The 115,343-nt window shown below is 60.0% G+C and carries 100 protein-coding genes, 4 tRNA genes and 2 pseudogenes (2 of these 106 running past the window's edge); 58 read left to right on the forward strand and 48 right to left on the reverse strand.

Annotated elements, in window-relative coordinates:
• From SKA53_RS02260 to iolB, 7 genes are all read left to right on the forward strand, one after another.
• Positions 1 to 456: the 3' portion of an SDR family oxidoreductase gene (locus SKA53_RS02260; RefSeq protein ID WP_007204419.1), read on the forward strand. Its footprint begins 321 nt before the window's first position; only the last 456 of its 777 coding nucleotides appear in the window; its start codon lies beyond the left edge, outside the window; it ends in the stop codon at positions 454 to 456.
• 43 nt (positions 457 to 499) lie between these two features.
• A complete protein-coding gene (iolG, locus tag SKA53_RS02265; RefSeq protein ID WP_007204420.1) occupies positions 500 to 1,492 on the forward strand; it encodes an inositol 2-dehydrogenase in 993 nt (330 codons plus the stop codon).
• A gap of 114 nt (positions 1,493 to 1,606) precedes the next feature.
• Positions 1,607 to 2,491, forward strand: a complete 885-nt coding sequence (gene purU / locus SKA53_RS02270; protein WP_007204421.1) for a formyltetrahydrofolate deformylase — start codon at positions 1,607 to 1,609, stop codon at positions 2,489 to 2,491.
• Positions 2,491 to 4,422 carry a bifunctional 5-dehydro-2-deoxygluconokinase/5-dehydro-2-deoxyphosphogluconate aldolase gene (locus tag SKA53_RS02275; protein WP_007204422.1) on the forward strand — a complete coding sequence of 644 codons (1,932 nt, stop codon included), beginning with the start codon at positions 2,491 to 2,493 and terminating at the stop codon, positions 4,420 to 4,422. The genes purU and SKA53_RS02275 overlap by 1 nt, the downstream gene beginning before the upstream one ends.
• 12 nt (positions 4,423 to 4,434) lie before the next feature.
• On the forward strand, positions 4,435 to 6,267 hold the full coding sequence (gene iolD / locus SKA53_RS02280; RefSeq protein WP_040483075.1) for a 3D-(3,5/4)-trihydroxycyclohexane-1,2-dione acylhydrolase (decyclizing): 1,833 nt from the start codon (positions 4,435 to 4,437) through the stop codon (positions 6,265 to 6,267).
• A complete protein-coding gene (gene iolE, locus SKA53_RS02285; RefSeq protein WP_007204424.1) occupies positions 6,267 to 7,172 on the forward strand; it encodes a myo-inosose-2 dehydratase in 906 nt (301 codons plus the stop codon). The genes iolD and iolE overlap by 1 nt, the downstream gene beginning before the upstream one ends.
• 11 nt (positions 7,173 to 7,183) lie before the next feature.
• Complete coding sequence (iolB, locus tag SKA53_RS02290; RefSeq protein WP_040482752.1) at positions 7,184 to 7,990, forward strand: 5-deoxy-glucuronate isomerase; 807 nt, start codon at positions 7,184 to 7,186, stop codon at positions 7,988 to 7,990.
• A 13-nt stretch (positions 7,991 to 8,003) separates the two neighbouring features.
• On the opposite strand, the gene SKA53_RS02295 is transcribed toward iolB, so the two are convergent.
• Positions 8,004 to 9,116, reverse strand: a complete 1,113-nt coding sequence (locus tag SKA53_RS02295) for a LacI family DNA-binding transcriptional regulator (RefSeq protein ID WP_007204426.1) — start codon at positions 9,114 to 9,116, stop codon at positions 8,004 to 8,006.
• Between the two features lie 52 nt (positions 9,117 to 9,168).
• Here SKA53_RS02295 and SKA53_RS02300 point away from each other — a divergent pair, with 52 nt between their 5' ends.
• From SKA53_RS02300 to SKA53_RS02315, 4 genes are read left to right on the forward strand one after another with little or no spacing between them, the layout of a single operon-like run.
• The gene (locus SKA53_RS02300; protein ID WP_207327909.1) at positions 9,169 to 10,281 is read left to right on the forward strand and encodes a fatty acid desaturase family protein; all 1,113 of its coding nucleotides are present in this window, start codon (positions 9,169 to 9,171) and stop codon (positions 10,279 to 10,281) included.
• 11 nt (positions 10,282 to 10,292) lie between these two features.
• The gene (locus SKA53_RS02305) at positions 10,293 to 10,604 is read left to right on the forward strand and encodes a MocE family 2Fe-2S type ferredoxin (protein ID WP_007204428.1); all 312 of its coding nucleotides are present in this window, start codon (positions 10,293 to 10,295) and stop codon (positions 10,602 to 10,604) included.
• Between the two features lies 1 nt (position 10,605).
• Positions 10,606 to 11,811 (forward strand): NAD(P)/FAD-dependent oxidoreductase, encoded by a 1,206-nt coding sequence (locus SKA53_RS02310; RefSeq protein WP_040482754.1) that lies wholly within the window; start codon positions 10,606 to 10,608, stop codon positions 11,809 to 11,811.
• A 9-nt stretch (positions 11,812 to 11,820) separates the two neighbouring features.
• The gene (locus SKA53_RS02315) at positions 11,821 to 12,636 is read left to right on the forward strand and encodes a 3-methyl-2-oxobutanoate hydroxymethyltransferase (protein ID WP_007204430.1); all 816 of its coding nucleotides are present in this window, start codon (positions 11,821 to 11,823) and stop codon (positions 12,634 to 12,636) included.
• A gap of 551 nt (positions 12,637 to 13,187) precedes the next feature.
• Here SKA53_RS02315 and SKA53_RS02320 read toward each other — a convergent pair.
• Complete coding sequence (locus SKA53_RS02320; RefSeq protein WP_007204431.1) at positions 13,188 to 16,655, reverse strand: class I SAM-dependent DNA methyltransferase; 3,468 nt, start codon at positions 16,653 to 16,655, stop codon at positions 13,188 to 13,190.
• A 254-nt stretch (positions 16,656 to 16,909) separates the two neighbouring features.
• Between SKA53_RS02320 and SKA53_RS15480 the strand changes: the two are divergent.
• Positions 16,910 to 17,065, forward strand: a pseudogene (locus tag SKA53_RS15480) (IS3 family transposase); the annotation flags it as partial.
• 257 nt (positions 17,066 to 17,322) lie between these two features.
• Here the strand turns inward: SKA53_RS15480 and SKA53_RS02330 are convergent.
• The 10 genes from SKA53_RS02330 to SKA53_RS02375 form a co-directional block, all read right to left on the reverse strand.
• Positions 17,323 to 17,637: a hypothetical protein gene (locus tag SKA53_RS02330; protein WP_040483078.1), complete on the reverse strand. Its 315-nt coding sequence runs from the start codon at positions 17,635 to 17,637 to the stop codon at positions 17,323 to 17,325.
• Between the two features lie 592 nt (positions 17,638 to 18,229).
• Positions 18,230 to 19,165 carry a lytic murein transglycosylase gene (locus SKA53_RS02335; protein ID WP_007204435.1) on the reverse strand — a complete coding sequence of 312 codons (936 nt, stop codon included), beginning with the start codon at positions 19,163 to 19,165 and terminating at the stop codon, positions 18,230 to 18,232.
• A gap of 263 nt (positions 19,166 to 19,428) precedes the next feature.
• The gene (locus SKA53_RS02340; RefSeq protein WP_081440107.1) at positions 19,429 to 21,681 is read right to left on the reverse strand and encodes a class I SAM-dependent methyltransferase; all 2,253 of its coding nucleotides are present in this window, start codon (positions 21,679 to 21,681) and stop codon (positions 19,429 to 19,431) included.
• A 128-nt stretch (positions 21,682 to 21,809) separates the two neighbouring features.
• Complete coding sequence (gene rfbA / locus SKA53_RS02345) at positions 21,810 to 22,721, reverse strand: glucose-1-phosphate thymidylyltransferase RfbA (RefSeq protein ID WP_007204437.1); 912 nt, start codon at positions 22,719 to 22,721, stop codon at positions 21,810 to 21,812.
• The gene (rfbD, locus tag SKA53_RS02350; RefSeq protein WP_007204438.1) at positions 22,718 to 23,587 is read right to left on the reverse strand and encodes a dTDP-4-dehydrorhamnose reductase; all 870 of its coding nucleotides are present in this window, start codon (positions 23,585 to 23,587) and stop codon (positions 22,718 to 22,720) included. The genes rfbA and rfbD overlap by 4 nt, the downstream gene beginning before the upstream one ends.
• Entirely contained in the window at positions 23,584 to 24,633 is a 1,050-nt protein-coding gene (gene rfbB, locus SKA53_RS02355) for a dTDP-glucose 4,6-dehydratase (protein WP_007204439.1), read from the reverse strand. The genes rfbD and rfbB overlap by 4 nt, the downstream gene beginning before the upstream one ends.
• A gap of 3 nt (positions 24,634 to 24,636) precedes the next feature.
• Positions 24,637 to 25,203 carry a dTDP-4-dehydrorhamnose 3,5-epimerase gene (gene rfbC / locus SKA53_RS02360; protein ID WP_040483081.1) on the reverse strand — a complete coding sequence of 189 codons (567 nt, stop codon included), beginning with the start codon at positions 25,201 to 25,203 and terminating at the stop codon, positions 24,637 to 24,639.
• A gap of 323 nt (positions 25,204 to 25,526) precedes the next feature.
• Positions 25,527 to 26,162: a class I SAM-dependent methyltransferase gene (locus tag SKA53_RS02365; RefSeq protein WP_007204442.1), complete on the reverse strand. Its 636-nt coding sequence runs from the start codon at positions 26,160 to 26,162 to the stop codon at positions 25,527 to 25,529.
• A 3-nt stretch (positions 26,163 to 26,165) separates the two neighbouring features.
• Positions 26,166 to 27,389 carry a DUF3419 family protein gene (locus SKA53_RS02370; protein ID WP_007204443.1) on the reverse strand — a complete coding sequence of 408 codons (1,224 nt, stop codon included), beginning with the start codon at positions 27,387 to 27,389 and terminating at the stop codon, positions 26,166 to 26,168.
• Positions 27,386 to 28,219 carry a UDP-2,3-diacylglucosamine diphosphatase gene (locus SKA53_RS02375; RefSeq protein WP_007204444.1) on the reverse strand — a complete coding sequence of 278 codons (834 nt, stop codon included), beginning with the start codon at positions 28,217 to 28,219 and terminating at the stop codon, positions 27,386 to 27,388. The genes SKA53_RS02370 and SKA53_RS02375 overlap by 4 nt, the downstream gene beginning before the upstream one ends.
• Positions 28,220 to 28,430: 211 nt before the next feature.
• Here SKA53_RS02375 and SKA53_RS02380 point away from each other — a divergent pair, with 211 nt between their 5' ends.
• Positions 28,431 to 29,582 carry a glycosyltransferase family 4 protein gene (locus SKA53_RS02380; RefSeq protein ID WP_007204445.1) on the forward strand — a complete coding sequence of 384 codons (1,152 nt, stop codon included), beginning with the start codon at positions 28,431 to 28,433 and terminating at the stop codon, positions 29,580 to 29,582.
• 84 nt (positions 29,583 to 29,666) lie between these two features.
• Here SKA53_RS02380 and SKA53_RS02385 read toward each other — a convergent pair whose 3' ends face one another.
• On the reverse strand, positions 29,667 to 30,908 hold the full coding sequence (locus tag SKA53_RS02385; RefSeq protein WP_007204446.1) for a saccharopine dehydrogenase family protein: 1,242 nt from the start codon (positions 30,906 to 30,908) through the stop codon (positions 29,667 to 29,669).
• A gap of 24 nt (positions 30,909 to 30,932) precedes the next feature.
• Positions 30,933 to 32,027 (reverse strand): carboxynorspermidine decarboxylase, encoded by a 1,095-nt coding sequence (locus tag SKA53_RS02390; RefSeq protein ID WP_007204447.1) that lies wholly within the window; start codon positions 32,025 to 32,027, stop codon positions 30,933 to 30,935.
• A gap of 672 nt (positions 32,028 to 32,699) precedes the next feature.
• On the opposite strand from SKA53_RS02390, the gene SKA53_RS02395 reads away from it, so the two are divergent.
• Together SKA53_RS02395 and SKA53_RS02400 are read left to right on the forward strand one after the other, a co-directional pair.
• Entirely contained in the window at positions 32,700 to 33,749 is a 1,050-nt protein-coding gene (locus tag SKA53_RS02395) for an efflux RND transporter periplasmic adaptor subunit (protein WP_007204449.1), read from the forward strand.
• An 11-nt stretch (positions 33,750 to 33,760) separates the two neighbouring features.
• A pseudogene (locus tag SKA53_RS02400) lies at positions 33,761 to 36,812 on the forward strand (efflux RND transporter permease subunit).
• Between the two features lie 244 nt (positions 36,813 to 37,056).
• Here SKA53_RS02400 and SKA53_RS02405 read toward each other — a convergent pair.
• Genes SKA53_RS02405 through SKA53_RS02415 form a run of 3 tightly spaced genes read right to left on the reverse strand, consistent with a single transcriptional unit; the run spans position 37,057 to position 39,978 of the window.
• Positions 37,057 to 37,779 (reverse strand): maleate cis-trans isomerase family protein, encoded by a 723-nt coding sequence (locus tag SKA53_RS02405; RefSeq protein WP_007204452.1) that lies wholly within the window; start codon positions 37,777 to 37,779, stop codon positions 37,057 to 37,059.
• The gene (locus tag SKA53_RS02410) at positions 37,776 to 38,942 is read right to left on the reverse strand and encodes a M24 family metallopeptidase (protein WP_007204453.1); all 1,167 of its coding nucleotides are present in this window, start codon (positions 38,940 to 38,942) and stop codon (positions 37,776 to 37,778) included. Before SKA53_RS02410 ends, SKA53_RS02405 begins: the two co-directional genes overlap by 4 nt.
• Positions 38,935 to 39,978, reverse strand: coding sequence for a pyridoxal-phosphate dependent enzyme (locus SKA53_RS02415; protein WP_040482756.1), 1,044 nt, complete (start codon positions 39,976 to 39,978; stop codon positions 38,935 to 38,937). The genes SKA53_RS02410 and SKA53_RS02415 overlap by 8 nt, the downstream gene beginning before the upstream one ends.
• A 172-nt stretch (positions 39,979 to 40,150) precedes the next feature.
• Here SKA53_RS02415 and SKA53_RS02420 point away from each other — a divergent pair, with 172 nt between their 5' ends.
• The gene (locus SKA53_RS02420) at positions 40,151 to 40,612 is read left to right on the forward strand and encodes an Lrp/AsnC family transcriptional regulator (RefSeq protein WP_007204455.1); all 462 of its coding nucleotides are present in this window, start codon (positions 40,151 to 40,153) and stop codon (positions 40,610 to 40,612) included.
• Between the two features lie 81 nt (positions 40,613 to 40,693).
• On the opposite strand, the gene SKA53_RS02425 is transcribed toward SKA53_RS02420, so the two are convergent.
• Positions 40,694 to 41,875 carry an ROK family transcriptional regulator gene (locus SKA53_RS02425; RefSeq protein WP_040482757.1) on the reverse strand — a complete coding sequence of 394 codons (1,182 nt, stop codon included), beginning with the start codon at positions 41,873 to 41,875 and terminating at the stop codon, positions 40,694 to 40,696.
• Positions 41,876 to 42,046: 171 nt separating this feature from the next.
• On the opposite strand from SKA53_RS02425, the gene SKA53_RS02430 reads away from it, so the two are divergent.
• From SKA53_RS02430 to SKA53_RS02460, 7 genes are all read left to right on the forward strand, one after another.
• Positions 42,047 to 43,066 carry a sugar ABC transporter substrate-binding protein gene (locus tag SKA53_RS02430; RefSeq protein WP_007204457.1) on the forward strand — a complete coding sequence of 340 codons (1,020 nt, stop codon included), beginning with the start codon at positions 42,047 to 42,049 and terminating at the stop codon, positions 43,064 to 43,066.
• Between the two features lie 99 nt (positions 43,067 to 43,165).
• Positions 43,166 to 44,254 (forward strand): ABC transporter permease, encoded by a 1,089-nt coding sequence (locus SKA53_RS02435; protein ID WP_007204458.1) that lies wholly within the window; start codon positions 43,166 to 43,168, stop codon positions 44,252 to 44,254.
• Positions 44,254 to 45,021: an ATP-binding cassette domain-containing protein gene (locus tag SKA53_RS02440; protein WP_040482758.1), complete on the forward strand. Its 768-nt coding sequence runs from the start codon at positions 44,254 to 44,256 to the stop codon at positions 45,019 to 45,021. The genes SKA53_RS02435 and SKA53_RS02440 overlap by 1 nt, the downstream gene beginning before the upstream one ends.
• A 174-nt stretch (positions 45,022 to 45,195) precedes the next feature.
• Positions 45,196 to 46,764: a cation:proton antiporter gene (locus tag SKA53_RS02445; RefSeq protein WP_007204460.1), complete on the forward strand. Its 1,569-nt coding sequence runs from the start codon at positions 45,196 to 45,198 to the stop codon at positions 46,762 to 46,764.
• Positions 46,765 to 47,010: 246 nt separating this feature from the next.
• Positions 47,011 to 47,997 carry a tRNA dihydrouridine(20/20a) synthase DusA gene (gene dusA, locus SKA53_RS02450; RefSeq protein WP_081440108.1) on the forward strand — a complete coding sequence of 329 codons (987 nt, stop codon included), beginning with the start codon at positions 47,011 to 47,013 and terminating at the stop codon, positions 47,995 to 47,997.
• Positions 47,998 to 48,058: 61 nt separating this feature from the next.
• The gene (locus tag SKA53_RS02455) at positions 48,059 to 48,877 is read left to right on the forward strand and encodes a sulfite exporter TauE/SafE family protein (protein ID WP_007204463.1); all 819 of its coding nucleotides are present in this window, start codon (positions 48,059 to 48,061) and stop codon (positions 48,875 to 48,877) included.
• Positions 48,874 to 49,635: a hypothetical protein gene (locus SKA53_RS02460; protein WP_007204464.1), complete on the forward strand. Its 762-nt coding sequence runs from the start codon at positions 48,874 to 48,876 to the stop codon at positions 49,633 to 49,635. Before SKA53_RS02455 ends, SKA53_RS02460 begins: the two co-directional genes overlap by 4 nt.
• Here the strand turns inward: SKA53_RS02460 and SKA53_RS02465 are convergent.
• Positions 49,572 to 50,270 carry a helix-turn-helix transcriptional regulator gene (locus tag SKA53_RS02465; RefSeq protein WP_007204465.1) on the reverse strand — a complete coding sequence of 233 codons (699 nt, stop codon included), beginning with the start codon at positions 50,268 to 50,270 and terminating at the stop codon, positions 49,572 to 49,574. The two genes, SKA53_RS02460 and SKA53_RS02465, sit on opposite strands and share 64 nt — an antisense overlap.
• Positions 50,271 to 50,463: 193 nt before the next feature.
• Here SKA53_RS02465 and SKA53_RS02470 point away from each other — a divergent pair, with 193 nt between their 5' ends.
• The 4 genes from SKA53_RS02470 to SKA53_RS02485 are packed head-to-tail and all read left to right on the forward strand — an operon-like array spanning position 50,464 to position 52,857.
• A complete protein-coding gene (locus SKA53_RS02470; RefSeq protein ID WP_007204466.1) occupies positions 50,464 to 50,682 on the forward strand; it encodes a twin-arginine translocase TatA/TatE family subunit in 219 nt (72 codons plus the stop codon).
• Between the two features lie 26 nt (positions 50,683 to 50,708).
• On the forward strand, positions 50,709 to 51,155 hold the full coding sequence (tatB, locus tag SKA53_RS02475; RefSeq protein WP_040482759.1) for a Sec-independent protein translocase protein TatB: 447 nt from the start codon (positions 50,709 to 50,711) through the stop codon (positions 51,153 to 51,155).
• Complete coding sequence (gene tatC / locus SKA53_RS02480; protein WP_007204468.1) at positions 51,152 to 52,018, forward strand: twin-arginine translocase subunit TatC; 867 nt, start codon at positions 51,152 to 51,154, stop codon at positions 52,016 to 52,018. Before tatB ends, tatC begins: the two co-directional genes overlap by 4 nt.
• The gene (locus tag SKA53_RS02485) at positions 52,015 to 52,857 is read left to right on the forward strand and encodes an ATP-binding protein (protein WP_040482760.1); all 843 of its coding nucleotides are present in this window, start codon (positions 52,015 to 52,017) and stop codon (positions 52,855 to 52,857) included. The genes tatC and SKA53_RS02485 overlap by 4 nt, the downstream gene beginning before the upstream one ends.
• A 22-nt stretch (positions 52,858 to 52,879) precedes the next feature.
• Here the strand turns inward: SKA53_RS02485 and SKA53_RS02490 are convergent, their stop codons facing one another.
• The 13 genes from SKA53_RS02490 to SKA53_RS02550 all read right to left on the reverse strand — a co-directional run bounded on the left by SKA53_RS02490 (position 52,880) and on the right by SKA53_RS02550 (position 66,320).
• Positions 52,880 to 54,082 carry a peptidoglycan DD-metalloendopeptidase family protein gene (locus SKA53_RS02490; RefSeq protein WP_007204470.1) on the reverse strand — a complete coding sequence of 401 codons (1,203 nt, stop codon included), beginning with the start codon at positions 54,080 to 54,082 and terminating at the stop codon, positions 52,880 to 52,882.
• A gap of 62 nt (positions 54,083 to 54,144) precedes the next feature.
• Positions 54,145 to 54,786, reverse strand: coding sequence for a protein-L-isoaspartate(D-aspartate) O-methyltransferase (locus SKA53_RS02495; RefSeq protein ID WP_007204471.1), 642 nt, complete (start codon positions 54,784 to 54,786; stop codon positions 54,145 to 54,147).
• A complete protein-coding gene (surE, locus tag SKA53_RS02500; RefSeq protein WP_007204472.1) occupies positions 54,783 to 55,568 on the reverse strand; it encodes a 5'/3'-nucleotidase SurE in 786 nt (261 codons plus the stop codon). Before surE ends, SKA53_RS02495 begins: the two co-directional genes overlap by 4 nt.
• A 116-nt stretch (positions 55,569 to 55,684) precedes the next feature.
• Entirely contained in the window at positions 55,685 to 56,329 is a 645-nt protein-coding gene (locus SKA53_RS02505; protein ID WP_007204473.1) for an SDR family NAD(P)-dependent oxidoreductase, read from the reverse strand.
• Positions 56,330 to 56,381: 52 nt separating this feature from the next.
• The gene (gene purF / locus SKA53_RS02510) at positions 56,382 to 57,851 is read right to left on the reverse strand and encodes an amidophosphoribosyltransferase (protein ID WP_007204474.1); all 1,470 of its coding nucleotides are present in this window, start codon (positions 57,849 to 57,851) and stop codon (positions 56,382 to 56,384) included.
• 161 nt (positions 57,852 to 58,012) lie between these two features.
• Entirely contained in the window at positions 58,013 to 58,615 is a 603-nt protein-coding gene (locus SKA53_RS02515; protein ID WP_007204475.1) for a CvpA family protein, read from the reverse strand.
• Between the two features lie 27 nt (positions 58,616 to 58,642).
• Positions 58,643 to 60,007: a DNA repair protein RadA gene (gene radA / locus SKA53_RS02520; protein WP_007204476.1), complete on the reverse strand. Its 1,365-nt coding sequence runs from the start codon at positions 60,005 to 60,007 to the stop codon at positions 58,643 to 58,645.
• Between the two features lie 2 nt (positions 60,008 to 60,009).
• A complete protein-coding gene (locus tag SKA53_RS02525; RefSeq protein ID WP_007204477.1) occupies positions 60,010 to 60,477 on the reverse strand; it encodes a paraquat-inducible protein A in 468 nt (155 codons plus the stop codon).
• Positions 60,478 to 61,515 carry an alanine racemase gene (alr, locus tag SKA53_RS02530; protein ID WP_007204478.1) on the reverse strand — a complete coding sequence of 346 codons (1,038 nt, stop codon included), beginning with the start codon at positions 61,513 to 61,515 and terminating at the stop codon, positions 60,478 to 60,480.
• 57 nt (positions 61,516 to 61,572) lie between these two features.
• On the reverse strand, positions 61,573 to 63,066 hold the full coding sequence (locus tag SKA53_RS02535) for a replicative DNA helicase (RefSeq protein ID WP_007204479.1): 1,494 nt from the start codon (positions 63,064 to 63,066) through the stop codon (positions 61,573 to 61,575).
• Positions 63,067 to 63,264: 198 nt separating this feature from the next.
• Positions 63,265 to 63,936, reverse strand: a complete 672-nt coding sequence (locus SKA53_RS02540; protein WP_007204480.1) for an orotate phosphoribosyltransferase — start codon at positions 63,934 to 63,936, stop codon at positions 63,265 to 63,267.
• A 56-nt stretch (positions 63,937 to 63,992) separates the two neighbouring features.
• A complete protein-coding gene (gene pyrC / locus SKA53_RS02545; RefSeq protein WP_007204481.1) occupies positions 63,993 to 65,045 on the reverse strand; it encodes a dihydroorotase in 1,053 nt (350 codons plus the stop codon).
• Positions 65,046 to 65,096: 51 nt separating this feature from the next.
• Positions 65,097 to 66,320 (reverse strand): acyl-CoA dehydrogenase, encoded by a 1,224-nt coding sequence (locus SKA53_RS02550; RefSeq protein ID WP_007204482.1) that lies wholly within the window; start codon positions 66,318 to 66,320, stop codon positions 65,097 to 65,099.
• Between the two features lie 109 nt (positions 66,321 to 66,429).
• On the opposite strand from SKA53_RS02550, the gene SKA53_RS02555 reads away from it, so the two are divergent.
• From SKA53_RS02555 to SKA53_RS02585, 7 genes are all read left to right on the forward strand, one after another.
• On the forward strand, positions 66,430 to 67,332 hold the full coding sequence (locus SKA53_RS02555; protein ID WP_007204483.1) for an AAA family ATPase: 903 nt from the start codon (positions 66,430 to 66,432) through the stop codon (positions 67,330 to 67,332).
• 59 nt (positions 67,333 to 67,391) lie between these two features.
• The gene (locus SKA53_RS02560) at positions 67,392 to 68,654 is read left to right on the forward strand and encodes a vWA domain-containing protein (protein WP_007204484.1); all 1,263 of its coding nucleotides are present in this window, start codon (positions 67,392 to 67,394) and stop codon (positions 68,652 to 68,654) included.
• Between the two features lie 35 nt (positions 68,655 to 68,689).
• Complete coding sequence (locus tag SKA53_RS02565; RefSeq protein WP_040483085.1) at positions 68,690 to 69,652, forward strand: XdhC family protein; 963 nt, start codon at positions 68,690 to 68,692, stop codon at positions 69,650 to 69,652.
• Complete coding sequence (locus SKA53_RS02570; RefSeq protein WP_007204486.1) at positions 69,649 to 70,629, forward strand: molybdopterin-binding protein; 981 nt, start codon at positions 69,649 to 69,651, stop codon at positions 70,627 to 70,629. The genes SKA53_RS02565 and SKA53_RS02570 overlap by 4 nt, the downstream gene beginning before the upstream one ends.
• Positions 70,630 to 70,717: 88 nt before the next feature.
• Entirely contained in the window at positions 70,718 to 71,203 is a 486-nt protein-coding gene (locus SKA53_RS02575) for a (2Fe-2S)-binding protein (protein ID WP_007204487.1), read from the forward strand.
• A 62-nt stretch (positions 71,204 to 71,265) separates the two neighbouring features.
• On the forward strand, positions 71,266 to 73,635 hold the full coding sequence (locus SKA53_RS02580) for a xanthine dehydrogenase family protein molybdopterin-binding subunit (RefSeq protein ID WP_007204488.1): 2,370 nt from the start codon (positions 71,266 to 71,268) through the stop codon (positions 73,633 to 73,635).
• Positions 73,636 to 73,647: 12 nt separating this feature from the next.
• Entirely contained in the window at positions 73,648 to 74,439 is a 792-nt protein-coding gene (locus SKA53_RS02585) for an FAD binding domain-containing protein (protein WP_007204489.1), read from the forward strand.
• 225 nt (positions 74,440 to 74,664) lie between these two features.
• On the opposite strand, the gene infC is transcribed toward SKA53_RS02585, so the two are convergent.
• Positions 74,665 to 75,219, reverse strand: coding sequence for a translation initiation factor IF-3 (gene infC / locus SKA53_RS02590; protein WP_431607687.1), 555 nt, complete (start codon positions 75,217 to 75,219; stop codon positions 74,665 to 74,667).
• Positions 75,220 to 75,236: 17 nt separating this feature from the next.
• Between infC and SKA53_RS15635 the strand changes: the two genes are divergently transcribed.
• Positions 75,237 to 75,491: a hypothetical protein gene (locus SKA53_RS15635; protein ID WP_207327913.1), complete on the forward strand. Its 255-nt coding sequence runs from the start codon at positions 75,237 to 75,239 to the stop codon at positions 75,489 to 75,491.
• A 23-nt stretch (positions 75,492 to 75,514) separates the two neighbouring features.
• On the opposite strand, the gene SKA53_RS02595 is transcribed toward SKA53_RS15635, so the two are convergent.
• The 6 genes from SKA53_RS02595 to cysG form a co-directional block, all read right to left on the reverse strand.
• Positions 75,515 to 76,363: a ferredoxin--NADP reductase gene (locus tag SKA53_RS02595; RefSeq protein ID WP_040483087.1), complete on the reverse strand. Its 849-nt coding sequence runs from the start codon at positions 76,361 to 76,363 to the stop codon at positions 75,515 to 75,517.
• A 64-nt stretch (positions 76,364 to 76,427) separates the two neighbouring features.
• Positions 76,428 to 76,838 (reverse strand): DUF934 domain-containing protein, encoded by a 411-nt coding sequence (locus SKA53_RS02600; protein WP_007204492.1) that lies wholly within the window; start codon positions 76,836 to 76,838, stop codon positions 76,428 to 76,430.
• Positions 76,835 to 77,554: a phosphoadenylyl-sulfate reductase gene (locus tag SKA53_RS02605; protein ID WP_007204493.1), complete on the reverse strand. Its 720-nt coding sequence runs from the start codon at positions 77,552 to 77,554 to the stop codon at positions 76,835 to 76,837. The genes SKA53_RS02600 and SKA53_RS02605 overlap by 4 nt, the downstream gene beginning before the upstream one ends.
• Positions 77,544 to 79,214 carry a nitrite/sulfite reductase gene (locus SKA53_RS02610; protein WP_040482761.1) on the reverse strand — a complete coding sequence of 557 codons (1,671 nt, stop codon included), beginning with the start codon at positions 79,212 to 79,214 and terminating at the stop codon, positions 77,544 to 77,546. The genes SKA53_RS02605 and SKA53_RS02610 overlap by 11 nt, the downstream gene beginning before the upstream one ends.
• A 26-nt stretch (positions 79,215 to 79,240) precedes the next feature.
• The gene (locus tag SKA53_RS02615; protein ID WP_007204495.1) at positions 79,241 to 79,552 is read right to left on the reverse strand and encodes a DUF2849 domain-containing protein; all 312 of its coding nucleotides are present in this window, start codon (positions 79,550 to 79,552) and stop codon (positions 79,241 to 79,243) included.
• On the reverse strand, positions 79,552 to 80,943 hold the full coding sequence (cysG, locus tag SKA53_RS02620; protein WP_007204496.1) for a siroheme synthase CysG: 1,392 nt from the start codon (positions 80,941 to 80,943) through the stop codon (positions 79,552 to 79,554). The genes SKA53_RS02615 and cysG overlap by 1 nt, the downstream gene beginning before the upstream one ends.
• 136 nt (positions 80,944 to 81,079) lie before the next feature.
• On the opposite strand from cysG, the gene SKA53_RS02625 reads away from it, so the two are divergent.
• Positions 81,080 to 81,541, forward strand: coding sequence for an Lrp/AsnC family transcriptional regulator (locus SKA53_RS02625; RefSeq protein ID WP_040482762.1), 462 nt, complete (start codon positions 81,080 to 81,082; stop codon positions 81,539 to 81,541).
• A 77-nt stretch (positions 81,542 to 81,618) separates the two neighbouring features.
• On the opposite strand, the gene SKA53_RS02630 is transcribed toward SKA53_RS02625, so the two are convergent.
• On the reverse strand, positions 81,619 to 82,785 hold the full coding sequence (locus SKA53_RS02630; protein ID WP_040482763.1) for a cytochrome P450: 1,167 nt from the start codon (positions 82,783 to 82,785) through the stop codon (positions 81,619 to 81,621).
• 184 nt (positions 82,786 to 82,969) lie between these two features.
• Between SKA53_RS02630 and SKA53_RS02635 the strand changes: the two genes are divergently transcribed.
• Positions 82,970 to 83,800: a cobalamin B12-binding domain-containing protein gene (locus tag SKA53_RS02635; RefSeq protein WP_040483088.1), complete on the forward strand. Its 831-nt coding sequence runs from the start codon at positions 82,970 to 82,972 to the stop codon at positions 83,798 to 83,800.
• Here SKA53_RS02635 and tpiA read toward each other — a convergent pair.
• From tpiA to SKA53_RS02655, 4 genes are all read right to left on the reverse strand, one after another.
• The gene (gene tpiA, locus SKA53_RS02640) at positions 83,797 to 84,525 is read right to left on the reverse strand and encodes a triose-phosphate isomerase (RefSeq protein ID WP_007204500.1); all 729 of its coding nucleotides are present in this window, start codon (positions 84,523 to 84,525) and stop codon (positions 83,797 to 83,799) included. The two genes, SKA53_RS02635 and tpiA, sit on opposite strands and share 4 nt — an antisense overlap.
• Positions 84,526 to 84,545: 20 nt before the next feature.
• Positions 84,546 to 84,908 carry a HesB/IscA family protein gene (locus SKA53_RS02645; protein ID WP_007204501.1) on the reverse strand — a complete coding sequence of 121 codons (363 nt, stop codon included), beginning with the start codon at positions 84,906 to 84,908 and terminating at the stop codon, positions 84,546 to 84,548.
• A gap of 75 nt (positions 84,909 to 84,983) precedes the next feature.
• Positions 84,984 to 86,189 carry a glycerophosphodiester phosphodiesterase family protein gene (locus SKA53_RS02650; RefSeq protein ID WP_007204502.1) on the reverse strand — a complete coding sequence of 402 codons (1,206 nt, stop codon included), beginning with the start codon at positions 86,187 to 86,189 and terminating at the stop codon, positions 84,984 to 84,986.
• A gap of 85 nt (positions 86,190 to 86,274) precedes the next feature.
• Positions 86,275 to 86,637 carry an SUF system Fe-S cluster assembly protein gene (locus SKA53_RS02655; RefSeq protein WP_007204503.1) on the reverse strand — a complete coding sequence of 121 codons (363 nt, stop codon included), beginning with the start codon at positions 86,635 to 86,637 and terminating at the stop codon, positions 86,275 to 86,277.
• 130 nt (positions 86,638 to 86,767) lie between these two features.
• Between SKA53_RS02655 and tgt the strand changes: the two genes are divergently transcribed.
• From tgt to SKA53_RS02695, 8 genes are all read left to right on the forward strand, one after another.
• Entirely contained in the window at positions 86,768 to 87,898 is a 1,131-nt protein-coding gene (gene tgt / locus SKA53_RS02660) for a tRNA guanosine(34) transglycosylase Tgt (protein ID WP_007204504.1), read from the forward strand.
• Between the two features lie 114 nt (positions 87,899 to 88,012).
• A complete protein-coding gene (gene lon / locus SKA53_RS02665; RefSeq protein WP_007204505.1) occupies positions 88,013 to 90,421 on the forward strand; it encodes an endopeptidase La in 2,409 nt (802 codons plus the stop codon).
• A 117-nt stretch (positions 90,422 to 90,538) separates the two neighbouring features.
• A complete protein-coding gene (locus SKA53_RS02670) occupies positions 90,539 to 90,859 on the forward strand; it encodes an HU family DNA-binding protein (RefSeq protein WP_110549061.1) in 321 nt (106 codons plus the stop codon).
• A 13-nt stretch (positions 90,860 to 90,872) separates the two neighbouring features.
• Positions 90,873 to 90,947, forward strand: a tRNA-Val gene (locus SKA53_RS02675).
• 62 nt (positions 90,948 to 91,009) lie between these two features.
• A complete protein-coding gene (locus tag SKA53_RS02680) occupies positions 91,010 to 91,573 on the forward strand; it encodes a histidine phosphatase family protein (protein ID WP_007204507.1) in 564 nt (187 codons plus the stop codon).
• Positions 91,574 to 91,687: 114 nt separating this feature from the next.
• Positions 91,688 to 91,763, forward strand: a tRNA-Val gene (locus tag SKA53_RS02685).
• Positions 91,764 to 92,228: 465 nt separating this feature from the next.
• Positions 92,229 to 92,305 (forward strand) — tRNA-Asp (locus tag SKA53_RS02690).
• A 109-nt stretch (positions 92,306 to 92,414) separates the two neighbouring features.
• Positions 92,415 to 92,491: transfer RNA gene (locus SKA53_RS02695), tRNA-Asp, on the forward strand.
• Between the two features lie 41 nt (positions 92,492 to 92,532).
• Here the strand turns inward: SKA53_RS02695 and SKA53_RS02700 are convergent.
• Entirely contained in the window at positions 92,533 to 93,912 is a 1,380-nt protein-coding gene (locus tag SKA53_RS02700; RefSeq protein ID WP_007204509.1) for a M20/M25/M40 family metallo-hydrolase, read from the reverse strand.
• Between the two features lie 275 nt (positions 93,913 to 94,187).
• Here SKA53_RS02700 and hemA point away from each other — a divergent pair, with 275 nt between their 5' ends.
• From hemA to SKA53_RS02740, 8 genes are all read left to right on the forward strand, one after another.
• A complete protein-coding gene (hemA, locus tag SKA53_RS02705; protein WP_040483089.1) occupies positions 94,188 to 95,411 on the forward strand; it encodes a 5-aminolevulinate synthase in 1,224 nt (407 codons plus the stop codon).
• 112 nt (positions 95,412 to 95,523) lie between these two features.
• Positions 95,524 to 96,732: a helix-turn-helix domain-containing protein gene (locus SKA53_RS02710; RefSeq protein ID WP_040482764.1), complete on the forward strand. Its 1,209-nt coding sequence runs from the start codon at positions 95,524 to 95,526 to the stop codon at positions 96,730 to 96,732.
• 72 nt (positions 96,733 to 96,804) lie between these two features.
• On the forward strand, positions 96,805 to 97,929 hold the full coding sequence (gene ispG / locus SKA53_RS02715; RefSeq protein WP_040483090.1) for a flavodoxin-dependent (E)-4-hydroxy-3-methylbut-2-enyl-diphosphate synthase: 1,125 nt from the start codon (positions 96,805 to 96,807) through the stop codon (positions 97,927 to 97,929).
• A gap of 45 nt (positions 97,930 to 97,974) precedes the next feature.
• Positions 97,975 to 99,120, forward strand: a complete 1,146-nt coding sequence (locus tag SKA53_RS02720) for a pyridoxal phosphate-dependent aminotransferase (protein ID WP_007204513.1) — start codon at positions 97,975 to 97,977, stop codon at positions 99,118 to 99,120.
• Positions 99,117 to 100,277: an N-acetylmuramoyl-L-alanine amidase gene (locus tag SKA53_RS02725; RefSeq protein WP_007204514.1), complete on the forward strand. Its 1,161-nt coding sequence runs from the start codon at positions 99,117 to 99,119 to the stop codon at positions 100,275 to 100,277. Before SKA53_RS02720 ends, SKA53_RS02725 begins: the two co-directional genes overlap by 4 nt.
• Positions 100,278 to 100,399: 122 nt before the next feature.
• On the forward strand, positions 100,400 to 102,919 hold the full coding sequence (locus tag SKA53_RS02730) for a PBP1A family penicillin-binding protein (protein ID WP_040482765.1): 2,520 nt from the start codon (positions 100,400 to 100,402) through the stop codon (positions 102,917 to 102,919).
• A gap of 63 nt (positions 102,920 to 102,982) precedes the next feature.
• A complete protein-coding gene (prfB, locus tag SKA53_RS02735) occupies positions 102,983 to 104,107 on the forward strand; it encodes a peptide chain release factor 2 (RefSeq protein ID WP_007204516.1) in 1,125 nt (374 codons plus the stop codon).
• A gap of 45 nt (positions 104,108 to 104,152) precedes the next feature.
• Positions 104,153 to 104,956 carry a DUF2189 domain-containing protein gene (locus SKA53_RS02740; RefSeq protein ID WP_007204517.1) on the forward strand — a complete coding sequence of 268 codons (804 nt, stop codon included), beginning with the start codon at positions 104,153 to 104,155 and terminating at the stop codon, positions 104,954 to 104,956.
• Positions 104,957 to 104,980: 24 nt separating this feature from the next.
• Here the strand turns inward: SKA53_RS02740 and SKA53_RS02745 are convergent, their stop codons facing one another.
• The 3 genes from SKA53_RS02745 to bcp all read right to left on the reverse strand — a co-directional run bounded on the left by SKA53_RS02745 (position 104,981) and on the right by bcp (position 107,456).
• Positions 104,981 to 105,481, reverse strand: coding sequence for a bactofilin family protein (locus tag SKA53_RS02745; protein WP_007204518.1), 501 nt, complete (start codon positions 105,479 to 105,481; stop codon positions 104,981 to 104,983).
• On the reverse strand, positions 105,471 to 106,763 hold the full coding sequence (locus tag SKA53_RS02750; RefSeq protein ID WP_007204519.1) for a M23 family metallopeptidase: 1,293 nt from the start codon (positions 106,761 to 106,763) through the stop codon (positions 105,471 to 105,473). Before SKA53_RS02750 ends, SKA53_RS02745 begins: the two co-directional genes overlap by 11 nt.
• 225 nt (positions 106,764 to 106,988) lie before the next feature.
• Positions 106,989 to 107,456 carry a thioredoxin-dependent thiol peroxidase gene (gene bcp / locus SKA53_RS02755; protein ID WP_007204520.1) on the reverse strand — a complete coding sequence of 156 codons (468 nt, stop codon included), beginning with the start codon at positions 107,454 to 107,456 and terminating at the stop codon, positions 106,989 to 106,991.
• Positions 107,457 to 107,548: 92 nt separating this feature from the next.
• Here bcp and SKA53_RS02760 point away from each other — a divergent pair, with 92 nt between their 5' ends.
• From SKA53_RS02760 to lpdA, 5 genes are all read left to right on the forward strand, one after another.
• A complete protein-coding gene (locus SKA53_RS02760) occupies positions 107,549 to 110,866 on the forward strand; it encodes a DUF3971 domain-containing protein (protein WP_242601236.1) in 3,318 nt (1,105 codons plus the stop codon).
• A complete protein-coding gene (gene queA / locus SKA53_RS02765) occupies positions 110,863 to 111,918 on the forward strand; it encodes a tRNA preQ1(34) S-adenosylmethionine ribosyltransferase-isomerase QueA (protein ID WP_007204522.1) in 1,056 nt (351 codons plus the stop codon). The genes SKA53_RS02760 and queA overlap by 4 nt, the downstream gene beginning before the upstream one ends.
• Positions 111,919 to 112,037: 119 nt before the next feature.
• The gene (locus SKA53_RS02770; RefSeq protein ID WP_007204523.1) at positions 112,038 to 113,261 is read left to right on the forward strand and encodes an MFS transporter; all 1,224 of its coding nucleotides are present in this window, start codon (positions 112,038 to 112,040) and stop codon (positions 113,259 to 113,261) included.
• A gap of 99 nt (positions 113,262 to 113,360) precedes the next feature.
• Positions 113,361 to 113,942, forward strand: coding sequence for a DUF924 family protein (locus SKA53_RS02775; RefSeq protein WP_007204524.1), 582 nt, complete (start codon positions 113,361 to 113,363; stop codon positions 113,940 to 113,942).
• 100 nt (positions 113,943 to 114,042) lie between these two features.
• Positions 114,043 to 115,343, forward strand: the 5' portion of a protein-coding gene (gene lpdA / locus SKA53_RS02780; RefSeq protein ID WP_007204525.1) for a dihydrolipoyl dehydrogenase. It continues 94 nt past the right edge of the window; 1,301 of the gene's 1,395 nt are visible here — the first part of the coding sequence; the start codon lies at positions 114,043 to 114,045; its stop codon lies beyond the right edge, outside the window.

Genomic DNA, 115,343 nt, shown 5'->3' on the forward strand with positions numbered 1-115,343 from the left:
ATGATATCAGCTAACCTCAGGTCGCCATTCTTTGCGATCCAGCGTGTGTCGCAACTTGCTATCGCAGCAGGAGAGCCTGCCGCAATCTTGAACATCCTGTCTATGGTCACCCATTGCGGTCAATCGTTTTTGGCGCCCTATTCGGCGTCCAAAGCGGCACTGGCCAACGTCACTAAAAATGCTGCCAATGCACTGCGCAACCATCGTATTCGTGTGAACGGAATAAACTGCGGATGGATGGATACCCCCGGAGAGGATGCCGTCCAAAAGAAATTCCACAACGCCGGTGACGACTGGTTGGAAAAGGCCGAAGCACAGCAGCCCTTCAAGATGCTTGTGAAGCCCGACCATGTCGCAGGGCTGGCCAGTTATATTTTAAGCGATGCGGCGGGTGTCATGACCGGATCGCTTGTTGATTTTGACCAGAATGTTGCCGGAGCCTATCCGGAACACTGAAACACGCAAGGCTTTGGCCTGAAGGAAGAGAAAGAGAAGAAGAATGTCTATCAGATTTGCCGTGCTGGGTGCAGGCCGCATCGGACAAGTGCACGCAAAAGCAGTGTCGTCGGTCAATGGTGCAACATTGGTTGCCATCGCCGATCCTGTCGCAGCGGCAGCGCACCACATCCGCGACACGTATGGCTGCGACATCCGTTCCATCGACATGATCCTCACGTCCGACGATGTCGATGCCGTGATCATCTGCACCCCAACGGACACACATGCTGACTTGATCGAGCGTTTCATCAAGGCCGGAAAAGCGGTGTTCTGTGAAAAGCCAGTAGATCTTGACGTCGCACGCGCTCGCAAGGTTGTGGACACGGTAGTGGCCGAGAATGGGCTGCTGATGGTTGGCTTCCAGCGCCGTTTCGACCCCGATTTCATGGCGCTGAAACAGGCCATCGACGAGGGTGTCATCGGTGAGGTTGAAATGGTGACACTGACGAGTCGCGACCCCGGCGCACCGCCCGTAGACTATATCAAACGCTCTGGCGGGATTTTCCGGGATATGACGATCCACGATTTCGACGTGGCCCGCTGGCTACTGGGCGAAGAAGTCACTTCAGTTCAGGCGGCTGCGTCTGTCCTGACCGATCCGGCGATCAAAGAACTGGGCGATTATGACAGCGTCAATGTGATCCTGATGACGGCAAGTGGCAAGCAATGTACGATCAATAACACCCGCCGCGCGACTTATGGTTATGATCAGCGGATCGAAGTCCATGGATCAAAAGGCTCTGTCTCTGCCGAAAACCACCGCGAGAGCCGGATCGAAATCGCGAATGGGGCAGGGTATACCCGCCCGCCGCTGCTGAATTTCTTCATGTCCCGTTATACCGCGGCCTATGCCAACGAGATTGCGTCTTTTGTCGATGCTATTGCGAACGGCACACCAACCAAGACGACAGGTATGGACGGTTTGAAGGCTCTGGAACTGGCGGATGCGGCGCTAAAGTCTGCACAAACAGGACAGGCCGTCAGCTTGGCCTAGGGTAAGCTGCTTGGGCAATTGCAGCGCCAATGGCCTTTCAAAAGGTACATTGGCGCTGGCTGTGAAGTGGTCAGTTTTTGACAAGATCCCTGAAAGAAAAGAAGGACGAGCCTTATGAACAGCTTCGCGCTTCGCGTTCAATGTACATCCAGACGCGGTATCGTCGCTGCGGTATCCACTTATCTGGCAGAGGCCGGATGCAATATCATCGACAGTGCGCAGTTCGACGACGCGGATACGGGCAATTTCTTCATGCGAGTCAGCTTTCGGTCGGAGGAAGGATTGCCGCTAGAGAAACTGCGTTCGGATTTTGCACCGATCGCGGACGCGTTCGGCATGAATGCGCATTTCTTTGATGAGGCGGTCAAGCCGAAAGTCGTGATCATGGTCAGCCGCTTCGGGCATTGTCTGAACGATCTGTTGTATCGTTGGCGGATCGGGGCGTTGCCTGTCGATATCGTTGCAGTGATTTCGAACCACATGGATTACCAAAAGGTGGTGGTCAGCCATGACCTGCCGTTCCGCTACATCAACGTGACCAAGGCCAACAAGCCTGAAGCAGAGGCCCAAATCATGCAGGTGGTCGAAGAAACGGGCACCGAATTGATAGTGCTTGCGCGTTACATGCAGATCCTGTCCGACGCGCTGTGTCGCAAGATGTCGGGGCGGATCATCAATATCCACCATTCTTTCCTGCCCAGTTTCAAGGGCGCCAATCCTTACAAGCAGGCATTGGAGCGTGGGGTGAAACTGATCGGCGCGACCTCGCATTATGTGACAGCCGATCTGGATGAAGGACCGATCATCGAACAGGACACGATCCGCGTCACCCATGCCCAGTCTGCCGATGATTATGTCTCGCTTGGCCGCGATGTCGAAGCGCAGGTGCTATCGCGGGCGATCCATGCGCATGTGCATGGCCGTGTCTTTATCAACGGTGACAAGACGGTCGTGTTTCCGGCATCGCCTGGTTCTTTTGCCTCGGAGCGGATGGGCTGATGACGCAGGATCACAAAACGACCAAGCCACTTGATCTGATCACCATTGGTCGCAGCTCGGTCGATCTTTACGGCGCGCAGATTGGCGGCCGGCTTGAGGATATGCGGTCGTTCGAAAAGTATATCGGCGGCAGCCCCACGAATATCGCCTGCGGCACGGCTCGCCTGGGACTGAAATCTGCCCTGATCACTGGTGTGGGTGACGAGCATATGGGCCGCTTTATCGTAGAACAATTGCGTGCCGAGGGTGTAAATACAGACGGGGTAAAGATCGATCCTGAACGGCTGACGGCGCTTGTGCTTCTTGGGATCCGCGACAGCGAACAGTTTCCACTGATCTTCTATCGTGAAAACTGTGCCGATATGGGGCTGACAGTAGACGATATCGACGAAGATTTCGTTCGCAGCGCCCGCGCCGTGGTGGCCACTGGGACACACCTGAGCCACAGCCGTGTAGCGGCTGCGACGATCAAGGCCCTGCACATTGCCCGCGCCGACAGTATGCGCACAGCACTAGATATCGACTATCGTCCAAACCTTTGGGGCGTGGCTGGTCACGGTGACGGAGAAAGCCGCTTTGTCGAGAGCGCTGCAGTGACGGAAAAGTTGCAAGACACACTGCATCTGTTCGACCTGATTGTCGGGACCGAGGAAGAGTTTCACATCGCTGGCGGCACGACAGATACCATCGCGGCCCTGCGCGCTGTGCGTGCGGTAACGGCTGCGACGCTGGTATGCAAACGCGGGGCTGCCGGTGCGGTGGCCTTTACCGGCGCCATTCCCGACACGCTGGATAAAGGCGTTGCCGGTCCGGGTTTTCCGGTCGAAGTGTTTAATGTGCTGGGTGCTGGCGATGGCTTCATGTCTGGCCTGCTCAAAGGCTGGCTGGATGGTGCCGACTGGACTACGGCGCTGCAATACGCCAATGCCTGTGGGGCATTTGCAGTCAGCCGTCATGGCTGCACCCCGGCTTACCCAAGCTGGGATGAGCTTCAGTTTTTCTTTGGCCGCGGGATCACGCGACCCGATTTGCGCAACGACGCCGAATTGGAACAGGTGCATTGGGCTACGAACCGCGCCCACAATTGGTCATCGGTTAAAACTTTCGCCTTTGACCATCGGCTGCAACTTGAGGAGATGGAAGGGTATACCCTGGCGAAAGGGGGCGCCTTCAAAGAGCTGTGCCTTGACGCGGCATTGAAGGTCCAAGGTGGCATGCCCGGGTATGGTATTTTGTGTGACAACCGGATTGGACGGTCGGCATTGCATCGCGCGTCCGGGGCGGGCTTATGGATCGGCCGCCCGACCGAATGGCCCGGCTCGCGCCCGATTGAATTGGAACCAGAACTGGGGGCTGACTACGGCAAGTTGAGAGAATGGGCAGCAGGCAACGTCGTAAAAACTTTGGTCTTTTGTCATCCGGACGATGATGCCGAGACCCGCGCCAAGCAAGAAGAGGTGGTCAAACGTGTCTGGGCAGCCAGCCGCCGCAACGGTCTGGAGTTTCTGCTTGAGGTGATCCCCTCCAAAGTTGCACCGATTGATGACGGCACCACGCCGAGGCTGATCCAGCAGTTCTATGACGCGGGCGTTTTCCCCGACTGGTGGAAGCTTGAGCCATTTCGGACTGAGGCTGCATGGTCCAACGCGGTGGCCGCGATCGAACGCAACGATCCACGTACACGCGGTATCGTCGTTCTGGGTCTGGATGCGCCGGAGGATGAACTTGCGGCAAGCTTTGCGCTGGCGGCGAAACAGCCGTTGGTCAAAGGTTTTGCGGTGGGCCGTACGATCTTTGGTGATGCTGCCCGTGCATGGATGAAAGGCGAAATGAACGATATCGACGCCGTGACGCAAATGGCCGGACGGTTTGCGCGTCTTTGCCATCTCTGGGATCAGGCCCGCGTAGCGGCCCATGCGTACGCGGACTGAAGGATGACACCGATGACCAAGACAATCCGACTGACAGCCGCCCAGGCCATGGTCCGTTATGTGGCGGCCCAGATGAACGGAAACGGAGAGCAATTCATCGCAGGGTGCTGGGCGATCTTCGGGCACGGTAATGTGGCCGGTATTGGTGAGGCGCTTTATCACGTTAAGGAAAATCTTCCAACCTACCGCGGCCATAACGAACAGACGATGGCCCATGCTGCCATTGCCTATGCCAAGCAACTGGGTCGTAAACGGGCGATGATGGTCACGTCCTCAATCGGGCCGGGGGCCACAAATATGGTGACGGCAGCGGCGCTCGCGCATGTCAACCGGCTGCCTGTGTTGCTCGTGCCGGGCGATGTCTTTGCCAACCGTGGTCCTGATCCTGTGCTGCAACAGATCGAGGACTTCAATGACGGCACAATCAGCGTCAACGATGTCTTCAAGCCCGTCAGTCGCTACTTTGACCGCATTACGCGGCCCGAACAGCTTTTGACCGCCTTGCCCCGCGCATTTCGCACGATGACCGATCCTGCGGACTGCGGCCCTGTGACTTTGGCATTCTGCCAGGACGTGCAGGCTGAGGCTTACGATTACCCTGAAAGCTTCTTTGCTCCCAAGGTCTGGACAACCCGCCGTATCCGTCCCGACTTAGAAGAGCTGGTAGCCCTTGCTGAGGCGATCAAGGATGCGCAATGCCCGGTGATCGTGGCGGGTGGCGGTGTGCATTACTCTGGCGCAACCGATGCGCTGCGGGCCTTTGCAGATGCGCACAACATTCCTGTCACAGAAACGCAGGCGGGTAAGTCAGCACTGGCTTGGGATCACCCGCTAAACCTCGGGCCGATTGGTGTAACCGGCGGTACGCCTGCAAATACGGTTTGCGCCAAAGCCGATCTGGTGCTGGGTGTCGGTACACGTTTTCAGGATTTCACGACCGGTTCATGGGGGCTGTTTGCCAACCCTGCGCGCCGGATCGCATGTTTGAACGTCGCGGCCTATGACGCGGCCAAGCATGACGCGTTGCCGCTGCTGGCGGATGCCAAGGTCGGTCTGGAGGCGCTGTCAGAGGCTTTGGGTGAACATTTTGCCAAGACGCCGGTCACTGGGCTGAAATCGGACTGGTTTGACAAGGTCGATCCCCTGACCGACGCGCCTAGTGACACGCACGCGCTGCCGACCGATATGCAGGTTGTGGGCGCTGTCCAGCGTGCAGCCACCGACGCCACGGTTGTAATGTGCGCGGCGGGCACGATGCCCGGCGAATTGCACAAGCTTTGGAAATCGGCGCGGCCCATGTCCTACCACATGGAGTACGGTTTTAGCTGCATGGGCTACGAAATTGCAGGTGCGATGGGTATCAAGATGGCACAGCCCGACCGCGACGTGATCTGCTTTACCGGCGACGGCACCTATATGATGGCCAACGCAGAATTGGCGACCGCGGCCATGATGGGTATCGCCTTTACCGTGGTTGTGACCGACAACCGCGGCTATGGATGTATCAACCGGCTCCAGATGGCCACCGGCGGGGCGGAGTTCAACAATCTGCTGGACCATAGTGTTCATGCGCAACCTTCGGCTATCGACTTTGCCGCCCATGCCGCCAGTATGGGGGCCACCAGCGTCAAAGTTTCGTCGATCGCCGAACTGGAAGTTGCCCTGGCAAGTCGTAGTGACATGCAAGGGCCCTACGTCGTCGTCATTGACACCGACCCCTATCCTAGCACGCCGCATGGAGGCACGTGGTGGGACGTTGGGGTGCCACAGGTGTCTCAGCGAGCCAAAGTAATCGCCGCACGCGCGGACTATGAATCCAACAAGACAAAGCAAAGGGCGGACTGATGGCAGTCAAGATCGGCATATCACTGATTGCGTGGCAGAACGACGATTTGCCAGAACTCACAGCAGCTTACACGACTGAAGGGGCTATGGAGGATGCAGCAAAGATTGGCTATCAAGGTGTCGAACGGGGCCGCCGTATGCCTGCCGATACCGCGGGTTTGCGCGCATATCTCGACCGTTACGGCGTTGCACTCTGTGGCGGCTGGTGTTCGGGCAATTTGATGGTGTCATCCGTTGCCCAAGAAAAAGAGGCCGTGCGCCAGCAGGTAGAGCAGTTCGCCGCGCTGAACGCCCCGTGTATCGTCTATGCCGAATGTTCGAACACTATACAGGGCGCCATTATCCGTCCCGTAAGCCAGCGCCCGAAACTCAGCAGGGACGAGGTTATGGCCTACGGCGCGAAACTGTCGGAACTAGCCAAGTGGTCCGCCGATAAGGGCTGTGTGCTGTCCTATCATCACCACATGGGTGCAATGGTGCAGGACGCAGAGGACATCGACTGGCTAATGGAAGGGTCCACATCGGACCTGACCCTTCTTTATGACACCGGACACCTGCACTTTGCCGGTGCCGACCCAGTTTCGGTTCTGGATAAATGGGGCCACAGAGTTCACCATGTCCACTTCAAAGACGTGCGCCAACCGGTGCTGGACTGGGTTCATGCTGGTGACAGAAGCTTTCTCGATGGGGTTGCGGCCGGTGTTTACTCGGTCCCGGGTGACCCCGAGGGCTGCATCGACTTTCAGGCCATCACCGACAAGCTCAAGGCGATGGACTATCAGGGCTGGATTGTGGTCGAGGCCGAGCAGGACCCTGCCAAGGCCCCGCCCTTTGACTACTCCAAGATCGGATATGATCATATTGTCAAAATCTGTGGCTGCTCAGGCCTGACCATCGTACACTAAAGGACTTCATTGTGACTGACCTCCTAAAGAAACCATTCGGCACCCGAGGCAAGGTGCACCAGATCACGCCGGAAAGCGCGGGATGGCGCTATGTCGGGTTCTCGCTCTACCGGCTAATAGCGGGGGATACTGTTGCCGAGGTCACAGGAGACCGCGAGGTCATTCTGGTGATGGTCGAGGGCAAGGCTGCGATTACCGGTGCGGGTCAGGATTGGGGTGTTCTGGGCGAGCGGATGAATGTGTTCGAAAAAACACCGCCGCATTGCCTGTACCTGCCAAACGGGACCGATTGGTCGGCAACCGCCGAAACCGACTGCGTCCTTGCCGTTTGCACGGCTCCGGGCAAAGGCGGCCATCAGGCACGGCGCATCGGGCCTGACGGGATCACCCTGACCGCACGCGGCAAGGGCACCAACACACGCCACATCAACAACATCGCGATGGAAAACGAAGACTATTGCGATAGCCTGCTTGTGACCGAAGTGTTCACCCCCGCTGGGCACTGGTCGTCCTATCCCAGCCACCGCCATGACGAAGACGATTTTCCGCGCATCACCTATCTGGAAGAAACCTATTACCATCGCCTGAACCCTGCATCAGGCTTTGGTATCCAGCGCGTCTATACCGACGACGGCCAGCTTGATGAAACCATGGCTGTGTCTGACGGCGAGGTTGTGTGTGTTCCGCGTGGCCACCACCCTTGCGGCGCGCCCTATGGGTTCGAAATGTATTACCTTAACGTCATGGCTGGTCCGTTGCGCAAATGGCGCTTTGTCCCCGCGCCACATGTCGAATGGATCATGGAGCGCGACGCCTGAGCCGGCACTCTGGTCAGAACGATTCTGGCACATAAAGCTGGGGTGTCATGAAGTGCTGGCTGGACGTCGAATCCGGCCCGTCCCTGACAGCGTTAATCATCAAGCCTATCAGATCACGACTAAGGTGCTGAAGCGGCGTTGCAATCACCATCGTGATGTAGCGGTCGACCAGCCCCTTGCGGCTTTCCTCGGTCAATTCGTTTACGACCAAAGCCACCTTTCCCGGCGGTCGCGCTTCACGCAAGGCCGCAATCGCGCCTTCCATCCCGCCGCCTGCAATATAGATGCCGCGCAGGTCGGGCTGCCTGCTTAGCAGTTCAAGCGTCGCCTCATAAGTCACTTGCCGTGTCTCAAGATTAACGACCGTGTCAAGCATCTGAAATTCAGGGGCATATTCTCGAATGTAGCTTTGAAAACCTGTCTCGCGTAGCAGGTGACCATGCCACCTGTTCCCCCCTACAAAAACTGCAAGTTTTCCGTTCGTGCGGGCCTGCGTCGCGATCATCCATGCGGCCACGCGTCCCACTTTGACATTGTTCAGGCCCAGATAATTCTGTCGCACGCCCTGGGCGAAATCATTCAAAAGCGCGAAAACGGGGATGCCTTCGTCAATCAGTTTTGCTGCCAGGGCTGAAAGGCTGGGATGATTGATCGCCGACGTCGCGATGACATCGCAACTGCGCGAGACCTCTAGAATTTCCTTGGCAAAATCATCGGGTGCCTGAGAGGCCGCAAACCGGATGATCACACGACCGCGAATATCAGTCCGGGTCTCGACCGCTTTTTGAAGTTCTTGGGCGAAATTACGATAAAATTCTTGTCCGCCCTTGTGCAGGACAAATCCGAACTTGACGAGTGGCCGGGTCGTGTCTTCGCGGCGCGCTGCCAGAACTCGCGTGGGGTATCCGATGCGCTCCGCTGCTTCGAGAACCCGATCAAGTGTTTCCTGCCGCACGTTTGAACGGCTGTTCAATGCGCGGTCCACGGTCGCGACGCCCACGCCCGCCGCTTGGGCCAGGTCTTTGATTGTTGGTCGTTGTGCCATTTTTTCAGCCGATAAATTTACATCATTGCATGAGAATTTGATGATGTAAAATGATGTAATATACAAGTCGTTACGCGACATCCCCCGCCTTGATCTGGTATCACTTCGCCAATTTGATGCGCAGGAGATGGCAATGACGAAACGAGATTATTCCCTTCTTGGTCCTGACGCGGCGCTAGCCGTCGAAAACGGTCTGGCAGCCGCTGACTGGTATCACACCGATATTCCACGCCAGCAGATGAAGGCTTTGATGAAGCGCGAGGACCAGCCCGCAATCCGCGACACGCTGATCCTGTTCAGTGCGATGTTCGTTTTTGCCGCGATTGGCGTTGCACTGTGGCCGTCGTGGTGGTCGGCACCATTCTGGCTGGCTTATGGTGTGCTGTATGGCTCTGCGATGGACAGCCGTTGGCACGAATGTGGCCATGGAACACCGTTCCGGACGGCGAAATACAATGACTGGGTATATCAGATCGCGTCGTTTTGTATGGTCCGCAACCCCGTTACATGGCGGTGGAGCCATGCGCGCCACCACACCGATACGGTCATCGTTGGGCGCGATCCTGAAATCGTCGCCATGCGCCCGCCTGCCTTATTCCGGATTTTCCTCAACTTTTTTGGTATTCTTGACGCCTTCCATGGCTGGCAGCGGATGATCGTCAACGCATCAGGGAAGCTTGAGACAGAAGAAGTGACCTACATACCGCAAAGTGAACACTATAAGGTCATTCGCGTCGCTCGGATCTGGGTGGTAATCTATGCCGGGGTCATTGCGATCGCTGTTGTTCTGCAGTCGATCCTGCCTCTGATGATTATCGGTCTGCCGCGGCTATACGGCGCTTGGCACCATGTCATGACAGGTATTCTGCAACACGCAGGGCTTGCCGACAACGTGATCGACCACCGCCTGAACAGCCGTACAGTCTACATGAATCCCGTCAGCCGGTTCATCTATTGGAACATGAACTACCACGTCGAGCATCATATGTTCCCGATGGTGCCTTACCACCGGCTTGCGGAATTGCATGAATTGATCAAGCAGGACGCGCCTGCCGCAAACCCCTCGATCTTGCAGGCCTACAAAGAAGTTTGGCCGATCCTGCTGCGACAGCTGCGTTATCACGATGAATTCTTGACCCGGGATCTGCCGCCAACGGCGCGGCCCTATCGTACAGACCTGCACGAAGGTGCCTTGGGCGATACCGGAGCCAGAACAACGACACCCCAAGCCGTTCCCGCTGAGTAAGGAGAAAAAACATGGCAAACTGGATTGACGCTTGCGCGGCAGAGGACATTGACGAAGAAGACGTGATCCGTTTCGACTATGACGGTCGGACTTTCGCGATCTACCGCTCGCCTGATAACGTATACTTTTGCACCGACGGGCTTTGCACGCATGAGCAGATCCATTTGGCCGATGGGTTGGTGATGGATCACACCATCGAATGTCCCAAGCATAACGGCCAGTTCGATTATCGCACCGGCAAGGCCATGCGCGCGCCGGTCTGTGTGAACCTTGGAACTTACGCAACCAAGGTCGAAGGTGACCGAGTCTTGATTGAAATCTGATATGTCAGGCATCGTAATACTGGGCGGAGGCGAGTGTGGTTCTCGCGCCGCGTTTTCCGCTCGGGACCAAGGTTATTCTGGCCCGATTACGATTGTCGATGAGGAAACGGGGCTGCCTTACGAGCGGCCTCCTCTGTCCAAGCCTGATGCACAAGGGATCATCCGGAAGCCGATCTGCTCTGCTGACATGTTGCGTGATAAGGCGATCACGCTTTTGGATGGCCTGCAGGCAATTTCCCTTGACAGGGAAGTACGGTGTGTGACGCTGTCAACGGGTGTCAAGCTCGGCTACGACAAATTGCTTTTCGCAACAGGTGCCAGCGCACGGCAGTTGACCTGCGACGGAGGAGAACGGGCGCTGTCATTGCGGACGGTACACGATGCCGCGCGCATTTATGATATCGCGCAACCGGGCACGAAAGTGGTGATCGTGGGGGCGGGGTTGATCGGTCTAGAACTTGCCGCAGTCCTCGTAGCGCGGGGCGTTGATGTGTCTGTGCTGGAGTATGCGCCAGTCGCTTTGGGTCGAAATGTGCCGCGCCCGCTGGCGCAAAGGATTGTTGACCGGCATGTGTCGGAAGGATCGCACATCTTCTGCGGTGTGGAAGTTGACAGTATCACGGCTGGGCATGTGGTTCTTGCTGACGGTCGGATGCTTGCGGCAAATCTGGTTGTGGCTGCAATTGGTGTCGCGCCAAGAACTGGGCTGGCTGCTGTGGCAGGTCTGGCGATTGAGAATGGCGTCTGCGTGAATGACAACCTTTGTACTGATGATCCACATGTCTTTGCCGCTGGCGATTGCGCCAGTGTCCAGCGCGGTGGCATCCGCCAGCGTTTCGAAACATGGCAAAACGCGCAAATCCAGGGGGATATCGCCGGACGGAACATGGCAGGCGGGCAGCACGCGTTCGACGGTCCCGTCTGGTTTTGGTCTGACCAGTTCGATCTTGGCCTGCAAGGCGTGGGGCAGACCAACGGCGCCGTTTTTGCGACGCGTAAGGTCGATAATGACGCCGAAGTTCTTTTTTACGTCAATGAAGCCAGTCAGTTGGTCGGTGCCGTCGGGCTGGGCCGCGGCAATGCAATCGCCAAAGATATCAAGCTCGCGCAAAAATTGATCGAAGCTGGAGTTTCTATAGTCGCCGAGCACCTGAACGATCCTGACATCAACCTCAAAACATTACTCAAGCCTGCGACAACAGCCTGATCATTGGAGATGACAATGGGACTTTATTACAAGCGGCCAACGGTGGCAGACATCCGCGCGCTCAAAGGCAAGCGCCAACTGACCATGCTCTATGTGGATACGCCGGCAGAAGCCGCAGCTGCAGCTACCGCTGGCATTGACATGTTGTCGATTATCGATCCGGTATGGAACGATGAAATGCGCGAAGCCGCGGGTGACTGCTTTGTGCAGGTCGGTTTGCTGTACGGTGAACTGGTGACGCAAGAGGATTACCAACGTGCAGCACATCGTGCCGTGAAGGTTGGTGGTGACTGCGTCTATTGTGCGTCGTCGATGGGAACGATCAAGGCGATCGCCGACGACGGTATCCCTGTCGTCGGCCACGTTGGGCTGATACCGTCCAAAGCGACATGGACCGGAGGTTTCAAAGCAGTTGGCAAAACGGCGCAAAGCGCTCTGCATGTGTTCAACCATGTCAAGCGACTCGAGGAAATCGGCTGCTTCGGAGCGGAATTGGAGGTCGTGCCGGATCGTGTAGCAAAAGAAATCGCGGAGCGGACAAACCTTGTGCTGCTGGGCATGGGGGCTGGGCCATATGCTGACGCGCAGTATCTGTTTGCCGAAGACGTGCTTGGCCACACGCAGGGGCATAAACCGCGGCATGCAAAGACCTATCGCAATTTTAAGGCAGAGCTTGACCGCCTGCAGCTCGAACGGATCGCTGCGTTCCGAGAATTCAAGGCCGACGTCGATGGTTGTGCTTATCCTGGGCCTGAACATACCGTCACGATTACTGATGCGGAACTGGAACGGTTCGTTGCATCACTGGTCGCAGCGGCTTCTTGAACTCAAACTTACCAGTGCTGAAAAACGTAGAGCAGATTGATTAAGCAATTGGTCGCTCTCGCGTCTGGTGGAGATCGTGGCTATGTCGCTTCCCCTATTCCATTGAGTAAGCTTAGAATGATCAAATTTGTAATTATGATGCACTCAACTCATGCCTGATCCGCCCCGCGAGAAGAACCTTGCCTGAAAAGTAAGTACAACATCGGTAGTATCCAGCCGTTGACGTCCCAATCTTTAAGCCAATCTCAATCCAGTTGGCGTACAAGGAACGTAAATTGGGGGTGTCATTGGGGGTGGCAAAATATAAGTAAAAATTTTTATATAATTATAACATTAAGTTAGCAGAAATTAGCGGGTCCGTGTGGGGGGGGCACCATTAAAATCTCGTAAGTCTCTTATATTAAAGTGATTGCACCGCTTTAGGGTTTGGCGCTGTGATGTGTTCCGCCATCGGGCAAGTTTCGCTGCTTTGTGGGGAACCGCCCGATCAGTGACAGCAGCGGTATCCGCAAAACAGCAAAGCGCTGCTTGCGACTGGCAAAGCCCACAGATCACACTGCGAACCGCCCGCCTTCCACGATGCGGGCCTGGCCCAATGCTGTCAGGCTTTCCAGCAGTGGTTGCACGGTGCCTGCGCGGGCGCGGGCAAAGCGGCGGGCGACTTGGTCGGGGGTGGCTTCGCCCATGTCGGTCAGGGCGGCGCGGACGGCCTTGATCTGTTCGGGCAGGGTTTTGGGCCATGGTTCTTTTGCCGTGGCGACAGCGGGGCCAAGGTCCATTGCGCCTTGGTCTGCCTTGACGGTCGCGGCGTGACCGGCGGGGTTCTGATATTCGGGGCGCAGCCAGCGGACCAGCCCGCGCGCTTCCTCAGCCGCGCGGGTACGGTTCAGGTCCACCAGGCGGTGCAGAATGTCATCATCGGACAGGTCCGCAGGCCAGCCATAGGCCTCGGCCACCGCCCTGTCGATCTGGTCGTGCAGATCGCGCAGGATGCCCACCAGCCCTTGGCTATAGATTTCCTTGTCCTTGCCTTCGATCCGTTCATTCGCGCGCAGTTTTTCCAGCACGTTATACATGGCGGTCAGGGTCAACTTTGGGTGCGTGGCCTGACGCTCTTTGCGATGCGCGTCGAGCTGTTCGCCAAGGCTGCGCAGATGCGTTTTTTGCGCCTCGGTCGGGTCGGGGAAGGGGAATTTATTGAAGCAGATTGAGTTGTTGTAGGTCGGGTCATTCCCAGCCCCCAGCCATCCACAGGTAGCAAGCATGAATAGCAGGTGTTGCTTTGACGATAAGACAGCCATGTGCCATCCATCACTTAGACCAATGCCTACAAGCCCACTTTCCGGCAGGTGTGGAAAATCTTTGAAAACAAAATACCGATATCGTGAAGTCCTCACCGTAACAATATGACGCGGCAACCCGTCAATTGCGTTTCTAAGGTCTTCGAATGTATCGCCGTATAGCCACCAAAATTTCTTTCGATGTTCGCGGCTGTTCTCGTCCCTTTGAGGTTTCACATTGTCATAAAGCCATTGATATATGTCAGGGTGCTTTACCCTAACCGTGTCTATATTTCTGTCATAAACATCGATTGTGAGTAGGCTCCTATGACTTCGAGCAATGTCCATGCCATTTGAAAACGGTCTGATGAGAGTCCCAATCGCTTCGTCAGTTCCGTAGCCGAATGCTCTTGCTTGGGCTTCAGAAACCAGAAAACCCTTTCCATGCAGTTTGACACCCTGTGAAGAAAGCAGGCCGTTCGCTATCAGCTTCGACGCCCCCGCAACATCAGCCCCAATCCGCAGATTGCCAAAAATCTTGCCCTTCTGGATATCAAAGCTCACCAAGCGGCCTTCGGCCTCGGCCTCGCCTTTGGCTTCCTCGGTCACGGTCAACAGCCGCCCCATCGCGCGGCCTTTTTCGGCCACGGTCATGGCGATGCGCACCGCCGCGCCATCGCCTGCATCCACCCATGGATGGTCGGGAATGGCATAGGTCAGCGACAGCGGGGTTTTGGGGTCGGCCAGATGCGGTTCCAGCACTTTGCGGTTGAATGTCTGGCGCAGTGAATTGGTGGTGATCAGCCCGAAACGCCGCGCCCCTTTGGCCTGCGCCTTATCCGTGGCGGGTTTCCAATCGCGCGCGGCCTGTGCCGCCTTGTCCCACCAGAACATGACGAAATCTGCACTTTGCGGCATATCGGGATAGGCTTTCCACAACGCCTCGGCATAGCCATCGCCCAAGGCATCGCGCATCCGGCTGGCCCCGATAAAAGGCGGGTTGCCGATGATGAATTGCGCATCGGGCCATGTGGCGGGCTGGGGTTTGAGATAATCCAGCACCGCAATGCGCGCCGCCGCATCCGGCACCTGTTCACCCGTGACGGGATGGGTGGTGGTCTGCCCGTCCCAGCGGGTGACGGGGTTGCCCGCATCATCCAGCCGCGCCTTGGTGCCTGCACAGGTCAGCACCGCATCGCGGTTTTCGATATTGCGAAAATCGCGCAGCACAGGTTCGGACGGGCTGGCCGTGCCATGGGTGCGGAAATGCCATTGCAGATAGCCGATCCACAGCACCAGTTCGGCCACCGCCGCCGCCCAAGGGTTTAATTCGATCCCAAGGAATTGGTGGGGGTCCACGGTATGCCCTGCCAGCGACAGCGCCGCCTGATCCTCGCCCAATTCGGCCAGCAGGGCGGTGACCTCGCCTTCCAGCCGCTTCATCAGTTCCAGCGCGACATACAGAAAGTTGCCCGATCCGCAGGCCGGGTCCAGCACGCGGATGTCGCATAGCTGGTCGTGAAAGGCGCGCACAGCGGCGCGGGCTTCATCTTCTTTGCCCTGCGCCGCCAGCGTCAGTGCCGCCGCCTGCACGTCGCGCCAATCGCTGCGCAAAGGGTCCATGATGGTGGGCACCACCAGCCGTTCGACATAGGCGCGCGGCGTGTAATGCGCGCCCAGTTTGTGGCGCTGTTTTTTGTCCAGCGCGCGTTCCAGCAAGGTGCCGAAAATGGCGGGTTCCACCTCGCGCCAGTCGCGGTTGGCGGCGTCGATCAGCAAGGACAGTTGCATGGCATTCAGGGGCAGGGCGTCTGCGTCTTTGAACAGGCCACCGTTAAAGCGTTTCAGCACGACCATCAGCACCTGCGAAAAACCGCCCGTGTTCATCGTTTCCCACAGCCCCTTGAGCGCGGGGGCGGCGTGTTCGGGATGCCCGCGAAGCCGTGTCAGCAGGTCTGAAAAGCTGTTATGCGGGATCAGGTCCACATCTTCGGCAAACATGGTGAACAGGCACCGCATCAAAAAGCGCGCCACGGTTTCGGGTTCGTGGCCTTGCCCTTCGAATGATTTGCCAAGTGCGGCCAGCCTGTCGGCCACTTCGCGGGTGACTTCGGCAGCGATTTTCGAAGGGTCAAGCGCGTGCGGGTCGGTCCAGATCATGCGCAGGCGGTCTTGGGTCGCCTCATTGCGCAGATCGTCCATGGTGATGCGATAGCGGTTGCCATCGGGATATTGGGTGTAACCTTGGCCTTGCCCCGAAAAATCGGCATAAACCTCGATCACATGGCCCACGTCCACTACTAGCAGGAAGGGTGGCCAGCCATCTTTGCGCGATACCGCGCGGGCGTATCCATCCGCCTGATTGCGGGCGCGCAGCATGGTATCATCCCAGCGCCGCGTGCCGCGCGTGCCGTGCCCTTTGCGGACAGCATTTGGCAGGTCGGGGATCAGGCTGGGCTGGCTGTCAGTGTCGGGCTGGTCGCCGCCCACGCCTTGCTTGGCTTCCATGACAAAGTGTTCGGCGCGGTAAAGGTCGATAAAGCCCCGCGATTGCGTGCCCGTATGAATGAAGGTGACAGGGTGTTCGAAGCAATAAGAATTGGCCGCTGCAGTTTCCGTGGCCGGTGCAGGCCGTGGCACGCCCAGCGCGTCGCACAGTTCATTGGCGAAGGTTTGGAAATTCGCGCGTTCGCTTCCGCCCGAGTTTTTCCAACGGTTGATAAATGTCTCTATCGTCACAACACATCACTCGTTACGTCACCAGTATTGCAACTATAAAGTGTAAAGGGGAAGTGTTATGATCGATCCGCGACGCAATTTGCTGTTCGGTCAGAAGTTGTGGGTGAAGCAAGCAAGATTGGCTTCAGGCATTGGATTGCTATACCCAATCTTTAGTTTGCCCGTTCCAGTGCCGCCCTTTTGGCCCGTGCAGGTCACAGATGTACCGCACCGGGTTTGTCGGAGGCTCCAACTCCTGAGGAGGATGGCGCATCATGAGCAAGACAACGGACACGTTTGCCCCTGAAGTGCGTGAACGCGCGGTGCGAGTGGTCTTCGACAATGAGGGGCAGCACCGGTCGCGTTGGCAGGCGATTATGTCGATTGTGGCGAAGATCGGCTGCGCACCCCAGACTCTGAACGACTGGGTCAATAATCGCCGCCTCCTCGGGCCTATCGGGAACATCCCGCCCGTAAAAGCCAAGGCAAACTTCTAGGCAGCTCTGGAAACCGAACATGTGGCTGCGTAACGAACCAAAATCAGCCACCGGCAAACGCGGTGCGGTTCAATCCTGTCAGCCATCGCTCTCTTGCTTGCAAAGGCTGTTGCACTGGCGTCCGTTGCTGTTGGTGATCTCTTCGACGTCCATACCAGCATGGCCAAGACGCCGTGCATCCCGTCTCGCCATTATTGTAAGGGCACCAAACCAAGCGGCGCGTTGATCAGCTTGTAGCCTGCGCGCTTTTCGGCGCCAGTCTTTTCAAGGTAGCCACGTTTGATCAAATGTTTCAGCGCCCGAAAAAACGTGCTGCGGGATATGTCTGCCATCAACGGATGCTCTTGCAATTCGACCAGCGAAACCTCTGGTTTGGCACGGGTCTGTATGGCAACGGCATAGAGCAGGCGGGTCTCCTGCTCTGGCAGATCAGCAAGCCCAAGATCACGCTCCATATCCAATAGAAGCTGTCGCAGATCTGCTAAACGCATTAATCCGTTCGTCATCACTTGCGCCACACGCTTGCTTGCGCCGGATTGGTACAAAGTCGCGCGGCGAAGTTGAAATCGTCCATTTTGCGGCTCATCGCTCTGAATCCATTGCCATTAAAGGTGTAATTAACAAACTATACGCGCTGGATAACACTACGTACTGGCATCGATTTTACTTACGTAGGCCTCAACCAGCCTTTTACGCAGAACGCCGTAACATGGGGTGATACCCCAGACCCACCACAGGTTTTTCAACCTGCAAAGACCATCTACCATGATAAGTTAACGCATGACAGGCGAGATTGCAACGCGACGCCGCTGCGCACACAAGGCATCCGCGGCGTTTGCAATTGCGCCGCAAGGTCAGCCGCATCTGACAGCGCAATCGCAAGGCGTCCGTCAGGGTTTTGAAACAGGCGCGGTTTAGATCGCGCAGAGGACGCTTGGAAGGGCCCCGGCGGTCTGGCGTGATCTGAACTGGCGCCGCGCGCCCGAGCATAGCATCAGACAGTTGAAGGTGTCGCGTCGCCTTGCCCGCCCCACGCCTGTTGGGTGCCAGTACCGGGCTGTGTCCTGCCAGTTTGCAAATCGCTGCGGTTTGGTTTGCTCAGCCTGCAACGGTCGGCGGGAAAGGCATTTGCAACTTTGCGCCACCGGCGATCCGGTCGGCCAGATGGCCTACGCCGATCGCATAGGCATCGGAATTGTTATAGCGTTTGATTGCGCGGAAATTGGCGGTGGTGGTAAATCTTGGCCCGCCCCGCTGCGGTTCCAGCGTGCCACGCGGGTTCTCGCGCCCCCAGCCTATGCCGGTCTGCCAGCCGCTGCGGGCCAGGTAATTGGCCGCACTGGCCAGCGCGTCAGAAGGATCAACCGCCCAGATGTCGCGTCGCCCGTCGCCTGTGAAATCCACCGCGAATTCGGCGTAAGTCGTGGGGATGAACTGGGTATGGCCCATTGCGCCCGCCCATGATCCGGTCATGCGCGCAGGGCTGATGTCGCCCGCTTGCAGGATGCGCAGGGCTTGCAGTGTCTGCGCCTCGAAGAATGCGCCACGTCGGCCCTCATAAGCCAGCGTCGAGGTGGCCGCGATCACGGGGATGTTGCCTTGTCGTGCGCCGTAAAAGCTTTCTAGTCCCCAGATCGCGGTCACGATATAGCGGTTAACGCCGTAACGCGCCTCGATCGCGTTCAACACAGATGCATGGCGGGCATAGGCCGCGCGGCCCTTGGCGATCCTTTCGTCAGAGGCCGCAATGGCCAGGTACTCCTGGAGCGTGCGGCGAAATTCCGTCTGGTTGCGGTCGCGCGTCACCACACCGGGCAGAAAGCCCACGTTTTGGAAGGCCGCATCAAAGGTTGTGGACGACACGCCTTGGGCTAGCGCGCGGCGGCGAAACCCTGCGACCCACGCGTCATAGCCGGCATTGCGCTGCGGCAGCAGGTCAGGCGGCGTGGTGCCGCTCGTGTCGCGCCGCGAGGCACATCCCGCCAGCACGCTTGCACCCAGCGCCGCGATGATGAAACGTCTGTCGGTCGTCATGTTATCCGCGTTTTCGTTATTTACTGGACAGTCTATTGGATGCGGCCTGTCGCACAAGCCTGCCATGATCGGACCAGCGGGGGCTTGCCAGGAGGGATGCGGTTTTGCGGCCATTGCGCCGGTTCTGCAGCCTGACTGCCTGGCTGAGCCGTGCCGCTATGAGTATTTGAAGAAAAGAGAAGCTGCCAGTGGCGCGAGGCTGGCCAGATCTGTCCAAAGCTGGTGCCGCCCAGCGTGACGCGCCATGAGCGAGTGATCGGCTATCATTTCTTGGCGCGATCTCTGCGCCTTGCCCGCGCATTCAGTCTTACACGATTCAATTCTTTGAGAATTGTCAGGAACTCGGATCGGTTCTTCTTGGAGCTGTCCAGATCAATATTGGTGTGCGATCTCGGCTGGTTTTCGGTCCAGACCTTTCCGTCACGCGGAATCGACATGTGGTCAATTGCCGAACTTACAGAACCGCCATTGGCGAGAAAGACAGTTTTCCAATTCAGGATACCAACGTTAAGGGGGTTATCTCTTATCAATTCAACCTTGATAAAGGGGAGGCCCTGAGATACCAAGTGATCCCAATAGCTATGGGATACGTTTACGCCCGCGTAGGTTTCTTGTGGCATATTGCAAAAGAGATCATTCATCGGGAACAATATGCGCGTTGAAAGATTAAATTCATTCTTAATACTGGATAATAAACTTATCTCGTAATTCTGTATGACATCAGATTTATTTGAAAGAAACGGAAAATTTTCGATAAAATTTCTGAATGCGATACTTTGCAAGGCTTTGTTCTGTAGAATCATGAAATACGTTTGTGCATGATGCTGGCGCACATAGGATTCTGTTGCAGCAATAAAGTCTTCTGTGCATTCCCCGCATTTTTTTAGGAAGGTGGGGAGCAAGTCAGGGAGAAGAAACATACTATCATTTACAAGAAGCACACGATTTGCCTCGTGCCAGTCGGCGAGGTGTTTGAGGCAACTGGTCCACGAGCCAAAATCATAACCATTATTCTTTCTCAGAATAATCGCAGTGTCGTTATTTATATTTCCAAGATCTAATGCTTGCGCTGGGTTGTCCATCGCGAGGCAGAGGATGACGTCTATTTTATTATTCTGAAGCTCATTTATGTAGTTTGCAGTTGCATCAGATATTCTGTCGGACGATGTGTAGGCTGCAAAGATACAAACATCTCGGCCTTTCATCGGTCTTGGTTGGCGAAGGGTGATGGTGTAATCAATGTCGGTTTTGTCCCCCCCAATCTCAGAATCAAGATAAGAAAGTTTCTGATGTTCCTGCTTTGCAACTTCTATGAAAAATGCAGGCTCGCCTGCGAATTGCGCGCCTAGATCGATTTCTTTTTGCATGACCTCTATAGATCCGGAGATCAGTCTCAGTCGATTTGAAACTGAATGACCATGCCTGCCTTCGATAAGGCCGGCATAGAGCAAGGCACAACCCATCCAAGATGGGACCAGATGATTGTCGAGTTGTTTGCGATTTCGTGACAGATCAAGTGCTGGTTTGATATCGGCAAGATCTAGATCTAATCCCTCTTTTGCCACTTTCTTGAAACATTCATAAAACCAGTCGGCCCTGTCAAACTTTCCCAGGTTGTAGGAATCCTTCATGCCGCGGTAGACTGCGCCGCCGGCAACGTGATGATCTGCATTGTCTGACAGGATTTTCAGATAATCCAGATACAAATCCCATGCTGAAAACCCTATCTCGATATCGGGCAGGGCTTTTCTGGACGCCCACGCAAAGAGCCTATGACCACAATCGTGGACTTTCACATGGTCAAATCCCGATTGTGTCAACAAGTCAGACAAGGCGCTTTTCGATGATACAAAATAGTGAAACCCGGGAGACAGGGTGGCAAGAACAACATGCTTGTTGCTGGTGGGTGTGAGTATGGTTGCACTCGGCGTTGTCAGTATAAGTATCCCATCATCGGACAAGGCGGTCGAAATCTCCTTGATAAATTCAAAAGGGTCTTCAACATGTTCGATGACTTCGCTGCTATAAACATAGTCAAATCGCCGGTCCTTGATCGCTTCTGCATTGGCGTAATATTCGGGAACGACTGTTATACCGAGCTTTTCGGCACCGATACGGCCATACGCGCTCATTTCCAATCCAATGGCGTCACCCCGACCCATCGTTTGCCAGAAATGCGGAACATAGCCAAATCCGCATCCAATATCCAAGAGACTACCGGTTGGATTGGATTTCAACGCAAAGATCGGCTCGAGCATTGCTGATATTCCAGCGCCGTTTTGAACGTAATTATACCAATAATCTTGGGCGAAATCCTGGGTATCATAGCCATCAACAGGATCATCATCAGTGAAATAAGCTGTGCCGCATTGCTGGCATAAATTCATATGCAGGTCTTTTTGACTGTAAGAGCCGCTTTCGACTTGCAGCAATGGGCTGCTGTCACTTTTTGCGCACATAGGGCAAGGCTTGGCTGCCGTTGTGGTGTCGGTTGTCCCGAAATGAACTTTGACCATCTTTCTACTTTCCTTCCACGGTCATAACGTCCGGTTCTTGGGTCTTGTGGCGAAATGCTCCGCGAAACTGGGATGTTTCAATCTCGCTGGTCCGTCGTGGTTTTGTTTCACCTTGTCTCAAACAGGTTTTATTTGTCGTGCGGGGCGGGCTGATGCGCGCCGTATTCGTTCGTTGTGATACCGCGCAAATACGCGCCGTATTCATTCTTGGCATAGGTTGCGGCGGCCTTGGCCAGCGTGGCGCTGTCGATCCAGCCTTGGGCATGGGCGATTTCCTCAGGGCAGCCGACTTGCAGGCCTTGGCGTTGTTCCAGCGTGCGCACGAAATTGCCGGCGTCCAGCAGGCTGCCATGGGTGCCGGTGTCGAGCCAGGCATAGCCCCGCCCCATGCGTTGGACCGAGAGCGTCCCCTGTACGAGATAGATGTCCAGCAACGAGGTAATTTCCAGCTCGCCGCGGTGTGAAGGCGTGACGCTGCGCGCTTTGGCGGGGGCGGTGCCGTCAAGGAAATAGAGGCCCGTGACGGCATAATTCGACGCAGGTGTCGTGGGTTTCTCGATGATCGAGACTGCCTTGCCTGCCGCATCGAACCCCACCACGCCATAGCGTTCCGGATCGCTGACCTGATAGCCAAAGACCGTCCCGCCCGTGGTTTGCGCGGCCGCATCGCGCAGCAGATCAACCAGACCGTGGCCGAAAAAGATGTTGTCGCCCAGCACCATGGCCGATGGCGCACCGGCCAGAAAATCCTCCGCCAGCAGATAGGCCTGCGCCAACCCATCGGGCGAGGCTTGCACGATATAGGTGAACGCCAGCCCCCATTGGCTGCCATCCCCCATCATGCGCTGGAATTGGCCCTGATCCTCGGGGGTGGTGATGATCGCGATCTCGCGGATACCGGCCAGCATCAGGACGCTGAGTGGGTAATAGATCATCGGTTTGTCATAGACCGGCAACAGCTGTTTCGACACGGCCATCGTGATCGGATAGAGCCGCGTGCCGGAACCGCCCGCCAGAATAATCCCCTTGCGTTGGGTCATTGTCGCTCTCCTTGCAGGGATTGCAGAACATGGCGCAGGCTGCCTTGCCAGTCGGGCTGCGCGATGGCGTAATCGCGCGCCAAAGCGCTGCAATCCAGCCGCGAATTGGCAGGGCGCGCGGCAGGTGTAGGATAGGCGCTGGTGGGGATGTCCTGCACCGCGCAATCGATGCCCGCACTGGCAAAGATCGTGCGCGCGAAACCGGCCCAGCTGACATTGGGGCTGCCGCTGAAATGATAGGTGCCACTGATCCCGCGCCCTGTGTGAAAGGCGCGCGCGATGCTGATCAGCGCTGCGGCGATATCATCTGCAGCGGTCGGCCCGCCATGCTGGTCGGCGACCACGTTGATATCGGGCCGCATCGCGCCAAGGCGCAGCATGGTTTTCACGAAATTCGCGCCATGGGCCGAAAATACCCAAGAGGTGCGCAGGATCACATGGGCGCCAGCGGCGGCGCGCACGGCATCTTCGCCCGCCAGTTTTGTCTGGCCGTAAATGCCCAAAGGGCCGGTCGGGTCATCCACCTGCCAAGGTCTGCTGCCACTGCCACCGAACACATAATCGGTCGAGATATGCAAAAACGGGATCTTGCGTGCGGCACAGGCCCGCGCCATGGCGGCGGGCGCTGTGGCATTGATCGCGCGGGCGAGATCGGGTTCGCTCTCGGCGCGGTCCACGGCGGTATAGGCGGCGGCATTGATCACGACATCGGCATGGGTTTGCGCGATGATCGCGGCGCAAGCGGCAGGATCGGTCAAATCGGCACGGTCGCGGCCAAGGCAGGTGATGGTGATATCTGCGCATGTCTGCTGTGCCAATGCGGTGGCGACTTGGCCGGTTTGCCCAAAGACCAGCACATGCATCATGCCTTGGTCCCCAAGCGTTGGCCGACACCGGCGCGCGCCTGCAAAGGCTGCCACCACGCGGCATGATCCAGATACCATTGCACCGTCAGGCGCAAACCTTGTTCGACAGTGACGCTGGGCCGCCAGCCCAATTCGTCGCGGATACGGCTGGGGTCGATCGCATAGCGCGCATCATGGCCGGGCCTGTCGGTGACAAAGGTGATCTGATCGGCGTAGGACCCCGATGCTTTGGGGCGCAAATCATCCAAGATCGCGCAAAGGGTGCGCACAAGCTGTAAATTGCTGCGTTCGTTTTCGCCGCCGATATTATAGCTGCGTCCCAACACGCCCTTTTCCAGCACAAGCAACAGCGCATCGGCGTGGTCTTCGACATAAAGCCAGTCGCGCACATTGGACCCGTCGCCATAGATCGGCAAAGCCTTGCCCGCCAGCGCGTTCAGAATGATCACTGGCACCAGCTTTTCGGGGAAATGATAGGGGCCGTAATTGTTGGAACAATTGGTCAGCACCACCGGCAGGCCGTAAGTTTCATGCCAAGCGCGCACCAGATGGTCGCTGCCCGCCTTGGACGCCGAATAGGGTGATCGGGGGTCATAAGGGGTGGTTTCGGTGAATTTGACGGCCTTATCGGCGGGCAATGAACCGAACACTTCGTCGGTGGAAATATGATGAAAGCGGAAGGTCGCGGGCTTGTCCGTTGCGGTCCAATAGGCGCGCGCAGCCTCCAACATGTTGAATGTGCCGGTGATATTGGTCGCAATGAAATCGGCCGGCCCATCGATGGACCGGTCCACATGGCTTTCGGCGGCCAAATGCATCACCGCACCCGGGCGATGGGCGGCAAAGATCCGGTCCAGCGCCGCGCGGTCGCGGATATCGGCCTGTTCAAAGGCGTAATCAGGGTTGCTGGCCACGCTGGCGACATTGTCCAGACAGGCGGCATAGGTCAGCGCGTCAAGGTTCACCACGCTATGCCCGCGCGCAATGGCTAGCCGCACCACGGCCGATCCGATAAAGCCCGCACCACCTGTGATCAGCAGCTTCATCGCCTAACCCTCGAACACGAAGGGTGTATCCAGATCGCGCAGCAAGGGCGCTGCGGCGTCCTTGTCCGACAAGATCGGCGCAACCCCCGCAGGCAGGCCCCAATCAATCCCGATATCCGGATCATCGAACCGGACCGCACCATCACAGGCGGGCGCGTAATAATCGGTGCATTTATAGATGATTTCAGTATCGGGTGCGCGGGTGATGAACCCATGCAGGAAACCGGCAGGTATCAGTAATTGCCGCCCGTTTTGATCCGACAATTCCTCGCCCAGCCATTGGCCATAGGTTGGCGAATCACGGCGAATATCCACCGCAACATCAAACAGACAGCCCCTGCCGCACCGCACCAATTTGGCCTGCGCATGGGGGGGCGATTGGAAATGCAAACCGCGTATTGTGCCAATTTGCGCCGAGAGCGAATGGTTATCCTGCACGAAATCAAGCGTGATGCCTTGCGCCGCAAGCGTTTTGCGGTTCCAGCTTTCCGAAAAAAACCCGCGCGCATCGCCAAAGCGGGCAGGGGACAGGATCAGCACTCCAGCGAGTTTTGTGGTCGTGATCTGCACCAATGTTTCTTCCAATCGTTTTTTGGCACACGCCATGATGGAAAATATTGATCAGACGCTATCGTCAGCGGCGTATTTTTTCCTTGGCGGCTTCTCGCATAATCTAGGAGGATTGTACGAAATACTGATTGAAGAATATTATGAGTAAAAAGAATCGATAAGTTTAATAAATGTCTCGGATAGACACCTGCACCGCCATTTGGCGTGCGGGTGGCAACACGTGCGACGTCTTGCGTCATGCACGCTCCGCCAGCCGTGGCAGATCATGCCAGATCATTGGAAATGCGGCACAGTTGCGGGGGGGGGCTGGCCGCGCAGGCCGGTCAGGTCCGCGTCAGGACCGCATGTTGCGCATAGCTGCCGTATAGATCGCGCATCTGCAGCGTCAGGCCCTGCGCTGTGGCCAGATCCGACAGCACCATGGGCAGGCTGTGGCGCGGCGTGACGTGAAACCGTGCCAGCCAGCCGTTCAACACGCGCCTTGCGATCGCCGGCAGGCGGTGCTGTTGCCCGAAATCGACCAGATGCAGACGGCCCTTTGGGGTCAGCTGGTCCAGTGCATGGTGCAATGCCGCTTGCCAGTCGGGGATCATCGACAGGCTGTAGGAAAAGATGATGCTGTCGAATTGCGCGACCCCAAAGGCTGCGCGTGGGTCAAAATCGCAGGCATCACCTTGGGCAAGCGTGGCGCGTGCGCCAAGTTTCGCACCCGCGCTGCGCAGCATCTGCTGGGATATATCCAGCCCGTAAAGTGCCGTGTGCGGGTATCGCTGCGCGATATGCTGCAGATTGCGCCCCGTGCCACAGGCGATTTCCAACACCCGCCCTTGCGGCGGTGGCGCAAGATTTGCGATCAGATGATCGCGCCCCAGCAGATAATAGGCGCGCGTGGCATCATAGACCCACCGCTGATACCGGTACGTGTCGTCCATCAGCGCGGCATGTGATCTGTCGGTCATGCGTTACCCCGCAAAGCGATAAAGATGTACGCCCCCGTAAATTGCTGACCGGTCCTGCGCAAAAGCCAGGGCAGATGCAGGTGCATCATAGTGCCAGCGCGCCAGCAGATCGGCCGGCACCCGACCGGGCAGAATATCGGCATGCCCGCCGGTGCGGAACAGCACCCTTGCTCCGGGCCGTGCGGTGCGGGTGATCTGCGTCCAAAGCGCGGTCAGCTGCGCGTCATTCATCCAGTCTTGCGCATCAAGCAGCACATAGGCATCCAGCGCTGCCTTTTCGCGCGTGGCCAGATGGTCGGTCAGTGATTGGTTCAGGGCGCGGACACGGTCGGCACGCGCGGCGATATCGGGGAAATGCTGGCGCGCCAGATAGGGTGGGACCGCTGCGTCTGGCCTGTCGGCATAACCGCGGTGAAAGGCTTGCCACACGAAATAATTGTCCTGCACCGAAAAATCGCAGACCAGCCGCCGTGTCCGTTCGCGCAGCACGTCGATCACATCACCGCCTCCATCGGCGGCCAGTTTGTCGTATTGCGCAGGCGGGATACCCAGCCCGAACAGCGATGTGCGCTGGCGTGCAAGGACCCGCACGATCCGCGTATCGAACAACGGGTCGATGACGGCAGCGTGAAACTGGCGCTGCGCGTCCAGGTTTTGCGCCGATAACAGCGGGCGCAGATCTTTGCGCGCCAGTCTTGCCAGCAGATGCACCGCGCCGATGAACCGCCCCAATATCCCGTGCCGGTAAAGGTTGCGCGCGAACATGCCGGCCCTTTTGCGGCCCAGATGCCGCCCCGCCCAATAATCGCGGGTTTGGGCATCCAGATGCGGTGCAAGCTGGTCCAGCACCAGCGCCGGATTACCGGGCAGGTTGGCGCGGCCAAACAGATCATAAAATGCGGCTTGGTCAAGATGTTGGGCCGCGGCCACCTTCAGACGCAACAGCGCGATATGGGCAGGCGACAGATCGACAGCCGTCACAGAGGCGGGATCAGCGGTCAGATAGGACATCGCATTGCAGCCGCCCGATGCGATGCAGATCATATCCGCCCCCGCAGGTAGCGCCAGCGCCGTCATATCGGCAACGGGGTCTTCCCAGATCTGGGCATAGACCAGCCCTGCGAACAATCGTGCAAACAGCCGTTCCTGTATCCCCGTGACATGAAACCGCGGGTTCTGGGACACGGCCGCGTCAAGCTGGCCTGCGACATCGGTTACTGGTGTCATCGTGTCATCGCTTTCTGTACAAGCTGCGTTGCAGCGTCCATGCGGTCGCTGATCTGCGGCGCAAGGCCGAATGCATGCTCGCGTCCCCCAAGGCGGCGCAGCGTGCCATCGCCGGGGTCTTCCAGCGCGGTCATGCTGTCGACCCAATCGCCACAATTGGCATAGGTCAGGCCGAAACGGTCATGCAGGGCGGCGATGTGGAAATGACCGCAGATCACCCCGTCCAGCCCTTTGGCCCGCGCAAGATTGACCATCCGCTGTTCATAGATCCGCCCGCGATAGCGCATCTTGTTCGCCGCGATCAGCAGCCAGTCAACCAGACCGCGCACATGCGGCTGGCGGCGCGATAGCTTGCGCAGCAGGCGGTCGCAGCGGCGCAAACCGTGGTCGATCAGGCTGCCCAACCGCGTCATCATATGCGCGCGGATCAGGCGGTCATCGGCCTCGTCACCATGCACGATCAGATAGTTTTTGCCCTGCAAGCTCTGATGCACATGGGATGCGACATAGTCCGCATCCAGCCGCGCATGGGGCGGGATCAGGCTGGGGTCAGGGTCATGGTTGCCGCGCACATAGATCAGCCGTGCGCCGTTGCGCGCGCGGGCCTGCAGATGGTCGATCACGGCCTGATCCTGCGCCGTCCAATGCGGCAGCAGCGGATGCCACAGATCAAGGATATCGCCGATCAACACATAGGTATCCGCGCGGTGCTGCTGCAGGAAACGCAGCACTAAATCGGGCCGTGAAGACAGCGCGCCCAGATGCAGGTCGGATATGAACAAGGTGCGCTGCGGTGACGGGGGCGGAAAGGTCAAACGTTCAATGGTCATCAAATCACCCCATCACTTGTGCATGTTGCGCGCGCCTTGAATCGCTCAGCGGGGTGACAGGGGCATGACCGGCATGTATCAGTTTTGTCTCAACCCCGGATTGTGACGAAAACCGCACAGGCGGACAACAGGGCTGGTCTGTTGCGCCGGGCTGACATGAAATTGTCATCTTGTGCGCGCTAGTTCGGCAAACCTTGTTGCAGGATGCCAAATGACCATCGCCAGGCCGGTTAACGCGCTACCCGTGCCGATCCGTCCTGTAGGGCAGGGGCGGCCAGCGGTGCCTGCGCAGCGCATCCTGATCGTGACCGATGCTTGGGCGCCGCAGGTCAATGGCGTCGTGCGCAGCTATGAAAACATCATCCGCGAATTGCGGCTGTTGGGCCATGACGTGGCTGTGATCAGCCCGCGGGATTTCCCGACCTTGCCGTTGCCGGGCTACCGCGAAATCGCGCTGGCGGTGTTTCCCTATCGTCGCTTGGCGCGCAAGATCGCGCGCTATGCCCCCGACCGTATCCATATTGCCGTCGAAGGCCCCTTGGGCTGGGCCGCGCGGCGCTATTGCCTGCGCCATCGTCGCCCCTATTCAACGGCGTTTCACACCAATTTTCCCGCCTATCTCGCGCTGCGTGCGCCCGGGGTGGTCCGCGCACCGCTGCAAAAGCTGACGCTATGGTTGCTGCGGCGGTTTCATGATCGGGCCGCACATACCTATGTCGCTACCCCGTCGATCACCGCGCAATTGCGCGCTTGGGGCTTTACCGGTGTGGTCCGGCCATTGTCGCGGGGTGTCGATGCGGGGGTGTTCTATCCACCGCCTGTTCCTGCGCGCAATGATGTGCCGGTCCTGCTTTATGTCGGGCGGGTGGCTGCGGAAAAAAACCTCGACGCCTTTCTGGGCCTGACAACCGCGCAGACCGGACCCGTGCGCAAAGTCGTGGTGGGCGATGGTCCGGCACTGGGCGCGTTGCAGCGTGCCTACCCCGATGTCGCATTCCTTGGCACGCTGACGGGGCAGGCGCTGGCCGATACCTATCGCGTGGCGGATGTGTTCGTGTTTCCGTCGCGCACCGATACCTTTGGCATCGTGTTGATCGAGGCGCTTGCCTGTGGTCTGCCAATCGCGGCCTTTGACGTGCCGGGGCCTTGCGATATTGTCACCGACCCGTCGCTGGGGGCCTTGGATGACGATCTGGGGGCGGCCATATCCCGCGCGCTTATTGCACCCGGCACCCGCGAAAGCCGCAGCGCGCATGCCTATGAGCGCTATAGCTGGCACGCCGTGGCTGCGGCATTTCTAGGGTGTCCGGGGCATGATCAGGACAGACCGCATGGTTCTGTCCTGCACCCAGCCGCGGGATGACGCCCCGTCCTTAGCGCTGCGCACAGCCCGCTTTTGGCGATTGACCAAAGGCGCGCCAGTTGCAGGCGTTCTGCTCGGTCATGGTTAGGCTTGGTCCCATGCCCGATCGCCAGCCGCATCCTGCACGCGCGTGGGCAAGCCTATCCGGTCAAGCAGCGTGAACAGCGGCTTTGGGTCCAATTCTTCCACGTTCACCATGCGGCCCAGATCATAGGTGCCATCCGCGATCAACATGGCCATGGCAACGGGCGGGACACCGGCAGTATAGGAAATCCCCTGGCTGCCAACCTCGGTATAGGCGTCCTTGTGATCGGCGATGTTATAGACGAACACCTCGACCTCCTCGCCGTTTTTGGTGCCTTTCACCAGATCACCGATGCAGGTCTTGCCGGTGTAATCGGGCGCAAGGCTGGACGGGTCGGGCAGCACCGCCTTGACGAGCTTTAATGGCACAACCTCCAGCCCTTCGGCGGTGGTGACGGGCTGTTCGGACAACAGGCCAAGGTTTTGCAGCACGGTGAACACGTTGATGTAATGGTCGCCAAACCCCATCCAGAACCGGATATCAGCCTGCGGGTAATTGGCCGCAAGCGAATGCACCTCGTCATGGCCGGACATATAGGCCTTTTGTTTGCCAACGACGGGCAGGTCCCATTCGCGGCCGATTTCGAACATCTTGTTTTCTTGCCAGGCACCTTTCTGCCAACTGTAGACCGTGCCGGTGAATTCGCGGAAATTGATCTCGGGGTCGAAATTGGTCGAAAAATAGCGGCCATGGTTGCCGGCATTGATATCCACGATGTCGATGGATGTTACGTCATCCATGAATTCATCCACGGCAAAGCGCGCAAAGGCATTGACCATGCCCGGGTCGAAACCGGCCCCCAGGATCGCGGTGACACCGGCGGCAGCGCAGGCGTCGCGGCGTTTCCATTCGTAATTGCCATACCACGGCGGGGTTTCGCAAATCTTGCGCGGGTCTTCGTGAATGGCGGTGTCGATATAGGCGGCACCGGTCTGGATACAGGCCTCTAGCACGGTCATGTTCACGAAAGGCGAGCCGACATTGATCACGATCTGCGCGCCGGTTTTGCCGATCATCGCCGCGACAGCCGCGCTGTCCATCGCGTCAAGGTCATGGGATTCGAAAACGCCCGCCTGTTTCATCGCGCCTTTTTCATGCACAGAGGCGATGATCGCATCGCATTTGGCGCGCGTGCGGCTGGCAATGTGCAAATCGCCCAAAACATCGTTGTTCTGCGCGCATTTATGCGCCACGACCTGTGCGACGCCACCCGCGCCAATGATAAGAACATTGCGTTTCATCGTATCAAAACCCTTTTTGATCACTCAGGACAAGGCGGCAGCGAAATCATCATAGTCGAAATCACGTACCAATCGTGTCGTTCCATCCAGTTCACGAATCGCGATGCTTGGCATCTTGACCCCGTTAAACCAGTTCTTCTTGACCATCGTGTAACCAGCGGTGTCCTGAAATGACAGACGATCACCTGCCTTGAGCGGCGCATCAAACAGGAATTCACCAAAGATATCACCTGCCAGACAGGATTTTCCGCAGATCATCCATTCATGCGCGCCGGTATTCGGGGCGATCTTGGCCGGTTCGCGGTAGATCAGCAGATCAAGCAAATGCGCCTCGATCGAGCTGTCCACGATGGCCAAATTTTTCCCGTTATGCATCGTATCCAGCACGGTGACTTCAAGGGTGGCAGCGCCGGTAATGGCCGCCTCTCCGGGTTCCAGATAGACTTGGACGCCGAATTTTTGCGAAAATTCCTTGAGCCGCAGCGCCAGATTTTCCAGCGGGTAATCTGCGCCGGTGAAATGAATGCCGCCGCCCAGACTGATCCACGCCATCTTGTGAATGATCGCGCCAAAGCGGTCTTCGATCAGGGTCAGCATTTCATCGAAACGGGCAAAGCTGTCGTTTTCGCAATTGTTATGAAACATCAACCCGCTGATCTGATCAGCGACCGCAGCTATTTTCGCGGGGTCATGTTCGCCCAGCCGGCTAAACGGGCGGGCGGGATCGGCCAGATCAAATTCAGACGTCGATACCCCCGGATTGACCCGCAGGCCGCGCACATGCCCTTGCGACGCATCGTTGAATTTCGCCAATTGCCCGATCGAGTTGAAAATGATCTTGTCGGAATATGCCAAAACCTGTGCAATTTCGTGATCGGCATAGGCGACCGAATAGGCATGGGTTTCACCGGGAAATTTTTCACGCCCCAAGCGGACTTCGTACAGCGACGACGACGTCGATCCATCCATATGCTCTGCCATGAAGTCGAACACCGACCATGTCGCAAAACATTTGAGCGCGAGCAGACATTTCACCCCCGACGCCTCGCGCAGCCAAGAGATTTTTTCGAGGTTGCGAAGAAGACAAGACTTGTCGATCAGGTAATACGGTGTCTGCACGCCAAGACCTTTCGTGTGATTTGCGTGGGCGACTTACACCAGAATCCCATGGAAGACGAGGCTTAACAGACCCCGATCCGCCCCAAAAAACACGCGCAACCTGTCGACACGTCAGACCAGCCAAACGGTCAGGCCGCGGGCACCATCCTCAGCAGGATGTCCGCAACAACGCAATCCGGCGCACCAGTTTCAAAGCGGTGTTTCGCTTTGCCATCCAGCATCAAGATCGCGCTGCCTTAGGGTGTGTTGGTGTAAATATTTTCAACTTATCGTGAGCAGCCCCTATTTTCACCAGCGGAGGCTTTTTGTATCTATGCGCTGATCAAATAGCCTGTTAGTCCAGATTGCAGCGCCGGTCAGATGCCGGATTGTGCAAGAAAGCGATAAGAAAAAATGGCATATTGCTGGTGTAAGTCCCGGTCTTTACGTGTCTCATTGGTGCAATGCGAAGTGGCCGCGTTTTTCTTTCTGAATCCCATAAGGAACTGAAGATATGAGGAAAAAACGCATCGTTGGTCGCGGGCCGTGCATGTCAAATGATCCGCTGCGTCGCGTTATCGTACTGCGCGCGGCATCACCCCGCAAAGCATGCTGATCCTCTGACGGTTTTGTAGCCTGATCTTAATCATTTTGTTTTTTACTGGCCTTTCGAAGCCGCGACCGGAGCATCCGATGTTTAGATTCCTTGCCATCCTTTTCACGACGGCCGGTTTGTCCGGCACGCTTGCGCTGCCGCTTTTTGCGCAAGACCTGCTGCGGCCTGTCAAGCTGATGACGGTGGCGGATCAGGATCATCGGATGACACGGACATTTTTTGGTCAGGTCAACGGGCGTCAAACTGTTGATCTGGCCTTTCAGGTGGGGGGGCAAATTCAGGACCTGCCAGTCATCGAAGGGCAGTTTTTGCCTGCGGGCGACATGATTGCCCAGCTCGACATGGAACCGTTCGCGTTGCAACTCGAACAAGCGCAGCTGCAAAAAAACGAAGCCGACCGCACTGTGGACCGGCTCCGGCGCCTGGCGGGCAGCGCTGCCAGCCAGGTTTCACTCGAACAGGCCGAAACGCAGGCACAACTTGCTGCCCTGGCTTTGCGCGATGCTGCCAACCGCCATCGACATGCCACGTTGCAGGCCCCTTTTGATGCCCTGGTGGCAAGCCGCAAGATCGCCAATTTCAGCACGATCACGGCGGGCACGCCTGTCGTGCGGCTGCATGACATGTCTGAATTATGGATCGAGATCAACGTCCCCGAAGTGTTGTTCCAGCGCTTTGATTCCGAGGATGACGTGCGTTTCCATGCCACGTTTCCGAGCCATGCCACCCGCTATCCGCTTGTCGTTCGGGAATTCACGGCCGAAGCCTCGGCCGTGGGGCAAACCTTTCAGGTGACGCTTGCGCTGCAATCGACGGATGGGCTGCATATTTTGCCCGGCTCGTCGGCAACCGTCACCGCCGAGGCCACAGGCGGTCTGCAAGGTGCTGTTTTGCCAGCGTCGGCCGTGGGCATTGATCCGGATGGATCGACTTATGTGCTGTCGTTTCAGCCAGAGCCCGATGGAAACGGCACGCTGCACCGCCAATCTGTCATTGTGCAGCCTGCCGATGACGGCAGTTTTGTCGCAATCAATGGCCTCGAAGCCGGGGTCGAAATCGTTGCCGCCGGCCTGCCGGTTCTGGAAAACGGCCAAAGAGTCCGGCGGTTTTCCGGGTTTGGCAACTAAGGAGCGTGACCATGAACATTGCACGCGCTGCCATCGACAGGGCTTTGCTGACGTGGATATTGATTATCGGCTGTCTGCTCGGCGGGCTGTGGGGGTTCAACAGCCTTGGGCGGTTGGAGGATCCTGCATTCACGATCAAGACAGCGGTGATTGTCACGCAATACCCAGGGGCCTCGGCCGAACAGGTGGCGGTCGAGGTGTCGGAACCGCTGGAAACCGCAATCCAAAGAATGGCAGAGGTTGCGCGGATCAGCTCGGTCAATCAGCCTGGCCAGTCGCTGATCGAGGTTGAAATCCATGCGACTTACGACAGCGACACGCTGCCTGCCATCTGGGTCAAGCTGCGCAATCGGATTAGTGATGCAGCCCGTGGCCTGCCGCAAGGCGTGACCGCACCGGTGGTCAACGACAGTTTCGGCGACGTGTTCGGCATCTATTACGCGGTGGTGGCCGAAGGGTTGAGCAATGCCGAAAAGCACCAGCTGGCAAGCTTCTTGCGCCGTGAACTGCTGGTGGTTGACGGTGTCGCGGATGTCGAGGTCAGGGGTCTGCCGCGCGAGGTGATCTATGTCGAACCCGACATGGTAAGAGCCGTAAACATGGGCGTGGCCCCGCAGGCGATTGCAGGGGCGATCGCGAATGCAAATTCTGTCGTGGACGCCGGCGCCCAAGACATTGGCAGCGCGCGCACCTTGATTCAGGCCCCCGAAGGCTCTGACAGTGTATCGGCGATTGCCGGCCTGTCGCTTGGGGTCGAAGGGCAGGTCCTGAGCCTGTTTGACATGGCGCATGTCTATCGCGGCGTCGAGGAACATCCCGCGATTATTGTGCACCACAATGGCGAGGACGCTTTCACGCTTGGGATTGCAGGCGCGTCATCTGAAAACATTGTGGATGTTGGATCACGGGTCGATCAGCGGCTGGCAGAGCTGGAATTGGACATGCCTTATGGGGTGACATTGCACCCGATCTACCAGCAGCATCTGGTTGTTCAGACGGCCTCGAACGACTTTCTGATCAATCTGTTCTTGTCAGTGCTGATTGTTGTGCTGGTGCTTGCCCTGTTCATGGGCTGTCGTGCCGCCGTGGTCGTCGGCACGACCCTGTTTCTGACTGTCGTTGGTACGCTGTTTTTCATGGCGATCTTTGCCATCGAGATGGAGCGGATTTCGCTGGGCGCATTGATCATTGCGATGGGCATGCTGGTGGACAATGCCATTGTCGTGGCCGAGGGGATGCAGATAGCGATGCAGCGCGGCAAGTCTTCGCGTGATGCGGCCGAGGATGTGGCCCGCAAGACCCAGATACCCTTGCTGGGCGCGACCGTTATCGGGATCATGGCCTTTGCCGGTATCGGGCTCAGCCCGGACGCCACAGGCGAGTTCCTGTTTTCGCTGTTCGCGGTGATCGGCATATCGTTGCTGCTGTCGTGGATACTTGCAATCACAGCGACCCCGCTGCTTGGGCATTATCTGTTCAGGCAGGGGGCGGCGGGCGGTGCAGATGCCTATGATGGACGGCTGTTCCGGCTGTACGGATCGGTTTTGCATGCTGCGATCCGGGCGCGTTGGCTGGTGGTGGTGGCGCTGCTTGTGGTGACGGTGGCGTGCTATGCAGGCTTCGGCCAAGTCAAGCAGCAGTTCTTTCCAGACTCCAACACCCCGCTGTTTTTCGCGCATTACAAGCTGTCGCAAGGCACGTCCATCCACACGACATCGGCGCATCTGGACCATTTGCAGCAATGGCTGTCCAAGCGTGATGAAGTCGTGTCGGTCACGGCTTTTGCGGGCGACGGCGCGGCGCGGTTCATGCTGACCTATGCCGCCGAACGGGCCAATGCGAGCTATGGGCATCTGATCATCCGCACCCGCACGCTGGATGATATTCCGGCGCTGAAGGCCGATCTGGATGCGTTTGCCCGCGAGACCCTGCCACAAGGAGAATTCCGCACCAAGCGGCTGGCCTTTGGTCCGGGCGGCGGCGATCCCATTCAACTGCGCCTGTCGGGCAGCGACCCTGCGGTGCTGCGCCAGTTGGCCGAGACGGCACGTGCCGTCATGCAGGACGCGTCGCCAAACTTGCGCGATCTGCGCAGTGACTGGCGCGAGCAGGAACTTGTGCTCGCCCCGATCTATGCCAGTGACCGTGCGCAGGCCGCAGGCATCGACCGCGATGACATCGCGCAATCCCTGTTGTTTGCGACCGAGGGGACAGTCGGTGGCGTCTATCGCGAGGATGAGCGACTTATCCCCATTGTGGTGCGTCAGGCGCCGTCCGCCGGGTTGGCCTTGATGGATCAGGTCGTGTATTCCTCGAGTGCCAATGCATTCATCCCGATCGAGCAAGCCATAGATGGCCTGCAATTCGAGGTGCAGAATACCTTGCTGCACCGGCGCGACCGTGTCCTGACGCTGACCTTGTCAGCAGATGTCGCCCCCGGCCTGACCACCGCCACCGTGCAACAAGAGATCCGCGCCGCCGTCGCAGCAATGCCTGTACCCAACGGCTATAGCGTCGCATGGGGCGGAGAGCTGGAAAGTTCGATGGACGCAATGACAAGCCTTGGCCAACAGCTGCCAGTCAGCGTGATCGTGATGGTGCTGATTTCGATCGTGCTGTTTTCGGCGCTGCGTCAGCCGCTGATCATATGGCTGCTGGTCCCGATGTCGGTGAACGGTGTGGTCATCGGGCTTTTGGCAACGGGTATTCCGTTTAGCTTTACAGCGCTGCTGGGCCTTTTGAGCCTTTCGGGTATGCTGATCAAGAACGGCATTGTGCTGGTCGAGGAAATCGATCTGGTGCGCGCAGAAGGCATAGCGCTGCGCGAAGCGATTGTCATCGCCTGCGTGTCGCGCCTGCGCCCTGTGGTCTTGGCTGCGGCCACAACAATTCTGGGCATGGCGCCGCTTTTGGGGGGATGCTTTCTTCGTGTCGATGTCCATCACGATCATGGGCGGGCTTGCCTTTGCCTCGGTGCTGACCTTGATTGCCGTGCCGGTGCTTTACGATCTGTTCTTTTCGCGCGACGAGGTCGGCACGCCTGCTGGTGCAGGCGCGCGCTGATCAAGGCGTGAGCGTATACCGGATTTGCACAAGACCAGATCGGCGCGATGTGGCTGGTGTCGGAAAGACTTGGTGTCGGTAAAGACTGGCCTGTCAGGGTGGCTGTTGTGTTTCAATGCCGGTCCGCCCTGATGACGCAAACCAAAAGATCATTGGCCATGCGGTTGCCGTGTGGCCGGTTGCTCTGCCTTGATGATCGTCAGCCGGTCGGGCTGGGCGCGCCGCCCCAATCAGGGCATGGCTGTCATACTGACCCATGCCCGTATGGTGGTGGCATTCCACAAAGCGATGCCATGTGCCAGCCAAGGCATTGGTTGGAACTCAGCACCGGCAGGCCCAATTCCACCGAAAGGGGGGCGAGGATATCGCGTGTTCGCAGATTGGTGCAGGACAGAAATATGCCATCAAGCTCTGCCTGCCGCGCAAGCGCGCGCGCGGCATTGGCAATAGAGGCGGGCGCGATGCGCGCGACCTTGGCTTCGACTTCTTCACCAAACGACAAGGTGGCGGGTACGGTGATGCCCGCGGATTCGAATGCCGCGCGGATCGGCGTGGCAACCGATGCGATATATGGAGAGACAATGCCGATCCTGGTCAGCCCCAAAACACGGCACTTTGCCAGCGCCGCAGTCAGCGGGTCCGTCACGGCACGGGTCTGCGCGGCCCCCATCACAAGATCCCGCACACGCCCTGCGCCGATCAGGGTCGTCCCGGATGTGCAGGCATAACCGACAACATCCAGCCCGGGGGGCAACGGCCCGGCCGCGGTGGGCAACGCGGTTTCCATCTGGGCGATGCTATCGGGCGTCAGCTCTGCGCCCGAAGGGATACGGCTGATATGCAGCTTGACGCTGTCTGGTGCGAACAGATGGCGGAAATCCTGTTCGATCGTTTCATCGACCTGCAGCACGATCAGCCCAAGGCGCGGCAGGCTGTCGTCTTGCAGGTCATAAGGAAAGGCGGTCATGCGGTGATCTCTGGCAGCTCATGCGATGCGCGCGGTGATAGCACTTCGGCCCCATCCTTGCGCAGCACGATGTTTTCTTCATGCACCATGATCCGTCCGTCACCCGTCACACAGCCCGGTTCCAGCGTCAGCACCATGCCTTCGCGCAGGGGTGTTTCGTCCAGTGGTGTAAAGGACGGCCATTCCGTCAATGTGATGCCAAGCCCGTGGCCCAGCCTGCCGCCGGATGGTGTGGCACCGTATTTTTGCAGGTTTGCGCAAAGGGCCGCATGCACATCACAGGCGCGCCATCCGGGGCGCAAAAGGGCCAGCGTGTCCTCGGTTGCCTGCCAAAGTGCGGCATGGGCGCGCCGTGCGGTGTCTGACGCGCGGCCAATCGCGAAATTGCGATCAAAATCGCAGAAATAGCCATTTTTGACAGCACCTGTGTCCAGCATCAGAATATCGCCGCGCCGCAAAGGCTGCGGGCCAGCGGGCGAGATCACATCGCCGTACCCATCTGGCCCCGCACCGCCCGCAACATAGCTGACCCAATCCGCCCCTTCGGTCAAAAGCGCGATCTGGAAGTCACGGAAAACGCAGGACAGGGGCTGACCTTCGGCTGCAAACTCTGGCACGCGGGCAAAGGCGCGCCCCGCAATGGCACAGCTTTCGCGGATCTTGTTGATCTCGGCCTCTGATTTCACCTCGCGGATGCGCTGGATGCAGGCCGTGGCATCCACGATCTGGCGCGGTGCAAGCTGTGCGCGCAGCAGGTCATAATCTGCAAGCGGCATGCGCAAATGTGTCTCTAAACCCATCGGCACGCCAATCTGTCCCTGTGCCGGGACCAGATCGGCCAAGGCACCCGTCAACAGGCTGATCCCGTCATCGCGCGGGTCGGGCGCGTCCCAAGTGCGGATGTCATGCAGCCATGTCTGGCCCATCAGTGCCGCCCCGATCGACGGGATCACCGCCACCGGATCATCCGCCACCGGCACGATCACAAACCAGGGCCGCGCGGGGCTGGCCCAGAACCGGGTCAGAAAACCAGTGACATAAAACACATCCGCAGGTGTCGTCAGCAAGAGCGCATCCAGCCCCTGCGCGGCCATGCCCATCTGCAGCTTTGCCACACGATCACGGTATTCCTGCGCCGCAAAGATCATCATGGGTTCAGCCATCCTCTGGCCCTTCGCTCAGGATGGCCATCACACGCGCCTCGCGCGGTAAATCCAGCCCCGCAAGCAGGGCCGCAACGCCCGCAGCACCCGATGGGGTGGTCGGCAGCTGATATTCCGCCAACAAATCAACCGCGCGCTGCGCCGTATTTTCCGAAATTGTAACAAAGTCATCGGCATCGCGCGCCAGACCATGCAGCGCAATCATCGACGCTGTCTTGCAATCCAGTCGCCCCATGCCGGACACAGGGCCGGTGGTATCCACCAGCCGGCCTGCGCGGATGCTTTCGATCAGGGCGGGGGCGGCGTCGGGTTCGACCACGATGATCTGTGGGCTGTCGCCCCAGACATGGCGGGCATGGGCCGCGACCGCCGCCGCCAGCCCCCCGACACCGGCTTGCAGCAGGATATGGGTCGGGGGCTGGTCGATCTGGGCTGCGGCCTCGGCGGCGAGTTGCAGATACCCTTCCATCACCCGCAGGGGCAATGCGGTATAGCCCGGCCATGAACTGTCCGACAGCAAGGTCCACCCATTGGCGTCAGCGGCCCGTGTGGCGGCCTGCATGCTGGCCTCATAATCCGCACCGTCGCGGACCACCGTGGCGCCCTTGGCCTGCAGGCGGGCGGCAAAGGTTTCTGGCACGGCCTGCGACAGATAGATCACCGCGGCTGCGCCAAACAGCTGCGCGCCTGCGGCCACCGACAGCCCGTGATTGCCCGCGCTGGCCGTCACATAGACCTGGCCTTGCAAGGCATGGCGCAGGTCGGGGGCGTTTGTCGCTGCTGCAGCGCGCGCGATGGCATAGGCCGCGCCAAGTGCCTTGAAACTGCCCAACCCCATGCGCCCGCGTTCATCCTTGAGCCAAAGCTGGCCAATCCCAAGGTGGGCGGCTAATGCGGGCTCTTGGCGCAGGGGCGTCGGGGCATGTGCAGGACAGCGCGCCAACAGCTGGCCAACGTCGCGCGCATCAGCCAGCGGAAACAGCGTTTCGCCAGGCAATCCTGACCCGCGCCAAGGATTTTTCAGATTTTGACCCATAAACACCCCGTTCCTGACAGGGCCAGAATAATGCATTGCGCGATTGGCTTGACGGAAATATCGGCCCTGATTGGCGCTGATTTAGGATGGATCGGCCCTGTTTGGGCCGATTTTCGGACGAAGGGCCAGAATATGCTTCTCTTTTGGCCGATGTTACGCAATCCCTGTCGGCATGGATATATTCGACGCCCGTCTTCTCAACGCGCTGCAATCGCGCGCGCGCGCCACCGCCGAAGAGCTGTCCGCCCTGGTCGGGCTGTCGCCGGATGCTTGTCGCAAACGGGTGGCGCGGCTGCGAGCCTCTGGCCTGATCGAGGCCGAGATTGCGATCCTTGATCCGGCCCGTGCCGGGCGCGGCTTGATGCTGATTGTCGAAGTCACGCTTCAGAATGAACGCAAGCGCGATCTTGACCGGTTCAAATCCGCCATGCAGGCCGCGCCTGAAGTGATGCAATGTTATTACGTCACCGGAAACGCAGATTTCATCTTGATGATTTCCGCGCGCGATATGGCCGAATACGAGGCGTTTACCCGCCGCCATTTCTTTGCCGAAGACAATGTCCTGCGTTTTCGCACCAGCGCCGTGATGGACCGGGTCAAGACCGGCTTTGCTATCCCGGTTGAGGGCGATTGATCGCGGTTTGATTGCCATGACGCGACTGCATCGGGCTGCTGCTATGCAGCGCCGATACCGGCCCTGTGCGGCGTCAGGCCGTCAATTGTTGTTCAGCATGAATTGCGACAGGACCGGGCTGCAGGCGGCACCCAATGCGCGCGCATCGCTGCCGATACTGCCGCTTTCGATCACTGGCAGGATCAACCCGCGCGTGTCCTCTGTCTCGATGGCGCGACGGACCTTTTTGACCAGTTCTTCGCGGATAACGGGTGGAAAGGCCCCGTCGATGATGATCGCCTCGAAATCGATGACCGCGCAGGTGGACAGGCTTGCTTTTGCAAGCTCGATCGCGGTCTGGTCCAGCCACGGCGTCACATGATCGGCAAGATCGGTCCAGCTTTGCGGATTGTTCCAAAGCGTGATCGGGTTATGCCCGGCCTGCCGCAAACGCGCCTCCAGCGTATGGATCGACGCCGTGTCAACCAATTGGCGGCTTTCGCCACTTGGCCCGACGCTGCGCAGTGATCCCAGCGCGCCTGCATTGCCCAGCCGCCCCTCATAGACCGCATTGTTCAGTACGATGCCGCCGCCGACAAAGGCGCCCACGAAGAAATAGGCATAATCGCGAAACTGCTTGCCGCGCCCATAAAGGTGTTCGGCCTGACAGCCCGCCGTCGCATCATTGATGACAAAGACAGGTAGATCGGTGAAACGCGCCATTTCTGCTGTGAAATCGATGTTCTTCCAGGATTGGAACTCTGCCGCATTCGGCCCTGTCAGGTCGTGCCAGTTCCACAGGTCGAAGGGTGCCGCGATGCCGATGCCACATATTCTGGCCAATTCGCTGTGGCTAAGATCGCTGGCCGCAGCGGCGAGCCCTGCCTGGACAAAGCCGAACACTTCGCGTGGAAGGGGATGGGTATAGGTCACCTGACGGTGCAACCGGATGCCGCCGGTGAAATCTGTCAGCAGAAAATTTGCAGACCGCCGACCGATCTTGATCCCGATCGAATAGACGCCGTTCTTGTCAAGCATCATGGGAACGGACGGTTTGCCAACTTTGCCCCGTAAAGGATCGCCACGCGTCAACAACCCGTCCGATTCCAGCTTGCGCAGGATCGCCGAAATTGTGGGTGGGGACAGGTGCGACAGGCGTGCAAGGTCCGGTGCGGGCAATGACCCGTGCCGCTGCAGCAACGACAATAGCAGCCGCTCGTTATGGTCGCGGACACCTTTCTGGCTCAGCCCCATGCTGAGCGATCTGACCAATCCGTCATCCATCTGACATACCTTTACCTGCCATTTGGGGCATTTGTAGCGCCCTTTCATAAATTAATAAAGTTAATTAATAAATTGACAACCTGACACGAATCGCCTCTTTTGCGGTCATTCGCCGATGGTTCGGTCTGCGCCGCAGGCAGGCAAACGGCCCTAAATTTCTGGGAGGAAATCATGAAAAAACTGCTTATCTCGACGGCACTTGTGGCCATCACCAGTGTCGCTGCCACATCGGTCCAGGCGCAGGGCGTCTCGGCCTGTTTGATCACCAAGACCGATACCAACCCGTTCTTTGTCAAGATGCGCGAAGGTGCCGAAGCCGCTGCCGCCCAAGCCGGCATCACGCTGCGGTCCTATGCCGGCCGCGTTGATGGTGACCATGAAACGCAGGTTGCCGCCATTGAAACCTGCATCGCTGATGGCGCATCCGGTATCCTGATCACCGCGTCGGACACATCGTCCATCGTCGGTGCCGTCACGCAGGCCCGCGATGCCGGTCTGCTGGTGATCGCGCTTGATACACCGCTGGAACCGATCGACGCTGCAAACGCCACCTTTGCCACCGACAACTTTCTGGCGGGTGAACTGATCGGCCAATGGGCTGCTGCCTCGCTGGGTGACGCGGCTGGCGATGCACGCATTGCGATGCTGGATCTGGCCGTCAGCCAGCCATCGGTGGACGTGCTGCGCAACCAGGGCTTTTTGCAAGGCTTCGGCATTGATCTGGGCGACGCGAACCGGATCGGTGATGAAACCGATGCGCGTATCGTCGGCAATGACGTGACCGCAGGCAACGAAGAAGGCGGTCGCCGCGCGATGGAAAACCTGCTGGCCATCGATCCGATGATCAACGTGGTCTATACGATCAACGAACCCGCCGCCGCCGGTGCCTATGAAGCTCTGCGCTCGATCGGCCGTGAAAACGATGTGCTGATCGTGTCGGTCGATGGTGGCTGTCCCGGTGTGCAGAACGTCGCCGACGGCGTGATCGGTGCCACATCGCAGCAATATCCGCTGCGGATGGCCGCCCTTGGGATCGAGGCGATTGCCGCCTTTGCCGCCGATGGCACGATGCCTGAAAACACCCCCGGCAAGGATTTCTTTGACACTGGCGTCGCCCTTGTCACCGATATCCCCGCCGATGGTGTTGACAGCATCAACGTCGCCGAAGGTCAGAACCTGTGCTGGGGCTAAGCCTTTAAGACACCCGATGATAATGGGGCGGAGAAATTCCGCCCCTTTTTCCACCCCCGCGCTAGACTGCGGGGACCAAGACCGCAGGGGAGGCGCGCCATGTCCAGTCAGAAAGATGATTTCGAAGCCGTGGTGAAAACCGGCGCTCCTGGGACTGTCGCAGCCTTTGCACCCGCGCGCAAAGGCGGGCTGGCACAGATCCAGCACATGCTGCACCTGCAACCCGCGCTGGTGCCGCTGTTCGTGCTGGCGATGTCGATCCTGACCTTTGGGCTGCTTTTGGGCACCAAATTCTTTTCGCCTTTTGCGCTGACGCTGATCTTGCAGCAGGTGCAGATTGTGGGCATCGTCGCTGCCGCACAAAGCCTTGTGATCCTGACCGCAGGCATCGACCTGAGCGTTGGGGCCATCGCCGTTCTGTCCAGCGTCATCATGGGGCAATTCACCTTCCGCTACGGTTTGCCGGTCGAGGTGGCCGTTTTGTGCGGGCTGGCCTTTGGCACCGCTATCGGCACGCTGAATGGCTGGCTGGTCGCGGTGATGAAGCTGCCGCCCTTTATCGTGACATTGGGCATGTGGCAGATCGTGCTGGCCGCCAATTTCCTGTATTCGCGCAACGAAACCATCCGTGCGCAAGATATCGAAAGCCAGGCGTCGCTGCTGCAGTTTCTTGGCACGACCTTCAAGGTCGGCGCAAACGATGCGGGGCAGGGCGGTGCCACCTTTACCTATGGCGTGATCGCCATGGTGCTGATTTTCGTCATCCTTGCCTATATGCTGCGGCACACCGCCTGGGGGCGGCATATCTATGCCGTGGGCGATGACCCTGACGCGGCACAGCTGTCAGGCGTGAATGTGCGCGCGACGATTATTTCGGTCTATGCGCTGACCGGCTTTGTCTGCGCCATCGCGGGCTGGGCCTTGATCGGGCGGATCGGCAGCGTCAGCCCGACATCAGGGCAATTGCTGAATATCGAAAGCATCACCGCGGTGGTGATCGGCGGCATCAGCCTGTTTGGCGGGCGCGGGTCGATCCTTGGCACGTTCTTTGGCGCGCTGATCGTGGGGGTGTTCACGCTGGGCCTGCGGCTGGCGGGCGCGGATGCGCAATGGACCTTCCTGCTGATCGGGGTGCTGATCATTGCGGCGGTCGCTGTGGACCAATGGATCAGAAAGGTATCAGGCTGATGGAACCGATTCTTCAAGGGCGCGGGTTGGTCAAACGATACGGCCGTGTGACCGCGCTGGACCATTGCGATTTCGATCTTTACCCGGGCGAGATTCTGGCCGTGATCGGCGACAATGGCGCCGGCAAGTCATCGTTGATCAAGGCAATGTCTGGCGCCATCATCCCCGATGAAGGTGATGTCATGTTGGAAGGCCGCAAGGTCAGGTTCACCTCGCCCAACGATGCGCGCCGCGAAGGGATCGAGACGGTCTATCAGACGCTGGCGATGTCACCTGCCTTGTCGATCGCAGACAACATGTTCATGGGGCGCGAATTGCGCAAACCGGGGATCATGGGCAAGGTGTTCCGCCAGCTTGACCGGCCGCGGATGGAAAGGCTCGCCCGCGAAAAGCTGACCGAACTGGGGTTGATGACGATCCAGAATATCAATCAGGCGGTGGAAACGCTGTCGGGTGGCCAGCGTCAGGGCGTCGCCGTGGCGCGTGCTGCGGCCTTTGGGTCCAAGGTCATTATCCTGGACGAACCCACCGCCGCACTGGGCGTCAAGGAATCGCGCAAAGTGCTGGAACTGATCCTTGACGTGCGCGCGCGGGGGATCCCGATCATTCTGATCAGCCACAACATGCCGCATGTCTTCGAGGTGGCGGACCGCATCCATATCCACCGTCTGGGCAAGCGGCTGTGCGTGATCAATCCGGGTGATTACACGATGTCGGATGCCGTGGCCTTCATGACCGGTGCGCGCGAGCCTGAAACGGCCGCCTGACGCGCGCCGGCGCATCACCGCATGGCACAAGATCATCATCCAAGGCGGATATGGCGGGCTTAACGCGACGTCGTTGACAACCGGGGCGCGTGGCACCACGCGCAGATCCGCAATTGAGCCAACCCGTCAAAGCCGGTACATGTTTTTATGCGCCAATGATGTGAGAGCGGCTCAATGTTCGAAGTCATCTGTATCTCTTTTGCATTCTTTTTTGGGCTAGCGGTACGGCAAGTCGGCTTGCCACCGCTCGTTGGCTTTCTTGCCGCGGGTTTTGCGATAAATGCAGTAGGGCCAAGCCTTGGTGTGCCGGAGGAGACCGGCGAGATACTGAAATATGTCGCGCATTTGGGCGTGCTTTTGCTCTTGTTTGCGGTCGGCCTGAAATTGCGCGTCGAACAGGTGTTCCAGCCGCAAGTGCTGGCGGGGTCGCTTGTGCATTTTGCAGTGACGGCAAGTGTCTTTACCTTGGGGCTTGCCGTGTTCTTGCAGCTTGATTGGAATACCGCGTTGCTGCTGGCCATCGCGCTATCGTTTTCATCGACGGTGTTCTCTGCAAAGATCCTGGATGCAAAACGTGATCTTGGTTCATTTTATGGCCGTACCGCCATTGGCATTTTGATTGTTCAGGACGTTATTGCGCTGGTGGTTCTGGGGATATGGAGCGGGCAGACGCCCACCGTTTGGGCGCTGGGCGTCTTTGCAATTCCGCTGCTGCGACCTGCCCTGCACCGGTTGCTGGATTTCACCGGCCATGACGAGCTTTTGGTCCTGATGGGGATGCTGTTGGCGCTGGTCGTGGGGGGGATGGGGTTCGAAAGTCTGGGCCTGAGCGCTGAAATCGGTGCGCTGGTCATGGGTCTTTTGTTATCGACGCATCGTCGCGCAAAAGAATTGTCCGACGCGCTTTGGGCGTTGAAAGAGGTTTTTCTTGTCGGGTTCTTCCTGCAGATCGGGATGTCGGGTCTGCCGGATCTGGATGATCTCGTTTTTGCCGGGGTCTTTGCACTTGTTCTGCCGCTCAAGGGGGTGCTGTTCTTTTTCCTGTTCATTCTGTTTCGCATGCGCGCCCGCACGTCTTTCATGGCCGCCGCCAGCCTGACCGCCTATAGCGAATTTGGATTGATCGTCGCGGCAGGTGTGCTGACGGAATGGCTGGTGCCGCTGGCTGTCGCGGTCAGCCTGTCATTTGTGGTATCCGCGCCATTGAACAGGCTTTCACAAAGGTTTTTCGACCGCTACGAAGACCGCCTGCAGCGGTTCGAACTGTCGCGGGTTCATGTTGATGAATTACCCACCGATCTTGGCAATGCGCGCATCTTGATCCTTGGTATGGGGCGCATCGGAACAGCGGCCTATGATCATCTTAGCCCGGTTTGCGACCGGATCGTGGCGATTGATGCTGACACCTACAAGACCACGGCACATCGCGCGGCTGGCCGGAACGTCTGGTTTGCAGATGTCGAAGATGCCGGTTTCTGGCGCGGCCTTGATATATCCCTGCTGAAGGTGGTGATCCTTGCCATGGACAATGTCGAGGCAAAGGAATGTTCAGCCCGCGCGCTGCGCCGTAACGGGTTCGAGGGGGCGATCGTGTCGCATGCGCTGTTTGAAGACCATATCGACCGCCTGACATCCGCGGGCGCGACCCATACTTATCTGACGATGAATCAGGCCGGGATGGGGCTTGCCGATCATGCCGCACGCGCGATCGCACTTGCTGTGCCGGGCGATGACGGCGCGTGATTTTGGCGCGGAAGTTGTGACAATCTGATGCTGATGAACGAGAAGCCGAAAAAAGTTGCGCGTCATGGTGACAACATCGCTGTGAAAACAACCCAAACCGGCCTTGTCAGACTTGCCTTGGTCATGGAACAGATGGGCATCGCCACACCGCGCAGATGGCGTCTGATACGAATGCCCGTCAGAAACGGGCGGCGATCTTGGCTCATCGCCCCGCAGCAACCGCCGACAATTTGAAGATACAGAAAAATGCAAATCTCTCGACACGCCAGATTATCCATTGCCCCGATGATGGATTGGACCGACCGGCATTGCCGTTACCTGCACCGGCTGATGTCGCGGCATGTGCTGGTGTATTCCGAAATGGTCACAGCCCCCGCCGTGATCCATGGCGACCGCGACCGTCTGATCGGCTATGGTCCGGCGGAACATCCGGTGGCTTTGCAATTGGGCGGGTCCGATCCTGCGCTGCTGGCGCAGGCGGCGCGGATCGCAGCCGACATGGGCTATGACGAGGTCAACCTCAATTGCGGCTGCCCGTCGGACCGCGTGCAATCGGGATTCTTCGGTGCGGTGTTGATGGAAAATGCCGCCCTTGTCGCCGAATGTGTCGCGGCAATGATCGCGGCGGTTGATATTCCGGTGACCGTCAAATGCCGGATCGGGGTTGATGACCAGACCCCGTCCGACGTGCTGCCCGATTTCATCGCGCGGGTGTCGGCGGCGGGGGTGGACCGGTTTTCCATCCACGCGCGCAAGGCGTGGTTGCAGGGTCTCAGCCCCAAGGAAAACCGCGATATTCCACCCCTTGACCATGATCTTGTGATCGCGATGAAGGCGCTATTTCCGCATCTGCACCTGTCGGTCAATGGCGGGATCACGTCCCTGGATCAGGCGCAGGACTTTCTGGATCGCGGGTTGGACGGGGTGATGATCGGGCGCGCGGCCTATCATACGCCCTGCGATATCCTGCTGGATGCCGATGCCCGCATCTACGCCGACCCTTCGGGCCGCAGTGCCGAGGATGTCGTGCATCTGATGCTGCCCTATATCGCGGAGCATCTGCAAAACGGCGGGCGGCTGGGGCAGATCACGCGCCATATGCTGGGCATGTTCCAAGGCCGGCCGGGGGCCAAGGCGTGGCGGCGGCATCTGTCCGAACATGCGCATCAGGACGGAGCGGGGCCGCAGACCGTGTTGGCCGCCCTTGCCCATGTGACGCAAGCGGCGGCCTGAGCTCTGGTCATTTCCAGACCTCAGGTGTAGCGATAGCGCCAAAGCAGGCGGAGAACGCGCAATGCCCGAAACGATGTTATTGGTCCAGATGGCCCTGTTCTTGCTGGTGGTCGGGGCCTTTGCCGGGGTTCTGGCCGGGCTTTTGGGCGTCGGTGGCGGGATCGTGCTTGTGCCTGCCTTTTTCTATGTCTTCTCGGTTCTGGGTTTCGATAGCCCGCAGCTGATGCAGATATGCCTTGCGACATCGCTGGCCACGATCATCGTCACATCGGTGCGGTCTTTGCTGGCGCATCATCGCAAGGGTGCCGTTGATTGGGCAATCCTGAAAAGCTGGGCTCCCGGTATTGCCATTGGCGCGGTGATCGGCGTCATGGTCGCCGCGTCTTTGCGATCGGGGACGTTGCAGGTGGTCTTTGCGACACTGGCCGCGACCGTGGCGATCTACATCACCTTTGGCAAAAGCCATTGGCGGCTAGGTCCGGTGATGCCCGGCGGCATTCTGCGCGCGGTGCTGTCACCGGTGATCGGTTTTCTGTCGGTGCTGATGGGGATCGGGGGCGGATCTTTTGGTGTGCCGATCATGACCCTGTTCAATGTGCCGATCCACCGCGCGGTGGCGACAGCGGCAGGGTTCGGCGTGATCATCGCCACACCCTCTGTCGCAGCGTTTATGCTCATCGACATCGCGGTTGCCCCGCCTTTTACCATCGGCGCGGTCAACCTTGTGGCTTTCGTGCTGGTCATCGCAATGACGTTGATCACGGCGCCCTGGGGGGCGGCCCTTGCGCACCGGACCGATCCAATCCGCCTGAAACGGGTCTTTGGGGCGTTCCTGATCCTTGTGGCGCTGAACATGCTGCGCAAGGCTGTCGGCTGGTGATACAAACGCTGCACGATGACGGTTTTGCCGTTCTGCCGCATGATCCGGCGGTGGCGCGCTGGGCTGTTGCGGCCAATGCGGCCTGCGACCAGATGCTGCAACGCGGCCCGCCGCTGCGCCATGGCGGGACATGGTGCGTCGGTGTCGATGCGCTGGACAATGGCCCCGACGGGTCGGTGGACGGTGTGCCGCTGGCGGGCGCGTGGCGCGATCTGGTGCCTGTGCCGGACCATTGGCACCGCGCGCAGCTGTCGGTGGTCTTTCCGGGCTATCCCGCGCAGGACGCAGGCGATACCGACGCCGCCCATGCCTTTCGCGTCAACCGCTGTGCTGCGCATGTTGACGGATTGCACGCCGAAGGCACGCCGCAACGCCGGCATCTGCGCGAAGCGCATACCTTCATTCTTGGGCTGCCGCTGAACCCCAGTATGGCCAGCCCCTTGGTCGTCTGGCCGGGCAGCCACACCGTCATGCGCGCGACCTTTGCCGCCTGTTTTGACGGGGTGCCGCCGACGCATTGGGGCGACATTGATGTTGCCGCCGCCTATCAAGACGCGCGGCGCCGCGTGTTTGCCAGCTGTCCGCAAGTGGCGGTGACAGCGCTGCCCGGGCAGGTTGTCATGCTTGACCGGCACCTGTTGCACGGGGTGGCACCTTGGGATGCATCAATCACCGATCAATGCCGCAAGCTCGCCTATTTTCGCCCGCTGGGGGCTGTTGCGGACTGGCTGTCGCCGTCTTTCCGGCGCGCCTTGTAATCATTCAGCGATTTGCCTGCCTCGGCCACGAACAGGCTGGGCAGCACCCGCAGGGCGGTGATCTGATCGACACGGATCACATCGAAATCGCGCCGTTTTTCGCACCAGACCACGCAGGTCCACAGCCGCCCCCAGTATTCCAGCTGCAACGGCCGCACCGTCCGGTCTTCGCCCTGCAAGGTCAGTGCGAGTTTCTGGCGCGTGCGCACGGCTTGGCGCAGGCGGGGCAGATGCTGGAACCCGCGCGCGGCATCCGCAAAAGGATAGATCGCAAACCCATGCGCAGGCGCGCTAGCGGGATTTTCGGGCATCACGGCGTCCAGCTTTGCCAGCAGCTGGCGCGCGGCCTGCGCAAGATCGGGATCGTCGGCCGCCCCCACGGCGGACAGGCCCAGATGCAGCGCCTCGACCTCGGTCAGGGTCAGGTTCAGCGGGGGCAGGGTGATCGCGGCGGTCACGCGATAACCGATCCCGCGTTCTCCCGAAATTGGCACGCCAGAGGCGGCCAGCGTTTCCATGTCCCGGTAAATACTGCGCAAGGACACGCCCACCGCCGCCGCAAGGTCTTGGGCGCGGTGCAGGCTGCCATCGCGCAGGATCTGGACCAGCTGCATCAATCTATCGGCGCGGCGCATGGATGTCCTTTCAGCGCGATCGTTGTGCCAGTATTCTGGCAACTGACAGTTATTTGGCACAAAGTGGAAATAGATCATAGAAAATAGGGTGCTTAGGGCATCATTTTTTTGGAATGATCTCTTTCCTTGGCTCTTGGATAGGCATAGAAACCATCATCTGTGACAAGGGCGCATCCCGCCAGAGGAGAGAGACATGCTCAATAATATCGGCCTTCCCGGCCTTATCCTGATCGCGGTTGTCGTGCTGGTCCTGTTCGGGCGCGGCAAGATTTCCAGCCTGATGGGCGAAGTTGGCAAAGGCATCACCGCATTCAAGCGTGGCGTCGATGACAGCAAGAAAGAACTTGACGATAACCTTGCCGAACCACGCGATGTGACCCCCGAAGACCAAAAAGCCAAAGACAAAGTCTGAACAACACCCCGAAGGGATAGCCAGCCATGTTTGGTCTCGGCATGAGCGAAATGGTGCTGATCGGCATCGTGGCCTTGATTGTGATCGGGCCAAAGGATCTACCGGGCATGTTCCGGGCCTTGGGCCAGTTTACTGGCAAGGCCCGTGGCATGGCGCGTGAATTTTCCCGCGCGATGGAAGCGGCGGCAGATGAATCTGGCATCAAGGACGTCAGCAAGACGATCCGCGCGGCGTCTGACCCCAAGAAATTCGGCGTTGATGCGCTGAAGGACGCGACCAGCTTTACCAAGGGTCCAGCGACGCAGGAACTGGCCGCGCAGCGCAAGGCGGCCAAGGCCAAAGCCGATGAGCTGGCCAAGACCACGCAGGAAAATGCCGCGCGCGCGGCGGTCAAGACGGCTCCAGCAAAGACCCCGGCGCCAAAGCCCGAAGCCCCGGCAGCTGTGGCAGACACACCAAAGGACAAGGCATGAGCAAGTCTGACGAGATCGAAGACAGCTCTGCCCCGCTGATCGAACATCTGGCTGAATTACGCACCCGGCTGATCCGGTCGGTGCTGGCGTTTATCGTTGGCATGATCATCAGCTTTACGGTCTGGAACCCGCTGTTCAACTTTCTGACGCTGCCGCTCTGCGATGCGCTGGCCGCGCGTGACCAATCCTGCGATCTGCAATTCATCGCCCTGGAAGAAGGTTTCTTTGTCGCGATTTCAATCTCGCTTTTGGGCGGGCTGATTATCGGTTTTCCGATCATTTCCTACCAATTGTGGCGCTTTGTGGCACCCGGCCTTTACAAAAGCGAACAGGGGGCGTTTTTTCCGTTTCTGGTCGCCTCGCCTTTCATGTTCTTTCTGGGGGCGGCCTTTGCCTATTACGTCATCACGCCGCTGGCCTTTGGGTTTTTCCTTGGGTTTCAGCAACCCGGCACCGTGATGTCGGGCACTGATGGCAGCACACAGGCGGCGGGTATCCTGTTTCAGGGGTCGGCCAAGGCTTATTTGAGCCTGACAATCAAATTCATCGTGGCATTCGGCCTGTGTTTCCAGCTGCCCGTGCTGCTGACGCTGATGGGCAAGGCGGGGCTGGTATCGGCCCGCGGCCTGCGCGGCACGCGCAAATATGCTGTCGTCGGCATCTTGATCGTTGCCGCCCTTGCCACGCCACCGGATGTGATTTCGCAGGTGATCCTGTTTGTCGTGGTCTACGGCCTTTACGAAGTGTCGATCCAGCTGGTCGCGCGGGTAGAGCGCAAGCGCGAGGCGAAACTGCGCGCCGAAGGTCTGTGGGATGATGACCTGCATGGCGATGGCGCGATGGATGATGAGCCAAAGTCATGAGTAAAGACACTTTGAAACGCATCGCACGCGCATTGGAGCGGATGCATCCTGCCCCGCAGAAAGCGCCCGATTTTGCGGCCGCCTCGGCCTTTGTCTGGCATACGCAGCCTGACCGTCTGGAACCCGTCGGCCGGATCAATCGGATCGATGTGTCCTTGCTGGTGGGCGTCAACCGGTCGCGTGATACGCTGTTGGCCAATACCCAGCGCTTTGCGGCGGGGATGCCTGCGAATAACGCGCTGCTTTGGGGTGCGCGGGGCATGGGAAAATCAAGCCTTGTCAAGGCGATCCACGGCGCTGTTCAAGCGGAACATCCCGCGCTGAAGCTGGTCGAGGTTCAGCGCGAGGATCTGCCCAGCATCACTCGCTGTCTGAACCTGCTGCGCAGCTCGGATGCGCGGTTCATCCTGTTTTGCGATGACCTGTCTTTTGGCCATGACGATGCGCATTACAAATCGCTCAAGGCGGTGCTGGATGGCGGGATCGAAGGGCGGCCAGACAATGTGGTGCTTTATGCGACCTCGAACCGGCGCCACCTGATGCCGCGCGACATGATTGAAAACGAACGCTCCAGCGCGATTTCACCCTCCGAGGCGGTCGAGGAAAAAGTATCTCTGTCGGATCGTTTCGGGCTTTGGCTGGGGTTTCATCCCTGCGATCAGGACGATTATCTGGCGATGATCCGGGGCTATTGCGATGCTTTCGGCGTGACCATCGACGATGTGACATTGCGCGCCGAGGCGATCGAATGGCAGGCCACACGCGGCAGCCGGTCAGGCCGCGTGGCCTGGCAATATTTTACTGATCTGGCAGGACGGCAGGGCGTGCGTTTGCCGTAAGGTGGATCTTGATCCACCTTACCTAGGGCAGGAAATCCATCGGATCGACGCTTTGCAGCCCGCGCCGCACCTCGAAATGCAAAAAGCTGGGGTTGCCAGCGCGCACCTTGCCGATGACCTGTCCGCGGCTGATGCTCGCATCCTTCTGCACGGTCAGATTGTCCATCTGCGTATAGACCGTCAGCAAACCATCGGCATGCCGTATCACCACGATGGACCCGCCCGATGTATCTGTTGTGACGGCAGCCACACTGCCCGCGTCGGCGGCGCGCACATCGGTGCCTGCAGGGACGCCAAAATCGACGCCTTCATTGGTGCCGGGCGCATAGGCGCGGATGATGCTGCCTTGTACGGGCGCAGCCAGCCGGCTGGCGCTGGCGGCCGCAGGTGCAGGTGCAGGGGCGGGCGTGCCGGTGTCGGGTGTCTGCGGTGCGGCGACAGGGGCTGTCGCTGCCGGCAACGGTCGGGCTGCACTCGGTGGTACGGGGGTTTCGCTGCCTGCGCCCGGCGCCGTCACAACAGCGGCTGGCGCACGCTGTGGGGTGGCACCGCCTTGCGGGATCAGCAGGTACTGGCCTTCGCGGATGGTGAATTCCGAATTCAGCCCGTTCCACTCTGCAATCGCAGTGACCGGCACATTGTAAAGCCGCGAGATCGAGAAAGCGGTTTCCCCGCGCACGACCTGATGGCGGATCGGTTCTGCACCGATGGCGGCTGTGGCGGGCGCGACAGCGGCGGGCGGTGCTGCCTGGTCAGCAGGGGGCAGTGCGGTTGCGGTGATTTGACCGCCTTCAGCGTCCGCACGGTCCAGCGCCGATGTCGCCACCGCGGCCACATCAAAGGGTTGCTGCGCTACGGGCGCATCTGGGGCGATGGCGCCGTCCGGCAAGCGGCTCGGCAAGGCCACGATCTCGTCACGGCGCAGGATCGTATCAGGCTCGATTCCGTTATATTGCGCCAGCGTGTTGGCATCCAGACCCAGCCGGATCGCAATGCCACGGATCGTATCGTCCTGCTGGGCCACCACAACCTGATAGGTGGGATAAGAAATCACGCCGCGGTCATCCGGGCGGGGGCGCTTGGGCAGATCCTGAACGGCACTTGCGGTGCTGAACCCGTTGCCCAGATCGCGCATATCAGGATCAAATCCTTCGCAGGCCGCAAGAGCAGCCAATGCAACGCTGGTCAGCAATAGGGTTCTGATGGTGCTTTGCCCTTGGGCCATTCTACCGCTCCTTGTGCTGGGTCGTCCCTTGTTGCCTGGACGATACCTTATTTTGTGGCAGTTTACTCTTGTCCGAGCCCTTCTAGCAAGGGCACAAACCGGACAGCGCGCAATTCGTCATATTCATAGCCAGTGTCAAGCCGGGTCACGCGGATCAGGCTTTGCACGGCGTCTGATTGTCCGACAGGCAGCACCATGATCCCGCCCACGCGCAATTGCGCCAGCAAAGGCCCCGGCGGGTCTTCAGCGGCGGCAGTGAGCAGAATCCTGTCAAACGGCGCCTGATCAGGCAGGCCATGGCTGCCATCGGCGGTAAAGGTGATGATATTGGCGATCTGTTGATCAGCAAAGATCTGGCGCGCCTTTTCGGCCAAGCTGCGATAGCGGTCGATCGTATACACCCTGCGCGCAAGCTTGCTCAGGATTGCGGCCTGATAGCCGGACCCTGTCCCGATCTCCAGCACCTTGTCGCGCGGATTGACCTGCAAAGCCTGCGTCATCAACCCTACGACGGAGGGCTGCGATATGGTCTGGCCGCAGGCGATGGGCAGGGGCATGTCTTCATAGGCGCGATCCGCGAAAATGCCCCGCACGAATGCGGCGCGGTCCACCTGTTCCATCGCGGTCAGCACGCGGGTATCGGTGACACCCTTGCTGCGCAGCGCATAAAGGAACTGCATCTTGGTATCCGCGTCAAAGCTCACGCCAGCGCCTCTTGCAGCAGGGGTAGCATGGCGCGGTCAGTCAGGTCCGCGCGCATCGGGGTGACGGAAATATAGCCATCCAGATTGACGGCGGCATCGGTGCCGGGGTCTGTTGGCACATCCTGCGTGCCGCCGCGCACCCAAAGAAAACGCCGCCCACTGGGCGAGGTTTGCGCCTCGGCGGAAAAATGCGTGCCGCGCCGGAACCCTTGGGCGGCGGCGCGCATGCCTTTGACATCCGCACCGGCAACAGGCGGGAAATTCACGTTATAGAACAGCCGGTAATCGGCCTCATCCCACAGATCGCGCGCCATCAACCGGCGCACGACATCCGCGCCATGCTGTATCGCTGCATCGAACGGATCAGCCAGATCGCGGTTGTCAGGGCCGAAGTATTGCGACAGCGCGATGGCGGGAATGCCTTGCAACGCGGCTTCCATCGCACCGCCGATCGTGCCGGAATATAGCGTGTTTTCCGCAGCATTATTGCCCCGGTTCACCCCTGACAGCACCAGATCGGGCCGCGCGTCGTGCATGACGTCGTAAAGCCCCGCGATCACGCAATCGGCCGGCGATCCTTCGGCGGCAAAGCGGCGGGGGGCCAGTTCGGCGATCATCGTAGGATGGGTATAGCTGATGCAATGGCCGACGCCCGATTGCTCGAACGCGGGGGCGACGGTCCAGACTTCGCCGGTTGGTCCTGCGATATCCTGTGCGATGCGGGTCAGCACCTGTAGGCCGGGGGCGTTGATGCCATCGTCATTGGTGATCAAAATACGCATGCGCTGCCCTTTGCTGTTGGCAAATACCTAGGCCAGCAGCCCTGCGGCGGCAAGCCGCGCAAGGCGTGCCTGCCTCCCACGTCCGCCTTTGTGGCGCAAAGGACCCAGAGGCCGGGTCAGTCAGCCAGTATCTGGGGCAAAAGCCGTGCGGCCTCTGCGGTCGGCTCGGTCAGGGTGCTGCGATCCTCGCCGGGATAGAACCGCGCACGGGTAGCGGTCGGCATCGGCGCGGGGGTGAGGATCTGCACGCGCGGCCCGGTCTTGACCGTTTCCGCCTGCCAGCTGCGCGCCAGGGCGATCTGTGCGGCCTTGGTTGCGCCATAAGCGCCAAAAAACTGCTGCCCGCCGCGCGGATCGTCAAAGAACACGGCCTTGCCGGTCTGGCCCAGCAAGGGGCTGACATAGGCGATCAGTCGGGCGGTGGCCTCGACATTGAACGTCATGGATTTGGTCAGGTCCTTGGGGCCGATATGCCCCGCAGGGGCCAATGGGGCGGCATGAACGGCGGTGTGCAGCCACATATCAAGCTTGCCCCAGCGGTCGAATATCCCCCGGCACAGCTGCTGCATGGCGGCATCAACGGTGATATCCATCGGCGCCAGCGTTGCCGCCCCGCCAGCGGCCTGCACCGCATCGTCGAGTTCTTCCAGCGCGCCCACGGTTTTCGCCACGGCGATGATGTGATGGGTCGGCGCCAATTGGCGGGCAAGAGCCGCGCCCAAACCGCGCGATGCGCCGGTGATCAATACAATCTGTGTCATGGCGCGTCTGTCCAACGAACGCAGCCCCGCGTCAAGAGGGATCAGTGCCGCGCTATTGCGCTGCCGTCTTGGTCTGGAACCCGTCTTCGATCATGTCGGACGGCGCAACGGGGTATTCGCCGGAAAAACATGCGTCACAATAGGCAGGCGATGCCGGATCGCGCCCGTTTGGCTGGCCCACAGCGCGGTACAACCCGTCAAGCGAGATGAATTTCAGACTATCCACCCCGATATGCACGCGCATTTCTTCTTCGGTCATGGTCGCGGCCAGCAATTTGTCGCGCTGCGGCGTGTCCACCCCGTAAAAACAGGGCCATGCCGTGGGCGGGCTGGCGATGCGGAAATGCACCTCGGCGGCACCCGCATCAAGGATCATGTCCTTGATCTTTTGGCTGGTGGTGCCGCGCACCACGCTGTCATCGACCAGAATGATCCGCTTGCCGCGCACCAGCGCGCGGTTGACGTTCAGTTTCAGCCGCACACCCATGTTGCGGATCTGCTCGGAGGGTTCGATGAACGTCCGGCCCATATATTGGTTGCGGATGATCCCCATCGCATAGGGAATACCCGATTGCAGGCTGTAACCAATCGCCGCAGGCGTGCCGCTATCGGGCACCGGGCAGACCAGATCGGCGTCAACCGGGGCTTCTTTTGCCAGTTCGCGGCCGATGTTTTCGCGGGTTTCGTAGACCGACCGGTCCCCGAGGATCGAATCAGGCCGGCTAAAATAGACATGTTCAAAAATGCAAAACCGCGATTTCGCGCGGCGGAACGGGAAATGGCTTTGCACGCCTTTGTCGCTGATCACGACCATTTCGCCCGGTGCGATGTCGCGGATGAATTCGGCCCCGATGATATCAAGCGCGCAGGTTTCCGACGACAATACCCAACCGTCGCCCAATTGCCCCAGCACCAGCGGGCGCACACCCAAAGGATCACGGCAACCGATCAGCTTTGTGCGGGTCATGGCGACGATGGAAAACGCGCCTTCGACCTTGCGCAGGGCTTCTTCCATCCGGTCGGGGATATTGCGGCCCATGGACCGGGCCATCAAATGGATGATACATTCGCTGTCCGACGAGCTTTGGAAGATCGACCCGCGTTCGATCAATTCCTTACGCAGCGCGCGCGCATTGGTGAGATTGCCATTATGCGCAATGGCGGCACCGCCCATGGAAAATTCGCCAAAGAACGGCTGAACATCGCGGATAGCGGTCTGGCCTTTCGATCCGGCGGTGGAATAGCGCACATGCCCGATCCCGATGGTGCCGGGCAGGGTTTCCATGACTTTCTGGTTGGTGAAATTATCGCGCACCAGCCCCATGCGGCGGGCCTGGTTGAACCCTGTCGCGGGGTCATGCGTGACGATGCCACCCGCCTCTTGGCCGCGATGTTGCAGCGCATGCAGCCCAAGGGCCACAAAGTTCGACGCATCAGTGATGCCGACAACACCGAAGACGCCGCATTCCTCGCGCAGCTTGTCGTCATCAAAGGGATGGGTGGGAAGGTCTTTGCAAGACAATGGGCTGCTCCGAATCCGTGGGAGGGCAAGTTGCCTCTACTTAGTCGCTGGCGGCGCGGGTGTCACGAAACGATCATGAAGATCTGTATCAAAGCGTGCCTTGAATCAAAAAAGCCACCGCAAAGTTGCGATGGCTTTGGTCGTTGACCCCTATCTTGCGCTTATTCGGTGACGGGGGCAGGCGCCGTGATCGGCGTGATTTCGGTTGCGGGTGCGCCACAATTGCCGACCAGGTCCTGATATTGCTGGGTGATCCAGCCAAGCGCCTGTTCGGGGTTTTGCGCCTCGATCCGCGCGGTCAGCTGGGCAAAGACATCGGCTGACCGGCTGTTGTCAATCGCGGCGATCTGTTGGGTCGCAAAGATCGTGTCATAAACAAAGAATGCGACTGCGACCAACAAGATGCCGCGCAACACGCCAAAGAAGAACCCAAGCCCCTGATCGATCCCGCCAATTGCGGATCGCTGCACAACGCTGGAAAACAGCGGCGTAAAGATCGACACGATCACCAACGCCAGTGCAAAGACCGCCGCAAAAGCCGCGATGATCGCAAGTTCGCAGCTGTCACCGATGAAATCGCCGACAATCGGGATCTGCCGCACCAGCGGTTCGACCTGTGGCGCAAAGGTAAAGGCGATGACAGCCGCACCGATCCAGCCCAAAATCGCCATGGTTTCGCGCACAAGACCACGGCTGTAGGCAAGCACTCCCGAAAGCAATATAATGATTGCCACGCCTGCGTCGACGAGTGTGAAACCGTCCATGCTTCGTCTTCTCCTACCATGGGCGCATTACCGCGCGCCGAATACGTCTTCTACAAATGCGGCCAAATCATGGGCTTGGCGCAGATTTATCCCCTTGACCGCGACCTGCTTGGCCTGCTGCGGGGTGATCGCAGAGGTAAAACCAAGTTTCTCGGCCTCTTTCAATCTATTTTCGGTTTGCACCACTGGGCGCAGCGCACCTGACAGGCTGATTTCCCCGAAAATCACTGCATCCGACGGCACCGCCGCATCCTCGCGCGCGGATACAAGGGCCGCGGCAACTGCAAGGTCTGCGGCCGGTTCTGAAATCCGTAATCCCCCGGCGACATTCAGGTAAACATCCAATCCGGTGAACGGCACGCCACAGCGCGATTCCAGTACTGCAAGGATCATTGCCAACCGCCCGCCATCCCAACCGACGACCGACCGGCGCGGCTGGCTATGCGGTGAGGGTGCGACAAGCGCCTGTATCTCGCACAGCATCGGGCGCGTGCCTTCGATGCCCGCGAAGACGACCGACCCTGGGGCAGGCGCGCCGCGTTCGGACAAAAACAGCGCCGACGGGTTCTTGACCTCGGCCAGCCCCTTGCCGGTCATCTCGAACACGCCGATTTCATCGGCGGGGCCAAAGCGGTTTTTCACCGCGCGCAGGATCCGAAACTGGTGGCCACGTTCGCCTTCGAAATAAAGCACGGTATCGACCATATGTTCCACGACGCGCGGGCCCGCGATGCTGCCGTCCTTGGTGACATGGCCGACCATGACGACCGACATGCCGTTGCGTTTGGCAAATGTCGTCAGCTCATGCGCCGATGCGCGGACCTGACTAACGCTGCCTGGCGCGCTGTCGACATGATCGGCCCACATGGTCTGGATGGAATCGATAATCGCCAGATCGGGCTTTTCCGCCTCCAGCGTGGTCAGGATGTCGCGCAGATTGGTTTCGGCGGCCAACCTGACAGGGCTTTTTTCCAGCCCCAGACGGCGCGCGCGCATCTGCACCTGTGCCGTCGATTCCTCGCCCGAGATATAGATCACCTTCAGCCCGTTGCGCGCGAACCGGGCGGCCGCCTGCAACAGCAGCGTTGATTTGCCGATCCCCGGATCGCCGCCCACCAGCAGGGCCGATGCCTTGACAAGCCCGCCGCCCAGCACGCGGTCAAGCTCGGCCACACCGGCCTGTGTGCGCGGCGGTTCGGGTTCGTGCGTGTCCAGATCAATCAGCGGGATCGGCTTGCCGCGTAAGGCACCCAAAGATTTGCCTTTGGGTCCGCTGGCTAAAGCCTTGTTTTCGCTGATTGTGTTCCATGATTGACAGGCATCGCATTGCCCCGACCATTTGGAATAGGCGGCACCGCATTCAGAACAAGTAAAGGAAAGGTCTTTTGCCATGCTCAGCTTTTGGCCTGATCAGGGCTTGCATGCAAGCGATCCCGCGCCGTCAGCCCCGAGATCAGGATCGACGCCAGCACACAGGCGGTGAACAGATACAGCCCCCAGGCGGTTTCCACCCGCCCCCATCCCATGCTTTTGAACACCACGATATAAAGCGCGATCAAGAACACATCGGCCATCGCCAGCTTGCCCAGCCAGCCCAGCATAGGCAGGCTGCGGTCCGCCAGCAGGCCAAAATGTACCAAGGCCAGAAGGATCGTTTTGAGATAGGGCAAAAACACAGCCAGCGCGGTGACCACCAGCGCCAGCACCACATCGCTGCCCCAAAGCGATTGCAGCCCCGTGATGACCGAGATTTCAGACAGGCTGAACAAGGGCAACAAGCCTGCGCGCATCAGCGGCGCGAACCAGGCGACAGGAAACAGGATCAGCAGCGACAGGTTGGCAATGACCAGCGCTTGGCGCATTCACTTGCCATAGATCCGGCGGGTATAGCGCCCGCCCAGCTGCGTCAGCAATTCATAGCCGATGGTGCCTGCGCGGCGTGCGACATCATCGACGGTTTGTTCCGCGCAGATCAGCGACAGCGCCTTGGGGTCTTCGGACAGGTCGGTCACATCGATTGTCATTAGGTCCATCGACACGCGGCCCACCAGTTTGCAGGGCGTCTTGCCGTGATAGAAAATCGCGCGGTCCGACAGCGACCGGATGATGCCATCGGCATAGCCGCCCGATATCGTGGCGATGCGCGACGCGCGTTCTGCCTGCCAGCTGTTGCCATAGCCCACAACCTCGCCCTGTGCGACATCGCGGATCTGGACCACGGGGAATTCCAGTTCGATCACCGGCGTGCCATCGCTGAACGGGTCCGCCCCATAAAGCCCAATCCCCGGACGGGTCAGATCAAAATGATAATCCGGCCCCAGCAGGATACCACCCGTCGCGGACAGCGAGCGTGGTACGCTGATCCCGTCCGTCATCATGTGGAAATTGGCCAGCTGATGCGGGTTCATCGGATGGTCAGGTTCATCGGCACAGGCCAGATGGCTCATCACCAAAGTCGGGTTCTGGTCCAGCGCCAGCCCCGCAATCGCCGCCCATTCCTGCATTTCCAAGCCCAGCCGGTTCATACCGGTATCAAGCTGGATGCCAAACGGATGGCCGGGCAGGGTTTCGAAATGATGCGTCACCTGTTCCACGGAATTGAGCATCGGCGTCAGGTTCAGATCGCGGATCGCAGCGGTGTCGCCTTTCATATGGCCTGAAAAGACGTTGATTTCAGGGCGCGGCCCCAGTTCGGCACGAATGGGTGCGGCCTCTTCGGCGACGGCGACGAAAAACTGGCGCACGCCTGCCTTGAACAGCGCCTTGGCGATATTAACCGACCCCAGCCCGTAACCATCCGCCTTGATCACGGCGGCGGTTTTGCAATTTGTCATTGCGTCCAGCGCGCGCCAATTGGCGACGACGGCGTCAAGGTCGATGGTCAGGCGTCCGGTGCTCATAAGCGTCCTTTTGGCAGGGGCAGGCGGGGGCGGCAAGGGCGGATGAAGGTGCAGCCCCTAGAACTGCTGATCGCCGCCTTGCTGCCAGGGTTTGACAAGATTGCCAAAGCGGGTGAACTTGCCTTCAAAGCTCAGCTCCACCGTGCCGATGGGGCCGTGGCGCTGTTTGCCGATCACGACCTCGGCCCTGCCATGCAGGCGTTCCATCTCTTCTTGCCAGGCGGCCATCTTTTCCATCTCGTGATCGCCGGGCTTTTCGCGTTCCTTGTAATATTCCTCGCGGAACACGAACATCACGACATCGGCGTCCTGCTCGATCGATCCGGATTCGCGCAGGTCGGACAATTGCGGGCGCTTGTCCTCGCGGCTTTCGACCTGACGCGACAGCTGCGACAGGGCGATCACGGGGATGTTCAATTCCTTGGCGATAGCTTTCAGGCCCATCGTGATTTCGGAAATCTCGTTCACGCGGTTTTCCGACCGGCCGGTGCCGCGTACCAGTTGCAGGTAATCCACCATCAGCACATCCAGACCGTGGGTGCGTTTCAGGCGCCGCGCGCGCGCCGCCAGCTGTGCGATGGGCAGGGCAGGCGTGTCGTCAATGAACAAGGGGCAAGCTTCGAGCGATTTGGCAGCATCGACGAAACGGCGGAATTCGGTTTCGGTCATGTCACCACGGCGGATCTGTTCAGACGGCACTTCGGCGGCTTCCGACAGGATCCGCGCGGCGAGCTGTTCGGCGCTCATCTCAAGCGAATAAAATCCGACCACACCGCCATCGACCGCCCCTTCGGTACCATCTGGCAGGATGCCTTTTTTGTAAGCCTTGGCAATGTTGAATGCGATATTGGTCGCAAGCGAGGTTTTGCCCATCGACGGACGCCCCGCAAGGATCAGAAGGTCGGATTTGTGCAAACCGCCCAGCTTCTTGTCCAGATCGATCAGCCCGGTCGAGACGCCCGCCATACCACCATCGCGCTGATAGGCCGCATTGGCCATATTCACCGCATCGGTGACGGCGCGCAGGAATGATTGGAACCCCTGATCGGTGGTGCCCTGTTCGGCCAGCGCATAAAGCGCCTGTTCCGCTTCGACGATCTGGTCTTTGGGTTCGCTATCCACATCGACCTTGGCGGCCTTGTCGGCAATATTGCGGCCCACCTGAATCAATTCGCGGCGCACCGCCAGATCATAGATCATCTGGGCATAATCGCGTGCGGCAAAGGCCGAAATCGCAGCCCCCGCCAGACGCGCCAGATAGGCCGGCCCGCCCAATTCCTTCAGCCCCTCGTCATCTTCCAGAAAGGTCTTGAGCGTGACAGGGCTGGCCAGCGCATTCTTGGAAATCCGCGTGGCGGCGGTTTCGAAAATACGCGCATGAACGGGGTCATAGAAATGTTTTGGCCCGATGATCGCCGCGACCCTATCAAAAATATCGTTATTGGTCAGGATCGCCCCCAAAAGCTGTTGTTCAGCCTCGATGGAATGGGGCATCAGATCGACGCTGGCATCTGTCGTGCCGGACGCGTTGAAGGTCGCTATTTCGTTCATCACTTACCTCGCATGTCGCAATGTCATAGCAGGCCTTGGTACAGAGTTCACCTTGTATAACTTTGTGGACACCCGGCGGGATAAGGCGGTGCATAACGCCGATGACTGCAACCCGCCTACCAGATGCGGCAGGCGCAGCAAGCTGGCAAACCATATATCGGGCGCGCGCGATTCTTGCGCGCCCGCCTGTGGATAAGTTCAGGCAGACGCCTGCCAACCCGCCGGATCATGCAGATAGGCCTCGACCGCCGCCAGCGTTTCGGGGTCATAGGCGCCACGCGCCTTGGCCTCGGCCAGCACGTCCCACCATGTGCACAGATGCAGCAATTGCACGCCATGATCGGCCAGCGTCTGTTCGACGCCGTCGAAAATCCCGTAATAGAAAATCACCGCCGTCGCGCAACAGGTGGCCCCCGTTTCACGGATCGCATCGACAAAGGACAGTTTCGATCCGCCATCGGTGGTCAGATCCTCGACCAAGAGCACGCGCTGGCCTTCGGTCATCACGCCTTCGATACGGGCGTTGCGCCCATATCCCTTTGGTTTCTTGCGCACATAGGTCATCGGCAGCGCCAGCCGTTCGGCCACGAGTGCGGCAAACGGAATCCCCGCCGTCTCGCCACCCGCGATATTGTCAAAGGCTTCGAAACCCGCCTCGCGCATGATCGTGACGGACAAAAAATCCATCAACGTGGACCGGATGCGCGGGAATGAAATCAGCTTGCGGCAATCCACATAGGTCGGTGCTTTCTTGCCCGATGCATGGGTGAACGGCTCGCGCGCATTAAAGGCGATTGCGCCGATTTCCAGCAGCATAGAGGCGCTCAGCCGTGCAATTTCAGCCTTGTCAGGATAGCAGGAGGGGATCATGGCAGTCGCTTTCTCATCGTTCGAGTATAAATATCCCCCGCGCGGAGCGCCGGGCGTCAGCCCGTCACACGCCAGTGCAGATCGAACCCGGGGTTGAACAGGGTCACCGGCCCGTCGCCGGTTTCGATCCTGTCGGGATAGGGAACAGGGTCGCCCTTGGTCAGGGTGATCGTCGCCTCATTCGGCGGCAGGCCGTAAAACATCGGCCCGTTGAGCGAGGTGAAGGCTTCAAGCTTGCGCAACGCGCCCGCGACATCGAACACTTCGGCCAGACAGGACATGGTATTGGTTGCGGTGAATATTCCCGCGCAACCGCAGCTTTGCAGCTTTGCATCATCGGTATGGGGTGCTGAATCAGTCCCAAGGAAAAACCGTTTATCCCCCGACACCGCCGCCTGCACCAAGGCAATCCGGTGCGTTTCCCGCTTGGCAACCGGCAGGCAATAGAAATGCGGCTTGATCCCACCAGCCAGAATATGGTTGCGGTTGATGATCAGGTGATGCGTGGTGATCGTGGCAGCCAGATTTTTCGGGTTGTCGCGCACATAATCGACAGCATCCTGCGTGGTCACATGTTCCATCACGACCTTGAGATCCGGCACTTTCTTGCGCAGCGGCTTGAGGATCTTGTCGATGAAAACGGCCTCGCGGTCGAAAATGTCAATATCGTGGTTGGTGACCTCGCCATGCACACATAGCGGCATGCCGATCTCGGCCATGGCCTCTAGCACCGGGCGAACCTTTTCAAAGTCACGCACACCCGATGCCGAATTGGTCGTGGCCCCGGCAGGGTAGAGCTTGACCGCCGTGGCGATCCCAGCGGCATGGGCTGCGCGCACATCTGCGGGGTCGGTCGCCTCTGTCAGGTAAAGCGTCATCAGCGGCGTGAAATCCATACCCTCGGGCAGCGCCGCCATGATCCGGTCACGATAGGCAGCTGCCTGCGCGCCCGTCACCACAGGCGGCACCAGATTGGGCATCACGATGGCGCGGGCGAAATCGCGCGCGGTTTCAGGCAACACCGCGCGCAGCATCGCACCATCGCGCAGATGCAGATGCCAGTCGTCTGGGCGGCGGATCGTCAGGCTGGTCAGGTTTTTATCGGGCATGGCAGTGCAATTACACAATCGTGATTGCGCTGACCATCCCTTTCCTGCGTCCTAGAAAAACGCCTGCAACCCGGTCTGCGCCCGCCCAAGGATCAGCGCATGCACGTCATGGGTGCCTTCATAGGTATTGACCGTCTCCAGATTGACCATATGGCGCATGATCTGGAAATCCTCGGAAATGCCGTTGCCGCCGTGCATATCGCGCGACGCCCGCGCGATATCCAGCGCCTTGCCGCAATTGTTGCGCTTCATCAGGCTGATCATTTCGGGTGCTGCGCGGCCCGTCTCCATCAAACGGCCCAGTTGCAGGGCTGCCTGCGTGCCAAGTGCGATTTCGGTCTGCATATCGGCCAGTTTCTTTTGAAACAGCTGGGTCTGCGCCAAAGGCTTGCCGAATTGCTTGCGGTCCAACCCGTATTGGCGCGCGGCATGCCAACAGGCTTCCGCAGCCCCCATGACCCCCCATGCAATGCCGTAACGCGCACGGTTCAGACAGCCAAACGGCCCTTTCAGCCCCTGCACGCCGGGCAGCAAAGCATCCTCGCCGACCTCGACATTATCCATCACGATCTCGCCGGTGACCGATGCGCGCAAGCTCAGCTTGCCGCCGACCTTGGGCGCGCTCAGCCCCTTCATACCCTTGTCCAGCACAAACCCGCGGATCTTGCCGCCATGCGCCTCTGACTTGGCCCAGACCACGAACACATCGGCAATCGGCGCATTGCTGATCCACATCTTGGACCCGTTCAGTACATAGCCACCGGCAGTCTTTTTCGCGGTGGTCTTCATCCCTGCAGGATCACTGCCCGCATCCGGCTCGGTCAGCCCGAAACAGCCGATGAGCGTGCCCGCCGCCAGCCCGGGCAGGTATTTTTCGCGCTGCGCATCGGACCCGTAGGCATGGATCGGATACATCACCAAGGACGATTGCACCGACATCATAGACCGGTACCCGCTATCCACGCGTTCAATCTCGCGCGCGACTAGGCCGTAAGTGACATAGCCCGCGCCCAGCCCGCCGTATTCCTCTGGGATCGTCAGGCCCAGCAATCCGGCCTCGCCCATCAGAGTGAAAATCTCGGGCGCGACCAAGGCATCGCGGTAGGCGGCGGTGACACGTGGCTGCAATTTGTCTTGCGCAAACTGGCGCGCGGCATCACGCAACATGCGTTCATCTTCGGACAGCTGATCCTCCAGACGCAGCGGATCTGCCCAATCAAACGGGCCAAGGTCGGGGCCAAAGCCGGTGGCGGTGATGGCGGCATTGTGGGTCATGTTGCGGTCTCCTTGTTGCCGCAAACTTAGGGCGCGGCAGGCATGGGGGCAATGCATGCCTTGACGCAGGGCGCGGCGAATGCAGCTATAGGCGGGCAGGGGGGATCACATGGCATTTGACACGATTGACGCAGCGCAGGCCGCCTTGGGCGATCAGGGCTATATTTGCGGCAGACCACTGGCGACGGTGGTGTTTCTTGCCCTGCGCCTTGGCCGGCCCTTGTTTCTCGAAGGCGAGGCCGGCACCGGCAAGACCGAAATCGCCAAGGCCCTGGCCGCAGCCTTGGGGCGCCGGTTGATCCGGCTGCAATGCTACGAAGGGCTCGATGCCTCATCGGCTGTTTACGAATGGAATTTTGCCGAACAGATGATTGCGATCCGCACCGCCGAGGCAACAGGCGGCGCCGACCGCAGCACGCTGAAATCGGAACTCTTCACCGAGGATTACCTGATCGAACGCCCCCTGCTGCAAGCCATGCGCCCGCAGCCTGGTGGCGCGCCGATCCTGCTGATCGACGAACTTGACCGCACCGATGCCCCGTTCGAGGCTTTCCTGCTCGAAGCGCTGTCCGATTTTCAGGTCACGATTCCCGAACTTGGCACGATCAAGGCGGCGGAACCGCCCATCGTGATCCTGACCTCGAACCGCACGCGCGAAGTCCACGACGCGCTGAAACGCCGTTGCCTTTACCATTGGGTCGATTACCCTGATTTCGACCGCGAAATCGCGATCCTGCACGCCCGCGCGCCCGAAGCCAGCGCCGCCCTTTCAGCCGAGGTCGTGGCCTTCGTCCAGCGGCTGCGCGACGAGGATCTCTATAAAAAACCCGGCGTGGCCGAAACCATCGACTGGGCGAAATGCCTATTGGCACTCGATGTCGTGAACCTCTCGCCAGAGGTGATCAGCGACACTTTGGGTGCGCTTTTGAAATATCAGGACGACATCCAGAAACTGCAGAACGCACAGGCCAAACGCATCCTCGACGACGCCCGCGCCAGCCTGTCCCCATGATGTCCCATCGTTCGAGCATAAATATTCCACAGGGGTCTGGGCTAAAAGAAATTGGGGATGTGAAATCCCCAGCCTATGCCCCGCTTGCCTTGCCGGACGATCCAAAACTCGCGGGCAATATCACCCATTTCGCCCGCGCCTTGCGCAAGGCAGGGGTGAAACTCGGCCCCGGGCGCGTGATCGAAGCGATCAATGCGGTGCAGGCAGTGGGGTTCACCGAGCGCGCCGATTTCTTTTGGACCCTGCACGCCTGTTTCGTGTCCAAACCAGAGGACAGCGCCATTTTTGCGCAATTGTTCCGGCTCTACTGGCGCGATCCGCAATATATGGAACAGATGATGTCGCTGCTGACCCCGATGGTCCACGGCGTGCAACAGGACCGCGTGGCAGAGGCGGCAGAAAAACGCGCAGCCCAAGCCTTGCTTGACGGGCGTGAGCCGCCCGCACCAGAGGCACAGGCGCGCGAAGACGAGATCGAGATCGACATCGACGCCAGCCAGACCGCCAGTGCCGAAGAACGGCTGCGCCAATTGGATTTCGAACAGATGAGCACGGCCGAAATGGCCGCCGCCACGCGGATGTTGGCTGGGTTGCGCCTGCCGGTGCCACCGATCCTGACACGGCGCAGGCAGGCGTTGCCGGGGCCTTTGGCCGATTGGCAACGGACCATGCGCCGCGCCGCGCGGCAGGGCGGCGAGATCGGGAAATTGGCCACCGCGCGCAAGCGCATGCGTTACCCCAACCTGGTGGTGCTGTGCGATATTTCCGGCTCGATGTCGTCCTATTCGCGCGCTGTGCTGCATTTCGTCCATGCCGTCGCCAACCGCGAAGGCCAGGGCTGGGCGCAGGTCCATGCCTTTACCTTTGGCACGCGGCTGACGAACATCACCCGCCACATGCGCCGGCGCGATGTGGACGCGGCACTGGCGGCGGCGGGCGCACAGGCGCAGGATTGGGAAGGTGGGACGCGGATCGGGGCCTGCCTGCATGATTTCAACCGCGACTGGGCGCGGCGGGTCGCGGGGCAGGGGGCGGTCGTGCTGCTGATCACCGACGGGCTGGACCGCGACGCCACCCATGATCTGGGGCGCGAGATGGAACGGATGCAACTGACCTTTTCGCAGTTGATCTGGCTGAACCCGCTTTTGCGCTGGGACGGATTTGCGCCTCTGGCGCGCGGGATCGCGCAGATGCTGCCCTATTGCACCAGTTTTCGGGCGGCGCATAACGTGGCATCCTTGGCCGGTCTGGCCGCCGCATTGACGCGCCCCGATGACGGGGGCGAAAAGCGGCGGATGCTGGCGGCATTGCACGGGTCATGACCCATGCGACGGGCGGCCTATCGAAAGGGAAGACAATGACAAACGACCCCGCCGCGCTTGCGCTGCACTGGGCGCAGACCGGCCGCAAAGTGGCCTTGGCGACCGTGATCGCCACATGGGGATCGGCGCCGCGCGGTGTCGGCAGCCAGTTGGTCATCGATGCAGATGGCGCGATGGAAGGATCGGTCTCGGGCGGCTGCGTCGAAGGCGCTGTCGTTCTGGCCGCGATGGATGCCATTACGGCAGGGCAGCACGCGATCCTTGAATTCGGCGTCAGCGATGACGCGGCTTTTGCCGTGGGTCTGGCCTGCGGCGGGCAGATCAAGGTGCTGGTCCAACCGGTCGGTGATGGCCTGACCATCAAGACCTTGCAGGCCTTGGCCGAGGCCCGGGCCACGGCCCGCCCCATCGGGCTGACCACCGATCTGGCGACAGGCATCAGCCGCGTTATCACGGCTGCCGATGCGCCCGAGCGGTTCCGCCTTGACCGTGCGGGGCTGGACGACGACGGCACGTTCATCACCATCCAGAACCCGCCCTTGCGCATGATTATCGTGGGTGCGGTGCATATCGCACAACCCTTGGTCGGGATGGCACGCGCCTGTGGCTATGCGCCGGTGCTGATAGACCCGCGCGGGGCGTTCGGCTCTGACGCGCGGTTTCCGGGCGAGACGATCCTCGAGGATTGGCCGGACGAGGCGCTTGCCGCGCTGAAACCCGATGCGCGCACCGCCATCGTGACGCTGACCCATGATCCCAAGCTTGACGACCCCGCAATCATGGCCGCCTTGCGCAGCGATGTGTTCTATCTGGGGTGTCTGGGGTCCACCCGCACCCATGCCAAGCGCGTGGCGCGGTTGCAGGCGGCGGGGTTCACTGACGCGGATATCGCGCGCATCCATGCCCCTGTGGGGCTGGATATCGGCGGCCGCCAGCCGGCAGAAATCGCGCTCAGCATCATGGCGCAGATCACGCAAACCCTGCGGCACGCCAGATGAAATTTGGCCCCGTTCCCGTAGCGGATGCGCTGGGCGCGATTCTGGCCCATGCGGTGCCAGCCGGTGCTACGCTGTTGCGCAAAGGCAAGCTGCTGGAGCCCGCTGATATTGCGGCCTTGCAAGGCGCGGGCGTGCGGCAGGTCACGGTTGCCATGCTTGATCCCGGTGATCTGGATGAAAACGCCGCAGCTGCGAAACTGGCGCGCGCGCTGGTGGGCGCGCATGTCACTGTCAGCGCGGCAGCGACGGGGCGCGTGAACCTTTTTGCGCAGGTTGCGGGCATTCTGTCTTTGGATGCTGCGGCTATTGGCCGCTTTAACGCGCTCAACCCGATGATCACGCTGGCGACCTTGCCGCTGCATAGCCGCGTTGCCGCGGGCAATATGATCGCGACGATCAAGATCATTTCCTATGCCGTGCCAGAGGCGGACGTGGACCGCGCGGCAGATATGGCAGCGGCGCTGGCCGTGCTGCCGCCCGTCTATCACCGTGCCACGCTGATCGAAACACGATTGGGCGAACCACAGCCCATCAAAGGGCGCACAGCTTTGGCCAAACGTTTGGCACGGTTTGATATCGCGCTGGATGAGCGTTGCATTGTCAGCCATGAAATCAACGATTTGGCCGCTGCTCTTGATGCAGCATCGGGCGAGGTGATCTTTATCCTGACCGCTTCGGCCACATCCGATATCGACGATGTCGGCCCTGCGGCGCTGCGCGCGGCAGGTGGGAAGGTCAGCCAATTTGGCATGCCTGTGGATCCGGGCAACCTGCTGTTTTTGGGTGATCTGCGGGGCAAACCGGTCATCGGACTGCCGGGTTGCGCGCGCTCGCCTGCGCTGAACGGGGCCGATTGGGTGCTGGAACGGGTGGTCTGCGGACGTATGCCGACGCCTGCCGATATCGCCGCGATGGGGGTGGGGGGGTTGCTCAAGGAAATTCCAGACCGGCCCCAACCACGCCGTCAGATCGGCTGATGCTGCACAGCAGCGAAAGATCGTTGTTCTCATGTGGTTTCAGCCGTGCTTAACTCGTCAGGTAGCAACGATGTATCGGGAGGAACGAATGGCATCTGTAGCAATGGTGGTGAACGGCAAGTCCATCACACGGGAGGTGGAAGGCCACACGCTTTTGGTGGATTTCCTGCGCGATGATCTGCGACTGACCGGCACCCATGTCGGCTGTGACACGTCGCAATGCGGGGCCTGCGTGGTCCATGTAAACGGCCAGTCGGTCAAAGCCTGCGCGATGTTCGCCATCGAGGCGGACGGCGCTGATGTCGCAACAATCGAAGGCCAGGCCAACAAGGACGGATCGCTGAATGTGATCCAGCAGGCGTTTCAGGACCATCACGGCCTGCAATGCGGGTTCTGCACGCCCGGCATGGTGATGACCGCGGCGGCGCTGCTGAAGGAAAACCCAAAGCCCACCGAGGCCGAAGTGCGCAGTTACCTGGAGGGGAATATCTGCCGCTGCACGGGATACCACAATATCGTCAAGGCGATTATGGCCGCATCCGGCCAGGATGTGACAGCCATCGCCGCAGAATAAGAATTCAGGGAGCAACGGGGACGCGCGCTATTGTGCTGCCGTCCCAACCGGGAGGAATTTCAATGCCTAAGGACACAGGAATTGGCGCCAGCGACAAGCGCCGCGAAGACATCCGCTTTTTGACGGGTGCGGGACATTACACCGACGACATTAAACATTACGGCGCGACCACGGCGATTTTTTGTCGCTCTACCGTGGCAAATGGGATCATCAAATCCATCGACACATCGGCCGCCGAAGCCATGCCCGGCGTGCTGGCGATCTTTACCGGCGCCGATTTTGCCGATGTCGGCGGCAACCCCGCAGGCTGGCTGATCAACAGCCGTGACGGCACGCCAATGAAGGAACCCAAGCGCCCCGTACTGGCGCATGGCAAGGTCCGCCACGTCGGTGATGCCTATGCCGCCGTGATTGCCGAAACCGAATTGCAGGCCCGCAATGCCGCCGAGGCCATCGTGGCCGAGATCGAAGAATTGCCCGCTATCGTCGATATGGCCGCCGCTTTGGCTGGCGATGCGTTCGTGCATGACGAAATCGGCACCAACCAGTGTTTCGACTGGGGCTGGATCGAGGATAACCGCGCCGCCACTGACGCTGCGATCAAGGCGGCCCCGCATGTGACAACGCTGGAACTGGTCAACAACCGTCTGGTGCCAAATGCGATGGAACCGCGCTGTTCCATCGGCAGTTATGACGCGGGCAATGACAGCTACATTCTGCAGACCACATCACAGAACCCGCATCTGACGCGCCTGCTGATTTCGGCCTTTGTCATGGGCATCCCCGAAAACAAGCTGACCGTGATTGCGCCTGACGTGGGCGGCGGCTTTGGATCAAAAATCTATCACTATGGCGAAGAAGCTTTGGTGCTGGCCGCTGCGCGCAAGATCGGACGTCCTGTAAAATGGACCGCTGATCGGACAGAGGCGTTTTTGACCGACGCGCATGGCCGCGATCATGTGACCAAGATCGAACTGGCCTGTGAAAAGGACGGCACTTTCATCGCCTTCCGCACCGAAACCATGGCGAATGTCGGGGCCTATCTGTCGAATTTCTCGACCGCGACGCCGACCTTTCTGCATGGCACGCTGATGGCGGGCAATTACACGGTGCCGAATGTCTATGTGAACGTCAAAGCCGTGTTCACCAATACCGCACCAGTGGACGCCTATCGCGGCGCGGGCCGGCCAGAGGCGACCTATTCCATCGAGCGCGTCATCGACAAGGCGGCGCGCGAATTGGGGATCGACCCGATTGCGATCCGGCGCAAGAACTTCGTCAAGCCCGATCAGTATCCGTTCACCAGCGCCGCTGGTCTGGAATACGATTCCGGCAATTACGACGCGCTGATGGACACGCTGGAAAAGCATATCGACCGTGACGGTTTCGCCGTACGCCGCAAGGCAAGCGAAGCCCGCGGCATGCTGCGCGGTCTGGGCCTGAACGCCTATATCGAGGCTTGCGGCATCGCGCCGTCAAACCTTGTCGGTGTGCTGGGAAGCCGTGTCGGCCTTTATGATGCGGCCACCGTGCGGGTGAATGCCACTGGTAACCTGTCGGTCATGGTCGGGGCGCATAGCCACGGGCAGGGGCATGAAACCGTGTTCCCCCAGATCGTCGGTGAAATGCTGGGTATTGATCCGGCCAGCATTGATATCGTGCATGGCGATACGTCAAAAATCCCCTTCGGGATGGGCACCTATGGGTCGCGGTCCTTGGCGGTGTGCGGGTCCGCCATGGTCCGAGCGACCGAAAAGATCATCGCCAAGGCCAAAAAGATTGCTGCTCATATGCTGGAAGCATCCGCCGATGACGTGGATTTCAAGGATGGCCAGTTCACCGTCAAAGGCACCGACAAATCCGTCAGCTTTGGCGAGGTCGCGCTCAAGGCCTATATCCCCCATAACTTCCCCATCGAGGATATCGAACCGGGGTTGGAGGAAACGGCGTTCTATGATCCTGCCAATTTCACCTATCCATCCGGTGCTTATGCCTGCGAGGTCGAGGTCGACCCTGATACCGGCAAGGTCCGCGTGGACCGCTTCGTCGCGGTGGATGATTTCGGCAATATCATGAACCCGATGATCGTGACCGGGCAGGTGCATGGCGGGCTTGGGCAAGGCATTGGTCAGGCGCTGCTGGAAGGGGCGCGTTACGATGATGACGGTCAGCTTTTGTCGGCCAGCTACATGGATTACACCATGCCGCGCGCGGATGATCTGCCGTTCTATACGGTGGACCACGCCAATGGCACGCCCTGCACGCATAACCCCTTGGGCGTGAAAGGCTGTGGCGAGGCGGGGGCAATCGGATCGCCGCCGACAATCGTCAATGCCGTGGTCGATGCGCTGCAATCGGCGGGCAAGAACGTCACCCATATCGACATGCCCCTGACGCCGCTGCGCGTCTGGGATGCCATGCAAAACGCGTAAGGAGACTTTGGCATGTATGCTTTTGAAATCGAACGGCCAGGTACTATCGCGGATGCGGTCAAGGCGTTGCAATCGGATGGTGCGCAGGCGCTGGGCGGCGGACAGACCCTGATCCCGACGCTCAAGGCGCGCCTTGCGGCTCCTGACGTGCTGGTCAGCCTGTCCGCCATCGGCGAGATGCAGGGCGTCTGTTTGTCGGATGACGGCGCGCTTTGCATCGGGGCGGCGACGACCCATGCGACCGTCGCGCGTGACGCGGCGGCGCATTTCGCGGGGTTGGCGCATCTGGCCAGCCATATTGGCGATCCGGCTGTGCGCAACCGTGGCACTATCGGCGGATCACTGGCCAACAACGACCCCGCCGCCTGCTATCCGGCGGCGGTGCTTGGCACCGGGGCCGTGATCATCACCAACACCCGCCAGATCGCGGCGGATGATTATTTTCAGGGGATGTTCACCACCGCACTCGACGAAGGCGAGGTGATCACCGAGGTCCGTTTCCCGATTCCGCAGAAATCGCATTACATGAAGTTCGTCCAGCCCGCGTCACGTTTCGCGCTGGTGGGCGTGTTCGTGGCGAAATACGCAGATGGGGTGCGGGTCGCGGTGACCGGTGCGTCGGAGGAGGGTGTGTTCCGCTGGCATGAGGCCGAGGCCGCCTTGTCCGCCGATTTCTCGCCCAAGGCGCTGGACGCTTTGTCTGTCGATGCTGACGGCATGATCGGCGATCTGCACGGGACACCCGCCTATCGCGCGCATCTGGTCAAGGTGATGACCGGCCGCGCGGTGACCGCCGCGACCTGACCGGTTCGGCACCATCTTGCTTTCAACATGAAAAAGGGCGGCTCACTGAGCCGCCCTTTTGTCGTTGGAATGAGGGGCAAGTATGCTGCCCATCGTTGAAATATCACTTTGATAGCGGGCCGATCAGCATGACCATCTGGCGGCCTTCCCGCGTGTTTGCTTGCAAACATGCTCCAAGCGGCAGGTGTTTGCCTGCAAACACCGTGAGCTGGTTGGCTTGCAGACCTACTTTGACAGCGGGCCGATCAGCATCACCATTTGGCGGCCTTCCATCTTTGGAAAGTTTTCGACCTTGCCGGTTTCCTTGGTGTCCTCGGCCACGCGTTCCAGCAATTGACGTCCCAATTCCTGATGCGCCATTTCACGGCCGCGGAAACGCAGGGTGATCTTTACCTTGTCGCCGTTTTCCAGAAACTTGAACACGCTGCGCATCTTCACTTCGTAATCATGGGAATCAGTGTTCGGGCGGAACTTGATTTCCTTGATCTCGATGATCTTTTGCTTCTTGCGCGCTTCGGCTTCTTTTTTCTGTGTCTCGTATTTGAACTTGCCGAAGTCCATGATCTTGCAGACCGGAGGAACAGCGTTTGGCGAAATCTCTACCAGGTCAAGCCCGGCCTCTTCGGCCATCTGCATCGCCCGTTCTGGTGATACAACGCCGACATTTTCGCCGTCTGCACCGATAAGCCGGATTTCGGATCCCCTGATCCGTTCGTTGATCCGTGGGCCGGTTTCGCGCTGTGGTGGCGCGTTGTGGGGTCTGCGTCCTATGGTCTTGATCCTTTGTTTGTGGCATAATGCTGCAGGGCAAACTAAACCTGCTTGGCGCGCGCTTCAACCCGCTATCATGCAGTTTCGCAGGTATTTTCAGCAGGACTGCGCGATTTCACTTTCGCGCCGTTTACGACGCGATTTCACAATCTGTGGTTGAAAATAGCCTGCGATTCTTAAATATGCGCTCTCCTGCAAGCTTATTTTCCAGCACGAAGTTCAGCGTCGCTGCAGGATTTGGCGTCAAACAATATGCACCAACAGCCCCTGGCCGCGATTAGCATCGTGCCAAGGGCAAAAAAAATCAGTCCAGAAACGCCTTTTCCACGACATATTGCTGCGGATTGGAATTGGCCCCTTCGTTCAACCCATAGCTTTCCAGCATTTCCTTGAGCTCCAGATTGAACGCCAGATTGCCGCAAATCATCGCGCGGTCGGTTCCGGGTGACAGGACTGGCACGCCAAGGTCGCTGAACGCCTCGCCCGAGCGCATCAGATCGGTGATCCGGCCCATCTTGGGGCTGTCTTCGCGGGTGGTGGTCGGGTAATATTTGATCTTTTTCCAGAACCCGTCGCCGATCACTTCGTTGAGCAATTCATCCGTTTTCAGCCCTTCGATCAGGTCGCGGCCATAGGTCAATTCGCCCAGTTCGCGGCAGGTATGGGTGATGATGATCTCGTCGTAATCTTCATAGGTTTGCGGTTCGCGTAACAGGCTGGCAAAGGGCGCAAAGCCGGTGCCGGTGGCAAAAAACCACAACCGTTTGCCGGGCAGCAAGGCGTCATGCACCAATGTACCAACAGGCTTGGGCCGCAGGATCAGCCCATCGCCGGGCTGGATATGTTGCAGTTTGGACGTCAGCGGCCCGTCTTGCACCTTGATTGAATAGAATTCCAACTCCTCGTCCCAGCTGGGCGAAGCGATGGAATAGGCGCGCATGATCGGCTTGCGCTTGCCGGTCTCTGGGTCTTCGTCGCCCATCAGCCCGATCATGACGAATTCGCCTGACCGGAACCGCAGGCTGGCCGGGCGCGTCACGCGGAACGAAAACAGCCGGTCGGTGTAATGTTTCACCTCTGTCACGGTCTGCATGTCGGGCAATTGCGGGACGATTTTGGCGCTGGCGTGATTCACGGGGCTTTGCTCTGTCATATGTTCATCGTGACCCATATCGGGCCACCCTCTGTCTAGTCGTTGATCTGTGTCAGGGAAAGGGTCAGCTGCGCAAACGGGCCTGATAATGGTTTTGCTGCCAGTCGGCACGGGCCAGCCATTGGCTTTGTGGCTGGCGGGCGGCCATGGTGTCGTCAATCTCGACCTCGTCGAAACCCGCCCTGCGGGCCATGGCATATTGATCGGCGATCACATGGCCGCGCGCGCGCAAGCGGCCCTGATAGCCCGCGCGCCGCAACATCGCGGCCAAAGTGAAACCGCGCCCATCGGCAAAGCTGGGAAAATCAATGCGGATCATCGGCGCATTGGTCAGCCGTGCCAGTGTGGCGGGGTCGGTGTCGGACGCGATGTCCACGGCATAAGCGCAATCATTGGCAATTGTCTGTGCGGCATCGCGGAACGGTCCGGTCCAGTCGTCGGCGGCAAAGCCGGTGTCGGTGACAATAATGCTCATGCTGCCTTGCCTTCCCGGACCATGCGTCCGTTTTCAAAATGAATACCGCATTCGGTTTTTTCGCTGCCGCGCCACCGGCCCGCGCGGGGGTCCTCACCTGCGCCGACGCGGGTTGTGCAGGGCATGCAGCCGATGGACGGGTACCCTTGCGCCACCAGCGGGTGACGCGGCAGGCTGTGGTCGGTCATATAGGCGCGCAGATCGTCCGAGGACCAATGCGCCAGCGGATTGATCTTGATGCGCGCGCCGTCGGGTTCAAACAACGGCAGGCTGGCGCGCTGACCGTTCTGGAACTGCTTGCGCCCCGTGATCCAGCCGCCAAAGCCTTGCAGCGCCTGTTCCAATGGGCGGGCTTTGCGCAGGTCGCAGCAGGCATCGGTATCGGCCTGATGCAGCAGCCCGTCGACATCTTCGCGCAGAATGGCGTTGCGGTCGGGCGTGATGATGCGCACATCGCTTAGCCCAAGCGCCTTGGCCACGTCGCGCTGATAGGCCAGCGATTCGGGAAACAGCATTTCGGTATCCAGAAAAATCACCGGCACGGCCGTGTCGATCTGTGCAGCCAGATGCAGCAGCACCACGCTTTCGGCACCGAATGACGACACCAGCGCCACAGGCCCGATTTGGGTGTCGTTCAGCGCAGCGCGCAGGACGGCCAGCGCATCCGAATCGCGGTGCAGCGCGTTGCGGTGGTCGGCCAGATCATCAAGCGGCATCGGCTTTGTCCTCGCTTGGGTAAAGCAGCGTCTTGAACGGGGCGAGCCCCAGACGGCGATAGGTTTGCAAAAACGTCTCGGACGGGTCACGGCGCAGGTCGAGATACCCTGTCACCAGCCGCTCGATGGCGGGCACGATGTCGTCCGCGCTGAAACCGGGGCCTGCGCGTTCGCCAATGGTCGTCATCTCAGACCCGTCGCCGCCCAGCGTGATCTGGTAGTTTTCCACCCCCGCACGATCGAGGCCCAAAATCCCGATATGGCCGACGTGGTGATGCCCGCAGGCATTGATGCAGCCCGAAATCTTGATCTTTAGCGGGCCGACATCATGTTCGATTTTCAATTCGTCAAACCGTGTGGCGATCTGTTGGGCGATAGGGATCGACCGTGCCGTGGCCAGTGCGCAGTAATCCATGCCGGGGCAGGCGATGATGTCGGACGCCAGCCCGATATTCGCCGTTGCCAGATCGGCCTTGCGCAAGGCGGCGTAAACGGCAGGCAGGTCGGACTGGTGGACATGCGGCAGGATCACGTTCTGCTCATGGCTGATGCGCAATTCGCCGTGGCCATAGCGGTCTGCCAGTTCGGCCATCACGCGCATCTGGTCGGATGTCGCGTCACCGGGTGTGGCACCATGTTTTTTTATGCTGATCGACACGATGGCATAGCCCGCAGCCTTGTGCGCGGACAGGTTCGTATCGGTCCATGACCGGAAGGCGGGGTTGGCCAGACGTGCCGCCTCATACCCGTCGGTGGCTTTGGTGACGAAAGCAGGCGGGGCAAAGGATTTTTCGATCTCTGCCAGCAGCGTCTGGTCATAGCCGCCAAAGCCGGCGCGGATCGCGTTGAACCGGTCTTCGACAAGATCGCGGATCGTCTCGATCCCGTTTTCATGCAGGGTAATCTTGATGCGCGCCTTATATTTGTTATCGCGGCGACCCAGCAGGTTGTAGACGCTGACAATCGCCTCGACGTAAGGCAGCAGGTCCGCCTTGGACACGAAGTCGCGCAGCACCTTGCCCACCATCGGTGTGCGGCCCAGACCACCGCCGACGATGACCTGATATCCAACCTCGCCCGCGTCATTGCGCACGACGACCAGCCCGATGTCATGGGCGCGGGTCACGGCGCGGTCGGCGGCGGCACCTGTCACCGCGATCTTGAACTTGCGCGGCAGGAACTGGAATTCGGGGTGGTCGGTGGACCATTGGCGCAGCAATTCGGCAATCGCGCGCGGGTCTTCGATTTCATCTGCGGCGGCACCGGCGAAATGGTCGGCGGTCACGTTTCGGATCGTGTTGCCGCTGGTCTGGATCGCATGCATGCCGACATCGGCCAAAGCCTCCAGCATATCAGGCACATCGCCCAGTTTGGGCCAGTTGTACTGGATATTCTGGCGCGTGGTGAAATGGCCATAGCCCTTGTCCCACCGATCCGCGATCATCGCGAGCTGGCGCATCTGCGCAGGGTTCAGCGTGCCATAAGGCACTGCCACGCGCAGCATATAGGCGTGCAGTTGCAGATAAAGCCCGTTCATCAGCCGCAGGGGCTTGAATTCATCCTCGGTCAGGGACCCATCAATGCGGCGTTCCACCTGCCCACGGAATTGCGCGACGCGGGTGCGCACGAAGGTTTCGTCAAAATCGTTGTATACATACATCTGTTTTGTCCTGTCGCCGTCCCGGATCACGTCTGGGGCGGGGTCTCTACTTGTTTGCCGTGCGGATAATTCGACGGGCCGCGGGTGCGGAACGCCTCGCGGAAATGCACAGGCTCGGGGCCATCCGCGCCCAAGCGGGCATCGGCCAGATAGGCCCCTGCGATTTCCGACGCCCGCGCCTTGGCCTGCAACAGGCGCAGATCGGCATGCGCCTCGTCGGTGATCAATTCAGCCCGGGACATCAGCGGCGACCAGTGGTCATCCTCGGTCAGCCAGACGGCATCACCGTCCAGCAGCGCATTGGCGGTGACGACCTTGGGGGTGAAACGGGGGGGCATCAGGCGAATTCCTTGATCTTGATGGCAGCCGCCGCCGCGTCGCGCGGAGCAAGGCCGTAAAAGGTGATGACGGGGCCGGTCAGGGCCGCGCGGGTCAGGGTGGGTTCCAGTTCCACCAGACAGGTGGCGATCACGCGCTGATTGGCACGGCTGGCGTTTTCGATGATCGTCACGGGTGTTGCGGGATCGGCCCCGTGCATCAGCAAACGGCCCTGAATGAACCGCGCGGCGCGCTTGCCCATGTAAATGGCCGCGACCTCGCCGGGGGCGGCCAGCGCGCGCCAATCGTGATCGGCGTAGCCGCGCGTGTCATGGCCGGTGATGAACCGCACCGCCGAATTGCGCCCGCGCTGCGTCAGGCTTTGCCCGATACCCGCCACCGCCGCAGAGGCCGCCGTGATCCCCGGCACGATCGTATAGCTCACGCCTGCGTCGATGATCGCGCTGATTTCCTCGTCCAGACGTCCGAACACTGTCGGATCGCCTGCTTTCAGCCGCACCACATGATGCCCGTCCAGCGCATGCTGCACGATCAGCGCGTTGATCTGGTCCTGCGGCATCGCACGGCCGAAACCCTGCTTGCCGGCGTCAATGATGATCGCTTCGCGGCGGGCAAGCTCCAAAATCTCAGCCGTGACCAGATTGTCGTGGATCACGACATCGGCTTTATCCAGCGCGTTGCGTGCTTTCAGCGTCAGCAGTTCAGGGTCGCCCGGGCCCGCGCCGACCAGATCGACATGGCCCGCCTTGCTGCGCGCGGTGATGTGATTGTCGAGCAGCGTTTCCAGCGCGGGAATGATCCCGGCCTCGCCTGCCGTCCCCATGGCCTTGGGGCCGTGCTGAAAATAGAAATCAGCCCAGAAATCGCGCCGTTTGCGCCCCATCGGCAGCACATCGACCGCATGGCGGAATGTCTTGCCAATCCGCGCCAGCACGCCCAGCGACACGGGCAGGCGTTCTTCGATATCGGCCTTGATCGCGCGGGCCAGCACGGGGGCGGCCCCTTCGGTGCCGATGGCCACGACCACGGGGTCGCGGTCGACGATGGCGGGGGTGATGAACTGGCTATCGGCCAGGTTATCCACGATATTGACCAGCGCGCCATCGGCATGGGCGATGGCGGCCACGCGGGCATCCTCGGCGTCATCTTCATTGGCGGCATAAAACAGGGCGGCACAGAGCGTATCACCCGGTTCCATCGCGCGATTGATGATGCGCAGCTTGCCCGCGGCGGCCCATGCGCTGATCTCGGGGGTGACATCGGGGGCGATCACCGTCAGATGCGCCGTGGTCTTCATCAGCAGACGCAATTTGGCCATGGCCGCATCGCCACCACCGGACAACACAATTCGGCGACCGGCGACAGCAAGGAAGATCGGAAAATGTTGCATGGCGCACCTTTTGATTTCTTGCCTTCAACATAGAACATTGTTCTGCTATTTGCTGCCCCTAGACGGCAACAAAGGATGAATGTTCCAAGTTGCGCCAAAAACAGACCATGCGTCCTTGAATGATCGGAAAACAGGAATGGCTTTGCGGATTGATGCGACAGACCGGAAGATTTTAGCGGCCTTGCAGGCAGATGCGGCCCAGTCGCTGGACGATATTGCCAAGACGGTGGGGTCGTCCAAAACCCCTGTCTGGAATCGTATCCGCAAGCTGCGCGAGGCGGGGGTGATCGGCCAGCAGACCGTGATCCTTGATGCCGAAAAGCTAGGGTTCGAGGCGTGTTTTTTCGTGCTGATCCGCACGTCGGAACATGACAAGGACTGGCAGGCGCGGTTCCTTGCCGCGCTGAAATCACGGCCCGAGGTGCAAGAGGCGCATCGTCTGGCGGGCGATATCGACTATATCCTCAAGGTGCGGGTCAAGAATGCGCGGGCCTATGACACCTTCTATCAGGCGCTGATTTCAGAGGTAAAAGTGCATAATGTGACCGCGCTGTTGTCGATGGAAGAAATCAAATCGACGGTGGCCCTGCCGCTCTAGCGATGGGGTGCTTACGGGTGCGGGCGGGTTTTGCGCATCGTCAAGATCACACCGCGTTGATCGGGTCTGCCGCAGGCCTAGCGCGTGGCCACCATCAACCCTGTCAGCCCGTGAAAATGATAGACATCGCCATAACTGGGCGGGGCCGTCAGGCGCAGGTCTGGGCAGCGCGTGAACAGCACATCGAGCGCGATCTTCAGTTCGAGCCGTGCCAGCGGTGCGCCAACGCAGAAATGGATGCCACCGCCGAAACTGGTGTTCTGTGGGCCGCTGCGGGTGGGGTCGAACCGCGCGGGATCGGGATAGACCGCCGGATCGCGGTTCGCCGCCCCGAGCAGGCAGGCGATCTGGTCGCCGCGTTTGAAGCGCTGGTCGCCGATCTGCACATCCTCGTAAACCCAGCGGGTGAACATGTGCAGCGGCGGGTCGTGGCGGATAACTTCCTCTACGCAAGCATCTGTGATACCACGGATATTGTGTTCCAGCAGGGTCTTGGTGCCATTGCCCAAAGTATGCACCGTTGCTTCATGGCCCGCGTTCAGCAGCAAGATGCAGGTGGTGATCAATTCCTCGGTGGTTAGCTTTTCGCCCTGTTCCTCGGCCGCGATCAGGGTCGAGATCAGGTCGTCTGCGGGGGTCTTGCGGCGGGTTGCAACATAGCCGCGCATGAAATCTGAAAAATCCGTCGATGCGGTGATGGCCGCAGCCTCGATTTCCGGCGTGCGGCGGGCCTGATACATCGCGACCATGGCGTTCGACCATGCCAGCAGATCATCCGCGCGATCCTCTGGCACGCCCAGCAGCCGGGCGATGGTGATCACCGGCACGGGTTGGGCATAGGCCGTCAGCAGATCGAAGGGTTCGTCTGGAAAGCGGTCGATCAGGTCATGGCACAGCTGCGTGATCTGCGGGGCGAGCGCCGCAATGGTGCGGCTGGTAAAGGCGCGCAGGACCAGCGCGCGCAGGCGGGTGTGGCGGGGCGGTTCGAGTTCGAGCATCGAATGCGCCTCGATGTCATAGAACGGGCGTAGCGCATCGGGGATCGCGCGCGCCAGTTCGGGCGGACATTCGCGCCCCATGCGCCGGTCGCGCAGCACGGCATGAACAGCCTTGTGCGACACGGCACAGGGCATGGCATAATCGTCCCACCAGAAAAAATCACCCGTTTGCCGCGCGCGGTCATAGAACGGATAGGGGTTCTGCACAAAGGCGGGATCGGTCGGCGACTGGGTCAGATGCTGCATGGCGCAGCTTTGCCGCGCTGCCGCAATCTTTGCAATGGGGGCAGAACACATCCGATCACGAAACCGCGACGTTCTGACGCGGCACAGCGCCGTGCCGCTGTGTTAACCTGCATGCGATTGGATACCGCAGGCAGGCCGCAGAGGCGTCAACGATACCCAGTCAGCCAACGGGGGGGGAATGTTCATGGCGAAAACGTCTTTGGACGACGGAGTGTTCGACCGTTCGGCCTATCAGAACGCGAAACGGCAATTGCGTCTGGTGGAAACGGAACTGCCGCAAAACGCGGTATCCAGCCTGGCCCGCGAGGTCGTGCGCCGCCTTGCGTTCCGCATGCCGCGGCACGAAAACGCGGCCGACCTGCCGACGCAATCCGAAATCGACCTGCTTTGCGCCGCCCTGTTGTCGGCGGATGATACGGCTGCGGATCAGTTCATCCTTGCCGCCCGCCGTGATGGTGTCGATGTCGGGGCGATCAGCCGTGGCTATGTTGCCGGTGCTGCGCGCAAACTGGGGCAGATGTGGGATGACGACCGGATTTCATTCATCGATGTGACGCTGGCCTGTGGCAAGCTTTACGGGATCATCCGTGGCCTGCGCCATGTGCTGGCCCCGCAGATCATCCAGGGCCGTGAAACGCGCCCTGCGCTGTTTGCCTTGGTGCCGGGCGAAACCCATACATTGGGGATCGAGATCGCGACCGACCATTTCCGCCGCGACGGGTGGGATGTGGATATGCTGATGGGGCTGGACCATGATGCGATGGTGTCCGAGGCCGACCTGCGCCATTACGAAGCCATCGTGCTGGTCGCCAATTCCGACCGCATGCTGGAACCGCTGACCCGGCTCAGCCTTGCGCTGCGCATCACGCAGCCGCTGGCGCATATCATCGTGGCGGGGGGCATTCTGGATCACCACCCCGATATCCTGCACCTTGTCGGAGCAGAGGCGGTGATGGCCGATCTGGATACCGCGATTGCCACCCTGCGCGACGTGCTGGGGCCAGCGAAAACCTAGCTTGCGGCAAGGGCCGCGATGATCGGGGTAAAATCGACAGCCTTCAGGCTGGCCCCGCCGACCAGCGCGCCTGTGACATGTGGCACGGCAAAGATGGCGGCCGCATTGTCGCCTTTGACCGACCCGCCATACAGGATGCCGAAACCGGCCCCATCGGCAAAGCGCGCGGTCAGCCGCGCGTGGATATGGGCATGAACCTGCGCGATCTGGTCGGTGGTGGGCACCTTGCCAGTGCCGATAGCCCAGATCGGTTCATAGGCGATCACGGTATTGTCGGCGGTTGCGCAATCGGGCACAGATCCGGCCAGTTGCGCATCAATGACATCCAGTGTCGTGCCAGCCTCGCGCTGCACCAGCGTTTCACCGATACAGATGATCGTGATCAGCCCCGCATCATGTGCGGCGCGTGATTTCGCGGCGACGATGGCGTCGGTTTCATGATGATCTGTGCGGCGTTCGGAATGGCCGGTGATGACATGGGTTGCCCCGACATCGGCCAGCATTGCCGCCGATATATCGCCGGTATGCGCGCCATGGGTGGCGGTGTGGCAATCCTGAGCGCCGATGGCGATCGGTAATCCCGCACAGGACCCGATCAGCGTGGCGGGCAGGCAGATCAGCACATCAACATCATAACCGCGCTGTTCTGCCAGCGTCGCCAGCTGTGTCAGATCGGCGCGCAATCCGTTCATCTTCCAATTGCCGGCGGCAAGCTTGCGTCGCATGGGCTGTCCTTTGATGGGCGTCAGCGCGACGCGATATTCTCCGCGAACTTGATCGATTCCCCGCAGCCGCAGGCATCGACCACATTGGGATTGCGGAACTTGAACCCGGATTCGAGCAAGGATGTTTCATAATCGATCTCGGTGCCGAACAAGAACATCTGCGCCATCGGCGCGATCATCACACGCGCGCCTTGCTGTTCGACGACCTCGTCCAGCGGATCAATGTCGGTGACATAGGCCATGGTATATTCCATCCCAGCGCAACCGCCCTTTTTCACACCAATCCGCAGGCCCTGATGGCCGTCCTTGGCCATGAGCCGGGCGATCTGGGTGGCGGCCTTTTCGGTGATGGTGACAGCTTGTTTGCCGGGGATGCCGAACATGGGAAACTCCTTGCGTTGTTTCCAAGATAGGGCAGGGACCCGGACGACACAAGGTCGCCGTCCGGGCCTTTGGGGTCACAGACCCATGCAATTGGCGTAATAGGTCGTGGTGGCGGGCCAGTCAGAGAACACGCCGATCACGCCGACATCCTGTGCCAGCACATCGAGCACCTCGAAATAGGCGCCGTCATTGGTGATCGCATCATTGACGCCCTGGAAATACCACCCGCCGCCGGTGTGCAATGGGCCGGACCGTTCCAGCGTCCAGGTGATGATCTGCAGATCGGCTGCCTTTGCGGCCGTGGCAAGTGCAGACGGCACGATCTTGCCGTCTTGCAGCGTGACCAGCATCCATGTCGGCGGCGCGATGATGTTCACACCCATCGCCTTGAGCTCTTCCATGGTGTTGGGCCAAGTCGCAGGATCATGCGGTGTATAGCCATCGACGGTTTCGTATTCGTCCATCAGATAGACGGCCTGCGCACCAAATGCGGGTTCGTTCTTGATCCAGTACAAGACATCGTCAAGGTTGAACGACTGCAGCCAGACGTCGCTGGCGGGGATACCGGCGGCTTTGTATTCATCGACCAGCTTTTGCGCGTAATCTTCCTGGCTAAAGCCGTTGAACGGCATTTCGACCGAGGGGGATTTCAGCTCTGGTGTGAATTTCGCGCCCAGATCGCGGAACAGCGCGATGGATTCGGCATGCGTCATCAGCGTAGCGTTTGTTGCATAAAGATCGGTGCGCCAGTTGGCGGTGCCGTTCAGATAGTCCGCGGCTGTGGTGGCGGCCGTGTTGGCAGCATCCATCTTGGGGTCAAGCGTCTGGAATTCGGCCAGCGTCAGGTCGCTGGTGCGGCATTCGGCGCTGGCGCGCGTGTCACCATTGGCGGGGCTAAAGCCTGCGGTGCATTTGTCGGCCAATGGTGTCACAAGGATGTTGGTCGTGGTGTGCAGGTCGTTCTGCGCATGGCGGCAGACCAGTTCCAGATCAGCGGTGAAGGTCACGTCACATTCCAGAATACCTGCACCCATCTGGGCTGCGGCGACGTTTGATTCGACAGTATGCTCAGGGAACATCAGCGGCGCGCCACGGTGCCCGATGGAGAAATCCGACCGCATGGGCGTCTGGTCTGCGCAAGCCAGCAATTGCTCTTTCAGGGGGCTGTCGGTCATCTGGCTGACCAGATAGGCAGGGCGCGGACCATAGGTCAGTGCGGTCTCGGCGATGGCCGTGGTGCCGGCCAGCGTGGCAAGCAATGTAAGGGATAACCGTGTCATGGGATGCTCCAGTGTTATGACTGAAGCGGTGGATGCCGCGCGAATGTAACGGCTGCGCAATTCCGTTGTGAAGGTTTTCTGACGCTTACATGAAACCCAGTTCAAGCCGTGCTTCGTCCGACATCATGTCCATGCCCCATTGCGGCTCGAACGTCATTTCGACATCGACCTGTTTGACGCCGGGCAGAGGTTCGATCGCGTCAGCGACCCAGCCGGGCATTTCGCCTGCCACCGGACAGCCGGGCGCTGTCAGTGTCATGACGATGTTGACGGCGTTGTCGTCTTTGATGTCGATTGTGTAGATCAGACCCAGATCATAGATATTGACAGGGATTTCAGGGTCATAGACCGACCGGCACGCCTGAACGACATCGTCATACAAAGGATGATCTGTCGTCGATGGCGCGATCAAGGGCGCGCCTTCCAATTGTGCGTTTGCATCTATCATCTGATTGGTTCCTGCATTCCTGAGAAAACATATAGGGTTTGCCGCCCATGCCGTAAAGGGGCGGCGGACGCTGCGGTCTTTCCAATCCCGCGCCCTTGCGGCATATGCCTTGCCAGCAAGAGGATAGCCGATGACCCAGCGTTTTTCATTTGACCTGCATGCCACCGACGGCAAGGCGCGCACAGGTGCGATCAGCACCCCGCGCGGCGTGATCCGCACGCCCGCCTTCATGCCCGTCGGCACCGCCGCCACGGTCAAGGCGATGCTGCCCGAAAGCGTGGCCGCCACGGGGGCCGATATTCTGCTGGGCAATACCTATCACCTGATGCTGCGCCCGACGGCGGAACGGATCGCGCGTCTGGGCGGGCTGCACAAATTCATGAACTGGGACAAGCCGATCCTGACCGACAGTGGCGGGTTTCAGGTGATGTCGCTGGCCGGATTGCGCAAACTGACCGAGGAAGGCGTGACCTTCAAAAGCCATATCGACGGATCGCGCCATCATTTGTCACCGGAACGGTCGATGGAAATTCAGGCGCTGCTGGGGTCTGACATCGTGATGTGTTTTGACGAATGCCCCGCCTTGCCCGCTGACCGTGACCGGATCAAATCCAGCATGGATCTGTCGATGCGATGGGCGCAGCGGTCACGTGATGCGTTCGGCGACAGGCCCGGTCATGCGCTGTTTGGCATCCAGCAAGGCGGGCTGGAACAGGACCTGCGCGAAGAATCCGCCCAAGCGCTGCAAGCCATCGGGTTTGACGGCTATGCCGTGGGCGGTCTGGCTGTGGGCGAAGGACAAGAGGCGATGTTCGGCGTGCTGGATTACGCACCCGACCAATTGCCGGTCGACAAACCCCGGTACCTGATGGGCGTGGGCAAGCCTGATGACATTGTCGGCGCGGTCAAGCGCGGCATCGACATGATGGATTGCGTGCTGCCGTCGCGGTCGGGCCGCACGGGGCAGGCCTTTACGCGCCACGGTGTCGTGAACATCAAGAATGCCCGCCATCAGGATGATCCGCGCCCCTTGGACGAGGCATGCACCTGTCCCGCCTGCCGCGGCTATTCGCGCGCCTATCTGCATCATGTGTTCCGCGCCAACGAGATGATTTCGGGCATGCTGCTGACATGGCACAACCTGCATTACTTCCAGCAGATCATGGCCGGTATGCGCGATGCCATATCCGCAGGCACCTTTGCCGCATGGGAGGCAGATTTCCACGCCCTGCGCGCGCAGGGTGATATCGACCCGCTGTGATCCATGGCTGGTTGACAGCCCCAGATGTCAGCCCCATTTGTATTGCCCAAGAGGGGACGCACCATGCTGCCGATCACACGGGGCTGACGCGTTCTGCCAAAAAAGGAAAAACCCATGCAAGAACCGTTGAGTTCGTCTTATCCCGTCCTGCCCCTGCGCGACATCGTGGTGTTCCCGCATATGATCGTGCCTTTGTTCGTGGGCCGCGACAAATCGGTGCGCGCATTGGAAGAAGTCATGCAGGACGACAAGCAGATCCTGCTGTCCAGCCAGATTGACCCCGGTCAGGACGACCCCGATCAGGATGGCATCTACAAATCCGGCGTGCTGGCCAATGTGCTGCAATTGCTCAAACTGCCCGATGGCACCGTCAAGGTGCTGGTCGAAGGGCGCAGCCGTGTGCGCATCACCGGTTTTCTGCCCAACGACTCGTTCTTCGAGGCCAGCGCCGAATATCTGACCGAAGAATCCGGCGACCCGACCGAGGTTGAAGCCTTGGTGCGCAATGTCGCCGCCGAATTCGAACGCTATGCCAAGGTCAAGAAAAACATCCCCGAAGAAGCCATGGCCGCCGTCAGCGACGCCACCGAGCCTGCAAAACTGGCCGATCTTGTTGCCGGCCATCTGGGCATTGAAGTTGCGCAAAAACAGGGCCTGCTGGAAACCCTGTCCGTCGCGGAACGGCTGGAAAAGGTTTACGGCATGATGCAGGGCGAAATGTCCGTCCTGCAGGTGGAACGCAAGATCAAGACCCGCGTTAAATCGCAGATGGAACGCACGCAGCGCGAATATTATCTGAACGAACAGATGAAGGCGATCCAGAAGGAATTGGGCGACGGCGAAGACGGCCAGAACGAAGTGGCCGAGCTGGAAGCCCGCATCCACGATACCAAGCTGTCCAAGGAAGCTCGCGAAAAGGTTGATGCCGAGCTGAAGAAACTCAAATCCATGTCGCCCATGTCCGCCGAGGCGACCGTGGTGCGCAACTACATGGACTGGATTCTTGGCCTGCCATGGAACGTTAAATCGCGCACCAAGAAAGACCTGCACAAGGCGCAGGCCGTGCTGGATGCGGACCATTACGGGCTGGAAAAGGTCAAGGAACGCATCGTCGAATATCTGGCCGTGCAGCAACGTTCGGCCAAGCTCAAAGGCCCGATCATGTGCCTGGTCGGCCCTCCCGGCGTGGGCAAGACCAGCCTTGGCAAATCCGTGGCCAAGGCAACGGGGCGCGAGTTTATCCGCATCTCATTGGGTGGTGTGCGTGACGAATCTGAAATCCGTGGCCACCGCCGGACCTATATCGGCTCCATGCCCGGCAAGATCATTCAGGCGCTGAAAAAGGCGAAAACCACCAACCCGCTGATCTTGCTCGATGAAATCGACAAGATGGGCAATGATTTCCGTGGCGATCCCGCATCCGCGATGCTGGAGGTGCTTGATCCCGAACAGAACGCGACATTCGTCGATCATTATCTCGAGGTCGAATATGACCTGTCCAACGTGATGTTCCTGACCACCGCCAACAGCTATAACATGCCCGGGCCTTTGCTTGACCGGATGGAGATCATCACTCTGTCGGGCTATACCGAAGACGAAAAGGTCGAGATCGCCAAACAGCATCTGTTGCCCAAGGTGATGCAGAACCACGGTCTGAAAGCGCGTGAATTCAGCGTGTCCGATGATGCGCTGCTGGCGATGGTACGTGTCTATACCCGCGAAGCGGGCGTGCGGAACCTTGAACGTGAACTGGCCAAGCTCGCGCGCAAGGCCGTGACCCGGATCGTCAAAAAAGAGGCAGAGGCGATTACCATCACCGCCGCCAATCTGACCGATTTCCTTGGCGTCGAAAAACACCGCTTTGGTCTGGCCGAAGAAAAAGACCAGATCGGTGTGGTGACAGGTCTGGCCTGGACATCGGTGGGCGGCGAATTGCTCAACATCGAGGCGCTGCGCCTGCCTGGCAAGGGCCGGATGAAGACCACCGGCAAGCTGGGCGATGTGATGAAGGAATCGATCGATGCGGCCTCCAGCTATGTGCGCTCGATCGCGCCGGAAATTGGGGTAAAACCGCCGAAATTCGACACGATTGATATTCACGTTCACGTCCCCGACGGGGCGACACCAAAGGACGGGCCATCGGCGGGCCTTGCGATGGTCACCTCCATCGTCTCGGTGCTGACGCAAATCCCCGTGCGCCGCGATATCGCGATGACCGGTGAAGTGTCGTTGCGCGGCAATGCGATGCCGATTGGCGGGCTCAAGGAAAAACTGCTGGCCGCGCTGCGCGGTGGTATCACCACGGTGCTGATCCCGCAGGATAACGCCAAGGACCTGCCGGACATTCCCGACAACGTGAAAGAAGGGCTGACCATCATCCCGGTCACACATGTGTCGCAGGTGCTCGAACATGCGCTGGTGCGCAAACCCGAACCGATCGAATGGGACGAAGCCGCCGAAGAAGCCGCCGCCGCCGCAGCAATCAAATCCGGCACCGCACCAGAGGCCGCGCGCACCCACTGACCGCGGTCTTGCAAAAATCAAAGGCGCGTCTTGCAAAAGGCGCGCCTTTCGCCTGCTAAGGCGCTGGCGCCGCGCGCCAAACCCGCTAAACTACCCCTGATTGCAACAGGACAGACCATGGCACGCGCAGATTCCTCCGCTTCCGAAACAGCCGCCCCTATGCCGCTGAAAAAACCCGACCTGCTGGATCAGCTGGCCACGCGCAGCGGGCTCAAGAAACGCGACGCCAAGCTGGCGCTGGACGCAACCCTTGCCCTGATCGGCGAGGCGCTGGCACGCGGTGACGACCTGCTTTTGCCCCCGCTGGGCCGGGTCCGCGTGGTCAAGGCCAAGGATCTGGGCGCAGGCGCACAGCTGCTGACATTGAAATTGCGCAGCGGCAAAGATGCCTCACAAAGCGGTAAAACCGGTCTTGCAACTGCAGTCGAGGACGTCTAAATCACCACGCAATGGGTGATTAGCTCAGTGGTAGAGCGCTTCGTTCACATCGAAGATGTCAGGAGTTCAAATCTCTTATCACCCACCATTTCGCTTGCAAGTGATGTGGTCCTTCGCCTGACAGCACAGCTCCAGCCTCACAGGTCCACAATGACATTCCCTGAAATCTATATCCTGCGCCACGGGCAAACCGAATGGAACGCCGAAAACCGGATGCAGGGCGCGCTCAATTCGCCGCTGACCGCGCAGGGCGCGGCTGACGCGGCGCGGCAGGGTGCGATCCTTGCGCAACGTGATCTGACTGGTTTCCAGTTCTGGTGCAGCCCGCAGGGGCGTGCGGTCCAGACGGCGGGCATCGCGCTGGCGCGGATCGCGGCACATATCCACACCGACCACCGCCTGCGCGAAATCGGTGTTGGCGATTGGGCAGGGTTGCTGCGCGACACGCTGCCGATGCCGGATGGCCCCGATCCAGTCGCTGCACAATATGCCATGGCCCCGAACGGCGAAGGTTTCGCAGCCCTCGAGACACGCTGCCGTTCTTTTCTGGCCGATCTGAACGCTCCCGCCGTTCTGGTGACCCATGGGATCACCAGCCGGGTGTTGCGCCGCATCCTTGCGGGGGATGCCGCGATTGCCGTGTCCACAGCGCATGGCGGGCAGGGGCGGGTCTATCACATCAAGGACGGCATCCAGCACCTTCTAGAAGCGTGACCCAGGCCGCCCGCACCCCCATTATCGTTCGAGCATAAATATCCTGGGGGTCCGGTGGTTAGCCCCCGGCCACCACTTGCATCACGCGCCGCGATATCCTAAAGCAGCGTCATCGGGTGATTAGCTCAGTTGGTAGAGCGCTTCCTTTACACGGAAGATGTCGGGAGTTCGAGCCTCTCATCACCCACCATCCACAATCCGCCACCCACAATCAGATTGTCGCGCCGCCGGTCTCGCACCCACATGTCATCGCGGCACTTTTGGCTGGGCTCAATTCACGATGTCGCCTGTCGCGGTCGGATCGGTTGCGCCGCCCATCTTGGTTAATCAAAAATTGATGGCAGCGCGCGGGATGATGGACCTTGTCAATCTCTGTGGCGGGCGTTGATTGCCAAGCATGGGTGCGTCAAGGTGCGCGGCGTGATTGCATTTTTTTGGGGTCTCTCGATACGGATCTATTCATCGGCTTGCTTTGGTTGCATCGGCTAACTTGTGACGTGACCAGCGCGCCAGTCTTTGTTGCAAATTTCTGCCGCGATCCGCGGGCGGCTGCGCGGATCAGAGTTATTTTCAGACAAGCCCTAAGACCGCTTGACGAGGCCCGCAGCCGCACTTAGAAGCACCCCACCAGCAGCGATGCTGGGAATGCAGATGCGCGGTTGTAGCTCAGTTGGTTAGAGTACCGGCCTGTCACGCCGGGGGTCGCGGGTTCGAGCCCCGTCAACCGCGCCACTGCCTTTCCCTTACAAAAGACGACCCGGAACGCCGCGCTGAAAAGCGCGGCTTTCGGTCTTTTTGCCGTTGACGCCCGGCGCGCCCACGATTATTGCGCCCCTCACGCGCGGTTGTAGCTCAGTTGGTTAGAGTACCGGCCTGTCACGCCGGGGGTCGCGGGTTCGAGCCCCGTCAACCGCGCCATTTCCCCGATATGACAGAGCGGCCTTCGGTGCTCTGCCTGATCACGCGGTCTGCGTCATTGCATGCAGGATTCGCGCCCAGGACCTGATTCCTTTGTGAAAAGACGACAGGTCATATTTTTCGTTGGGCGAATGGATCTGGTCGTCATTCTTGCCAAAGCCGATCAGCATCGCATCCATGTCCAAAATTTGCTTGAAATAGGCCGCAATCGGGATCGACCCGCCGCTGCCGACATAGGCGGCCGCCTGCGGCCATTCATCCGATAGCGCGCGGCGCGCCTGGGCAAAGGCGGGATGGGTCGTTGTCATCTGGCCTGCGGCGCTGGCCCCGTGCGCGGCAAAGGTCACGCTGCAATCGGCGGGGATCATATCCTGCACCATCTTGCGAAACGCGGCGCGGATCGCCAGCGGGTCTTGGGTGCCGACCAGCCGGAATGAAATCTTGGCGTGGGCCTGTGACGGCAGCACCGTCTTGAACCCGTCGCCGGTATAGCCTGACCACATACCGTTGACTTCGCATGTCGGGCGCGACCAGATCATTTCCAGCGGACGGCGGCCTTTTTCGCCGGCGGGAATCGACAAGCCGACATCACCCAGAAACGCCGCCTCATCGAAGCGCAGATCATCCCAAGCGGCAGCCAGTTCGTTCGACAGGTCCGGCACGCCGTCATAGAAACCGGGGACGGTGATGCGCCCGTCCTCGTCATGCAGGGCCGCAATCACGCGCGCCAGCACGCGGGCGGGGTTCATCGCCAGCCCGCCATACATGCCCGAATGCAAATCCTTGTCGGGGCCGGTGATCGTGATTTCCTCGCCCAGCAAGCCGCGCAGCTGGGTGATAATCGCCGGTGTGCTGTCGCCGTATAACCCGGTGTCGCAGATCAGCGCGATATCGGCTGTCAGCTCTTTGGCATTGTCTTGCATGAACGGGACCAGCGAGGGTGAGCCTGATTCCTCCTCGCCTTCGAAAAACAGCGTCATTTTTGCGGGAAGTGACCCGTGCACAGCGATCCAGGCGCGGCAAGCCTCGACAAAGGTCATCAACTGGCCCTTGTCGTCGGATGTGCCGCGGCCGCGGATCACCTTGCCCTTTGGCGTGTCTTCGACCTGCGGATCAAACGGGTCGCGGTTCCACAGATGCAGCGGATCAACCGGCTGCACATCGTAATGGCCGTAAAACAGGACATGCGGCCCATCGCCAGCCGCATGGGCCACGACCATCGGATGACCCGGTGTCGGGCGTTTGGACGCAGCGAATCCCATCGCCACAAGATCCGCCACCAACCAATCGGCGGCCATGTCGCAATCGGCCTTGTAGGCCGGGTCGGTCGAAATCGACGGGATGCGCAGCAATTCCTTCAGACGTTCAACCGCCTGCGGCAAATCAGCATCAATACGGTCGAGAACGGGATCGAGGGACATGGGGAAGCCTTTCCAGAAATGTGTGATGCAAGGTTGTCCCGATCACAGCGCAGGTCAATGGCCGACGTGGCAACGCCCGATTGGACAAATCGCGCCAGCTGACATTTATTGATCCAGATCATGGTCTGCACATTTTGGCCGGCCTAGGGTCAGCTCGGCGAGGGGTGACAGTTTGTAGCGTCTTGTTCGGGCGGTTTCTGCCCTATATGCAGATTAGAACGATTCATGGCGCCCCGCAAAAGAGAGCGTCCTGTCACGATAAGAAGGACGGATTGGTGGATTATAACGCCCAATTGGATACAGCGATCAACCGCTTGCATGACGAAGGCCGCTATCGCACTTTTATCGATATCGAACGCAAACGTGGTCAATTCCCGCATGCGACATGGGTCAAACCTGACGGATCCGAAATGCCCGTGACCGTCTGGTGTGGCAACGATTACCTTGGCATGGGGCAGCACCCCGTCGTGCTGGCCGCCATGCACGAGGCGATCGAGGCAACAGGCGCAGGTTCGGGCGGGACGCGCAACATTTCCGGCACCACCGTCTATCACAAACGGCTCGAGGCCGAGCTGGCCGATCTGCATGGCAAGGGCGCTGCATTGCTGTTCACCAGCGCCTATATCGCCAATGACGCAACGCTCAGCACGCTGCCGAAACTGTTTCCCGGCCTGATTATTTATTCCGATATGCTCAACCATGCGTCGATGATCGAAGGCGTGCGCCGCAACGGCGGGGCCAAGCGGATTTTCCGGCACAATGACGTCGCCCATTTGCGTGAATTGCTGGCCGCCGACGATCCGGCTGCGCCCAAGTTGATCGCCTTTGAATCGATCTATTCGATGGACGGTGATTTCGGTCCGATTGCCGCCTTTTGCGATCTGGCCGAAGAATTCGGCGCGCTGACCTATTGCGACGAAGTCCATGCCGTCGGCATGTATGGCCCGCGCGGGGCAGGGGTGGCGGAACGTGACGGTGTGATGCACCGCATCGACATCATCAATGGCACGCTGGCCAAGGCATATGGCGTGATGGGCGGCTATATCGCCGCTTCGCCCAAGATGTGCGACGCTGTGCGGTCCTATGCGCCGGGGTTCATCTTTACCACCAGCCTGCCGCCAGCAGTGGCAGCCGCAGCGGCAGCGTCTGTTGCACATCTGAAAAAAGATCAGGCACTGCGCGACAGCCACCAGATGCAGGCGAAAATCCTGAAACTGCGGCTCAAGGGGTTGGGCCTGCCGATCATCGATCATGGCAGCCATATCGTGCCGCTGATCGTCGGCGACCCAAAGCACACCAAAAAGTTGTCCGATATGCTGCTGTCCGAATTCGGAATTTATGTGCAGCCGATTAATTTCCCGACCGTGCCACGCGGCACCGAACGGCTGCGGTTTACCCCGTCGCCGGTACATGGATCACGTGAAATGACCGCACTTGTTGGGGCATTGGACGGTTTGTGGTCGCATTGTGCATTGAACCGGGCTGAATTGGCGGGTTGACGCCTATTGCTGATGTGCAAGCATCGCGTTGATATGGTACAGCTTTTGCAAGCAGTACTTTCCGTTTGATTCGGTCGGTGCCGCTGAGGGGCGTAGTGCGGCAGGACAGTCAATGATGGGAAAGACCTTCAGGCGTGCCAGCGTGGCGCAGGACGTTCAAACCAGAGGGTTTGACGATTACGCCTTGCGTCTTGGCGATATCATGCGCGGCGAACGTGCAACGCTCGGCAAAAGCCTTTTGGATATTCAGCGCGAATTAAAGATCAAGGCGGCCTATATCGCTGCAATCGAAAATGCCGACCCATCGGCGTTTGATACGCCCGGGTTCATCGCGGGCTATGTGCGGTCCTACGCGCGGTATCTTGGCATGGACCCCGACGCAGCCTTTGCCACCTTTTGTAAGGAAAGCGGCTTTGCGACCGCGCATGGCATGTCAGAACAGGCGTCCTCGCTGAAAAATCGCGTGGCGGACACCAGCCGCGTGTCGGCTGGCAAGGATATCTTTTTATCGTCGCGCACGCCTTTCGTCCCTGCACGGGAATCGGTTTTCGCGCAGCTTGAATTGCGTGCCATCGGGTCTGTGCTGGTGCTGATCACGATGATCGCGGGGCTGGGCTATGGCGGCTGGACCGTGTTGCAAGAGGTGCAGCGCGTGCAATTCGCCCCGGTCGAACAGGCCCCCGTTGTGGTGTCAGAGCTTGACCCACTTGCCGGTGGCGGCAATGGATTCAATGTTCCTGGCGATGCGCTGGCGGATGTGACGTTGCCATCGCCCGATGCGCTTGACCGGCTCTATCGCCCGCAGGCGCTGGATGTGCCGGTCATGGTCGCGCGCGACACCCCGATTGCAACGCTGACCCCGCGCATGATCGGTGCCTTGGCGTCAGGCCAAGATGATTCCGCTGTCGCGATGGTCGCAGCTGATCTGCCCATTGCTCAGCCAGATACCCTGCCGACCCCCAGTATTCAGGTGGTCGAACCGCCCGCGCCGCAGGTGCAATTGGTCGCCGCACGCCCAGCCTGGGTGCGGGTACAGGCAGCGGATGGCGTTGTCCTTTTCGAAGGCATCATGGAACCCGGACAGAATTTCGTGCTGCCCGCGACCGAAGACCCCGCCATTCTGCGGGTCGGCGAAAGCGGTGCGATGTATTTCGCGGTCAATGGCCAGCATTACGGCCCAGTCGGGCAGCGCGGTGTTGTGACCTCCAATGTGGTTCTGTCGGTGGATAATCTGACCGCCAGCTATGCCTTGGCCGATCTTGCCAGTGATGCGGACCTGGCCGAAATCATCCGTGTCGCAGAAGCCGTGACAGACCAATAGCCGCAGACGCTTGCCCACAGCGGCAGGGGCGCTTAGGTTGCGGATGAACGCAGGTTTCGTGAAAGCGCAATGATGTCCCTGAACCATATCCGTCCTTGGCGGAATATCTATCGCCGCAAATCCCGTCAGATCATGGTGGGCAATGTGCCGGTTGGTGGCGATGCGCCGATCTCGGTGCAGACGATGACCAATACGCTGACCACCGACATCAAGGGCACCATCGCCCAAGTACAGGCCGCCGCCGATGCCGGTGCCGATATCGTGCGTATTTCGGTCCCTGATGAAGCCTCGTCCAAGGCATTGCGCGAGATTGTGCGCAATGTCTCGGTGCCGATCGTGGCCGATATCCATTTCCACTATAAACGTGGCATCGAAGCCGCCGAAGCTGGCGCTGCCTGTCTGCGCATCAACCCGGGCAATATCGGCGATGAAAAACGCGTCAAAGAGGTGATCCGTGCCGCGCGCGACAACAATTGTTCGATCCGAATCGGGGTGAACGCGGGGTCGCTGGAAAAGCATTTGCTGGACAAATACGGCGAACCTTGCCCCGATGCGATGGTCGAAAGCGGGCTGGATCACATCAAGATCCTGCAGGACAACGATTTTCATGAATTCAAGATTTCCTGCAAGGCGTCCGACGTGTTCATGGCCGCCGCCGCCTATCAGCAATTGGCGGATGCGACCGACGCCCCGATCCATTTAGGGATCACAGAGGCGGGTGGCCTGATCAGCGGCACCGTGAAATCCGCTATCGGGATGGGCAATCTGCTCTGGATGGGGATCGGTGATACGATCCGCGTTTCGCTGTCCGCCGATCCGGTGGAAGAGGTCAAGATGGGGTTCGAAATTCTCAAATCCCTTGGCTTGCGGCACCGCGGGGTGAATATCATTTCCTGCCCGTCCTGCGCGCGGCAGGGGTTCGACGTGATCAAGACGGTCGAGGCGTTGGAAAAGCGGCTGGAACATATCAAGACGCCGATGTCTCTGTCGATCATCGGCTGTGTCGTGAATGGTCCGGGCGAGGCGTTGATGACCGATGTCGGTTTCACCGGCGGCGGGGCAGGGTCCGGCATGGTCTATCTGGCGGGCAAGCAAAGCCACAAGCAATCCAATGCCGATATGATCGAACATATCGTCGAACAGGTCGAAAAAAAGGCCGCCGAAATCGAAGCCAAGGGCGATCTGGCCGCCGAGTAGGGTGGATCTTGATCCACCTTACGAAACCCCACCAAGAGGCAGCAGATGCGACACGCAACCCGCGGCGACGTTGACCCTTTCATCGTCATGGATGTGATGGAAGCCGCCCGTCAGGCCGAGGCCGCAGGCCGCCATATCATCCATATGGAGGTCGGCCAGCCCGGCACCGGCGCGCCCAAAGCGGCGTGCGACCAGCTGATCGCGGATATGGCCAATCCTTTGGGCTATACCGTGGGCCTTGGCCTGCCCGATTTGCGCGCCCGCATCGCACGTCATTACGGCGATTGGTACGGGCTGGACCTTGACCCTGCGCGCGTGGTCATCACTTCGGGTGCATCCGGTGCGTTTCTGCTGGCCTTTTCGGCGCTGTTCGACAATGGCGAAAGGGTTGGCCTTGGCACGCCCTGTTATCCGTCCTACCGGCAGATATTGCGCGCTGTCGGACTGACGCCCGTCGATATTCCGACAAGCCTTGTCGACCGGTTCCAGCCGCAGCCGCAGCATGTGGCCGCGCATGATCTGGCCGGGCTGATTGTCGCCTCGCCTGCCAACCCCACCGGCACCATGCTAGATGCCCCCCAATTGGCCGCCTTGGCCGAGGCCTGTGCCGCGCGTGATGCCGCGCTGATTTCGGATGAAATCTATCACGGGATCGACTACGACTTGCGCCCTGTCTCGGCGCTGAGCGTCACTGACGAGGTCTATGTCATTAATTCCTTTTCCAAATATTTCTCGATGACCGGTTGGCGCGTCGGCTGGATGGTTGTGCCGGATGACCACGTCCGCCGGATCGAACGGCTGGCGCAGAACATGTTCATCTGCGCGCCCCATGCCGCACAGCGCCTTGCGCTGCATGCGATGAATTGCGCGCCGGAACTGGATGCCAACAAGGCCGTCTATGCCGCCAATCGCGCACTGATGATGGACGGGTTGCGCGCGGCGGGGCTGGGGGCCTTTGCGCCGCCTGACGGGGCGTTCTACATTTATGTCGATGTCTCTGCCTATACAGATGACGCCCGCGCCTTTGCCGCCGAGATTCTGGATCAGGCAGGCGTAGCCGTGACACCGGGGCTGGATTTTGACGCAGCCCGCGGGCATCACTGGCTGCGGTTTTCCTATGCGCGCGGCACCGCGGATATCATCGAAGGGCTGGACCGGATCGCGCGGTTCATGCAGGCGCGCCGCGCATGATCCGCTGGATCGTGCTGTGCTGCCTGTTGGCCACGAGTGCTGGCGCACAGGCGCGGTTCGACCCCGAAAGATCTGATATCCGCGATGGCTGGCGGTCGGTGCAGATCGTGCTGGGCCTGTCGGACATCGTGCCTTACCGGATCTTCACGCTCGATGACCCGCGCCGTCTGGTGCTGGATTTTCAAGGGCTGGATACCGGCGGGGCCAGTGCCAGCCCGATCAACAGCGCCCGCCGCGTGACGGATATCCGCTTTGGCCCCTACCGGCCCGGCTGGACGCGGATGGTACTGGACCTGAGCGAACCCCTGACGCTGGCCAAGGCCGAGATGACCCGCGACGCGCAGGGCGCGCAGCTGACCCTGCGGTTGGCCCGCACCACGGCGGATGATTTCGCCGCCGCCGCCGGTGCGCCGCCCGATCCGGGCTGGGATGCATTGAGCGAAGCTGCATTGCGCGGGCTGGAGCAGCGCCAGAGCGGTGCTTTTATCGTCGTGCTTGACCCCGGCCATGGCGGCGTTGACCCCGGGGCTGAACGTAACGGGATCACCGAGGCGCATCTGATGCTGGAATTTGCCGCTGAAATCGCAGGCCAGCTGCGCGCCCAGGACGGGGTGGCCGTGGTCATGACCCGCGAGGCGGATGTCTTTGTCCCGCTGTTCACGCGGATGAGCATTGCGCGCCGCGCGCGGGCGGATCTGTTCATCTCGTTGCATGCTGATGCGCTGGAACACGATGATGCCTGGGGCGCCTCGGTCTATACCCTGTCCGAGGACAGCGACGATATCGCTATGGAACTGCTGGTAGAACGGCATGAGCGCGGCGACCTGCTGGCGGGGGTCGATCTGTCCGTCACCGATGACAGGGTGACCGGTGTGCTGATGGATCTGGCACGCCAGACCACCAGCCCGCGCGCGGCATCCTTTGCGGACCACGTGATCGCGCAGATGCAGGCGCAGGGCGTGCGGCTGAATGCCAAGCCCCGCCGTACGGGGCGGTTTTCGGTGCTGCTGGCCGCCGATTTCCCCAGCGTGCTGATCGAGGCGGGGTTTTTGTCAAATACGCAGGACCGCCAGACCCTGACCGACCCGCAAAGCCGCGCGCGGCTGGTGGCGGCGATCACGCAGGCGGTTGCGCAATACCGCAGCGACATGCCCTAGCGCGGATCAGGCGATTGTGATGTCCCGCATTGGCGCGTGCCGCTTGACGGGCATTTGCGGTTTTGACCCCCACGCAGGCAGCGCGTATAAGCACACGGAATCCTGAAAGGAACGACCGCCCCGTGTTGCGCTTTATCTTCTCATTCTTCGGTGGCATTTTCACCTTTTTGACGATGGGTCTGGTGATGGCCGCGCTTGGTCTGGGCGGGGTGATTTTCCTTTATGGCCGCGATCTGCCCAGCTATGAGACGCTGTCGCAATACACGCCCAAGACGATCAGCCGGATCTATTCGCGCGAAGGCCGCATCATCGACGAATTCGCCGTCGAACGCCGCCTGTTCACCCCGGCCGAGGATATCCCCGATCTGGTCAAACAGGCGTTCATCTCTGCGGAAGACAAGAATTTTTATACCCACCAAGGCTTTGACGCGACCAGCATGCTGTCGGCCGTGATCGACGCCGTGCAATCGCGTGGCGAAGACCTGCGCGGTGCGTCCACGATTACCCAGCAGGTGATGAAAAACTTTCTGCTCGACGGGTCACGGTCGGTGGAACGCAAGATCAAGGAAATCATCCTTGCCGTGCGGATCGAGCAGGCGATGTCCAAGGAACGTATCCTCGAGCTGTATTTGAACGAAATTTTTCTGGGCCAGAATTCCTTTGGCGTCACCGCCGCGGCGCTGACCTATTTCAACAAACCGCTGACCGACCTGACCGCGGGCGAGGCGGCCTATCTCGCGTCCTTGCCCAAATCGCCCAGCAACCGCCACCCCGTGCGCGACCAAGAGGCGGCGATTTTCTGGCGCGACAATACCCTGCGGCTGATGCATCAGAACGGCTATATCGACGATATCACGCTGGCGGTGGAAACCGGATCACCGCTGCGCACCGTGCAGGGCGGCGATTATGCTGATTTCCGCACGACCTTGCCGGACCGTGATTATTTTACCGATGAAATCCGCCGCCAGCTCAGCCAGGATTTCGGGCAGGAGGAATTCTTTTCCGGTGGCCTGTCGATCCGCGCCACGGTCGATCCCGAACTGCAAAAGGTTGCGGCACAATCGCTGCAACAGGCGCTGGAGGATTTTGACCGCGCCAGAGGCGTCTGGCGCGGTACCGGCCTGACCATCGCACCAGAGGCGCTGGCGGATGAAGCTGCATGGCGCGCGGCGCTGCGCGCAACCGATCTGCCGCGCGACGTGATGTTGGGGGGGCAATGGCACCCTGCCGTCGTGCTGGCCGTGGCCGAAAACAGCTTGCGCATCGGCATCGAAGGGCTGCCAGCCTCCGAGGCGGAACCCCATGTCGTGCCACGCCGCGATATCGAGTGGATGCGCGGCAATTTCTTTGACAATTTCACCCCCGGCGATGTGGTGCATGTCCGGCGCATCGTGCAGGACAGCGATGGTTCATTCCTGCGCTGGAGCCTGCGGCAGGTGCCAGAGGTCCAGGGTGCCTTTATGGCGATGGATGTGAACACTGGCCGCGTGATCGCGATGCAGGGCGGGTTCAGCTATCAGGCATCGGTGTTCAACCGCGCGACACAGGCGCAACGCCAGCCCGGATCATCGTTCAAGCCTTTCGTCTATGCCACCGCGCTGGACAGCGGCTATTCGCCCGCCACCATCGTGGTCGATGCCCCGATCGAGATCATGACCCCACAAGGGCTGTGGCGGCCAACGAATGCGTCCAACCAGTTTTATGGGCCGACACCCTTGCGTACCGGCATTGAACGGTCGCGCAACCTGATGACCGTCCGCCTTGCGCAAGAGGTGGGGATTGACCGTATCGCCGAATATGCCGAACGCTTTGGCGTTTATGACCGGATGAATCCGGTGCTGGCAGCCTCGCTGGGATCGGATGAGACGACATTGTTCAAGATGGTCGCCGCCTATGCGATGTTCGCCAATGGTGGCGAACGGGTCGCACCCACGCTGGTGGACCGCGTGCAGGACCGGTTCGGCAATACCGTCTATCTGCACGATGACCGGCAATGCCCCGATTGCGCCAATCTGACCTTGCCCGCAGGGCAGGCGCCGCTGATCTTGTCTAACCGCACCCGCGTGATGAACGAAGTCACTGCCTATCAGCTGACATCCATGATGCAGGGCGTGGTGGAACGCGGCACGGCGGCGGGGTCGGTGAACCTGCCTGCGCAGATCGCAGGCAAGACCGGCACCACCAATGACAGCAAGGATGTCTGGTTCGTGGGCTTTTCGTCCAATATCGTGGCGGGCTGTTACATCGGTTATGACAATCCGCGCAGTCTGGGCAGTGGTGCATCGGGCGGCGGCATGTGCGGGCCGGTGTTCAACCGCTTTATGACCGAGGCGATTGATGTGTTCGGCGCGCCGCCTTTCAGGGTGCCCGATCAATGCCAGTTCATCAAGATCGACCGCTTCAGCGGTGCGCGCCTGCCCGATGATGCCCTGGGCGACAACGTGGTGGCGGAATGTTTCCGCGCGGGCGAAGAACCGGTCTTTGGCATCATGTATGACGGCGGTTTCGCCATGGCCGCCGATCTGCCGCTGTATGACGAAGTGCCGCGCAGCCAGCGCGAAGTCACGACATCGACCGGCGATACGGCAACCGTGGGCGAGCGTGCGACCTTTGGCACCTTGTCCACCGGCGGGTTGTACTGACCGCCTTGCCGCTGGCGGGTGCGGGATGTAAGACCCCTCAGAACCAATCGGAACAGGTGTCCCATGCGCGCTGAAACGCAGAACAATGTCGATGCGATCCAGAAATCGTTGAACCTGCTGGCGCAGCGGATGGATTATGAAACCGCCCGCTACCGGCTGGAAGAATTCGACGCGCGGGTCGAGGACCCGACATTATGGGACGATCCCGACGCCGCGCAGAAACTGATGCGCGACCGGCAGGTGCTGGTCGATACATTGACCATGCATGATACGATCAAGCAGGAACTGGCCGATAATATCGAACTGATCGAGATGGGCGAGATGGAAGGCGATGCCGACATCATCACCGAGGCTGAAGAGGCGCTCAAATCCCTGCGCGAGAAAGCCGCGCAAAAAGAGCTCGAGGCGCTGCTGGATGGCGAGGCGGATGCCAATGATACCTTCCTTGAAGTCAACGCAGGGGCGGGCGGCACCGAAAGCTGCGACTGGGCCAATATGCTGTCGCGCATGTATGTCCGCTGGGCCGAGAAAAAGGGCTACAAGGTCGAATTGCAATCCATGCAGTCGGGCGACGAGGCGGGGATCAAATCCGTCACTTATAAAATCATGGGGCATAACGCCTATGGCTGGTTGAAATCCGAAAGCGGCGTGCATCGGCTGGTGCGTATTTCGCCCTTTGATAGCGCCGCCAAACGGCACACGTCCTTCACGTCCGTCAAGGTCTATCCCGTCGTCGATGATAATATCGAGATCGAGGTGAACCCCAGCGACATCCGCCTTGATACCTACCGGTCATCGGGTGCGGGCGGCCAGCACGTCAACACCACCGATTCCGCTGTGCGGATCACCCACTTTCCAACTGGTATCGTGGTCACCTCCTCGGAAAAATCGCAGCACCAGAACCGCGATATCGCGATGAAGGCGTTGAAATCGCGGCTTTATCAGATGGAGCTGGATAAACGCTCTGCGCTGGTGAACGAGGCGCATGAAAACGCGGGCGATGCGGGCTGGGGCAACCAGATCCGGTCCTATGTGCTGCAACCCTATCAAATGGTCAAAGACCTGCGCACCGGGTTCGAGACATCGGACACCAAAGGCGTGCTGGACGGTGATCTGGACGGGCTGATGGGGGCGACGCTGGCGCTGGATATGTCGGGCAAGGGGCGGGACGCGGCCAACGCGGACTGATCAGGCTGGCTTGCCAAAAGCCGCCCTTGGGCGCAAGATTTGCGCATGACCCAGACTGGCATGATCAGCCACTCCGCCACCCCGCAGGTGCGTGACCTTGCGCTGGCTGACCTGCGTGCGGCGCTGCTGGCCGGGATCAAGGATTTCCGCAGAACCCCGCAATTCGGCCTGTTCTTTAGCGCAGTCTATGTGCTGGGTGGGTTCGGGATGCTGTCGTTGGGCGCGGGGCATGTGACATGGACGCTGGCGACCAGCCTTGGCTTTCCGCTGATCGCCCCTTTCGCCGCCGCCGGATTATACGAGGTCAGCCGCCGGATCGAGACGGGCCAGCCTTTGTCATGGCGCGCGGTGCTGGCCATCGTCTGGCAGGAACGCACGCGGCAATTGCCGTGGCTTGGCGCGATCATCGTGATTTATTTCCTGTTCTGGACCTTTCTTGCGCATATGATTTTCGCGTTGTTCATGGGGCTGAGCACGATGACCAACGTATCCCAAAGCTGGGAGGTGTTCCTGACCCCCACCGGCCTGACCATGATTGCCGTCGAACTGGCGGTTGGTGCCGTGCTGGCGTTTTTGCTGTTTGCGCTGACCGTGGTCAGCCTGCCTTTGGTGCTGGAGCGCGAGGTTGATTTTGTCACCGCGATGCTGATCAGCCTTGCCGTGGTGCGCCAGAACCCCTCTGTGATGCTGTGCTGGGCCGGCCTGATCGCCGCGCTGACGTTGCTGGCGCTGCTGCCGTGGTTTGTGGGGCTGATCGTGGTGCTGCCGGTGCTGGGCCACGCGACATGGCATCTGTATCGGCGGGCGTTGGATTTCGACGAAAAAGGGCGCCACAAAGGACGCCCGTAATCAATCTATCTTCTCTGCAAAGCCTCAGGCCTTGTCGCCTTCGGCTGTGGGCAGCACGGGCATTTTTTGGCCACCTGAGGACAACGGGTCATCTTGCCGCTGCACGGAGCCTTCGAAATGTGCGCCCGATTCGATAGCGATCGTCTTGTGGATGATGTCGCCTTCGACCCGCGCGGTCGAGGTCAGCCGCACCTTGAGACCGCGGACACGACCGATCACGCGGCCATTGACCACGACGTCGTCGGCGATGATTTCGCCCTTGACCGTCGCGCTTTCGCCAACCGTCAGAAGATGGGCGCGGATGTCACCATCGACCTGACCTTCGATCTGGATATCACCAGTCGTTTTCAAATTGCCGGTGATCAGCAGATCCGACGACAGCATCGAGGCCGGTGGCTTGGCCTTGGGCGGCGATGTTTTGAAATCAGGAACCGGGCTGCCGGTCTTGCTGGCATCCACCGTGGTGGCTGCGGGAGAATCGGCCACCTTTGGCCCGGGCTCATTGATTTTGGATTTAGAAAACATTCTGTCCAGCTCTTATATAAGTCATCGGATTGACGGGGTTACCATTGACGCGCACCTCGTAGTGAAGATGGGGCCCGGTCGAACGACCAGAATTTCCCATAGCACCAATTCGGTCGCCACGCGATACCCTTTGGCCAACCCGCACGTCAATTGTGTTCAGATGAGCATAGCGCGTCTCAAGGCCAAAATCGTGGCGGATGGTGATCAGGCGGCCATAACTGGATTCCCAGCCTGCCTTTACCACAACGCCATCAGCAGCGGCATGGATCGGCGTCCCGACCGGCCCCGCGAAATCAGTGCCTGCATGCAGCCGGCCCCAGCGTTGTCCAAAACCCGATGTCAGCCGGTAATTCGACCGTACCGGCATCGCGATCGGCAGTTTGTCGGCGGCGATCCGGTACAGGTTGATCCGGTCCATTGACGCAAGAATCGCATTGGCGCGCAGGCTGTCGGGGTCCGGCTCGCCCGTTGCGGCGGTAAATTCGATGGGCGCCAGCGGACCACCGGTGCCGGAATAGCCGCGCCTGACCTGTTCGATCAGCGTGTCAGGGTTCATGCCAGCGGCGCGGAACACATTGTCCAGCGGTTCGACCGAGACCAGCATCGCTTCTTCCAATTGGCGAAAGATCTGGTCGTTGCGTTCCTGCAGCAGGCGCAATTCCAGTTGCATTTCCGCGGCCTGTTCGATGGCCATGCCTGCATCATCGGCGATTTGATCACGCTCGGCGGCGGTTTCGGCCAGCGCGCTGGCCAGCAGGTTGACGGTGCCGACAGCTTCGTCAGGCATCGACAGCGGTGTGCCGTCGTCGCCAGTCGCGGTCAGCATGGCGACCTGCTGGCGCGCTTCTTCGCGGGCTTTCATCGTGGTGCGCAGGGTGGTCTGCACCACCTCCAGCCCTGTTTCCAGCTCGCGGCGCTTTTCCTCGGTGGCCAATAGTTCCGATTGCATGATCGAAATCTGTTCCAGCGCCATTTCAAACCGCGCATGGGCGGATGCCGCTTCGGCGGCGCGGTTATCGCGGTCGGATGACAGGATATTGAGCCGCTGTTCATAGGTCATCTGATCGCGCTGCGCCTGTGCGCGGAAATTGCCCGCCCCGATACTATCCATCAGCAGGATCGCGGTGGCGACGATGGTCCAGCCGACCACGATGGTGCTGCCCGCCCAAGCGACCAGTTGTGTTTCCGATGACAGGCGGATGAAACGCGTTTCGGTGTCTGACCGCAGGAAAAGCCGCTTTTCAGGGAACCATCGCTCGAGCGTGGCATGGATCGGTTTCATCAGTCTTGAACGCACCAGTTATCCACCTTGCTTGGCTATCAGACCTGCCCCGTTTCCCCACAAAAGGCAGTGCTGGACCGTGTTAGCCAGCCAAACGCCATGTCGCAACACCCAATCCCCGATTTTCGGCCCAAGGGGGAAAACACGCCAATCTGCGCAAAGTTCCGCCGAGACCTGCAGATCCGTGCCGGTCACGGCCGTCGCACCCTGCCGGATGGCGCGCGATTACAGCGCCTTGACCGCCGCCAGCACCGCGTCAACATGGCCGGAGACTTTGACCTTGGGCCAGACCTGCGCGATCTTGCCATCCGGCCCGATCAGGAATGTGGCGCGTTCGATGCCCATATAGGTCTTGCCATACATGCTTTTCTCGACCCAGGTGCCATAGCGTTCGCAGACATCGCCCGCCTCGTCCGACAACAGCGCGATTTTCAGGTCATGTTTGGCGACGAACTTGGCGTGCTTGGCCACGGAATCCTTGGACACGCCCAGCACCACGGCACCGGCGGCGGCAAAATCATCGACGCTTTGGGTGAAACCGATGGCTTCGGTGGTGCAGCCGGGTGTGTCGTCCTTGGGGTAGAAATAAAGAACCACTGTCTTGCCCGCGAAATCGGACAGATTGACGATATCGCCGCCGTCGCGCGGCAGGCTGATTGCAGGCGCAGTGTCGCCGATGGCAGGGTGGGTCATGGCTGATGATCTCCGCTGAGGTTTTGATTGCCTTGTTTTAGTTCCATGGTGTCAAAGATAAAGGGACCAGTGACCCCATGGGCGGAGAATCCTTGCCAGATCCAATTCCAGAGCCAGTGCCAGACCAGCCGCAGCCAGCCGACCCCGTTCGCGCTCTATGGCCGCTGTCGCGTGTCCGCCTGGTGCTGCGCGGCGTGCTGCTGGTGTGTCTGATGCCGCTGGTCTTTGCGCTGGTGGCTGGCGTCATGATCATCGACCGCGAGATTACCGCCCCAAGCTGGATCACCGCGCAGGTGCAAGACCGCGGGACCGAAGTGCTGGATGGCGGGCGTTTGCGCTTTGCCGCGATATCGGTGCGGATCGGGCGCGACCTGCACCCGACCATCCGGCTGATCGACACCCAGCTGATCGACCGCAACGGGGCGCTGGTCACGCGGATACCGGTGGTCGAGGCTGACCTGTCCCCGCGCGGCGTGATCTTGCAACGCGCGGTACTGGTCCAACAGGTGCGCATCATCGGCGCACAGATCAACCTGCGCCGCGCGCGCGACGGCAGCCTTGGGCTGGCGCTGGGGGCCGGCAACCAGTTGCGCACACGCAGCCTGCCGGAATGGCTGGATGAAATTGATCTGTTCCTTGACCGGCCCGTGTTCGATGCCCTGCGCACAGCGCAGGTGTCCGGATTGATTGTCAATTACGACGACGCCCGCGCAAGGCGGAACTGGACCGTCGATGGCGGGCAGGTCGATCTGGACATGCGCGGCGGACAGTTGACGGTGCAGGCGGAACTGGCGCTGTTGTCGGGGCGGGCCGATGTGACCACGGCGCTGTTGTCCTATGCCAGCCCGCGCGACAGCCGTGCCGCCGATCTGGCAGTGACGATCAACAATATCGCGGCCAGCGATATCGCGGCGCAATCGCCGGCGCTGAACTGGCTGCGCGATGTGGCTGCGCCTTTGTCGGCCACATTGCGCACCACGCTTGATGAGACCGGCGCGCTGGGGGCGTTGCGGGCCTCGCTCGATATCGGGGCAGGGGTGCTGCAACCGACGCCCGCGTCCGACCCCGTGGGGTTCAGCGCCGCGCGGGCCGAGCTGACCTATGACCCGACCCTCGACCTGATCCGGTTCAGCGACATCGCGGTGCAAAGCGAATGGGGCAGCCTGCAGGCCAGCGGCGATGCCTATCTGCGCGATTTCGCCGATGGTCTGCCGCGCGCCTTGCTGGCACAATTCCAGCTGCGCGATGTGGCGCTGAACCCGCCGGGCCTGTTTGATGTACCACCGCTGATCGACGGGGCGAGCGTGGATCTGCGGTTGTCGCTTGATCCTTTCGTGGTTGATATCGGGCAGGCAATCGTGCGCGATGGTGCGTCGCGCGTCATGGCGCAGGGCCGGATCGCGGCCACGGATGCTGGCTGGCAGGTGGCGGTTGATGCTGTGATCGACGCGCTGGCGCCGGACCGGCTGCGCGCAGTTTGGCCCAACGGGTTCCGGCCCGGCACCCGCGACTGGTTTGACCGCAACATGCTTGCAGGCCAGTTGTCGGACCTGCATTTTGGCCTGCGTCTGGAGCCCGGACAACCGCCCATTATCGCAGGCCATTTCAGCTTTGCCGATGCCGCCGTGCGGGTGATGCCTGCGCTGCCGCCGGTGACGCAGGCGCGTGGCACTGGGCATTTGATCGGCCACCGCTTTGTGATCGTTGTGGATAACGGCATGATGATCGCGCCACACGGCGGGCCTATCCAGCTTGACGGCACCAGCTTTGCCATCGCGGACCTGCGCCAAAAGCCGGGCCTTGCGACGCTGGACCTGCAGGCACAAAGCCGCCTGCCAGACCTTTTGTCGGTGATCAATCAGCCGCCTTTCTCCTTTCTGGACAAGGCCGGTCTGCCTGTCACCATTGCCCAGGCCAATGCACAGGCGCAAGGCAGTGTGAACTGGCCCTTGCTCAAGCGCACACCACGCGAAATGGTGCGTTTCGACATCGGGGTCGATTTGACAGATATGCGCAGCGACCTGCTGGTGCCGGGGCGGGTGCTGACAGCGGCAGGCATGCAGGTGACGGTCGATGAGACCGGCCTTTCGATCACTGGCCCCGTGCAGCTGGACGGTGTCGCCGCCGATGCGCAATGGACGCGCAGCTTTGCGCGTCATGCGCCGCGCGGTAGCCAGTTGCAGGCGGAACTGATGATTTCGGACGCAGCTTTGCGCGCCTTCGGGGTCGCGTTACCGCCCGGCATGATCAGCGGTGCCGCCGCCGCGCGGTTGCAGGTCACGCTGCAACCGGACGCGCCGCCGCAGTTCGTACTGACCTCTGATCTTGACGGGCTGCGGCTGGCGCTGCCGCCGATTGGCTGGGCCAAAGCCGCCGCGACCAAGGGCGATCTGCGCATCGAAGGCCGTCTTGGCCCTGTCCCCGAAATCACCCGCCTGTCGATCAGCGGTGGCGGCTTGCAGGCCGAAGGACGCATCACGATGGCCGCTGGTGGCGGCTTGGCGCAAGCGGCGTTTTCGCGGCTGCGCATCGGCAATTGGCTGGATGCGCCTGTCACCTTGAACGGGCGCGGTGCCGATCAGGCCCCCGCCATTGTGGTCCAAGGTGGCATGATCGACCTGCGCCGCGCGCGGTTCGGGGCTGGCGGCGGGGTGCAGGGCGGGGCGGGCGGCAGCCCGGTGCAGATCGCGCTGGACCGCCTGGTCGTGACCGAAGGCTTGGTGCTGACCGGATTTCGCGGCGATTTCACAAGCGTTGCGGGGTTCATCGGGCAATTCAGTGCGCGCATCAACGATTCCGCTGCTGTCACCGGCACCATCGCGCCGCGCGCCGGGCGGTCCGCGATCAGGCTGCGCAGCGATGATGCGGGCAATGTCTTGCTGGCCTCCGGGCTGTTTCGCAGCGCGATTGGTGGCACGCTCGACCTGACGCTTTTGCCTGCGGCGGATGCCGGCACATTCGACGGGGTCTTGGCCGTCCGGTCGGTGCGGGTGCGCGATGCGCCGACCATCGCGGCCTTGCTGGATGCGATCAGCGTCGTGGGTCTGCTGCAACAGATGGACGGGCAGGGGCTGTCCTTTGACGAGGTCGATGTCCAGTTCCGCCTGACCCCCGATGAGGTCATCGTGTCGCAGGCCAGCGCGGTCGGTCCGGGGCTTGGCATTGCGGTCAACGGGATCTACACGCTGGCGGCCAAGGGGTTTGATTTGCAGGGTGTCGTGTCTCCGTTCTATCTGGTTAACAGCATCGGTGCGTTCCTGACCCGCAAGGGGGAGGGGCTGGTCGGCTTCAATTTCACCATCGCGGGGACACCGGATGCGCCGCGCGTCAGCGTAAACCCGCTGTCGGCGTTGACCCCCGGCCTTTTCCGCGAAATTTTTCGCCGCCCGCCACCGGAGCTTATCCAATGAAACTGAGCGATTTTGATTTCGACCTGCCCGAGGCGCTGATCGCCACGCGTCCCGCGCGGCCACGATCCTCGGCGCGGTTGTTGCTCGCGCAGGGCGACCGGATCGCGGACCAGATCGTCACTGATCTGGTGGACATTCTGCAACCGGGCGACCGTCTGGTGCTGAACGACACCAAGGTGATCCCTGCACGGCTGAACGGCACCCGCGCGCGGTCTGGCGAGGCGGGCGATACCAGCGCGCGAATCGAGGTAACCTTGCTTGAGCCGCGCGCCGATGGCAGCTGGTCGGCGCTGGTCAAGCCGCTGAAAAAGCTGCGTGACGGCGAGGTTGTGGTGTTTTCCGCTGATCTGTCCGCAACCATGACAGGGCGCGGTGACGGGCAGGCCTATCTGCAATTCAACCTGACGGGTGATGATTTCGACGCGGCGCTGAATGCCGTGGGGGCGATGCCCTTGCCGCCCTACATCGCGGCGAAACGTGCGGCGGATGCCGCCGACATGGATGATTACCAGACCTATTGGGCAAAGCACGCAGGCGCTGTCGCGGCCCCCACCGCATCACTGCATTTTGACGGGCCTTTGTTGCAGGCCTTGGCGGCGCGCGGTGTGACGATGTCTTATGTGACCTTGCACGTGGGGGCTGGCACCTTTTTGCCGGTCAAGGTCGATGACGTAAGCGAGCACAAGATGCATGCCGAATGGGGCGAGGTGACAGCGACAGCCGCCGCCCAGATCAACGCCACCAAGGCGGCGGGCAAGCGCGTGATCCCCGTGGGGACAACCGCGCTGCGGCTGATCGAAAGCGCGGCCAAAGGCGGGCAATTGCAGCCCTGGACTGGGCCTACGGATATTTTCATCACGCCGGGTTTCACGTTCCAGATTGCGGACGGGCTGATGACCAATTTCCATCTGCCGAAATCCACGCTGATGATGCTGGTCTCGGCGCTGATGGGCATGGACCGGATCAAGGCGATTTATGCCCATGCCATTGCCGAACGCTACAGGTTCTTTTCTTACGGGGATGCGTCGCTTTTGTTACCTGACCGCGCGTGATTGTCGCCCCGGTTGCATTGCAATCCGGTTATGATCAGGTCACACGGCGGGCTTGGACCAAGCCCTAGGGGGACAGGATGTTTCAGGTATTAACAGGATCATGGGCTCTCTTTCTGGGGATGTTCCTGTTGATGGTGGGCAACGGGCTGCAAGGCACATTGCTGGGCCTGCGCGGCGAGATGGAAGGTTTCAGCACGCTGGCGTTGTCCGTCGTGATGTCGGCCTATTTTCTGGGGTTCCTGTTTTCGTCACGTTTCACGCCTGAACTGATCCGCCGTGTCGGGCATGTGCGGGTGTTTGCGGCGATGGGGTCGATGATTTCGGCCGTGCTGATCTTGTATCCGACATTGGTGGACCCGATTGCCTGGACCGTCGGGCGGGTGATCATGGGGTTTTGTTTCTGTGGCGTCTATATCACCGCCGAAAGCTGGCTGAACGACGCGTCCAGCAATGCCAATCGTGGCAAGGCGCTGTCGCTTTACATGATCGTGCAGATGGCGGGGATCGTGTTCGCGCAATATGTCGTCAGCATCGGTGATGTGTCGGGCTATGTGATCTTTATCATCCCGTCGGTTCTGGTGTCGCTGGCCTTTGCGCCGGTGCTGTTATCGGCGCGCCCGATGCCCGCCTTTTCCGCGACCAAACCGATGAAGATCAAGGACCTGATCAAAACCTCGCCCTTGGGCTGTGCGGGCATGTTCCTGCTGGGCGGTGTGTTTGCCGCGCAATTCGGCATGTCGGCGGTGTACGGCAGCCGCGTAGGGCTGAGCGTGGGGGAAATTTCGTTCTTTATCTCGGCCATCTATGTGGCGGCTTTGGTGCTGCAATATCCGATCGGCTGGCTGTCTGACAGGATGGACCGGCGCAGGTTGATCATCTGGATCGCCATGCTGGGCGGTCTGGGGTCGCTGATCGCCTTTATCGTGCCGGGCAGCTTTTTGCTGATCATCCTCAGCGGGGCCATCGTGGGTGGCACGTCCAACCCGCTTTATGCGCTGCTGATCGCCTATACCAATGATTACCTCGAAAAAGAGGATATGGCCGCCGCATCCGGCGGGCTGTTGTTCATCAACGGGCTGGGCGCGATCATGGGGCCGCTGATCGTGGGTCTGATGATGGATGTGATCGGCGATAACGGGTTTTGGCTGTTCACCGCTGTTCTGATGCTGGGGGTCGGCATCTTTGGCATGGTTCGGGCCACGCAGCGTGATCGCGGTGCGCTGGATCTGGATCAGGTGCCATATGCGCCGGTATCGGCCGGATCATCCGCCGTTGCCGTCGGTGTCGCGCAAGAGGTTTATCTGGACGCCGCCAGCGACGAAATCGCGGCCCGCACCGACTAGACCGCGCGAAATCGTGGCGCGTTTGCCACGAAGCTCTTGTCAGATCACGCTTTGTCTGTTCCTTTGATCCTAGGGACGGCATCAGCGGGGGACGGGACAGTGACGCGCGAAGACGAGGTTCTGGCCTTTTGGCTTGATGAATGTTCCCCGGCGGATTGGTACAAATCCGATCCGGATTTTGATGCCCTGATCCGTGACCGTTTCGAACAGACATGGCGGGACGCGACCGAAGGGTCGCTGGGGCTGTGGTTGACCCATGCAACCGGCACGCTGGCCTATATCATCCTGACCGATCAATTCCCGCGCAACATGTTCCGCGACACGGCCAAGGCGTTTTCGACCGATTTTCTGGGTCTGGCTGCCGCCAAGATGGCGATTGACCGCAATTGGGACATGAAAATCGCAGAACCGGCGCGCCAGTTTTTCTATCTGCCGCTGATGCATTCCGAAACCCTGTCCGATCAGGACCGTGCTGTCCGGCTGATCCATTCACGGATGCCCGAAACCGGCGACAACAACCGCGACCATGCCCGCGCGCATCGCCGGATCATCCGTGATTTCGGGCGCTTTCCCTATCGCAACGCGGCCCTTGGGCGGCGCACCAGCCCTGCTGAACAGACGTTTCTGGATGCGGGCGGATATGGCTTTGCCCTGCGCGCCTTGCAGGAAAAACCGGCCTGAACTGCCTTGCATCCGCGCGATAGCTGATATGACCCAAGGTCACTGGAGGTCGCCGCCAAATTAGTTTAACGTTCAACTAATTCTGAACAGGGAGGGCCAGATGGCTGCGAAAAACTTTGATCTGATCGTTATCGGGGCTGGTCCCGGCGGTTATGTGGCCGCGATCCGCGCGGCACAGCTGGGCATGAATGTTGTGGTGGTCGAGCGCGAAAATCTGGGTGGGATTTGTCTGAACTGGGGCTGTATCCCGACCAAGGCGATGCTGCGATCCTCCGAAGTGTTCCACCTGATGCACCGCGCCAAGGAATTCGGCCTGAGCGTGGAAAAGGTCAGCTATGATCTGGACGCCGTGGTCAAACGTTCGCGCGGTGTGGCCAAGCAGATGGAAGGCGGCGTCAAGCATCTGCTCAAGAAAAACAAGGTCACCGTTATCATGGGCGAGGCGACGATCCCCGCCAAGGGCAAGGTCTCGGTGAAAACCGAAGCCGGCACCGAGGAACTGACCGCCAAAAACATCGTGCTGGCCACCGGTGCGCGTGCGCGCAACCTGCCGGGGCTGGAGGCGGATGGCGCGCGTGTCTGGTCCTACCGCCACGCGCTGGTGCCACCGCATATGCCCAAAAAACTGCTGGTCATCGGATCGGGTGCCATCGGCATCGAATTTGCCAGCTTCTACAACACTTTGGGTGCCGAAACGACTGTGGTCGAAGTGATGGACCGCGTCCTGCCTGTCGAGGATGCCGAAATCAGCGCCTTTGCGAAAAAGCAATTCGTCAAGCAGGGCATGGTGATCATGGAAAAGGCGACGGTCAAACAGCTTGACCGCGCCAAGGACAAGGTCACTGCCCATATTGAAAGCGGCGGCAAGGTCGAGACGCGGGAGTTTGACACCGTGATCAGCGCCGTCGGTATCGTGGGCAATACCGAAGGGCTGGGGCTAGAGGCTTTGGGCGTCACGATCGACCGCACCCATGTGGTGACCGATGAATATTGCCGCACCGGGGTGGAAGGGCTTTATGCCATCGGCGATATCGCGGGCGCGCCATGGCTGGCGCATAAGGCGAGCCACGAAGGCGTGATGGTCGCCGAATTGATCGCGGGCAAACATGCCCATCCCGTCAAACCCGAAAGCATCGCAGGCTGCACCTATTGTCACCCGCAGGTCGCATCCGTCGGCTATACCGAGGCGAAGGCCAAGGAATTGGGCTATACTGTCAAGGTTGGCAAGTTCCCCTTTATCGGCAACGGCAAGGCCGTGGCCTTGGGCGAACCCGAAGGTCTGATCAAGACAGTGTTCGACGCCAAGACCGGCGAATTGCTCGGCGCGCATATGGTCGGCGCGGAAGTGACCGAACTGATCCAGGGCTATGTCATCGGTCGCCAGTTGGAAACCACCGAAGA

Source organism: Yoonia vestfoldensis SKA53 (genome assembly GCF_000152785.1).
GTDB lineage: Bacteria > Pseudomonadota > Alphaproteobacteria > Rhodobacterales > Rhodobacteraceae > Yoonia > Yoonia vestfoldensis_A.

Bases quoted from the DNA above. Each gene is read 5' to 3' on its own strand.
- iolG (WP_007204420.1), top strand. From the start codon at position 500: ATGTCTATCAGATTTGCCGTGCTGGGTGCAGGCCGCATCGGACAAGTG.
- purU (WP_007204421.1), top strand. From the start codon at position 1,607: ATGAACAGCTTCGCGCTTCGCGTTCAATGTACATCCAGACGCGGTATC.
- SKA53_RS02275 (WP_007204422.1), top strand. From the start codon at position 2,491: ATGACGCAGGATCACAAAACGACCAAGCCACTTGATCTGATCACCATT.
- iolD (WP_040483075.1), top strand. From the start codon at position 4,435: ATGACCAAGACAATCCGACTGACAGCCGCCCAGGCCATGGTCCGTTAT.
- iolE (WP_007204424.1), top strand. From the start codon at position 6,267: ATGGCAGTCAAGATCGGCATATCACTGATTGCGTGGCAGAACGACGAT.
- SKA53_RS02295 (WP_007204426.1), bottom strand. From the start codon at position 9,116: ATGTCGCGTAACGACTTGTATATTACATCATTTTACATCATCAAATTC.
- SKA53_RS02300 (WP_207327909.1), top strand. From the start codon at position 9,169: ATGACGAAACGAGATTATTCCCTTCTTGGTCCTGACGCGGCGCTAGCC.
- SKA53_RS02305 (WP_007204428.1), top strand. From the start codon at position 10,293: ATGGCAAACTGGATTGACGCTTGCGCGGCAGAGGACATTGACGAAGAA.
- SKA53_RS02310 (WP_040482754.1), top strand. From the start codon at position 10,606: ATGTCAGGCATCGTAATACTGGGCGGAGGCGAGTGTGGTTCTCGCGCC.
- SKA53_RS02315 (WP_007204430.1), top strand. From the start codon at position 11,821: ATGACAATGGGACTTTATTACAAGCGGCCAACGGTGGCAGACATCCGC.
- SKA53_RS02330 (WP_040483078.1), bottom strand. From the start codon at position 17,637: ATGACGAACGGATTAATGCGTTTAGCAGATCTGCGACAGCTTCTATTG.
- SKA53_RS02335 (WP_007204435.1), bottom strand. From the start codon at position 19,165: ATGACGACCGACAGACGTTTCATCATCGCGGCGCTGGGTGCAAGCGTG.
- SKA53_RS02340 (WP_081440107.1), bottom strand. From the start codon at position 21,681: ATGGTCAAAGTTCATTTCGGGACAACCGACACCACAACGGCAGCCAAG.
- rfbA (WP_007204437.1), bottom strand. From the start codon at position 22,721: ATGACCCAACGCAAGGGGATTATTCTGGCGGGCGGTTCCGGCACGCGG.
- rfbD (WP_007204438.1), bottom strand. From the start codon at position 23,587: ATGATGCATGTGCTGGTCTTTGGGCAAACCGGCCAAGTCGCCACCGCA.
- rfbB (WP_007204439.1), bottom strand. From the start codon at position 24,633: ATGAAGCTGCTGATCACAGGTGGTGCGGGCTTTATCGGATCGGCCGTG.
- SKA53_RS02365 (WP_007204442.1), bottom strand. From the start codon at position 26,162: ATGACCGACAGATCACATGCCGCGCTGATGGACGACACGTACCGGTAT.
- SKA53_RS02370 (WP_007204443.1), bottom strand. From the start codon at position 27,389: ATGACACCAGTAACCGATGTCGCAGGCCAGCTTGACGCGGCCGTGTCC.
- SKA53_RS02375 (WP_007204444.1), bottom strand. From the start codon at position 28,219: ATGACCATTGAACGTTTGACCTTTCCGCCCCCGTCACCGCAGCGCACC.
- SKA53_RS02380 (WP_007204445.1), top strand. From the start codon at position 28,431: ATGACCATCGCCAGGCCGGTTAACGCGCTACCCGTGCCGATCCGTCCT.
- SKA53_RS02385 (WP_007204446.1), bottom strand. From the start codon at position 30,908: ATGAAACGCAATGTTCTTATCATTGGCGCGGGTGGCGTCGCACAGGTC.
- SKA53_RS02395 (WP_007204449.1), top strand. From the start codon at position 32,700: ATGTTTAGATTCCTTGCCATCCTTTTCACGACGGCCGGTTTGTCCGGC.
- SKA53_RS02405 (WP_007204452.1), bottom strand. From the start codon at position 37,779: ATGACCGCCTTTCCTTATGACCTGCAAGACGACAGCCTGCCGCGCCTT.
- SKA53_RS02410 (WP_007204453.1), bottom strand. From the start codon at position 38,942: ATGGCTGAACCCATGATGATCTTTGCGGCGCAGGAATACCGTGATCGT.
- SKA53_RS02415 (WP_040482756.1), bottom strand. From the start codon at position 39,978: ATGGGTCAAAATCTGAAAAATCCTTGGCGCGGGTCAGGATTGCCTGGC.
- SKA53_RS02420 (WP_007204455.1), top strand. From the start codon at position 40,151: ATGGATATATTCGACGCCCGTCTTCTCAACGCGCTGCAATCGCGCGCG.
- SKA53_RS02425 (WP_040482757.1), bottom strand. From the start codon at position 41,875: ATGGATGACGGATTGGTCAGATCGCTCAGCATGGGGCTGAGCCAGAAA.
- SKA53_RS02430 (WP_007204457.1), top strand. From the start codon at position 42,047: ATGAAAAAACTGCTTATCTCGACGGCACTTGTGGCCATCACCAGTGTC.
- SKA53_RS02435 (WP_007204458.1), top strand. From the start codon at position 43,166: ATGTCCAGTCAGAAAGATGATTTCGAAGCCGTGGTGAAAACCGGCGCT.
- SKA53_RS02440 (WP_040482758.1), top strand. From the start codon at position 44,254: ATGGAACCGATTCTTCAAGGGCGCGGGTTGGTCAAACGATACGGCCGT.
- SKA53_RS02445 (WP_007204460.1), top strand. From the start codon at position 45,196: ATGTTCGAAGTCATCTGTATCTCTTTTGCATTCTTTTTTGGGCTAGCG.
- dusA (WP_081440108.1), top strand. From the start codon at position 47,011: ATGCAAATCTCTCGACACGCCAGATTATCCATTGCCCCGATGATGGAT.
- SKA53_RS02455 (WP_007204463.1), top strand. From the start codon at position 48,059: ATGCCCGAAACGATGTTATTGGTCCAGATGGCCCTGTTCTTGCTGGTG.
- SKA53_RS02465 (WP_007204465.1), bottom strand. From the start codon at position 50,270: ATGCGCCGCGCCGATAGATTGATGCAGCTGGTCCAGATCCTGCGCGAT.
- SKA53_RS02470 (WP_007204466.1), top strand. From the start codon at position 50,464: ATGCTCAATAATATCGGCCTTCCCGGCCTTATCCTGATCGCGGTTGTC.
- tatB (WP_040482759.1), top strand. From the start codon at position 50,709: ATGTTTGGTCTCGGCATGAGCGAAATGGTGCTGATCGGCATCGTGGCC.
- tatC (WP_007204468.1), top strand. From the start codon at position 51,152: ATGAGCAAGTCTGACGAGATCGAAGACAGCTCTGCCCCGCTGATCGAA.
- SKA53_RS02485 (WP_040482760.1), top strand. From the start codon at position 52,015: ATGAGTAAAGACACTTTGAAACGCATCGCACGCGCATTGGAGCGGATG.
- SKA53_RS02490 (WP_007204470.1), bottom strand. From the start codon at position 54,082: ATGGCCCAAGGGCAAAGCACCATCAGAACCCTATTGCTGACCAGCGTT.
- surE (WP_007204472.1), bottom strand. From the start codon at position 55,568: ATGCGTATTTTGATCACCAATGACGATGGCATCAACGCCCCCGGCCTA.
- SKA53_RS02505 (WP_007204473.1), bottom strand. From the start codon at position 56,329: ATGACACAGATTGTATTGATCACCGGCGCATCGCGCGGTTTGGGCGCG.
- SKA53_RS02515 (WP_007204475.1), bottom strand. From the start codon at position 58,615: ATGGACGGTTTCACACTCGTCGACGCAGGCGTGGCAATCATTATATTG.
- radA (WP_007204476.1), bottom strand. From the start codon at position 60,007: ATGGCAAAAGACCTTTCCTTTACTTGTTCTGAATGCGGTGCCGCCTAT.
- SKA53_RS02525 (WP_007204477.1), bottom strand. From the start codon at position 60,477: ATGCGCCAAGCGCTGGTCATTGCCAACCTGTCGCTGCTGATCCTGTTT.
- alr (WP_007204478.1), bottom strand. From the start codon at position 61,515: ATGAGCACCGGACGCCTGACCATCGACCTTGACGCCGTCGTCGCCAAT.
- SKA53_RS02535 (WP_007204479.1), bottom strand. From the start codon at position 63,066: ATGAACGAAATAGCGACCTTCAACGCGTCCGGCACGACAGATGCCAGC.
- SKA53_RS02540 (WP_007204480.1), bottom strand. From the start codon at position 63,936: ATGATCCCCTCCTGCTATCCTGACAAGGCTGAAATTGCACGGCTGAGC.
- pyrC (WP_007204481.1), bottom strand. From the start codon at position 65,045: ATGCCCGATAAAAACCTGACCAGCCTGACGATCCGCCGCCCAGACGAC.
- SKA53_RS02550 (WP_007204482.1), bottom strand. From the start codon at position 66,320: ATGACCCACAATGCCGCCATCACCGCCACCGGCTTTGGCCCCGACCTT.
- SKA53_RS02555 (WP_007204483.1), top strand. From the start codon at position 66,430: ATGGCATTTGACACGATTGACGCAGCGCAGGCCGCCTTGGGCGATCAG.
- SKA53_RS02565 (WP_040483085.1), top strand. From the start codon at position 68,690: ATGACAAACGACCCCGCCGCGCTTGCGCTGCACTGGGCGCAGACCGGC.
- SKA53_RS02570 (WP_007204486.1), top strand. From the start codon at position 69,649: ATGAAATTTGGCCCCGTTCCCGTAGCGGATGCGCTGGGCGCGATTCTG.
- SKA53_RS02575 (WP_007204487.1), top strand. From the start codon at position 70,718: ATGGCATCTGTAGCAATGGTGGTGAACGGCAAGTCCATCACACGGGAG.
- SKA53_RS02580 (WP_007204488.1), top strand. From the start codon at position 71,266: ATGCCTAAGGACACAGGAATTGGCGCCAGCGACAAGCGCCGCGAAGAC.
- SKA53_RS02585 (WP_007204489.1), top strand. From the start codon at position 73,648: ATGTATGCTTTTGAAATCGAACGGCCAGGTACTATCGCGGATGCGGTC.
- SKA53_RS15635 (WP_207327913.1), top strand. From the start codon at position 75,237: ATGCTGCAGGGCAAACTAAACCTGCTTGGCGCGCGCTTCAACCCGCTA.
- SKA53_RS02595 (WP_040483087.1), bottom strand. From the start codon at position 76,363: ATGACAGAGCAAAGCCCCGTGAATCACGCCAGCGCCAAAATCGTCCCG.
- SKA53_RS02600 (WP_007204492.1), bottom strand. From the start codon at position 76,838: ATGAGCATTATTGTCACCGACACCGGCTTTGCCGCCGACGACTGGACC.
- SKA53_RS02605 (WP_007204493.1), bottom strand. From the start codon at position 77,554: ATGCCGCTTGATGATCTGGCCGACCACCGCAACGCGCTGCACCGCGAT.
- SKA53_RS02610 (WP_040482761.1), bottom strand. From the start codon at position 79,214: ATGTATGTATACAACGATTTTGACGAAACCTTCGTGCGCACCCGCGTC.
- SKA53_RS02615 (WP_007204495.1), bottom strand. From the start codon at position 79,552: ATGCCCCCCCGTTTCACCCCCAAGGTCGTCACCGCCAATGCGCTGCTG.
- cysG (WP_007204496.1), bottom strand. From the start codon at position 80,943: ATGCAACATTTTCCGATCTTCCTTGCTGTCGCCGGTCGCCGAATTGTG.
- SKA53_RS02625 (WP_040482762.1), top strand. From the start codon at position 81,080: ATGGCTTTGCGGATTGATGCGACAGACCGGAAGATTTTAGCGGCCTTG.
- SKA53_RS02630 (WP_040482763.1), bottom strand. From the start codon at position 82,785: ATGCAGCATCTGACCCAGTCGCCGACCGATCCCGCCTTTGTGCAGAAC.
- SKA53_RS02635 (WP_040483088.1), top strand. From the start codon at position 82,970: ATGGCGAAAACGTCTTTGGACGACGGAGTGTTCGACCGTTCGGCCTAT.
- tpiA (WP_007204500.1), bottom strand. From the start codon at position 84,525: ATGCGACGCAAGCTTGCCGCCGGCAATTGGAAGATGAACGGATTGCGC.
- SKA53_RS02645 (WP_007204501.1), bottom strand. From the start codon at position 84,908: ATGTTCGGCATCCCCGGCAAACAAGCTGTCACCATCACCGAAAAGGCC.
- SKA53_RS02650 (WP_007204502.1), bottom strand. From the start codon at position 86,189: ATGACACGGTTATCCCTTACATTGCTTGCCACGCTGGCCGGCACCACG.
- SKA53_RS02655 (WP_007204503.1), bottom strand. From the start codon at position 86,637: ATGATAGATGCAAACGCACAATTGGAAGGCGCGCCCTTGATCGCGCCA.
- tgt (WP_007204504.1), top strand. From the start codon at position 86,768: ATGACCCAGCGTTTTTCATTTGACCTGCATGCCACCGACGGCAAGGCG.
- lon (WP_007204505.1), top strand. From the start codon at position 88,013: ATGCAAGAACCGTTGAGTTCGTCTTATCCCGTCCTGCCCCTGCGCGAC.
- SKA53_RS02670 (WP_110549061.1), top strand. From the start codon at position 90,539: ATGGCACGCGCAGATTCCTCCGCTTCCGAAACAGCCGCCCCTATGCCG.
- SKA53_RS02680 (WP_007204507.1), top strand. From the start codon at position 91,010: ATGACATTCCCTGAAATCTATATCCTGCGCCACGGGCAAACCGAATGG.
- SKA53_RS02700 (WP_007204509.1), bottom strand. From the start codon at position 93,912: ATGTCCCTCGATCCCGTTCTCGACCGTATTGATGCTGATTTGCCGCAG.
- SKA53_RS02710 (WP_040482764.1), top strand. From the start codon at position 95,524: ATGATGGGAAAGACCTTCAGGCGTGCCAGCGTGGCGCAGGACGTTCAA.
- ispG (WP_040483090.1), top strand. From the start codon at position 96,805: ATGTCCCTGAACCATATCCGTCCTTGGCGGAATATCTATCGCCGCAAA.
- SKA53_RS02720 (WP_007204513.1), top strand. From the start codon at position 97,975: ATGCGACACGCAACCCGCGGCGACGTTGACCCTTTCATCGTCATGGAT.
- SKA53_RS02725 (WP_007204514.1), top strand. From the start codon at position 99,117: ATGATCCGCTGGATCGTGCTGTGCTGCCTGTTGGCCACGAGTGCTGGC.
- prfB (WP_007204516.1), top strand. From the start codon at position 102,983: ATGCGCGCTGAAACGCAGAACAATGTCGATGCGATCCAGAAATCGTTG.
- SKA53_RS02740 (WP_007204517.1), top strand. From the start codon at position 104,153: ATGACCCAGACTGGCATGATCAGCCACTCCGCCACCCCGCAGGTGCGT.
- SKA53_RS02745 (WP_007204518.1), bottom strand. From the start codon at position 105,481: ATGTTTTCTAAATCCAAAATCAATGAGCCCGGGCCAAAGGTGGCCGAT.
- SKA53_RS02750 (WP_007204519.1), bottom strand. From the start codon at position 106,763: ATGAAACCGATCCATGCCACGCTCGAGCGATGGTTCCCTGAAAAGCGG.
- bcp (WP_007204520.1), bottom strand. From the start codon at position 107,456: ATGACCCACCCTGCCATCGGCGACACTGCGCCTGCAATCAGCCTGCCG.
- queA (WP_007204522.1), top strand. From the start codon at position 110,863: ATGAAACTGAGCGATTTTGATTTCGACCTGCCCGAGGCGCTGATCGCC.
- SKA53_RS02770 (WP_007204523.1), top strand. From the start codon at position 112,038: ATGTTCCTGTTGATGGTGGGCAACGGGCTGCAAGGCACATTGCTGGGC.